The organism is Flavobacterium sp. (genome assembly GCF_039595935.1).
In the GTDB taxonomy this organism is placed as follows: Bacteria; Bacteroidota; Bacteroidia; order Flavobacteriales; family Flavobacteriaceae; genus Flavobacterium.
The window spans coordinates 519043-634385 of sequence record NZ_JBCNKR010000006.1 but is presented as its reverse complement, the minus strand read 5'-3'; the positions used below and the strand labels follow the sequence as shown (position 1 = coordinate 634385).

Below are 115343 nucleotides of genomic sequence, written 5' to 3'. Positions count from 1 at the left end.
ATTAACCTTCACTTGATTAATATACATATCATTGCTAAGGATTCTTTCCTGTTTTGCCGTAGTATTAATTAGTTTCTCTTTTAGCTTGATTTTATTTGCCTGAATTAAATATTCGTTTACAGCTGATTTTTCTTTTTTTCTTACAGACTGCAGCATTTTTTCATTGTCTTTAATTTCCTGAAGAATCTGCGCTTTGCGCTGTTCAAGTTTTTCTTGCTGCGAATCTTGTGCCCAGACAAAAGTCGTGGCGCAAACAAAAATTAGGCTTAGGAGAAATTTTGGCATCTTTCTATTTTTCTTTTTGCAAATTTACTTAATTAAAACTTTTTTATAACCGCTTGGCACACTATACGGAAAAGAAAGTTCTTCGTTAAATGAAATATTATTGTAATTCAAATTAATATTAGTTGTTCCTTTTGGCTGAACGGCATTAATTGTCAGCGTTGTTGGAATTGTTCCCTGATTGAAAGTTTTTATATCTGAATAATTGATTTCTAATTTTATATTTTCAGATGGCTGCGAAATCTCTTCTTTTTGTATTAAATATTTTTCAGGATCTAAATAAAATGCTTTTTGAATTTTTTGGCTTTTTTTGTCTTCTAATCTAAAAAGATTTTCTACAATTGTTTGTGTGTAATCTCCTTTTCGTAAATCATCAAAAGCTTCTCCAATTAATAAATTCTGAACTTTATTATAATCTAATTCTGTTCCTAACCATTCACTCAAACTGGTAAAATCTCCTTCGTAATAAGTTCCTTTTATTTTTTCGTAATAACTTACAGTTGTTGGAGTTATCAAAGCTTTTGCCATTGTGATTCCTAAAAATCGAACGCTTATTAAAATCTGTTTATCTTTTTCGATTTTTATATCAGCGGTAACGTTTTGACTTTGTTTTTCGTCTTCATATTTTGCGCTCGCTTTTATATTTAAGGTCGAAAAATCTAATTTGTTTTCGTAATGTTTTTCGATTGCTTTGTTGTCTTTTTTGGCAACAACTTCGGTAGTAGTATTGTTCTGAACTGCTACGGCTTTTGATTTACATGAAATCATAAACGAAGCGGCTAATACAATTATAATATATTTTTTCATTTTAATTTCTCCTTATTTCTTTTTTAATAATTCATTTGCCTTCAAAAAGTATTCCTCTTTTTTCTTGGCATCTCCTAGTCCATTATATGCCTCTCCTAATTGAATATTAAAATTTGCTTCCAGATTTTTGTCATCAACAACATAATCAAGCCCCATTTCTAAAACGGTTTTTGCATTTTTAAATTGCTGCAGCTGATTACTGCCTAATCCGGCATAATAGTAAAATTGGGGCTGGCTTGGGTAAACCTCAATCATTGTCATCGCCCTTTTTGTCATTGGCTCAAATTGTTTGGCTTGAGCATAAGCTTCAAGTAAAAGCAAATTGGTTTCGCGATCTGTATCTGAATTGGACTTTAAATCTTTTTCATAATATTTAATTGCATTTTCAAATTGGTTTTTACTATGATAAAATTTTCCAATTTCTTTAGCAACATCCACTTCTTTATCATTATCAAAATAGGAAATGGCTTTTTCTAAATCTGGCCCGTACTGTGGATTTTTGTTTACATAAATCAAAAATTCATTTAAAGTTCGGTGTTTTATTTTTGAATCAATTTTTGGACTTGCCAAAATTATATTCATCGATTTAATTGCCTTATCGGCTTGATTTGCATCTAAATATCCTTTAAACAAACTTACCTGAGCCCATTCAGAATTTGGAATTTCTTTTGCCAGTTGTTTAGCAACATCAAGTGCTTTGTCTGTTTCTTCAGATTTTGAATATAAGAAAATCAGATTTACATAATTTGATTCTTCTTTTGGATTCTTTTTAATCTGATCAATCAGATTTGAAATTTCAGCATTTTGATATTTTCCCTGAGATAAAATCTGCAGTTTATATCTGTCCCGATCTTCTGATTTTCCGAATTTATCGTTCATTTCATTAATGGCAACCAATGCTTTATCAAATTGATTTGTAAGCATGTATAAAGAAATCAAATCATCTTTATATTCTTCATCAAAAACAATAATTTTTTGAATTGTTTCTATCGCCAAAGGATAATTTTTGGTTTCGTAACTTACATCATAAATGCCTAACCAATACCATTTGTTTTTTGGATTTAACTCTGTAGCTTTTTCAAAAGCACTTTGCGCGTTTTGATATTGTTTTAAAGCCAGATAATTTTTTCCTAATTCAAAATAAGCAACCGCATCAGTAGGTTTTATTTTGATACATTTTTCTAAAGATGCTATAGCCTTATCGTAATTTTCAATTCCTTTTTGTTTCAAAGATTCGTAAAAAGCATCTTGATAATCATCTGGAGCCAAAGCAATATCTTCCGGTTCCGTTTGTGCAAAAACCGAAGCTGAATTGCTTAGCAACGCAAAAAATAAAATTATCAAAATACTTTTTTTCATCTTTCTTATGGTTTCATTTTATAAAAAAATGAATCTCTTTTTTATTCTAAAACTGAATAATCTCCAATGCTGATACTTGTAAATTTACCATCGTAACTTACATGATTTCCAATCATTGCATTATCTAAGTTAGCGTTTTTTATTTGAGAATTAGTTTGTATTAAGCTATTTTTAATAAAACTATCTGTTACATGACATCCTTTTCCTAAAGAAACATTTGGACCAACTGTTGTGTTTTTCAAGACTACATTTTCTCCAATATAACATGGCGGAATAATGGTTGAATTTTCCAGCGTCACATTGTAATCCACTAAATGCTCTCCGTCGTTATGTAAAAAGCCTAACATTCTGCTGTTGGTTTCTACCGTAACATCTTTGTTTCCGCAGTCCATCCATTCGTCAACACTTCCGGTTTTAAAAACTTTTCCGTTGGCCATCATCGCCTTGATTCCGTCGTTGATTTGATATTCACCTCCGTTTTGAATGTTATTATCTAAAACGCCCTGAAGTTCTTTTTTCAGATCGCCCACTTCTTTGAAATAGTAAATTCCGATAACCGCTAAATCACTTACAAACTCTTTTGGTTTTTCAACCAATTCTATAATTTCATTATTTGGATTTAATTTTACAACTCCAAAAGCTTCCGGCTGATCTACTTGTTTTACCCAGATTACAGCATCTGCAGATGGATCAAGTTCAAAATCGGCTCTAATTAAAGTATCTGCATAAGCGATTACTGCCGGTCCAGACAAAGATTCTTTTGCACACATAATGGCATGACCAGTTCCTAATGGCTGATCTTGACGATATATTGAAGCTTTTGCTCCCAAACCTTTAGCTAAATCCTGAAGGCTTTCGACAACATCGTCTCCAAAAAATGCTTCATCACCAAGAACAAAAGCAACTTCTTCAATTGGTTGTTTTAATATTTTAGCAATATCTTCAACTAAACGATGAACGATAGATTTTCCTGCAACAGGAATTAATGGTTTTGGAACTGTTAATGTATGTGGGCGAAGTCTTGATCCGCGACCTGCCATTGGAACGATTATTTTCATGATATTCTATTAATGTGTGAAGATTAAAAATCTCCTGTTTGGTTAGTTCAAGTTTTTAAATACAAAATCCGTAAATATTTTTACGGAAAATTTAATTTGTTTTTTTAGTGAAAACTGGAGCTTGACTGAAAACTATTTCAGTCCAGTGCTTCCAAATCCGCCTGCGCCTCTTGAAGTTTCAGTAAGCTCTTCAACTTCAATCCATTCTGCTCTTTCGTGTTTGGCAATAATTAATTGCGCAATTCTTTCTCCGTTTTCAATTACAAATTCCTCATTCGATAAATTTACCAAAATGACTCCTATTTCACCTCTGTAATCAGCGTCGACAGTTCCCGGAGAATTTAAAACTGTAACTCCTTTTTTAGCTGCCAGTCCACTTCTTGGTCTTACCTGTGCTTCATAACCAATTGGTAATTCTATAAAAAGTCCGGTTTTTACAATTGTTCTTTCTAAAGGTTTTAACGTAATTGGTTCTGAAATATTGGCACGCAAGTCCATACCTGCAGAAGCGATTGTTTCGTAATTTGGTAAATCGTGTTGTGATTTATTGATAATTTGAATTTTCATTTTTTATTATAAAGATTAAAAAAGCACTTTTACTTTCTATTCATGATTCCTTTGATCGTGTCTTTTTCGTTATGGTAAACAAAGTACATAAAAGCTAATAATAAAGGAATTCCAACAAAATAATTTTCTCTAAATCCATAAAATGAAATAGCCGAAAATATAATTGATATTCCTAAATATGCCCCAATTTTGTTCATATCATAAGGTATCGGATAAAATTTATTTCCCATAACATACGATATTAACATCATACTTCCGTAAGCAGAAATTGTTGCTATTGCTGAACCGTAATAACTGTATTTCGGAATTAAAAAATAATTTAAAACCAAGGTTACAATTGCTCCAACAATAGATATGTAAGCTCCAATTTTTGTTTTATCTGTCAGTTTATACCAAACCGATAAATTATTGTAAATTCCTAAAAAGAAGTTTGCCAGAATAATTAGAGGCACTACTTTCATGGCTTCCCAATAAGATTTATTGTCAAGCAAAAGGTATTTAAGAATGTCTGCAAAAACGATAACTCCCAATAAAATCAGTGAACCCAAAATGACAAAATATTTTGTAATTACGGCATAAGTCTGCGGTGCATTTTCGTTTTTTGCATGGCTGAAAAAGAAAGGTTCAATTCCAAGTCTGAAAGCGGTTGCGAATAAAACCATAAACAAGCCTAATTTATAACAGGCTGAATAAGCTCCAACTTCAGATTTTGCCAAATTTTCGGGAAGTAAATATCCTAATAAGATTTTATCGAAATGTTCGTTAACCGCAAATGCAAGTCCGGCTACTAAAATTGGCAGACCGTATTTCATCATTTTTTTCCAAAGTACCGGATCGAACTTTCGCCCAAGCGAAAGATAATTTGGTGAAAGTACAATGAATGTTGCTAAACTAGCCAGTAAATTGGCAATGAAAATATAAGCGATTTGGAAATTTTCTACATATAAATTATCCCAAACTGAGTTAGGATTTGATGCTGCTAATTTTGGCAGATACATTAAAAAGAAGATGTTCAGTAATAAATTGATTACTACATTTCCTATTTTAATGGCTGCATACACCATTGGTCTTTGATTCGCTCTTAATTTCGAAAACGGAACTAAAACCAATGCATCTAAAACTAAAATCCAAACTGAGTAGGTAATATATTGTGCATCTACTTCTGCCCAGTTTGCCAGCGTGTTTCTAAAAATTAAGGCCGCAAACAAAAATCCTATTGATGACCAAAATATTGATATTGTAGATGTTGCGATAACATTTTTTTTGTCTTCTTCGGCGCTGTAAAATCTAAAAAAAGCAGTTTCCATCCCGTAAGAAAGTACTACGTTGAAGAAAACCATCCAGGACAAAACAATTGAAACTTCGCCATATTCGGCAGTTGGTAAAATACCTGTATATAATCTGACCAATAAAAAACTAAGCATTCGTGGTAAAACGGTTGCCAGTCCATAAATTGCAGTTTGTTTGAATAGATTTTTATATAATCCCAAAATATATTTCCAGTAAAGTTAGTAGGACAAAAATAACTATTTCTTTGAGATAATTGTCTAATTCTACAAGGTATTAAGGGATCTTTATGATTTTAAGCGTTTTCGTCTGCTCCGTTAAATTTTACATTTTTTTGAGTTTCTTTCGGTTCCGGAATATCTTCTTCAGAAAATGTTTTTAGAATTTTTTGATTTAGTTTTTTCAATTTCACAATTCTGTTTGCCTGATTTTGAACACATTTCTCAAACAAATTTCTCACTACTCTTGCATTTCCAAAACTTTCATCTTTCTCAGAACATAATAATTCAAAAGTATCTGTAAGTTTTTCTTTTGCTTCTTCAGAAACAATAAAATCAGATTTTTTACAAAAAGATTCAAAAATTTGAAATAATTCTTCGGGTGTAAAATGTTTGAAGTGAAAAAATCTATTAAAACGAGATCTTAAGCCCGGATTCGATTCAATAAAAATCTGCATCGGTTCAGTATATCCGGCAACAACAACGGCCAGATCATCGCGATGGTCTTCCATTCTTTTTATCAATGTATTTACCGCTTCTGTTCCATAATCGTTTCCTGTTAGGTTTTGTGTCAGAGCATAAGCTTCATCAATAAATAAAACCCCGCCAAGACTTGCTTCTACAGCGCTGTTTACTTTTGCTGCCGTCTGTCCAACATAACCGGCAACTAATCCCTCTCTGTCTGTTTCAAACATTTGCCCTTTTGATAAAAAACCTAAATGTTTAAAGATTCGGCTTAATAATCTGGCTACAGATGTTTTTCCTGTACCGGGAGGTCCTAAAAAAACAGTGTGTAAAGTAATTTCAACATTTTTTAATCCTTGTTTTGATCTCTTTTTTTGTATTTCTAATAAATTGATCAATTCAGCGACATCTTGTTTTACTTCTTTTAATCCAATTAATGAATGAAGTTCTTCGAGCACTTTTTCAAGAGTATCTTTTTCTGGTAAATCTGCTGTTTTTTTATCCTCTTTTTTTATTTTTTTCAGTCCTAAGAAATTATCAAATGCGTCATTATTTTCAAATTTTTTATCAAAAGCAAAACGAATAAAATTTTGATATTTAAGTACAATTTCTTCCGTTTTTTTGTTTTTCGTCTCAGATAAAATTACTGGCAAAAGGTATTTGTAGGCCTGTTCGTTTTTTGACGCTATTTTATTTTCTTCCTTAATTTTTAATAAATGATTTTTAAACTCATTTGTAAAAATTAATTGGTTTAGTTCACCAGCAGAATTTGAATCTGCAAAATGTTTATTTCGTAAAGCATCGTAATAATATGCCAAAACAAATTGTGCTTTTTCGTTTTTTGTTCCCGGAACTTTGTCAAAAAGTTCTATTATATCTGAAAGGAAAAAATGTTCTGCTTTATATAATAATCCAGAAGAATTAGAAACATAACTGTTTATTTTTTGAATAAACGCATCATCTTGATTCAGCTCATTGCACACCTCAAGAATACTAACAGTTTCTTTGTGCAGGTCATTAATAAATGAAGCCGTAAAAACGGCTTCATTTTGATTTGTATTTGTCTCTAAATATTTTTTTAGAGACAAAAATGAATCTTCCAGAATTGATATTGGATTTTTCTTTGCCATATAATTGTTTAAGAAATCATCATTTGATGTATAATTTCTTTTGATAATTTTAAGTGATCTTCACAATAATCTTTCCAAGCCAGTCCCATGTCTCTTAAATCGTATTTAGCGACAATGGTTCCATAATTTTGTACTTTCCCATCAATTGTAGGATGTCCGATTACGTAAATTGTCTGAGCTAATTCTAAAGCTAATTCAATATCATGCGTAGAGAAAATAACCGTATTTACCTCCGAAGATTTTCCAAGCAAATCGAAAGCTTTTTTTACTTCCTGAATGTTACCTACATCCAGACCAGAAAATGGCTCATCTAAAACAATAAATTGATCTGACGAAAACAACTGTTCAATAATGGCAGTTCTTTGTCTTTGTCCTCCGGAAAGTTCATTAGGATATTTGTCTGCACAATTTTCTAATCCCCATTCTTTCAAATATTGTTTAATTTTTGATTCTTTTTCAGTGTCTGAAAGCTTTGTTTTTCTTAAAGAAAATTTTAAAGCTTCAGTAACTGTTTTATGTCTAAACAAAGTATATTTTTGATCTACAAGTCCTATGTCACCTTCTTTAACCGGTTTTGCTGCATCTGGCTCGCTATTTTCAAAATCTCTAATTAATACTTTTCCAGTGTTTAAAGGAATCAATCCTGTTAATGCTTTAAAAAAAGTAGATTTTCCTCTGCCTGATCTTCCTAAAAATGCAATTACCTGACCTGTACAATCTACATTTGGGCGAACAACATCTTTTTCTATTACATTAATGTCTTTGATAATAATAGTATCATCGTAGGCAACGCTAAGATTTTCTACATATAATAGCGTTTCTTTAAATTCGTGTGTCATTATTATATTTTTGAATATCTGAATATGGCTTTTCTTAAATAGTTTATTCCTGCGTCTAACCCAAGACCTATTAATAATATGATAATCTGCAGCGCAATAATACGTCCGGTATTCATAAATTTATCTGAGTTTTTTATTAAAAAACCAAGTCCTCCCGATGCTACTACGATAGATTCTACGGTAACAAGCATCATCCAGGTTATGGCAAGATTTTGTCTGATAACATCAATCACATAATCTATTCTTCCTAAAATAATTACCTGCCAAAGTACTTCTAACCTTGTGCATTTTAACATTTTTGCGTGGTCAAATTCTTCTTGCGGAATGTCTTTAATTACAGCAATTAACGATGTTGTCAAAAATGTAGTCAGGAAAATTACTAAAATCCAAACCTGCATCATTCTTGCATCATGAATAATCATTGTAATATAAAAAGAAAGTCCGGTAAAAGGTAAAAAACGAAATTTAGTTACAAATTCTGAAACTGACTTTAATAGCGGAATTGGCCATGAATAAGCTAATACTAATGAAATCAATGTTGCTAAGAAAATAGAAATGAAACACAATTTCAAAGAATTGAAAATATGCACCACTAATCCTTCTTTATACAATTCCTCAAAACCTTTTAAAACCTGACCCGGAGAGGGAAACAAATGTTTTTCGCCAGACGTGGCGGCAAACCATATTATAACCAAAAGTACCAGCCACCCTATTAAAATAAGGGTTTTATTTGTTTTTGATATTTTTTCGAAAGGGGTTAAAAATTTTATCATATTTTATAATAAAGGCTGTCCCTTAAGACAGCCTTTTGTATTTTAAAAATTATTTCAAGAAAGTAATAACTACACGTCTGTTAAGTGCTTTTCCAGCTGCAGTATTATTATCTGCAATTGGATCGTTTTGACCTTTACCGTCGATCAACTGAAAACGGTTTGCAGGAATTCCTTTTTGTTTTAAATAATTAACAACAGCTTCAGCTCTGCTTTTTGATAATGCCAAATTCGAATCTGGATTTCCAATATTATCAGTATGACCAACTACAGTTAATTTTGTGTTTTCTGCCTGAACAAGAAGGTTGTAGATTTTTTCAACCTCTTTACTTGAACTGTTAGAAATTTCTGCACTTCCTGTATTGAAATTAATTTTCCATTCTCCAGACGCTACAACTTCTGTTGCCTGCGTATTATAATCTGCTTTGTCTGCAGAAGTTGACTCAATATCGTTAATATTTTTTAAGAAAAATAAATTTACTGCTTGCTCGTAAGGCACAACTTCTCCAACATTTTCGTTGAATCCAAAAGGGTTTAATTCTTTCAAATATCCCGAAACCTGGTTGTATACAGATTTATATCTGTTTACGCCATCAGATAAACCATAATATTGCATAGCATCTGCATAATTGAAAACTTTTGAACCTCCCATGTTATAAGTCAATCCGCCTTTTGTTCCTTGCTGTCCTTTAAACATTTTATACCAATATTCTGGTGTTTCCAGTTTGTAAGTATCCGCAACTGCCTGAGAAGCTCTTACTTTCCAGTCTTCATAATTTTTCATTTGGTTTGAAGCTGTAAGTGCAGATTTTAAAATGTTAGAAACAATATCAGGATTTTTTTCTGCCCATTCTTTTACACCAATAATAGTTGTTGGCATTTGATTGTTAAACTCTTTTGTCGATACAATATCAACAAATCCTGTAAGTTTATCAAAAACCGTTTTATCTCCAGGAGTCCATGTTGCACAACCGTCGATTTTTCTGTTTACAGATTTACCTGTTAATTTACCATCAACAACTTCTTTTAATGTAACTGTCCATCCCGTAGTTTGAGATTTGATCAGCTCTTCAGCAGATTTAATATAATCATCATTTTCAGAAGGATAAATATTAACTGCATCAGCATCATAAGTTGTAGGATCTGGATTTACTTTTAAACCGTTTGCAAAACAATAGTTTACAGTTGTAACCCAGTCACCATCTCCTAAAACGGCAGATATAACAGAACCTTTCATTGTTTTTGGATCAGATTTCCAGCTTGGTGGTCCAATCAATTTATCTTCTCCATAACTCATACCTACTGCACCCATAACCTGTAAGTGGTATTTGTCTTTACCGTATTTTTCATTCAAAGATTTTTGAACAGAACTAATGTAAAAAGGCGCACCATCTCCCATAATTATTACTGCAAAAGCACTTTTATCTGAATCTGGAAAAGCTTCACCTTTATCAAATTCTTCGATAAATTTCATTTGCATGTTACGTAATTCTGAAAGCCAGTCCTGACGAATAATTTCAAGATTAACTCCATTTTTTTCCATTAAAGAACCTTTTGTTGTTTTAGGTCCACCATTAGAAACAATAATTCCAGATTGTGCATTCCATGCATACGCAGCAATTCTTACTAACGGTTTACCAGAAACTTCAGTAGATAATTCTGTACTTGGAAGCGCTATTTTTTGAGCGTTAGTAACGTTATTAACATCTGTTTCACTAAGATCTATTCCGTTTAATTGTTTTGAAACAGCCGTTTTAATTCCCGGAGAGATATAATAAACTCCTCCTAAAATTACACCAATTGCTACGATAACAATTAATAACTCAGAAAATGTAGTTAACTTTTCTGTTCTTAAAATTTTTCCCATTTTATTTTTACAATTAATTTATTTATTAAAAAATATCTCCAAAACCGCCGCTCGATAATTTATCTTCTTTGGTCATTTTATAATTTGGACTTGAGTATTTTGTTGAGTCTGGAATTGTGTTGTCTCCAGTTTTAATTTCATCAGCCAATGAATCTAATCTTGAGTACAATTCGTCATTATCAACAGAATATTTAGACGTTAAAGCATCAATGTCTATAAGGTTTTCAGATGTTTTGGCAATATCCTGAGCAATTGTTGAAGTTACCACTTCAAGCGCATATTCTAATTCCCAGTCTTTTGTAAACATCATAGCACTTTTGGCACTTTCTGTAGCTTCTTTAGCATTTCTGGCAAATTCATATTCTTTTTGAAGCATGGTAACAGTGGCATCAAAATCAGCAATTTTAATATCGATTGCTGTTCCGGCCAAAGTCAATTTTCTATCCATTTTTCCTAGTACATTCGCACGAACTCCATATTTCTGAATAAAACTTTTACTTTGCTCATATTGAGTAGAAATTCTTTGCGAGTCACTTAACTTTCTGGCCAGTTCACTTTGCAGGGCTACATACTCGTCTGTATCTTTAGCTCCAACTCCATTTTGTTTTACCATTTCATCCATCGCCGATTTTAATCTTTCAGACTGACGTTGTAAACTTAAAACTTGTTCCTGAAATGATTTTGCTTCTTTTTCAGCTTTACTCGCTTCAATTTCCATTTCACCTTTCAATCCTTTCAGCTTCGCTTTTGTATTTTTAAAAACTTCGCGGTTCTTAATCATCTTTTGCTTTTGCTCTTCAAGTTCATTAAACGGATTACTTTGTATCAAAGCTTTATGAAGATTTTTTGTTGCAAAACGAAGTCCTTTCATAATTACGGGAAACATCATTACCAGAAAAACCAGAAAAACTCCTGTTGCAGATAATGCTATTGCCTGACCAAGCATAGTAAATAATGGCGGAATAATATAAGTCCATATTAAATATCCTCCAACTCCTAACAAACCTAATGCTAAAGCTAAAAACAATGACTTTTCGCCTTTTTTAAGCGCGCCAGATTTTAAAGCAATTTCTCCTTTAGACTCATCAAAATGTTTTAAAATTGGTAATGATAAAAGAGTGCTTTTTTCTTGTTCGAATTTGTCCATTATAAGTATTGATTAATTCCTGTTATTACAGTATTGATTGAGTTTAATAGTTTTTGTTTTGCTAAATCGTTGGCTTCCATTTTTAATTGAATTTCTGATAGCTGCTCCATATTTTTTGGATCAACTTTTTGAAGTTCCACTTTTTTAGATTCCAATTCTTTTTGAAGTTCAATGATTTTGGCTTCTAATTCAGAAATACTTTTAGATAGATTGTGTTTTTCTTTGGTAATATTACTATCTAATTCTGCTTTTTTAGTTTTTCCAACAGTATCGTATTTTGCATAAACCTTTTCAATTTCACTAATGTAAAAACCTGATTTTTCTAAAAGAAATTCTTTATTCAAGTCGGCTTTAATTGTTTTCCCCATTGTAAAAGCCATCTGATAACTTTGTGGATTTGTTACACCAACTGCCATAACAGATTTATACAATTCGAAAAAATCAAAACCTTCTACATTTAATGACTCGAAACCTTTGTTGTATACTTCAAAAATTTCGTTCAAAAAAGGATTAGTAACTGCATTACCCGGAAATGAATCTGTAGGTTGAGTTGGAAATTTATTATCAGTATTTGATAAAATTGGCGCTGCCGGTTTTACTGGTTCATCGGCTTTGTTAGGTTCTTCATTAATAAAAAGGCTCTTCCAATTAAAATTTTCTTTTGCCATTGTTTTTTAGATGATCTATTATTTTAATATTTCTTGGTTTCTAAATGTTATACGTACTAAGTGTTAAAAAGTTACTAAATACAAAAAATATAAATGTAAATATTTTTTGCATCTGGTCGTAACATGCTATTAATTAGTAAGTTTATCTTCATCTAAAACTTTTACAAAATGAAACCCTTTTGGTCCATATCCTTGATTATAATAAAAACGATGTGCCGCAAAGTTTCCTGAAAAAGCATCCAGAACAATACTGCTGCAACCTAAACCTACCGCTTTTTGCTCAATATAATCGGTCAACATTTTTCCAATTCCTTTTGATCGAAATTTAGGATTCACAACAAAATTATCAATTTCGAGATATTTCCCTGTCCATAACTTAGTTGCAGACCAGCATCCCGTAATCCCTAAACAAACATCTTCATCAAAAACAGCAATTTGAATATAATTATGAGGAATCATTTGAGAAAGAAATGTTTCATATTTTTCTAAGGAAAGATTTGGATACAAAAAACGCATTGTTTCAATCTGATCTAGCATCTCTTTTATAGTAGTAAGTTCTCGTAATTTCATTTGGAAAAAAAATATAGTATCCAAATGTAATTAAAAGGATTGACTTAGCTAAATTTAATAGTGGTTATTACAAATATAGGTAAAAACCTACTTAATTAATAAAAATAATGTTCGAAACCGCATTTCTTATTTATACAATTAGATTTAAAAATTATCATACACATGTGAAATATATAAATTAAAGCTAAAAATTATGTAACTTTTTTTTAACAGTATTTTCTTAAATTTGTTTCACAGGGATTGAGAAAGCTAAATACAACCCTTATAAAAAAGGAAGCACTGGGACTGATAAAGCTTGTTTGTTCCCATAAAAGACAAAGCACAGGGATTGATTCTGCTGAAATGTAACCCTTAAAAAAAACAGAGCATTGGGACTAATAAAGCTAGTTTGTTCCCATAAAAGACAAAGCACAGGGATTGATTCTGCTGAAATGTAACCCTTAAAAAAACAGAGCATTGGGATTGATAAAGCTAGTTTGTTCCCATGAAAGACAAAGCAACAGAGTGATAAAATCTGTGTCAATAATTTTATAAAATGGTATGGATTCTCAATTTTGGGTAAATTGAGAATCACCATTTTATAAATTTTCTTGTTTATAGACATTCTTAAAAAAGAAAACTTCCAAAAAAAATAGCCGACAATTATTTGTCGGCTATTTTTTTATTTATGGTTGTATTTTTCTTATCCATTCAAAGCTTCAGCTCCACCTACGATCTCTAAGATTTCGTTTGTAATAGCCGCTTGACGCGCTTTGTTGTAAGTTAATTTCAACTGGTTTCTTAATGCTGTTGCGTTATCAGTTGCTTTGTGCATTGCTGTCATACGTGCACCATGCTCAGAAGCAAACGAATCACGAATACCTTTGTACAATTGTGTTTTTAAAGACTTAGGAATTAAAGTCAAAACAATTTCTTCTTTTGAAGGTTCAAAAATATAATCTCCAGCAGAAACTGATGCATCAGATTTAATTGGCGCTAATGGCAAAAATTGTTCAGTTTGAACGATTTGAGTTGCAGCATTTTTAAACTGATTGTAGATTAATTCAATTCTGTCGTATTCTCCAGATAAGAATTTTGCAGTTAAATTATCTGCAATTCCAGCAACATTTTCAAAAGTTAAGTGATCAAAAATGGCATTATGATGACCGTGAACTTTAAAAGTTTTTACCAAAACATCGTTTCCTTTTTTTCCAATAGGAAAAACATCTACTTGTTTTCCGGCATAAAACTCAGCACGGTTTTTTACCTCTTTAATAACATTTGAATTGAATGCACCACATAAACCTCTATTTGAAGTTATGGCAACAAGCAATACTTTTTTTACTTCACGTTGTGTTGTATAATCTCCTCCAACCTCACCTTCAAGTGTAGCCGAAAGGTTTTGCAGCAACTCCGTTAATTTCTCGGCATAAGGGCGCATCGCAGTGATTGCATCTTGTGCTTTCTTAAGCTTTGCAGCAGAAACCATTTTCATCGCAGATGTAATCTGCATCGTTGATGAAACGGAAGTAATTCTATTACGGATTTCCTTTAAATTTGCCATTAATTTTAGGTTTATTGTTTTTTGTTTTTAGTTTATTGTTGAGACGAACTACAAACAATAAACTAAAAACTATAAACTAAATATTAGTTATATTTTGCTGAAATTTCTTTTGCTGCTTTTTCGATAACATCTGTAATGTTGTCATCTAACTTACCAGCTTTCAACGCGTTAAGCGTATCTTTATGTTTACTGTTTAAGTAAGCTAAGAAATCAGCTTCAAATTCTTTTACTTTTTCTACAGGAACGTTTCTTAATAAGTTTTTAGAACCAGCGTAGATAATTGCTACTTGGTTTTCAACTGTATAAGGATCATTTAAACCTTGTTTTAAGATTTCAACGTTTCTTTTTCCTTTTTCGATTACGTTTAAAGTAACTGAATCTAAGTCAGAACCAAATTTAGCGAAAGCTTCTAATTCACGGAATTGAGCCTGGTCTAATTTTAAAGTTCCTGAAACTTTTTTCATTGATTTAATTTGTGCATTACCTCCAACACGAGATACTGAAATACCTACGTTGATCGCAGGACGAACCCCTGAGTTGAACAAATCTCCATCAAGGAAAATCTGACCATCTGTAATAGAGATTACGTTTGTTGGAATATATGCAGAAACGTCTCCAGCCTGAGTTTCGATAATTGGTAATGCAGTTAAAGAACCACCACCTTTTACGATTGGCTTGATAGACTCTGGTAAATCATTCATGCTTTTTGCAATTCCGTCATCAGCAATTACTTTACAAGCACGCTCTAATAAACGAGAGTGTAAGTAGAAAACGTCTCCAGGGTAAGCCTCACGTCCCGGTGGTCTTCTTAATAAAAGAGAAACCTCACGGTAAGCAACTGCTTGTTTAGACAAGTCATCATAAACGATAAGTGCCGGACGACCTGAATCTCTAAAATACTCACCAATAGCAGCACCTGCGAAAGGAGCGTAAACTTGCATTGGAGCTGGATCAGAAGCATTAGCAGCAACGATAACTGTATAAGCCATTGCTCCTTTTTCTTCTAACATTTTAGCGATTCCTGCTACAGTTGAAGCTTTTTGTCCAATTGCAACATATATACAGAATACAGGTTTTCCTGCATCATAAAATTCTTTTTGATTTAAGATTGTATCGATACAAACAGTTGATTTACCTGTTTGACGGTCACCAATTACAAGCTCACGTTGTCCACGACCTACCGGGATCATAGCATCAACTGCTTTTACTCCAGTTTGTAATGGCTCAGTTACTGGCTGACGAAATACAACACCAGGTGCTTTTCTTTCTAATGGCATTTCGTATAAAGTTCCACCAATTGGACCTTTTCCGTCAATTGGGAAACCAAGAGTGTTAACTACACGTCCTACCATTTGTTCACCTACTTTAAGAGAAGCAATACGTTGAGTTCTTTTTGCAGTAGATCCTTCTTTGATTCCTGTAGATGGCCCTAAAAGTACCACACCAACATTGTCTTCTTCAAGGTTCAATACGATACCTTCCATACCGTTATCGAATTCTACTAACTCACCATATTGAACATTAGACAGCCCGTAAACACGAGCAATACCATCTCCAACTTGAAGTACCGTTCCTACTTCCTCTAGCGTAGCACCAGATTCAAAACCTTCTACTTGCTTTCTTAATATTGCTGAAATTTCAGCAGGTTTGATTTCCGCCATCTTAATTTATAATTTAGACACTTTTGTGTTATAAAAACTAATTACTTAACTCTCTTTTTAATACTTGTAATCTGTTTGCAACAGAAGCATTGTATTGATTATCTCCTATTCTCAAAATAAATCCGCCAATAATTGAAGGATCTACTATATTTTCAATTGTAATTTTTTTATCTGATAAAGTTGCAACTTTAGCCAAAACTTTAGCTTCTAATGCTGCATCCATAGGAATTGCTGTTGTAACTTTTGCTGTCTCAACTCCATTACTTTCATCAAATAATTTGTTGTATTCTACTGCTATTGCATCTAGAATTTCAAATCTTTTGTTTTCAAATAATAAATGAAATAAACCTTTTGTTACTCCATTTACATTAGCAAACACTTCTAAAAGAGCACTTTCTTTTACCTCAACTTTAGTTGTTTGGTTTTGAATAAATGCTTTTAATTCTGCGTTTGTTTCAATTGCAGAAGCAATTGATTTCATATCGTTATTTACAGCTTCGGCAACACCTTTAGAGTTTGCTAAGTCCAGAATTGCTTTTGCATAACGAATTGCTGCTCTTGTACTTGCCATAATCTTAGTTTAACTTTACGTCACCTAACATTTTCTCAACTAATTTAGTTTGAGATTCTTTGTTAGATAATTCTTCTTTAAGTAATTTTTCAGCAATGCTTAATGATAAAGTAGAAACTTGTGATTTCAACTCAGCCATAGCAGCATTTTTTTCACTTTCGATTGCAGCTTTTGCCTGCTCGATTAATTTTTGGCTTTGTTCCTGAGCTTCGTTTTTAGAATCAGCAATAATTTGCTCTTTCATTTCACGAGCTTCTTTCAACATAGCATCACGCTCTGCACGAGCTTCTTTTAAAATACGCTCATTATCTGCAGTTAAATTTTCCATTTCTCTGCGAGCAGCTTCTGCAGATGCTAAAGCATTATTAATAGATTCCTCACGGCTTTTTACAGCACCTAATATTGGTTTCCAAGCAAATTTTGCTAAAAGAATAAAGAAAACAATGAAGATAATTGTTGTCCAAAAAATTAAACTTTCCGGTGAAGTTAATTGCATAACATTATATGTTTAAAAATTATTTATCGTTTTTTTAAAAAAACTTCCTGCAGCCAACCGCTGCAGGAAGTTTTAGATTTTAATTATTTTGCGATTAACGCAACAACTACTGCGAAAAGAGCAACCCCTTCGATAAGTGCAGCAGCAATAATCATAGCAGTCTGGATTTTTCCAGCAGCTTCTGGTTGACGAGCAATAGCGTCCATTGCAGAACCACCAATTTTTCCAATACCAAGACCTGCACCAATTACAGCTAATCCAGCTCCGATTCCAGCTAATACCATAATAATAAATTTATATAGTTAATAATTAATAAAACTCTGATTAATGATGATCATGCTCTTCAACAGCCTGACCAATAAATAATGCTGAAAGCAATGTAAATACATATGCCTGTAAAGCAGCAACTAACATTTCTAATACACTCATGAACAATACAAAAGCTCCTGAAACTGGACCAATTGCAACTGTTTTAAATATGAAAATTAAAGAAACTAAACTCAAAATAATAATGTGTCCTGCTGTAATGTTTGCAAACAAACGAATCATCAATGCGAAAGGTTTAGTAAGCATACCGATAAGCTCTACAGGTATCATAATTGGAGCTAACCAAACTGGTACTCCCGGTGTATTGAAGATGTGTCCCCAATAAGATTTGTTTCCGCTTAAAGTAGTAACTACGAAAGTAATGAATGCCATTACAAAAGTAAAATAGATATTTCCTGTTAAGTTAGAACTAAATGGAAAGAATGGAATTAATCCGATAAGGTTGTTAATCCAGATAAAGAAAAATATTGTCAAAAGATACGGCATGTATTTAGCGTATTTTTTTGTTCCAATATTTGGAATTGCAATTTCGTCTCTAACAAAAGTTACAAGCGGTTCTAAGAATCCTGCTAATCCTTTTGGTGCTTTTTCATTTTTCTTATATGATCTTGCTACTGCAAAAAATACTAAGAATAAAATGATCGCTGACATTAACATTGAAAAAACATTCTTTGTTATAGAAAAATCCAAAGGTCTTGCGTCAAAAGCAAATGCTCCATTGTCTCTTTCTTCTTGTGCTATCTCTTCAAATTTATCAGCATAAAAAATTACTTCTTTATATCTAACAAATTTTTGACCGTTAACATCAACAACATGTTCTCCTAAATTATCGTGATGAAATTTCTCTGATGAAAAAATCTCCAATCCGTTTTTAGTCCATAAAATAACTGGAAGGTTAAAAGAAATTGGGTGACCATTCCAGTCAGCAATGTGAAAATCATGAGAGTCTCCAATGTGTGAATTAATCAATTCACTAGCATTAAATTCTTTTTCTATCTCGTGACCAACAGTTTCTCCATGCGCACTTGTTTCTGCATGACTTGCTTCAATTGTCTCAACATTTTTATGTTCAACAGAAACACTATCAACAGAAGTTGAAGCGAAGTTCATCGATGAAGTAAGTGCTAATAAGGTAACTAATAAGTACTGGACTGGTTTATTTGAAATTATCATTATTAAAACTGTATCTAAATTTAGGTTTCAAAAATTTTTTGCAAAGGTACATTTTTAATTTAAAACTGAAAATATATCTACAGAATTTTTATTAATACAACTTTAAATTACGATATTGTTAAAAATGAAGGAATTACCCCTTATTAATGAGTCTAATTGTAAAGTATGTTTCGAAAAGTAAAAACAAAAAGTAGGGAATAAAAAACGAGCTCACATCTATTATAGGATTTGAAACATCCGATTTTATAAATGGAATTAAAAAAACAATGGCAACCATCATCTTAAAAAAACTAAGACCAAGAAATGTAAATCCTGTGTAGGTTGAAAAGTTCTTATTTATATAGGTAAGTACGAGATAAATTAAAAAGGTAGTTACAACATTAAATAAATAGATACTCCAGGCTGAATAGAAAAATGTCATTTTTTCAGATAATGACTGCATTACAAAAAACTGTATTACAAACAATACAATTGAAAAGGGAATGAAATACTTCAGGAAATCTACAGTTCTATTCATTACTTGTTTAAATTTTTAACTTGCCGGATGACATTATATAAAGCTAAAAAAACAGAGAATAGAGAAAGTACAATTGTCCAAAGCGATCCCCCGTCAGAATATTTATCATCTAACCAGACGCCAAAGTAACTAAATATAAAAATAATAACCCCCATTTGAAAAGGAATATTTATGAGGGCTATCCATTTATTGTTTTGTTTTTTATTCGGATCCTTTTCCATCTTTTGCTGTTACTTCTTTGTTATGAGTAAGCATGGTACAGGTTGCCGTAAACTCTGCTCCCGGTTCTATAGAAAGTTTTCCTACGACAACCTCGCCGTGAATTTTTGCAGATGCTTTAATGTTAAGAATTTCAAGCACTTTAATTTTTCCATGAAATTCTCCTTCGATGTCGGCATTGTTACAAATGATTTCTCCTTTAATAACTCCTGTCGCACCTATTACTAATTTTCCCTGCGATGTAAAATTTCCAATCAATTCTCCGTCGAGTCTAAAATCAGCTTTTGAGACAATGTCTCCTACAATAGAAGTTCCTTCAACAATTCGGTTTGTTTTTCCTAAAAGTTCTGTTCCGTTTTTTTTTACTTTGTCAAACATTATATTATGGGTTTTTTGGGGTCAGATAGGCTTCTAGGTTCTTTTTAATTTGAACCACTTTGTAATTATCAGTCGATATAATAATTGACGGATGGGTAATTTTATATTTGTCGTCATCTCTCAAAACTCCTGCCACGTCTCTGGCATAAGCTTCTGATTTTAAACCGTGAATCGCAACAAAACTTTCTGTTCTGTTGTATTTATCGAAAGACGTTGTTAGTCTTTCAAAATTTTCGACTAATAAAAATACTCTAATTGCTTCTTCAATCTTTTTAACCGTTTTGGTATCAGTATTTGAAACTCTGTATATAATTTTCCAGTTTTTATTATCAACTGTTGTAAAGTTAAGTCTCTCTAAAGCCGGAACATTTTTCTCCAAAATTTCTCTCGCGCTTTTTCCTTCTTCACTATTTGGATAATTATCTGCCACGTTTTCTAAACCTTTTTTATAGGCTTCTAATCCGTTTACTTTTCCTAAAGCGTTTGCTTTAAGCAGTTCAAATTTAGAAACAATGTCTTCTCCTGAATATTGATTAATTAGATTATCAATATTATCTAAAACAACATCAAATTTTTCCTCCTCAAATAATTTATACCATTTTTGGTATTCTTTATCAGGCGATGCTATGTCATCTGTATTTGCATTATTTAAAATCTGAGCGTACCTCGAGGTTGAGTAATTTGTTACAATATCCGACTTAATTTCCTGTGCTTTCTGAGGATTTGTAATTTGATATATTTTGTACAAATTATATTTAGCCGGCAGTACTAATTTCTCTTCCGGATTATTTTTTAGCAGTTGTTCCAGTTTGTCGCTTGCCAATTTATATTCTTTGAACTTCTCCTTATATATAAGTCCTAATTGATAGTAAGCAAAATTGCGTTCTTTACCAATACTATCAATAGCGGTTTGTGTTTTAGGAAGCTGTTTTTCATAAAAGGCCGTTGTATATTTTTCAATAACAACTGTATCTTTCAATTTCTCTAAATCGGCTTCTTTTAAACTATCGTTAAGCATAGCCGCATCATTTGCAGATTTTATAGCCGATAATCTCCAGTTTCCGCCAAGAGTTCTATTACCCCACATTTTTTTAAATTGCAGTTTTCCGTATGCAACCGTTGTTGGGTTATAAAAATAAAAAGTGCTCGCCGCATCATTTCCAGTTGGAGGTCTGATTCCGCCATCAAGATCGGCAGGTTTTCCTAATGAATTTGGATTTATAGCCGTAGGTGCATTCGAAGCGTTTGTATTGCGATCGATATTAGCTAATTTTTCTTTTTCCTTTTCTTCCTGAATTCGCTTGGCTTCATCTTTCTTTTTCAGTTCTGCGATGTAGCTTTCAAAATAAATTTTTCTTTCGGCATCCGGCAGTCCGTAGACTTTAATAATACTATCGTTGCGTTTGGCAATTGCTTCGTATTTAATTACGTTATCGAGATTTTTTCTGTTTTTTTCGATATAAGCAAATTCGCGGGTTTTCTGATCTAATTTGGTCAATGTACTGTCATAATATTTGGCAGCCATTGTATAGTCAGTATCTTTAAAATACATATTTCCGATATTTCGATAAGCAGATGCCATTAAATAAGGATCTTTTGATTTTCTGCCTAAAGATTTATTGTAGAATTTTAATGCATTTTCTTTGTCTTTCTTTTTATGATAGAAAACACCCATTTCGTAAAAAAGAACATCATAGTAAGGTCTGTTTTCACGATCTGCAACTAACTTATTATAGGTTTTTAAAAAAATAGTATCGTTGCCGTTTTCATAATCATACATCTGTGCTTTTTTTGCATAAGCGTGCATCATGTATTTTCTGTCGGCTTTACGGTTCATATCGATCACGCCATCATAATAATAAGTAGCGCTGTCTTTATTTCCGGCCTCCTGATACATTTGTCCTAAAATAAATTTGTATCGCGCGCGGTCTTCGTTTATTCTTGAAAATTCCTCAGCAATTCTTAGTTTAGCAACTGCGCTGTCTCTTTCTTCCAGATTCAAAAAAGCTTCTGCCAGCAAGGCATTAGCATCAGAAAATGTCTGTTTATTTAAATCTGTCTTTTTTAATAAAAGGTTGATGTTTTTAACCACAATTGCATCATTTCCTAAACGCATGTTGGTTTTTTCGCGCCAAATTTTTGCCGTGTAAATATTACTGCTGTTTGGATATTTGTAAAGAATATAATTGAACGCATCTAAAGCCGGAATAAAACGCTGATCATAATATCTCGCTTTCCCCAGCATTAAATAAGCTTCGTCAATTTGATAGTTTCTTTCTCGGCCTCCAATATTCATGGAGTGTTTTTGAATTGCTTTTGTTGCCTTGGTTTCGGCTTTTTCAAAATCAGGGTTTTTTGTTTTTTCTCCTTCAGAAAAATTTTCATCAAACTGCATTTTTTCTATCGGAAGAAGTTTCCAGAAATTATCCTGGTTGTTAGCCTGAATGGACAATAGTCCTTTTTCAAGACCAATTCCTCCGTTATACAAAATGTTATATTTTGTACTTAATGCATGCGAATTCCTGTTCACAAAAGTATTATTCTTGGTAGAACACGCTATCAAAAGGGAAAAAACGGTGAGAAAAAAACTATATTTAAAGGTATTCTTTTCCAATATAACTGATTTTAAAGCATTAACTACTAAAAAGCATTTTTAGTATAATGACTTGTAAAAATACGCTTCTTTTTGAAATATCAGATACCTTATACAGCAAAAAATGATTCGAGTTCTTGTAAGGTTTCTTCTGAGGTTTGAATATCTTTTACAATTTCACCTTTATTAAGAGCTACAATTCTGTCGCAAACCTCAACGGTATGCTGTAAATCGTGACTCGAAACCAAAATAGTTACATTTGGATCGTCGGCTAGTTCTTTAATAATTTTCTTTAAACGACTAACTGTTGTTGGATCTAAATTAGCAAAAGGCTCGTCTAAAATTACTACTTCAGGATTGCCAATAAGGGTTGCAATAATTCCCACTTTCTTTTGATTTCCCTTTGATAAATCACGAAGATATTTTTTATTGTTTAAAATTTCTCCATTAAAAAACTCTTCATGTTTGGCTAATAATGCATCGATATCAGCTTTATTTTGATGGCGTAAATCTCCAATAAAATAAAAATATTCTTCGGGCGTCAAGTATCCAATAAGGAAACTTTCATCTAAAAAAGAACCTGTAAAAGATTTCCAGTTTTCACTCGTATTTACCTGAATATCATTGCTTGTTATGTTTCCTGTGGAAGGCTGGATTAAATCTAGAAGCAAACTAAAAAAAGTAGTTTTTCCTGCCCCGTTATTTCCAACCAAACCAAAACTCTGACCTTTTGGAATTTCAAGATTATTAATATTTAAAACTGTAGTAGTATTATATTTTTTTGAAAGTTGATTTACTTGTATCATGGTAATTTTAGATTTTAGATTGTTGATTTCAGATTAATTATCAAATGGGTAAATTTTCTAATTAACTCTTTTGTTTGTAAGCATTTATAGTGCTGTATTTTTCGATTTTATATCTTTTTTCGATTAAAGAAAAAACCTTGTCTTTAAAAATAAAGCCCAAAACTCCTGCTCCGGCAACTAATGCTAAACCGAGATTTTTGCTATTCAAATAAAGCCCAATTCCATAAAGTGCTAACGGCAGTAAAATTTTTGGAAGCGTTAATAACATGGCACTTACATTAAAGGCTTTTTTGTCTCCAAATGCCCCGCCAGCATTACTTAAATCAATTGGCGTTTTGGTAAAAGCGCCGCCTAAAAGAACCAGATGAGAATTTACACCAATATTATAAATCGCTCCAACTACAATTGTTAGATAAATTTCCCATCCAAAAAACAAATAGAAAGAAGCCAGAATTGTAGACAAAAAAGTAGCAATTACAATAAGCCACCATTTTGAAGTGATATATCCGCGATACGGAATATTCTGTGTCATCATTAATTGGTAATAAGAACTGTCCCAGCTTGGCACAAATTGTCCGAAGACAAAAAGAAATCCGCCTGAAACAAATATTCCCGCAAAAATGTGCATCACAGCCGGCTGATGAGAATTTCCAAAAAATAAAAATCCATAGAATAAAAAGAGAAAACTCATAAATATTGTCGTTTTCGATCTTTTATTTCTTTTAATTAATTTGATGTCATTTTTCAGAAAAGTTCCTAAAGTTCCAAATTGATTCAGCCAAGAAAAGTTTTCAGTTTCGGCAACGTCCTGTTTTACCGAAAGTCCTGCATCCAGATATAGATTTTTTTTCAAAAATTTAAAAGTAAAAATATACAAACCGGCTAATACTAAAACGGGAATTAAAAATTGTCCTTTTACAGCATAAAATCCTAGGAAAAAGTTAGTTGTAAAAGTTGTAACATCAAAAAATTTGTAATATTGTGCACCGCCCAAAACCAAAATTAATCCAACAAAAACAACAAATAATTTATCAATATTACTTAAAATTATATTCAAAAAATTATTGATATATATAAAAGAAAGCATTGCCAGATTCCATAAAATTATTCCCGTAATGCTGTATCCTTCTATTGCCAGAACTACAGAAAAAGGAACAAAAAATAACGCGTGAACCCAGTTGAAAAATGACAAAACCGTTTTGCCCAACGAAAAATGAACAATTACGGGTTTCTTAAAAGGTAAAACCAATAACGGCTTTATGTTTAAAACCGGGATCGATTGCAATAGCAAACGAATTACTAAATCAAGAAGAAAGTAATAAATTAAAAACTGGTTTACAGTTACAAATGGTTCCAAATGCATGTCTTTTAAAACATAAAATGCCCCTACTCCCATTGCAGCAAAAACCAATGAAAAGTAAACCATTAAAAATCCTATTAGAATTTTCATAGCCAGATTTTTGCCAAATGATGCCGATCTTGTAAAGGCTTTCCATTCAAGATAAATAAACTTTTTAATCATGGGTAAATTGGTTTTGATTTTTGTAGTAAGAGACCAAATGTAGGAAAACGTTACAAAAAAAGTTAAAAAAAATATTTTAGTAAGTGTCAATTACTTATGGTTTGCTACTTTTGCAAAAAAAATAAACCATGCCTTCATTCTTAAAACTTATAATTAAAGAGGTAAAACGCGAAACTGCCGAGGCTGTTTCGATTCTTTTTAATGTTCCAGAAGAACTTAAACAGGACTATAAATTTATAGCCGGACAATACATAAACTTAAAATTAACTCTTGATAATCAAGAAATTCGTCGTGCCTATTCTATTTGTTCAGGTCCAGACAGCGGCGAATTACGAATTGCTGTTAAAGCCGTAAAAAATGGTCTTTTTTCTCAATTTGCCAACACAAAATTAAAAGCTGGGGATGTTCTTGAAGTAGGCCAGCCGGAAGGAAAATTTACTTTTGAACCAGATGCTGAAAGACAAAAAAACTACGCGGCATTTGCTGCCGGAAGCGGAATAACGCCAGTATTATCTATCATTAAATCGGTATTAAAAAATGAGCCAAAAAGTTCATTTGTTTTAGTTTACGGAAACAGAACTCCAGAGCAGACTATTTTTCATCAGGAATTACACGATTTGCAATTGCAGTATGTAGGCCGTTTCTTTGTGCATTACGTATACAGCCAGGCAAAAGTTGAAAATGCATTATTTGGAAGAATCGAAAAATCGACTGTAAATTTTGTATTGAATAACAAACACAAAGAACTTGAATTTGATAAGTTCTATTTGTGTGGTCCTGAAGAAATGATCAATACGGTTTCTAATGTTTTAAAAGAGAAAAACGTAAAAGAATCTGCCATTAAATTTGAGCTTTTTACATCTTCTACCGAAGAACACGCCATTCAGGGTTCTCAGGAAGGACATACTAAAATTACCGTTTTAGTTGATGATGAAGAAGTTACTTTTGAAATGTCTAAAAAACAAACGATTCTTGACGCTGCTTTAAAACATGGTGTTGATGCTCCATATTCTTGTCAGGGTGGAATTTGCAGCAGCTGTTTAGGACGCGTAACTGCTGGTTCTGCTGAAATGACAAAAAATTCTATATTAACAGATGGCGAAATTGCCGAAGGTTTAATTTTAACTTGTCAGGCACATCCAACTTCAGATACTATTTATGTGGATTACGACGACGTATAATCTGTAAAATTTTCAAAATTAAAAAATTCCAAATTCCAACTTATAATTGGAATTTGGATTTTTTTGTTTAATTGCGTTTCTACTCTTTGTCAAAGTTTAAAACTTTGACAAAGATGTAACTTGGAAATTGAATTTAAAAAATTAAAATTTAATTGAATATGAAATCGGTACGAGAAATTTTTAGAAATAAAGAATATCTTCTGGATGAACCGGAAGTTATGAAGCTCGTTGATTATTGTGAAGAGCTTCAGGATGAAATTGTTGAGCTTAAATTTCAAAAAACCGGCAATAAAGAACTTGCATTGCTCGACATGATCAAAGAAGTTATAAAAGGATGCGAAGCCGTTGAAAAAGAACAAATGGAGCATGAACGTTACGGTTATGATGCACCAAATTATCAGGAAACTATTTCGAATCTAAAAAGTTATATTTATCGTCGCTCCCATGATGAGAAGATTTGGCTGTAATTGAAATAAAGTCAAATTTTTATTAAAATATTGGCGATTTTTTATTATATTAGGGGTGTAATTAAGGTAATCGCAATTTCATAGTCTGGGAATTTGTAGAGCCAAATCAAATTTGTCAAAACATTTAAAACTTTAAATATCATGACAACTCACGTATACCACTTTAATTTATATCTACTTACTATGTTGGTTGTAACTGCTTCACTATGCGTTCTGGCAGTTATTATTAAAATGAAAAACAGAAAAGGTCCTAAGCTTCTCAAAAGAGAAAAATACAATTCAACTGTGACCGAGAAAATGGTAGAAGTAAAAAAGACAGATTCAAATATTTTTAATATCTGGCCTTATGTAAGCAGACTTAAATCGGCTAAAATTTTATCTAGAAAAATTAAAGACCATGATTTAATTTATAAAATTTACAGGGATTCATCTGAAAAATTCGAACATATTCTATTGTCAACAGAAGACGAAAATAACTTCGTCACAATTATAGTAAACAAAAAAAGGAAAAAAACAATAGGATATTCTTTCCTTGATTCTAATGAAAGATACGATTTAGAAAAAAATATCGCATAACGAAAAAAGCTTCTCTTTATGGAGAAGTTTTTTATTTTTATGAAATCTTCTCTACAATTTTAGAAACAACTTCATCAGGAGAAATTGTTCTCATGGCATCTTCATAACCTTCGACAACTTTGTTTCCATAAACCGAAGTTGGCAATTTTGGATATTGATTTCTATCTGAAGTTAATGCATTTTCTAAACTTTGATTAAATGGTAAAAATCCGGCATAAGGATGAGTTGCTCCCCAAAGCGTTACCACTTTTACACCTAGCATTGCTGCAATATGTGCGTTTCCGGAATCCATAGAAAGCATGACATCGAGATTGCTGATTAATTGTAATTCCTGCTGAAACTTAATTTTTCCAGCCATGTTAATTACATTTTCAAAAGACTCTGCAAGCGAGTCCAAGATTTCGATTTCTTTTTTTCCTCCGCCAAAAAGCAAAATTTTATTTTCAGAATTCTCAGCCAGTTTTGCAATTACTTCTTTCATTAAATCTAAAGGATATACTTTAGAATCGTACTGTGCAAAAGGAGCAATTCCAATTAATTTTTGATTTTGATTTTCTATAATTTCCAGAATATCAGAACTTAAAACTGCTTTTTCAGGAAATTCAGGATTCGATAAATCTAACGGAAAACCAAGTTCTTCAAACACTTTTGCGTGTCTTTCGAACATAGTTGGCAGCTGCTTGAAAATCTTATTTTCGGCTCTTGTTAATTCTTTTTTTCCTTCACGGCCTTTATCAACAGTTGCTCTTTTTTTTCCGCTTAAAGCGAAAAGCAAACTCACAACTTTAGATCGTAAAACATTATGAAGATCTGCAAAAGCATTGATTTTAAGTTTTTTTACATCTGAAAATAATCGCAAAAGTCCCGGAAATCCTTTGTGTCTTTCTTTTTCATCAAAAGCAAAAAAATCAAGATTTGGAATTCCGTCAAAAAAAGGTTTGAAAAACGGACGGGAAATAACCGTTAGTTTTACTTCTGGATATTGTTTTACAAAAGCGCGTAAAACAGGAACCGTCATGGCGACATCTCCCATTGCGGATAGTCTCATGACGGCTATATGTTTAATTTTGTTGTTTGACAACTCTGCCAAATTATTTTTTATTTTGATATAAAACCGGGTTCAATTCATCGTCATTGTACATTTTCATTTGTTTGTACACTTTCATGAATTTATCTCCGTTCTCGATATCTGTCAATAATTCTTCAATTGCTGTAGATAAATCTGTTCTCTGCTCTAAAAGAACATTTAATTTTTCCTGACATTTATCTCTGTGTTCCTGAGTAGCTTCTGCACGAGTAGCTTCTTCCTGCATGTGATAAATTTTCAGAGCCAGAATAGACAATCTGTCGAATGCCCAGGCCGGACTTTCAGAATTGATTTTTGCTCCGTCTTTTGCTTTTACATTACTGTATTTTTGCAAAAAGTAACTATCGATATATTCAACCATATCAGTACGTTCCTGGTTTGAAGCGTCGATTCTTCTTTTTAAAGTCAAAGCCGCTGCAGGATCAATTTGCGGATCACGAATAATATCTTCAAAATGCCATTGAACTGTATCAATCCAGTTTTTTAGATATAATAAATGTTCAAATTTATCTTTTGGATATGGATTATTAATTGGCTGATCTACATTATCAAATTGGTGATAATCTTTGATGCTTTGTTCGAAAACCGAATATGCTAATTTTGAAAACATGTCTTTATTTTTTTAGAGAATACAAAGATACTTTTTATACTTTTATGCTGCGAAGAAAAGAAATTATTTTTCGTTTTATATTCATTATCTGTAAATAAATTAAAATTTCATCATGAAAATTCATTATATATCTGAAAAAAACAGTGTTTTAAATCATTTTCTGGGACAAATTAGAAATGTAAATGTGCAGAACGACAGTATGCGTTTTAGACGAAATATTGAACGCATTGGAGAAATTATGGCGTATGAACTGAGCAAAGTTCTGCCTTATAAAAATGTCGATATTCAGACTCCGCTTGGTATTAAAAAAACAACTGAAATTGAAACGGATTTGGTTTTATGCCCGATTTTAAGAGCCGGTTTACCGCTTCATAATGGTTTTTTAAATTATTTTGATCATGCAGAAAACAGCTTTGTTTCAGCTTGCAGATTTCATCCTGATGGTGGTGACGATTTTGAAATTTTAGTAGAATATCAGGCAATTTCAAACTTAAATAATAAAACGGTTTTACTTTTAGATCCAATGCTGGCGACAGGTCAATCTGTTGTTGCAGTTCACAAAAAATTGATTGAAAATGCGGCGCCGACAGAGTTTCATATCGTAGTGGTTATCGCCGCTCCGGAAGGAATTGCACATCTTGAAAAGAACCTTCCTGAAAATTGTCATTTATGGGTTGCTTCTTTAGATGAAAAACTAAATGAGAAAAACTACATTGTTCCGGGTCTTGGAGATGCGGGTGATCTTGCTTACGGAAGTAAATTATAACTGTGAGAAAAAATTAAATAAACTACACAAAATCAATACATAAAATACAATTTCGTTATTTAGTTTTTGCTGCATATATTCGACATGGCTGGCTGCCATTATTGATAATGGAGCAATACTAAACAATAACAAATCGTTGCTTTTATTGGGTGAAATTAAGAAAACAAATACCGCAATAAAAAAGCAGGCTACCACTTTTTTATAAGATGTATGTACAATTTGCGGTCTGTTTGATAAGGTTGTTAACATCGAAAACAGAAAAAATACCACAGCGGCGGCATATATTGAAAGCGCTCCGTTTTCGTAATTATTTTTAAAATAATCTATTCTAAAATCAACTACAGCTCTTTCCTGAAAAAATTTAATGGCATCAATATGAAACATTAAAGAAACCATATAAAAAATTATCGCTACAGCCAAAAATGCAATAAATGGCAAAACCCAGTTTCTATAATCTCTTGAAACGTGAAAAATAATCGAAATAAAAACCAGAACGATAAAGATAATACTCCAAAATTGAAATAAAGAAGCTACAAAAATCCAAAATGAAGCATCAAATATTTTTTCTTTTGAAGACTTTAGGGACTGCAGAGAAATTAACCTTCGAAGAGCCAACAACAAAAAGAAATTAGCATAAACTACATTCGGATTATTAAATATTGTTGGAAAAAATAACAGAAACAATAAATAGAAAAATATCGTGTAACCATTGTCTTTACTGAGTCCGTTTTTCTTGACAATGAAATTTACCATGAAAAAAGAAGCAAAAATAAAACACAATAAACTTACTTTTTGAAATATTGTAAAATAAGAATTTATCCAAGACGTTTCTCGAATTTGAAACATAAAGAAGAAAACCAGTATCAAAATTACAACCAATGAATAATTTAATGGCGTAGATTTTTTAAAAACACTTGTTATCATAAGGATATTTTATACTTTTGTGACTGTAAAGATAATACTTGTTTAAAATGAAAACTGAACAAGTTGAAAAAAGATTCAATTAATTGAATTTATCTTCTAAATATTACACAACAATAAATAACATATAATTTTAAAAAATTATGAAAGCTTTTTTTGAAGGAATACAATACTTATTCGTTAACATTTTGTTTGCTCCTCTTGACTTTTTACGTCATTTAGAACTAAAAACTTGGTTTGGTGCAAACACTATCAACTGGATTTTTATGATTATCTGTTCTGCAGCAATCGTATATTGGATTAAACAATTACGTATTTTTGATGCTGCAGGAACTGAAAACCAAGATACAACGGCTCACTCTTTCTTAAAGTAAGTCGAAGCCGATATCCTTTCTAAAATACATCTTATCAAAACTTAGTTTATCTATGTTTTGGTAAGATTTTTTTATGGCCTGTTGAAAATCATCTCCATAAGATGTTACAGCAATTACACGTCCTCCATTAGTAACGACATTTTCGCCATCTAATTTTGTTCCGGCATGAAAAACTATCGAATCTTGAATATTTTCTAAGCCCGAAATTACTTTTCCTTTTTCGAAATCTTCAGGATATCCACCAGAAACAACCATAACAGTTGTTGCGCTTCTTGGATCAACTTCTAAATTGAAATCTCCTAATTTTTGATCTGCAACAGACAAAAACAATTCTACTAAATCTGATTTTAATCTCGGAACAACCACTTCAGTTTCAGGATCTCCCATTCTTACGTTATATTCAATAACAATTGGTTCTCCTTTTACATTGATTAATCCAATGAAAACAAATCCTTTATATTCAATTCCGTCTTTTTGGAAACCTTCAATAGTTGGTTTTACGATACGAGTTTCAATTTTTTCCATCAAAACGGCATCAACATAAGGAACTGGAGAAACTGCTCCCATTCCGCCTGTATTTAAACCTGTATCTCCTTCTCCAATTCGTTTGTAATCTTTTGCCGTTGGAAGAATTTTATAGCTTTTTCCGTCAGTTAAAACAAAACAGCTCAATTCGATTCCGTCCAAAAATTCTTCAATAACAACTTTTGAACTTGCTGTTCCAAATTTTGCGTGAACCAACATGTTGCGTAATTCTGTTTTTGCTTCTTCAAGATCCTGAATAATCAAAACTCCTTTTCCTGCTGCTAAACCGTCTGCTTTTAAAACGTAAGGAGGCTGTAATGTTTCTAGAAATTTGCATCCCTCTTCAACTGTTTCAGCAGTAAAACTATCATAAGCCGCAGTTGGAATGTTATGTTTCATCAAGAATTCTTTTGCAAACTCTTTACTTCCTTCTAATTGCGCCCCAAGTTTTGATGGCCCAATAACCGGAATATGTTTTAAACTTTCGTCGTTTTTAAAATAATCATAAATCCCTTTAACCAATGGATCTTCTGGTCCTACGACTACTAAACTTATATTTTCTTTAAGCACTAATGCTTTTACTGCTTCAAAATCAGTAGCAGAAATAGCAACGTTTTCTGCAATTGCTGCAGTTCCTGCATTTCCTGGTACTACAAAAAGTTTATCGCAAAGCGGACTCTGAGTCATTTTCCATGCGAAAGCATGCTCTCTTCCGCCTGATCCCAATAGTAAAATTGTCATGTGTTGTTGAATTTTAGTTGTGGTGCAAAAATAGTCGCTTTTAACCGTATATAATAATTTTTTTTACTTACTTTTGGCGTTAGTAATGCAAAAGGTATGATAATCTCATTTGGGTCGAAAGAAACTGAAAAAATTTGGAATCGTATTGTTGTCAAAAAACCTTCAATTGAAATACAGCAAATTGGCAGAAGAAAACTTAGAATGCTTCATAATTCTCAAAATTTAACCGACTTAAGAATTCCACCTTCTAACCGTCTTGAAAAATTGAGTGGTAATTTAAAAGATTTTTACAGCATTCGAATCAATAATCAGTGGCGAATAATTTTTGTTTGGGAAAATGGAAATGCTTCAAATGTAGAAATTATCGATTATCATTAAAATGAATTAAAATGGAAAAATTAAAAAATATACATCCAGGAGAAATTTTAGCAGAAGAATTTTTAATTCCTCTAAATATTACACCTTATCGTTTATCTAAGGATTTGAAAATTCCACAGACAAGAATTTCTGAAATCATTAAAGGAAATCGAAGAATTACTGCTGATACCGCTTTGCGATTAAGTCATTATTTTGGAAATTCTGCTAAATTTTGGATGGGATTACAAGACGACTTTGATATTGAAGAAGAAGAATCAAATAAAGGTCAGGAATTAAAATCAATTAAGCGTTACGATTTAAAAGAAGCGGTTTAATGATTCGCCTTTTTGATCTTTCTCTCCAATTTAATGGCTTTCCGATAAAGGAAGCAAAAACTGAATTGGATAAAATTGTTCATTTTTCTGAAGAAGAATATGTTTTATTTCTTGAAAACAAAAAGAAAGAAATAGTTGATTTTCATTTAAATAATAATTCTTTTTACAGTGATTTAGTTGGAAATAAAAAGATTGAAAACTGGAATGATCTCCCTATTCTCAACAAACAAAATCTCCAAAAACCTCTTGAAGAAAGGCTTTCAAAAGGATATTCTAAAAAGACGATTTACCTCAACAAAACTTCCGGATCGAGCGGAACTCCTTTTGTTTTTGCAAAAGATAAATATTCGCATGCTTTAACCTGGGCATCTAATATTATGCGTTTTGGCTGGTTTGGTATTGATTTTAATCATTCGTATCAAGCTCGTTTTTACGGAATTCCGATGGATTTTATCGGCTATCAGAAAGAACGTTTGAAAGATTTCCTTACGCATCGTTTTCGTTTTCCTGTTTTTGATTTATCCGATGAAATTCTGGAAAAATTTCTACAGAAATTCAAAACTAAAAAATTCGATTACATCAACGGTTATACAAGTTCGATTGTTTTGTTTGCTAAATTTTTAGAACAAAAAAATATCTTTTTAAAAGAAATCTGTCCAACTTTAAAAGCTTGTTTTGTTACTTCGGAAATGCTTTTTGAAATGGATAAAATACTATTGGAAAAACAATTTGGAATTCCAATTATCAGCGAATACGGCGCTTCTGAATTGGATTTAATTGCTTTTGAAAATCCTCAGGGCGAATGGCAGGTAAATGCCGAAACACTTTTTGTAGAAATTTTAGATGAAAATAATAATCCTGTTCCACATGGAACAGAAGGAAAAATTGTGATTACTTCTTTATTCAATAAAGCGAATCCTTTTATAAGATATGAAATTGGCGACATTGGAATTTTGGACGAAAAAAGTACTCCGCAAAAACCAATTCTAAAAAAACTCATTGGAAGAACCAATGACGTTGCCATTTTACCTAGCGGAAAAAAATCGCCGGGTTTGACTTTCTATTACGTAACCAAAAGCATAATTGAAGACGATGGAAACGTAAAAGAATTCATCATCAAACAAACTAAAATAGATACTTTTGAAATTGAATATGTTGCTGAAAAAGAGTTAGTTTCAAAACAAATTCAAAAAATAAAAGAAGCTATCGATTTATATTTAGAACCTAATTTAAACTTTACTTTTACTAGAAAATCTGTTTTAGAAAGAACCAATCGTGGAAAACTCAAACAGTTTAAATCTTATTTAATAATATAAATAAAATCTTACATTTGTTTTTTTTAACTAAAAACTTATGAGCGATCATTCTCTGCTTTCAGAAGAAACAATTTCTAATAAAATATATTTTATCCGGGGTCAAAAAGTGATGCTTGATCGTGACCTGGCTTTACTTTATGGAATAGAAACAAAACGATTAAAAGAACAAGTAAAAAGAAATTTAAATCGCTTTCCAATAGACTTTATGTTTCAACTTACCAAAATAGAATTTGAAAATTGGAGGTCGCAATTTGCGACCTCCAATTCTGAAAAGATGGGTTTGAGACATACTCCAATGGCATTCACAGAACATGGTGTTTTAATGTTGTCAAGCATTCTAAAAAGTGACAAAGCCATTCAAACCAACATTCAAATTATGCGAATTTTCACGAAAGTGAGGCAAATGCTTTTAGATACAACTGAAATTAAAGTTGATATTTTGCAGATTCAAAAGAAGTTAGAGAATCATGATAAAAATATAGAACTGGTTTTCTCTTATTTAGATGAGTTAACCGAGAAAAAAGAAAATGAACCTGAAAGAGTGAAAATTGGTTACAAAAAATAATTTCTTTAAGGTCACAAATTGTGACCTTGAAGAATATTCCAAACTTGATGTCACAAATTGTGACATCAAGTTTAAATTTAAATTTTACTACACGACATAAAAAAATTGGCGGTCACAAATTGTGATCTCCAATTTTTTTTATTTCTTCAAGGTCGCAAATTGCGACCTTAAAAAGTACTAAACTTTCTTAATATATTTTGGTTTGATTACCAACTGAGTAAACAAAAATCTCATCATCAATAAAATAGAAAACACAAAATTATATCTGTGAAAATTTCTGTAAACACCAAAATTGTGTTTTATCAATTTGAATTTTGAAGATGAAATAGAATTTTGTCTAATTCTATAAAAAGCTAAAGACTCCGGAACAGCTTCTGCACTTTTTATTTGTTTTAAAATCGTAAGCCATATTCGCCAATCTTGTCTTTTTTCGGAAGATTCTAATTTAATTTTTCCAAAATATTCAGCATCGTAAATAGCTGTTAGATTACCTACATAATTGCAAAAGAACAACTGTTTATAAATCAATGGCTGTGGTGCTTCTACTCTTCTGTTTAAATTATTTCCTTCTTCATCAATAGAATCGTAATAACTAAAAGTAAAAGGCTGATTATTTGTTTTTAAAAAGTGAATCTGCTTTTCTAATTTGTCTGAAAACCATACGTCATCGGCATCCAGATAAGCAATGTATTTTCCGGAAGCTTTATCTAAAGCTGCATTTCTGGCAAAACCATTTCCTGAATTTTTTTCTAGTTTGAATAGTTTTATTCTGGAATCTTTTTCAGTAAACTCTTCTATAACAGAAACCGTTTTATCAGTCGAGGCATCATCAACCAAAATCATTTCCCAGTTTTCATAAGTCTGATTTTGAACCGATTCGATAGTCGCTCTAATGAACTTTTCAGTATTGTATGTGGGTGTTAAAATAGATACTAAATCGTTCATTAGATTTATACTTTCAGAAACTGAATATTATTTTATGTAGCTTGAAAAATCTTTATGCTCTTCTTTTGCCAGTTCTTCAGGAGATAATGATTTGAAATATTCGTATGTAATTTTCATTCCTTCGGCGCGGCTTACTTTTGCTTCCCAGCCTAATAATTCTTTCGCTTTTGTGGTATCTGGCTGACGCTGCAACGGATCGTTTATTGGCAGCGGATGATAAACAACTTTTTGGTTTGTTCCTGTCAGTTTTATAATTTCTTCTGCGAAATCTTTAATTGTGATTTCATCAGGATTTCCAATGTTTACAGGATATACATAATCTGAATGCAATAATCTAAAAATTCCTTCTACTTGATCATCAACATAACAGAAAGAACGAGTTTGCATTCCATCTCCAAAAATGGTTAAATCCTCTCCACGAAGTGCCTGCCCAATAAAAGCAGGAATTACACGTCCGTCGTTTAATCGCATTCTTGGTCCATACGTGTTGAAAATACGAACAATTCTCGTTTCTACGCCGTGAAAAGTATGATATGCCATTGTTATCGATTCCTGAAAACGTTTTGCTTCATCATAAACACCGCGAGGCCCAATTGTATTTACGTTTCCGTAATATTCTTCTGTCTGCGGATGAACCAGCGGATCACCATACACTTCTGAAGTTGATGCGATCAAAATTCTGGCTTTTTTAACTCTCGCTAATCCTAATAAATTGTGTGTTCCTAACGAACCAACTTTTAAAGTCTGAATTGGGATTTTTAAATAATCTATAGGACTTGCCGGCGATGCAAAATGTAAAATATAATCTAACTCGCCCGGAATATGAACAAACTTGGTAATATCATGATGATAGAATTCGAAGTTTTCTAGTTTGAATAAATGTTCAATATTTTTAAGATCTCCGGTAATCAAATTATCCATCCCGATAACAAAATATCCTTCTTTTATAAATCTGTCACACAAATGTGATCCTAAAAATCCTGCCGCTCCGGTTATAAGTATTCTTTTCATGATAAGTTTATAAATTACGATTTTCTGATCTATTTGCAGAATCAAAAAACAATGCGCAAATGTAATAAATAATATATCCTCAAATTATAATTGAAGATCTTATTAATAAAGAAGTTTTTAATTTTCGGCTCACAATTAATCATAATTTATCTATTTTTACGGCCACTTAAATCCACTGTTTTGAAAGTTGTACATGTTATTGAAGCTCTTGGCGGAGGCGTTTATACTTATTTTAGAGATTTATCAACTTTCTTTGGAAATGATGAAATAGCTAAAAATATTGACACCACAATTATTTACAGCGGAAACCGAAAAGAAATTGACCCACATAAAATAAAATCTGAGTTCTCTAATGGAGTAAATCTAATTCAGGTTAACATGGTTCGGGAATTATCCCCTTTAAAAGATTTAAAATCAGTTTACAAACTTATTAAAGAGCTTAAAAGGATAAATCCAGATGTTATTCATCTTCATTCTTCAAAAGCTGGCGTTTTAGGCAGGATTGCTTATTTTTTCTTATTCAAAAAAAAGAAACTTTTTTATACGCCGCACGGATATTCGTTTTTAAGAAAAGATATCTCAAATCCCGTTCGTAAAATTTATTGGTTAATTGAAAAGAATTTTCAAAGATTATTTGGAGGAACAACTGTTGCTTGTGGAGATACTGAATTTGAAATTGCTAAAGAAATTGGTCAATCAAAATTGGTTCGAAACGGAATTGACAGCGAAAATGTTCGGGAATTTTTTATTGAACCCAAAAATGAAAAATTAACTATTGGTATTATGGCCAGAATTACGGCCGCCAGAAACCCTGATTTATTTAATCAAATTGCTTTAAGATTTCCGGATTTTAATTTTGTATGGATTGGAAATGGTGAATTAATATCTTCAATTACAGCTCCAAACATAAAAATTACAGGCTGGCTTTTTGATCGAAAAATGGCTTTAAGAGAGCTTAATAACATCGACATTTATCTGCAGACTTCTGTTTGGGAAGGATTGCCTATTGCAGTTTTGGAGGCAATGGCAATGCAAAAACCTGTAATTGCTACCAATATTATTGGAAATAAAGATGCCGTTTTTCATAATAAAACCGGTTTTTTATTTAACGAAATTACGGAACTTGACCATTATTTTGATATTCTGAAAGATCCTGAAACGAGAAAACAGTTTGGAGAAAATGCCCTTGAAAGATGCCTTGATTTATTTAATAAAAACAAAAATTTTAAGGATCTAATTGCTATTTACCGAGAGTAATTTTTGCTGTAGCCAATAACTTCCAAAAACAGAAAACCAAAATCCGCTAAAGGCAATTCCATCAAATCGAAGTAAAAAATCATCAATTAAATTTGAGGTAAAAAAGATCAGGAAAAATGAAATGATGATCGCATTTTTTAAATCATATCCCAGACAGCCAATTGTAAAAATATAAAACGCAACTACGAGAGGACCGAGAACTCCAAATTTTAATAAAAAGTCCAGAAACTGATTGTGTGTTGGGAATTCATATTTGGCTAAAAACTTCTGATTTGTTTCTTTGTAATATTTATTTAATTCCGGTTTTCCATCAGATGCTCCAACTCCAAAAGGAAGGTTTTTAAGTGATAATTCCCAAGCTGATTTCCAAATTGAAACTCTGGTAACCAATGAATTAAAAACTTTAATTTCAGGATGGTCAATTTCGTCCAGCTTCCCTACTTTATCCATATATGCAAAAGTAACTGTTGAATATTTCTCTTTCATATAAGGATCTTTCTGAATAAATAAATAAAGAATTCCAAAAAGTAAAACTAAAAGCGCTGTGGAAATTACAAAGAGTTTTTTTAGATTGAATTTTGCTCTGATTTCTAAAAACAAAACAATTAAAAAACCGGCAAAAATATTTCCTAACGCCATTCTGGTATTCACGAAAAGAACAAAGAAAAAGGAAAGCAGAAATACGACAATCCAAAATATTTTAGTTTTCAAATTCTCGTGCTGACGAAATGTATTAAACACAAAATAAAAAGCACAAACGCATACAAAAGCCAAATGCATGTTTAGTGCCGGCGCATGAATTCCTATACTATCCGCAAATTGATATCCCATTTCCCATAAATGAATTCCGTTTAGGTATTTCTGCATTAATTCCGGAAAAAACAAATTAAATCTGATGAAGAAAAAAAGCAATATTGAAGTTGTAGCAATAACATACGTTTTGAGTAATTTTAAAAAGCTTACACGTTCAAAATTGCCAATAATAAAAAGTGGAAATACAATTAACGAAGTACTTTTTTCAATGGCTTTTAATCCTTTTGAAAGGGAATCATTATTCCAGAACATAAGCAGCTCTAATAAAACCGGAGAAGCAGCACATGTCATTAAAATCAATGCTTTTTTTGAATATTTCAGCTTTTTATAAAAAACTAAATTAAATGCCGCAAATAGTATTATAAGTAAAGAACATGGCTTTCTGAAAATCATTGCAGCGGCAATCAGACACAAAAAAACATGAAAGATTTTATTGAAGTTTTTTTCGGAAATGTTCATAATACAATGCAAAATAAATTAATGGAAAAATACCTGTTTTGTGTTTAACTGCCGAACCCAAATCGGGCTCAAAAATACCCTGAATTATAAAAAAAGAAAGCAGGATAAAAAGTGCAAAAAGTTCGTACTTATACGTTTCTCTCTGCTTTAAACATTTTGCAAAACGAACCAGCAAAATATAAGACAGAAAAAGCTGCCAGATAACAAAAACAAGAATTTGCGGTGAAAACAAATGTTTTAATCCGTTTACAGGAAGATTTACAGTAAAAAATCCATAGACAACAGCAATAGCTTCTCCGTACCAGGTATCAGGTTTTACAGGCGGAACAATCATAGAATTTGCATCTGCAGCACCAATTCTGGTATTATTTACAACCTCCCGGCTTATTTCAGAAAAATACTGCCCTTTTATGATTCCGTAACTTAAGGATAGAAAAAAGGCAATTATTAATCCATAAAAAATGGTAGTTAGAACTTTATTTTTAAAGTTAATAAAGCTTATTAAATACATTCCGTAAGCAATTATAGGAATCAGAGCGAAATAAGGTCTGTATAAGGCTCCAAAAATCACTAACAATAGAAATGAAACAAGGAGCGTTTTTTTAAACGAATACTGCTTATTTACGCACATAAAAACAATTGGTGTAATAAACAGAAAAGTAATAAACTCTTTTGATGGCATTGATATATAAACTGCCATCATAAAGATTCCTAAATACACCAAAATATTTTTTACATTTATTTTTTCGAAATTATCCGGAATTCCAATTTTATAAAGGATGAACATTAATATCGGAAATTGCAGTAATGCTATAACCGGAAATGGCAAATACCGAAGTCCTGTAATTTTATAAAACAAAATGGTAAGCGGATAACTGCCAAAATATCCTATTTCGTTTCCTTTATCAAAAGCAATAATAGCCGCATCATAAAAGAATCTTGGCGGTAAAACAAAAAAAGCAGCAAAAGCAACAACAAGGTTTGCCAATGCAATAAGCAGAAAAGCAGCTTCGCTTTTTTTGATTACGGTTTTCATTTATGGTGCTTTAATTTAAAAAAATCCTGATTTTATCTTTTCTATAAATAACAACTGCCGAAACAAAATTCCAGAAGAAAGAGCTTGAAAAATAAGCAATTGCTGCTCCGTTCATTCCGTAAATTGGAATCAAAAATCGGTTTAAAAGAAAATTAATTATAACAGCGGCAATTAAAATAATCTGGAAAATATGCTGCCTTCCGGTCATATTCAAATAAACCGGAGCCGAACCAAATATGGAACAAATTCCCTGACCAATTATTAAAATTAAAAAAGCCTGCTGAGCAGCAATATACTGATGTCCGAAAAATGACAAAACATATTCAGAAAAAATACTGATCAACGCAATTACCGGAGCTGTAATACAGAATATTAATCGGGCGCTGTTTCTTACTACTTTCCTTAATTCCGCAATATTATGACTTGAAAATAACTCGGCTATTTTTGCCGAAACGGTAATGTTTACTGTTAAAATAATAACAGAAACTATGGTCATAATTTTTACACCAACAGAATAAAAAGCAACCGTTTCGTCATTTCGGTATTTTTTTAAAAACATGATATCAAAACACATTAATAAAAACAAGGCCATTCCGCTAATCGCAATTGGATAGGATTTTGTGAAAATTTCTTTTTTAGTGAAAATTTCAGCCGTTTTAATTTCTTCTGTTTTTTTAAAATATATTAAAACAAAAATGGTGCTTAATAGTGCCAAAATCACAAAGCCAACTAAAAACACATCGACTAAATAGGTTTCTTTATGCCAATAAAATAAAAGGATTGAACCTATTATGAGCGGAATATATTTTAAGATATTTCGAAATAATTCGGCAATATATAATTTATCTAATGCTCTGAAAACCTCGGTGTTAAAAAGCGATAATCCATAAAAAAATAATGTTGCCGTTCCTTTTAAAAGTATGTAATAAACCTCATCATCTAAAAAATAATGGTTTATTCCTTTTTCATCAATACATAAAATGATTATTAAGGATGATATTGAAGCTGTAAAAAGCATAAATACCATTTTTGCATATACTTTTTTAAGCTGCTCGACTGCATTTTTACTTACCAAAAAACCTTTGAAATATAAAATAGACTGATCAAAACCCAGCATGCAGATACTTCCGGCGGCCAGTAAAAAGGAACGTACAAAATCGTATTGTCCTACTAATTTCGGACTGTAGTTTTTTGTTAAAAAAACGGTGAAACCAAACAATAAAAGAACTCCAAATATCCTCAAAAACAAAGTACTTAAACTTTGTTTCAGGAATGAATTTTTAGATATTCTTTCAACTATTTTATTCGGTTTCAAATGAATATTATTTAGCTTGTGATTTCAAAAGCTGTTTGCTATAAAACTTTTTAAATAAATGAATTAGAACAAAAATGAAGATGAAAAAAAGCGGAAATAAAATTTTAAAATTCCCGTTTGTAATTTTAGTATTGTTGATGTTCAAAGTCGAATTAATTTCCTTAATCGCCTTGTTATAATTCATCAGTTTTAATCTGTTCTTACCTTGTTCAAAAATCAAATATTGCTTTGTTTTAATAATATCGTTAAGCTGCGTGTTTTCATTATAATAAACCAGCTTATCATTTTTTGCCCCGTTTTTTACAGTGCTCGAAAAACCATTTAAAACCTGATCTATTTGCGATATAATTGTATCATTTTGAACAATTTGCTGTTCTAAGTTTTTATATCCTATTTTTTGAAGCGCATTAAAATATTCTGAACTGTTTAGATATTTTAATAATGGCTCAACAATATCTTTTTCACTTGTATTGGTATTTGAAACAAATGAAATAGTGTGAAAAGTATAGTTCTTACTCGTAACATTATCTTCTAAAACTTTGTTGACTTCGCCAACCTCAGCCATTAATTTTATAAGCTCAAAATTCTGCTCTTTGTCTTCAATAAATTTATAGACATCGGCGATTGGTTTTATCTCAATTTTTTTGATTGATTTTGGATGCTGAATGCCTACAACATTTTTCAGGAAAACAGTATCTCCGGAAGCAATCTTGGCCTCGATTAAATCAATTTTTGTGTACAGATAATCTACGCTTCCAAAATTTGGTGTTACAATAACCTTGTTTTGAAATGATTTTTTACTTGAATCCAAATACCAGCCTAATCCAAATCCGAGAATTAACAGAATTAAAACGATAATCCAGTTTCTGATAAAAAACTGGATTGATCGAAAAATCATAGCGTTTATTCTATCGAAAAAACTGCCAACACTTTTCGAAAGCTGAAAAATATCAATTTCCTGATCTGTATTATTTTGGGGTACATTTGTACTCATTTTTTGTTTTATTTGATGTTGAAAATCTGTTCTAAAATCTTAATTGTAATCAAATAAGTTGGTTTTACACCCGTTGTTCCTAATCCTCCCGAAGCCAGTGTACTTCCGGTTTCAAGCGGATTATCCGAAGCATAATACGCATAACGAACTTTAATATCCTGTGGCACACTTTTTCTAATTTTTGATGCCGACTGAATAGCTTTTTGATAATAAGACCCTTCCATTTCAAGACCAATTACACCCCAGGTCGATTCATGGAAAAATTTCAGTAAATCTCTGTTTTGAAGTGAAGTTCCTAAAACGGTAACCATCGCACCTTCATAAATATCGATATCATTTCCTTCAAACATGGCGCCTGTTAATTCATTTTCGAAGAAATAATTATCTGCTGTTCCTTCGTTAATATGCGCAGTCGGAATCATGATATCGCCTTTTCCACCTTCCAAAATTCCGGCTTTACCCATAATCGAAACCGATTTTACATTTAGTAAAGTTTCTTTTTTAAATGGTTTTAAAAGTTCATCGATTGTTTCATAAGCCTGCTCTCCAAAGGCGTAATCCATTACGATAATTACTGGTTTTTCTTCGCCTACATTAGCGTGTGAAAATGCTGTTTTTGCCCAGTCGATTTTGGCTGTATCAAAAATCTGAACGTCAATATTCGTTCCCGAAGTGTCAGGCAATGAAATCATTCCGTTTTTTAAAGCTAATTCTTCAACCTGACCTCTGATTTCTTTTGACCCTGAGCCGCTTAATTCTTCATAAATAAAGAAATCATTTTTGCCTTTGTATTTAGATGTTAACAAAGGCGTTGCAAAAATAGAATTCATCACACTGTGCATATTGGCACTTATTACATGAATTGGCCTTTTTAAAAGATCGTTTGCTTTTAAAACTTCTTTGATGTTTGTCGCCCAGATTTCTCCATGAATGTGATGTCCTAAACGTTCACGTAAAACCGGACTAAAAGTGATAGTACGTTTGTTGTTTTCGACAATTTCTTCGATTGCTAATTTTCCTAACCAATAAATTACGTGCAGAAAACGATCCGGCGCATTTTCAGAACCAAATGCGTCGTAGATATCTAAAACTTCTTCGAAAGTTCTGGCTAATATATTGGCAACATGCGAAATCGCTTTTTCTTTTTCTATCTGCGAAAGCTTTTTGGTCTGTGTAATAGCTTGTTCCAGTTTTAACCAATCGCGAGAAACTTCTCCTCCGTCATCTATTAAAACACGGTTTTTGATTTTGTGCGATTCGATGAAAATAAAAGTCAAATGCGTCAGGATATCATAAATGTCTGAACGCCCGCGCGTGATTTCGACATTCATTTGTTCTTCGTCAATTCGATAGCAGTTTCTTCTTCTTTTTGGAGGAACAATTGGCTGGAAATGCGATTTAGAATAGCCTTCATCTGAAGTTAAATTGATGAATCGGCATTGTTCAATTCCTATCGGAAGACGTTCTATAACGTATAAAAGTCCGTTTAGTTCTACTTTTTCCTCAGCAATATTTCCGTAGATTTCCGGACGTAATGCTAATAATGATTCACGTAAACTATCGCCAGAAACTCCCATTGGTTTGTAAAAACCACGGTTGAATAAATGGCGCATTGTAATGTACATTTTTTCTATAGCTGCAGATGATTCCTGCGCTCTTGATCTTGATATATGTTTGGTTTCTTTCATTCTATTCTATATTTATAAACTCAAATGTAAGCAAATACACGGCATGCCGTGTATCTACAACATTATTTTTTAAAAAATCATTTTTATTTTGATTTATCTTCTTTTTTAAATTTATCCTTTGCCCAATTTTCCGGATTTGAAACAATATAATCAGAAATTCTTTGATAGTCATTATTGCTTCTAATGATATTGTCGTAAAATAATTTTTGCCATTGATGTTGATATCCTAATCTGTTGGCATGTTTGGTTACGGCAGATTTATAGGATCCAACAATTGACGAAATGGTGTTTTTTCCAATATTTTGGAACCGTGGAGACAGGACGTGTTGAGACAGTTGAGACAGGGCATGCCCTGTCTGTACGTTATCAATAATCAAAATCCCGTGAATATGATTTGGCATGACCACAAAATCACCCAATTCAACGTTTTTATGATGGATGGGAATTTGATACCACAATAGATCCGCAATAATGCCGACCTCTGACAAAACCATTTTATTATTTTGAATTTCTCCAAAATAATGTTTTCTGTCTTGTGTACAAATTGTTATAAAATAGGCTCCGTTCCAACCATAATCCCACCATTGCGCTCTTATTGAAGAAATGCGATATTTATTTTGAAATTTTTCTTTATTCATAATAACTTAATGCTGCTATCTTTTTTATTCACTTAAAAAGAGGCATTAACTTACAAATATAAATATTTTCCTACTTTAAATTATCCGCAATCTTTCTGTCATTCGACAATCTCGGAATTTTATTCTGTCCGCCCAATTTTCCTTGTGATTTCATATATTCCTGAAATCCATTTTTTGAAACTTTGCTAATGACAACCTTTCGCAAAACATTTCCGATGATCAAATCGTCGTAATAAATATTTTGTTTTCGCATCGAATTGTCTATCGCTTCCGCAAAAATTTCGATGTTTTCCGGTTCTTTTTCAAATTCTATTAACCATTCGTGATATGGCAAACCATTTGATGGCGTTATCTGCGGCGCAACCGTAAATTCGTTTATCACAATATCGGTTCCGGCAGTTGCTTCTTTCATGGCGTTTTCGACTTCATTCGCAATTACGTGTTCTCCAAAAGCAGAAATATAATGTTTGATACGTCCTGAAACTATAACGCGATACGGAGCCAAAGATGTAAATTGAATAGTATCGCCAATATTATAACCCCAAAGTCCTGCATTTGTAGAAACTATTAAAGCATAATTTACGCCCAATTCTACTTCACCAATTGTATAACGTTTTGGGTTTTCTGTAAAAAATTCATCTGCTTTAATGAATTCGTAGAAAATTCCGGAATTCAACAACAAAAGCATTCCTTTTTCTTTTTGAGAATCCTGATAAGCAAAAAATCCTTCAGAAGCTGGAAACAACTCAATACTGTCGACTTTTTTACCAATCATTTGTTCAAACTTGGCACGATAAGGTTCATAATTTACACCTCCGTAAATAAACAAATTAAAGTTTTTAAAGATCTCGCTTATCTTTTTCCCTCCGCTTTTTTCCTGTAAACGCTCAAAATACATTTGAACCCAGGACGGAATTCCTGAGATAACCGACATATCTTCTTTTATTGTTTCATTAACAATTGTATTTACTTTCATTTCCCAATCATCGATACAGTTGGTTTCCCAGGATGGCATTCTGTTTCTTTGTAAATATTTCGGAACAAAATGCGCTACAATTCCAGAAAGTCTTCCAAATTTAATTCCGTGTTTTTCAGTTAAAATTGGACTTCCCTGCAGGAATATCATTTTTCCATCTACAAAATCAGCATTTCCCGTTTCGTTTATATAATGCAGAATTGCATTGCGAGCGGCATTTACATGCGTTGGCATTGATTCTTTTGTAAGCGGAATATATTTTGCACCGGATGTTGTTCCCGAAGTTTTGGCAAAGTATAGTGGTTTACCTTTCCACAAAATGTTTTCTTCGCCAATTTTAACCTTTTCGATATACGCTTTTAAATCTTCGTAATCGCGAACAGGAACGTTTTTCTGAAAATCTTCAAATGTTTTTATTGAAGCAAAATTATGGTCTTTTCCAAACTCAGTTTCTTTGGCACTTTGAATCAGATTTTTAAAAACTTCTAATTGTGTTTCAACCGGTTTTTTTGACCAAGCCTGTGTTTGATTGTATATTTTGCGGGCAAATATTTTTGCTGCTATCGATTTAATTGACATTTTTTGTGGTATTATTTTTTGTCACTTTTCTTTTTCTTCGCATTACTTTCTCCTAAGTCTTTTTCAATTTTAGCCACTTCTTCTCTAAGTTTAATTTCTGCTTCAGAGGTATTCATGTCTGTATTTACGGGTTCATCAGCATCAGCAATTATAGAATCTTTACTGAATTTTGCATACTCTAACTGACCGTTTAAAACTTTTTGAATTCCTTTTATATAGGCTTCATTTTTTTTAAGCGCTGTTTCCAGTGAATCTGATTTTATGGCCAGTTTAGTAGCGTTTTTTTTTCAGCTGTGATGACGAATATCCCGGAATAAATTCTCTTAAAGGAGTAAAAGCAATGATAAAAGTAGTAACTAAAATTAAAAATATTCCGCCTAAAGTAAACGTAACGAAGACATTCATTAAAGTAAGCCTAAATGAAAAAGTTTCTTCAAAAGTTTCTTCATTCAAAATTACCAGTCGGTTTTTGATAAATAATTTTTTTCTGAAATTCCTTTTTTTCTTAGTCATTCGGGTAGTTTATACAAGCAAATATAGTAATTAATCGTCTTGTTAATAACTGATAAAAACTGCGAAAATTATTATTTCATTCATTTTATAAAATATTTAACGCAGTAATAAACAAATATTTTAATCTAAAAACTCTTGTTGTTCGTATATTCTATATACCTTTGCGGTGAAAATTAAAATCAATTTGCTTCGGCATTAAATATACAATCATGGGAAGATTAGGTCTTACAGAAATCCTTGTTATAGTAGGTATTGTGATATTACTTTTTGGAGGTAAAAAAATTCCAGAATTAATGAAAGGTTTAGGAAGCGGTATTAAAGAATTTAAAAACGCTGCTAAAGACGATCAACCTGCGCCTGCTAAAAAACAAGAAGAAGAACAAAAATAGTAACCTTCAACTTATTAAAAATCCCAGATTACAAATTGTAGTCTGGGATTTTTTTGTTTTCTATTTTTTGTCATTCCGGACGTTTGGAATTTGGTATTTCGAAAAATTGAAATTTTTATAATACCATCGTCAACTGAATTCTCTTTCTATCTTCATCAACCTCAGTTACTTTCACATCAACATGCTGATGTAATTTTACCACTTCATTTACATCGCTTACAAAACCGGCTTTTAACTGCGAAATGTGAACCAATCCACTTTCTTTGATTCCGATGTCAACAAAACAACCAAAGTTGGTAATGTTATTAACAATACCCGGAAGAATCATTCCTGTTTTTAAATCTTTAATCGATTTTACATTTGCATCAAATTCAAAAACCTTAGCCGATTTTCTTGGGTCTAATCCAGGCTTTTCAAGCTCTTTTATGATGTCTTTCAGCGTAAGCAAACCAATTTCTGGTGTAACATACTTTTCAGCTTTAATAAGAGATGTTTTTTCTTTGTTAGCAATTAAGTCATTTAAAGAAATATTCAAGTCTTTTGCCATCTTTTCTACAACCGGATACGCCTCCGGATGCACCGCCGAATTATCTAACGGATTTTTAGCATTAGTAATTCTAATAAAAGCCGCTCCTTGCTGATATGCTTTGTCTCCTAAACGCGGTACTTTTTTCAGCTCTTTTCGGTCTTCAAAAGGCCCGTTTTCAGAACGGTATTGTACAATGTTTTCGGCCAGCTTCTCTCCGATTCCACTCACATAACTTAATAAGTGTTTACTTGCGGTGTTAATGTTAATACCAACAGAGTTTACGCAGCGAATTACGGTACTGTCTAATTCTTCTTTTAATTTCGTCTGATCAACATCGTGCTGATACTGTCCTACTCCAATCGCTTTTGGGTCAATTTTTACCAATTCGGCCAACGGATCTGATAGTCTTCTTCCGATAGAAACAGAACCACGAACCGTTACATCATAATCTGGAAATTCTTCTCTCGCCGTTTTTGATGCTGAATAAACTGATGCCCCAGCCTCAGAAACTACGAAAACCTGAACTGGTTTGTCAAACGCAATTTTTTTAATGAAAAATTCGGTTTCTCTTGAAGCTGTTCCGTTACCAATAGAGATCGCATCAATATGATATGCATTTACCATCGAACGCACTTTTTTAATCGCCATTGATTCCTCATTTTGAGGTGCGTGCGGATAAATTGTTTCATTGTATAATAAATCGCCTTTTTCGTCCAGACAAACTACTTTACAACCGCTTCTGAATCCCGGGTCGATTGCTAAAATACGTTTCTCTCCCAATGGCGGAGCCAAAAGTAACTGACTTAAATTGTTAGCAAAAACCTGAATTGAGTTAGCATCTGCCTTAGCTTTGGCTTCCTGCAGAGTTTCGTTTCCAATCGCCGGATTTAATAAACGTTTATAACTATCTTCAATCGCTAGTTGCAAATGCGATGTCGAATTATTTTGTTTTTTAATGATGATTTCGTCAATAACATCGTAAGCATCGTCTATATCAACATCTATTTTCATTTTAATATAGCCTTCATTTTCAGCACGAAGCATTGCTAATAAACGGTGCGCCGGTGCTTTAGTCAAAGGTTCTTCCCAATCAAAATACTGATTGAATTTTTGTGCGCCTTCTTCTTCGGCTTTCTTTTTTACCACTTTTGTGGCAATAGTAGCTTTACGTTGAAACAATCTTCTTAATTGCTTACGAACATAGATATTTTCGTTAATCCATTCTGCAACAATATCTCTTGCTCCCTGAATTGCCGCTTCTTCGTTAATCACGTTTTCATTTAGATATTGCGTCGAAATAAAATCGAAATCAACATCGCTTTCAGACATCATTAATTTTGCTAAAGGCTCTAAACCAAATTCGCGGGCAACATCGGCTTTTGTTTTTTTCTTCTTTTTATAAGGAAGGTAGAAATCTTCTATTTCCTGTAAATCAAAACTTTCTTCAATTTTTTTCTTCAATTCTGGCGTTAAAGCCTTTTGTTCTTCGATAGATTTTAGAACGGCTTCTTTACGCTTTATAAGTGTATCATAATCTTTTTGAAGTTTTGCAATCTGCTCAATTACAGTTTCATCAAGATTTCCGGTTGCATCTTTTCGGTATCTCGAAATAAACGGAATTGTACAGTCTTCCTCTAGTAGTTTTACTGTGTTTTGAATACTGACAGCTGGCGCCTGAACAGACTTGGCAATGAATTGAATATTAGTCATACTTTTAATGAAATAAATTCTTAATTATAAGTTGATATAATTTACTTGTTAAAATTGTTTTGTAAATTGATCAAACATTTGGCTAAAATAATATCTTTGTTTTTAATTTTAAGCCAATGGAAATTTTTTTACTGTATTTTTTAGTTCTTAACATTTTTGTTTTTGTTCTTGCTGGGTATGATAAATATCAAGCCCGAAAAAACAAACGAAGAGTTCCCGAAAATACTCTTTTCTTTTTAGAATTAATAGGCGGTACAATTGGCTTATTAACAGCTATGTTTTTATTCAGACATAAAACGAGTAAAACTTCATTTATTGTCAAATTTATACTGATTTTTTTAATTCAGGTTGTTTTAATCTATCTCAAATTATCTGGCAAAATATAGATATTAACATTGTTGATAACCTCAAAAAAGCAGTTTTAAAAATAACTTAATTATTTGATTTTAAACATATTAAATAAAAAACCGGATGAATTTTAAAAATCCGCCCGGTGTGTTTTATCTATATTGGTGCGAAGCACCCGATTTTTTTGACGATTTACGAACAAGCAATCTTATTAACTCTATTTTGGTGTCTTCCGCCTTCAAATTCTGTACTTAAAAAAGTTTCAACAATCTCAACCGCCTGATGAATAGAAGTAAAGCGTGCCGGAATACTCACAATATTAGCATCGTTGTGTAAACGTGTTAAATACGCAATTTCTTTAGTCCAGCATAAACCAGCTCTTACTTTCGGGTGTTTATTAACAGTCATTGCAATCCCGTTTCCGCTTCCGCAGATTACGATTCCAAAATCGGCTTTTCCTTCAGATACGTCATTCGCAACTGGGTGTCCAAAATCAGGATAATCAACAGAAGCATCTGTATCAGTTCCGTAATTCGTTACTTCATAGCCTTTTGCTTCAAGCATAGCAACAATTGCTTTTTTATATTCTGGTCCTGCGTGGTCGTTTCCTATCGAAATTTTCATTTTCTATACTATTTAGTTGTGTTATGCAAATTTACTTAATAAATAGATGTTTGCCACGAATTACGGTAATTTTCACAAATTTTTTTCTTTTTAGGAACTATATCAACAAAGCAATTATATTTAGTAGACATTCGAGAAATTCTTGGCATAAAAATACAAATCACAACTATCTTACTATCAAAACCTTATCAGTTATTAACAATTTTGATAACTCTATAAGTATCTCATAATCAATAAAGAATAAACATAATATTTGTTAAAATTTTGAGGTGTTGATATGAGTTTGTAATTCGTTGATATTCAGTTAACTTTAAATTAACAGGAAATGTTAATAAGTATGAAAAGAAAATTAGAAGTTTTTTTTGGTTGTTTAAAAAAAATACTTAATCCAAAACCGGAATGAAATATGCAAGAAAAGTTTCGTGAATTTTTAGAAAAGTTATCAATATCAAAAATACCATTTTCAACAACTATTAACATATCAACTTATCTACAAAATGAATCCATTTTTAGTTGTCAACCGTTGTTAATTAAAATACAAAAAGTCTTATAAATTAATCATTTAACTAAAAATAACTATGTTGATAACTCAGAATAAATAAGTAAAACGAGATTTCAATGGCTTCAGAAAAAAAATTATTCGACATATTAACACACTATAATAACCATCAAATTTTTTAAATTTTTAAAAATTCTTTTTTGTTGTATTTAATATATGTTGAAAACTAAAAAAGTTGAAAATGAAAAAAATTTTTTTGAGTTTGAATTTTACCTTGTTTGTTTTTGTTTTTGAAGTTTTGTTTCAGACGATTTTGAGAGGATTGTTGAGATTATCGAGAATTTCCTGAACTTGTTCGAAATCGTCCGGATGAACTTTGAGTTTGATTCCGCCCAGCGCATTTGAGTAAAGCGGCATTACCGAAAGCGTTATTTCGTTTTCAAAAAAATATGGAATTTCTTCCTGTTCTAGTAAGTGTTTGAGAACCACTGTTTCGTGCAGATAATTGAAGACTGCAATGGTTTGAAAGCTATCCATAAAAGGTGTTTTTGTAAATGTACGAAAAGTTATATTTTTAATAATTCTATTTGTTAAAAAGTATTATCTGATTTCTTATTTGTAATTTTAAACCTTATAAGAAAAGATTTATGAGTAAGAAAATTAGAAAGCCGATAAAAAAAGACAAAGATTTCTCTGGAAAAATACTAAAAATTTTATCGCAAAATGCTAATAAACCATTCAATTATAAACAGATAGCAGCTAAGCTTGAACTTGATGATACAAAAAGCAGAAATCAGATTATAAAAGATCTGAAACTTCTGGCTGCTCAAAAGAAGATTATAGAAACAGAACCTGGTAAATATTTGGTAAAAGCAATAAGCCAGGATTACTACGAAGGCACAATAGATATGACGAGCAGAAAAACGGCATATTTTATTTGTGATGAATTTGAAGAAGATGTTTTTATTCCGACTAATAATTTGAATCGTGCATTAGATAAAGACAAAGTAAAAGTTTATGTCTATAACAGAAGAAAAGGAAAAAGACCTGAAGGTGAAGTAATTGAAGTTCTTGAAAGAGATAAAACAGAGTTTGTAGGTGTAATTGATATGCAGCCAAATTTTGCTTTTGTTTCTACAGCAAATCCTAAAATGTACACTGATATTTTTATTCCAAAAGATAAAATTGGTGAAGCAGAAAATGGTGATGTTGTTTTAGTTAAGATTGAAGACTGGCCAAAAAGAGCCGATAGTCCGTTTGGATCTGTGATTCGTGTTCTTGGAAAACCCGGAGAACATAATACAGAGATTCATGCCATTTTAGCGGAATATGGTTTACCTTCAGATTTTCCGGTAGAAGTAGAGGTTTTTGCACAAAAACTGGATACTTCGATTCAGGAATCTGAAATTGCAAAACGTCGTGATATGCGTGATACACTTACGTTTACGATTGATCCAAAAGATGCAAAAGATTTTGATGATGCCTTGTCTTTCAAAAAGTTAGAAAACGGAAACTTTGAAATTGGAGTTCATATTGCCGATGTTTCGTATTATTTGGAAGAAGGAACAATTCTGGATGACGAAGCATATCAAAGAGCAACTTCGGTTTATTTGGTCGATAGAGTAGTGCCAATGCTTCCTGAAGTTTTATCAAATTTTGCGTGTTCACTTCGTCCGAATGAAGAGAAATATACTTTCTCTGCGATATTTGAAGTTTCGCCAACAGCTCAGGTTATTAATCAATGGTTTGGAAGAACGGTGATTTATTCAGATCAGCGTTTTGCTTATGAAGAAGCACAATATATCATTGAAACAAAAGACAATACAATTCCGGTTGATATTTCTATTACCGGAGAATCCTATATTGTTTCTGATGAAATTAGAGAAGCTACTTTAAAACTAGACGAATTAGCTAAGATTTTAAGAAAGAAAAGAATGCAACAAGGTGCTATTTCTTTTGATAAAGTCGAAGTAAAATTCAATCTTGATGAAGCGGGAGAACCAGAAGGTGTTTACTTCAAAATATCAAAAGATGCCAATCATTTGATTGAAGAATTTATGCTTCTAGCTAATAGAAAAGTAGCAGAATATATTGGTAAACAAAAGAAAACCTTCGTTTACCGTATTCACGACGAACCAAATGAAGATAAACTTATTGCAATGCAAACCGTAATTGCTAAATTTGGTTATAAGATTGATTTTAGAACAAAAGGCGATATAGCCAAATCAATTAACACTTTGATGGAAGAAGTAAGTGGTAAAAAAGAGCAAAACCTAATTGATACTCTTGCCATTAGAAGTATGAGTAAAGCCAAATATTCGACAGATAATATTGGACATTATGGTTTAGCTTTTGATTATTACAGCCATTTTACATCGCCAATTCGTCGTTATCCAGACGTTATGGTTCACAGGTTGTTACAATATTATCTGGATGGAGGAGCTTCTGTAGATGAAGAAGAGTACGAAACTAAATCTCTGCATTGTTCAAATATGGAAAACTTAGCAACAAATGCAGAGCGTGACAGTATCAAATACATGCAGGTTAAATACATGCAGGATCACCAAGACGAAGAATTTTTGGGAGTTATTTCTGGTGTTACCGAATGGGGAATTTATGTTGAAATCGTTTCTAATAAATGCGAAGGAATGGTAAGAATCAGAGAAATAAAAGATGATTATTATACTTTCGACGAAAGACAATATGCTTTGGTTGGAGCAACTTCAAACAGACTATTGCAATTGGGAGACGAAATTTATGTGAAAGTTAAAAATGCCGATTTAGTTAAAAAACAACTGGATTTTCATTTTTTAAGAAGAGCAGAATAAGTATTAATTAATAAAAAATAAAAGTATGAAAAAGCTAATTATTGGAGCAGTAATTTTATTTGCACAAATGTCTTTTGGTCAGGTTACCAAAGAATTAGGAGATTTTGATACCGTAAAAGTTTACGACAAATTAAGTGTAAAATTAATTCAGTCGTCTGAAAATAAAGTTGTTATAAAAGGTGTAAGGGAAGCTGAACTGGAAGCTGTAAATAAAAATGGCGTTTTAAAATTAAGAATGCCTTTTCCTAAACTTCTTTCAGGAAATGATCTTGAAGTAACTTTGTATTATAAACATTTAGAATTGATTGATGTTAATGAAGGAGCTGAAGTTATAAGCAAAGAAGCTATAAAAGCAACTTCTTTTAAAGTTAGTGCACAGGAAGGTGGAAAAATTAATGTAGATTTGAACGTTGATAAGTTAAAAGTAAGTTCTGTTTCAGGAGGAGAAATTACGGCAACAGGTAAAGCAGATAATCTTGATGCGAGTTTAGGAGCCGGGGGTTATTTCCTTGGAAGTAAATTGGCCACTTCTCAAACGAAAGTAAGCGTTTCTGCGGGCGGAAAAGCCGATGTTAATGCTTCGACCCTTGTCGAGGCAAAAGTAAGCGCAGGAGGCTCTATTTACATTTATGGAAAACCTAAACAAATCAATCAAAAAACAGTATTAGGAGGTAAAATCGAAGAAGTAAAATAACAAGAAGTATTTTGATGATAAACGATATTTTGGCTGGACTGCCGTGGGGACTTTTTCTTAGCTTTATGGTAGGTCCGGTATTTTTTATACTATTAGAAACTAGTATTACAAAAGGATTTAGAGCAGCAATAGTTTTTGATTTTGGAGTAGTTTTTGGCGATATATTTTTTATTGCTATTGCTTATTTAGGAAGTTACAGACTGATTTCCAGTTTAAAAGACAAACCGGCTCTTTTTATTTTTGGAGGAATTATAATGCTGGCTTATGGTATAATTTCTTTTGTGAGATTAAAAAAAGAAGAAAAAATTAATGATGAAGAAATTGACCGTGATATTATAAAAAGAAATTATGGAAGTTTATTTATCAAAGGCTTTTTACTCAACGTTATTAACATTGGAGTTTTAGGTTTTTGGCTTGCTGTAATTATTTCTATAGGACCAAAATTAGAAATGCAAAATTCCAGAATGATTACTTTTTTTGCCTCAGTTATCATAACTTATTTGTTAGTTGACTGTCTTAAAATATTATTAGCCAAACAATTAAAATCTAAAATGACGCCAAATAATATTCTTAAAATCAAAAAAGGAATAAGTATTGTTTTAATGGTTTTTGGAGTTGCTTTAATGGTTCAGGGATGGTTTCCTAAAGAAAAAGAAATGGTTAAAAATGCTTTTGAAAAGATTGAAAATAAGTAAGTTGTTAATAACTCAAAAATATAAAATTAAACCTCTGAATTTCAGAGGTTTTTTTGTGTTGATAATGTTGATTTACCACTTTTTAGTAGAAGTATTTAAGTCTAGTTTGTCATTCTGAGGAACGAAGAATCTTAGTAACAAGCTCTACAAAGAATGTCTTACGGTGTGGAATTGCTTGCGAAGATTCTTCGTTCCTCAGAATGACAAGATTGTAGAAAAAATTAAGCATAAAAAAAAGAGACACATTTCTGTATCTCTTTTTGAGGCATCGTCCGGATTCGAACCGGAGTAGGAGCTTTTGCAGAGCCCAGCCTAGCCGCTCGGCCACGACGCCATTGCTTGAACGGATGGCAAAAGTAACTAAAATCTTTAAAATTCAAAAGTTTCATATAAACTATTTTGAAAAAATACGATTTTAATTAAAATCATTACGCTCTAATTTCGGTCATTTTTATAGTAACTGATTCAACATCACCACCAATAGGCGGATTAATTTTAGAAACCCAAACTGTTGTTTTTTCTACAGTTTTTATCTCTGCCAATACTCGAATATTGATTCTTTTGGCAACATGTTCTAATAAATGCGAACGAATTGCCATTTCTTCTGTCACAATTTTGTTCAAATGAACATAGTCAACAGTATCTAAAAGATGATCTGTTTCTGCAGATTTCTGTAAATTGGTTTTAATTTTTAGATCGACAGTATAATCAGATCCAATTTTTCCTTCTTCAATTAAACATCCGTGGTAAGAAAAAGTACGGATGTTTTTTAATTTTATAACTCCCATTTTTATAGTTTTATTCTTGTAGTGTTTGGATTTTGATAATTGGATGTTACAGCGTATACTGTAACTATTTTGTTAATTTCATCAACTGTAAAATGAATAGTGTATGGGAATTTTTTCAAAGGTAAGGTTCTAACTATATTATATTTTTCTTCAAAAAATGGAAATGTATTTAAAGTATCAACATACTTTTGATATTCATTAAAAAATTTTGTTCCTAAACCATCAGAAAGAGATTCATAATACTCAGCAATTTCATCTACTTCTAATTCAGCTCTTAAGAGAATAATTATTTCAAACATTATTATTTATTCCATTTAGCATTGAGTCTTTTTTTAGACTCTTCCCAACTAATAAAATCCTCTGGTTTAGCATTTTTTATACGATCTAAAACCATTTCTTGCTGCCATAGCGGAATTTCATTCTCAACATTTTCATTTATAGAAACATCTGGAATGTGTTTAAAAAAACTAACAAAAGTTTCGTAAAAATCATCTGGAATTGTAACAGTTAATTGTCTCATAACTCTGAATATTTATACAAAAATACTAATTAAATTAATTTCGAGTTTCAGGTTTAACGTTTCATGTTTTCAGTAAGTTTCCAAAGAAAACCATAAACCATAAACTATAAACTATAAACTTTTTTATCTTTGCTAAAATTACTATAAAATAATGGCATCAGAAGAGAAATCACTCAATTTTATTGAACAAATCATAGAGGAAGACGTAAAATCAGGTCTTTCAAACACTAAACTTCGCTTTCGTTTTCCACCAGAACCTAATGGGTATTTGCACATTGGGCACGCGAGTTCTATTGCGTTAAATTTTGGTTTAGGAATTGATTATCAATCTCCTGTGAATTTACGTTTTGATGATACAAACCCTGAAAAAGAAGAACAGGAATTTGTTGATGCTATTAAAAAAGATGTAGAATGGCTGGGTTATACTTGGGCAGAAGAGCGCTATGCATCAGACTATTTTCAACAATTGTACGACTGGGCAGTTTTATTAATAAAAAAAGATAAAGCTTATGTTGATAGTCAGACTTCTGAAGAAATGGCTATTCAAAAAGGAACTCCGTCTACAACTGGAACCGATTCTCCATTTAGAAATAGATCTGTAGAAGAAAACTTAGATTTATTCGAAAGAATGAAAAACGGTGAATTTGAGGCTGGTACACATATTCTTCGTGCAAAAATTGACATGAAATCAACAAACATGTTGATGCGTGATCCTATCATGTACAGAATTTTACATAAACATCACCACAGAACTGGAGATGCTTGGAAAATCTATCCAATGTACGATTGGGCACATGGACAAAGTGATTATTTAGAGCAAATTTCTCATTCATTTTGTACACTTGAATTTTTGCCTCACCGTGAATTATACGATTGGTTTTTAGATCAAATTTTTGATGATAATAAACTGCGTCCAAAGCAAAGAGAATTTGCAAGACGTAATTTATCACATACAGTTGTTAGTAAAAGAAAATTACAGCAACTAGTTAAGGAAAAGCATGTTAACGGTTGGGATGATCCAAGAATGTCAACAATTTCCGGGTTAAGAAGACGCGGTTATACAGCTGCATCTTTGCGTAATTTTGCTAATACAATTGGTATTGCAAAGCGTGATAATTTGATAAATGTATCGGTTTTAGAATTCTGTATTCGTGAAGATTTGAACAAAATTGCACCTCGTGTAATGGCTGTTTTAGATCCTGTAAAATTGGTAATTACGAATTATCCGGAAGGAAAAGAAGAGTGGTTGGAAGCTGAAAATAACCAAGAAGATGAAAGTGCTGGATTCAGAAAAGTGCCTTTTTCTCGTGAATTATACATCGAAAGAGAAGACTTTTTAGAAGAAGCTCCAGCTAAATTTTTCCGTTTAACTTTAGGAAAAGAAGTTCGTCTTAAAAATGCTTATATCATTAAAGGTGAATTTGTTATAAAAGATTCTGAAGGAAATATTACAGAAATTCATGTAACTTATGATACTGATTCTTTAAGCGGAAGCGGAACAGAAGCAAGCCAAAGAAAAGTATCTGGAACATTACATTGGGTTTCTATCAAACATGCATTAGAAGCTGAAGTTCGTTTGTACGATCGTTTGTTTACAGATGAAGCTCCGGACAGTTATAAAGAGAAAAATTTCTTAGATTTTGTGAATCCAAATTCATTAGAAATTGTAACTGGATATGTTGAACCAAGTTTAGCAACAGCTCAAAATGAAGATAAATTTCAGTTTCAACGTTTAGGATATTTTACTGTTGATAAAGACTCAACTCCTTCAAAATTAGTGTTTAACAAGACTGTTGGATTGAAAGATGCCTGGGAAGAAAAAGGTAAAAAAGAAGAAAACAGCATCAATAATTCTTTGAAAGATATTAACAAATACTTTAAAGTTGAAACAAAACCTGAGAGAATTGCTATTGAAAGTGCAATAGGAGAGAACATCAAAAATATCTCTACTTTTTCTCTTTTACAGAATTCATTAAAGAAAAATATCAACAATAATAAGGCTTCGCTGTTGTTTTCTCAGTTTATTTTGAAATATTCAAACTGGAAATCGACAGATTTTGAAGAAGAAGATATTAAGAAATTATATTCGATGTCTTTAAAAAGTGAATCAACTTATGTAAGATCAAAAGCACTTTTAAATTTAAGAGATATCGAAAGTGAAAGTTTCAAAAATCAATTTGATGATGAAATTTTAAAATTATATTCAAATCCACCAAAAAATGCTTCTGAAAGAGAAATCGAAATTCTTTCTGAAATGGTTAAGAAATAAAAATAATTAGAATCTATTGAAAAGCGCTTTTTATAAGCGTTTTTTTATTATTTGTATTTTCTATTAAGATTAAAAATTTTATAATTATTTTAAATTAAAAGTGACTTTCATAGATTAATTTTAAGACATTTTTTAATTTTATCGATCTCTTGAATTCTTTTTTTAGAAATAGGTTTTTAAAACTCTTTATTTTAAGTTTTGCCTTTTTTGTCCATTTTTTTAATTTTAAGTCTCAAAAAAATAGAAATTCCTAACTTTTAAATTATTAGATAAATTTATTTATTTTAATATTTTATTAAATTTATTTATTATTTATAAAATCTATTTAAAATAAAATTTTTATAGATAATATAAATTAATTTTAGCTTTCATAAATCTATTTTAAGCTAATATTTTAATTCGGTCGATAGATAACTCATTTTTTGAATTATTGTTGATTTAAACCTTTTATTTAACTTTTAGCTGTTATTTTTGTCAGTTTAACGGGTTATTAACATACAATTGTTTATAAAGTTGCTATTTTTAACTCAATACCAAAAGTCAGAGATGATTTTATAAAATTGATATTTCCGTGCAGATTTCTAATTTGATTTTCTTTAAAATAAAAATAACATTTTCATTTTAAGATTATTTCTAAGCTGATTTCTCGAAACAACAAATTTTATGTTCAAATTTTATTGTGATTTGATTTTGATAATATTTCGCGTAAAAGGTATTTTTCAAATTACTTCATAATCATGAAATTTTCATAGCATTAGTTTTAGGCGATTATCGTTTTATAATTCAATCTGACAAATTTTAATTATAAAACTTAAAAATCCAATATCATGAAAATTTTATATTTTACGCTAGTGATGTTATTTGCAAATATTGCAATTTCTCAAACTCATCAAATTACTAAACACAATGGTGAACAACTTGATGTTAATTTTATTAAAAACGAAAATGGTTTAATTTATTATTCGTTAAACGGAAGTTCTGAAGAAATAAAAATAAGCAAACACGCTGTTTCATCAATTACGAATAAGCAGACAAAAACAACTCAAAAAATCTCTGATAAAATTGTAGTAGATTCAAAAGACGATTACAAAATGGTAACTGTTCTGCCACAGGAAAAGACAATAGGACTGAAGCAGGCAGCTAGTTTTACCGGAGTTTCGACGAGGACAAAAGGTGAACCGCCAATTGCAAATCAAAAACAAACTGCAATGAGAATCAAAACTAAGTCAGCTTCAAATGGTTATCCTTTCGTTTCTATTGTTGAAAAAGGAGATGGTAAATACGAAGCAATTTCTTATATGTATTAATTTTATTGTTAAATACTTATTTTTAGAGTTTGTCTTTTAAAAAAGAAGTATCTTTATTACTCACTTAAAAATGTAATATCATGTCAAATAATTCAAATACAATCGCAGCAATTTTAGCTGGTGCTGCAGTAGGAGCAGCTCTTGGAATCTTGTTTGCTCCAGATAAAGGATCAAAAACCAGAGCTAAAATTAAAGAAGGAATTGATGATGCAAAACATAATTTGCAGGATTCTTTTGAAGCTAGTTCTGAAGTTCTTAAAGAAAAATTTACTAGTGCAACACAAAATCTTGACGGAACTTTAACTGATATGCTTTCAAATGTAAGTCATAAAACAGAAGAAGTAATCACTTTTTTAGAATCTAAACTGGCTGATTTAAAAGCACAAAACGCTAAACTTCAAAAATAATAATTGTTTAAGAAGCACATAATTGTCTTATTTTTATAAGATGATTTTGTGCTTTTTCATTTTAAAAATATAATTATGGCTTTTGAAGAGTTAAAAGAAAATACCGAAAAAATCCAGGAACAAACTAAAGTTTACATTGACAGCCATTTAGCTTATTATAAACTCTGGGGTTTTAAAGTAGCAATGAAATCAACGACTTTGATTTTTAAGTTTACGTTGATATTATTATGTTTTAGTATGGTTTTACTTTTCGGATCTTTTGCTGCAGCGTATGCTTTTGGAGATTTATTTGGAAGTAATGCTTTGGGATTTTTGGCAGTAGGAGGGATCTATCTTTTGTTTACAATTTTGCTTTTTCTGATAAAAGATAAGATTGTTGAAGGCCCGATTTTGGAGAAATTTTCAGAAATATTTTTTAATGATTGAGATTTATGGAAAAGAAAAAATACTCATCTTATGCTGAAATTGACAGAGATTTAGAAATTCTGAAACTAGAAAAAGATATCAATTATCAAAAATTAGTGCTGAGTTTTCAGAAAACAAAAGAAAGCATTACACCGCAAAAAATCGTAAACGGATTTGTTTCATCTTATACAGGATATGTTAAGAATTCATTTCCAGAAATTTTACAATCTATTATACCATTTGTAATCAACTGGTTTATAAATAAAAAAAGAGGCAGTTAAGCCTCTTTTTTATTTTAGTGTTGGTTATATTAAGCCGTTTCTGTTGGCTCAGATGTATCTGATGGATTATAATTTATATCTGAATTGCTAGTTTTTTTAACTTTTTTAGGTTGTTTTTTCATTTCTTCTCCGATAATATTTGAAGCTGAAAAACTAGTTACCATACTGTTTAACATATCACTTGCAGCTTGTGGAGAGTTTGGTAATAATATCAAATTAGAATTAGTATCGGCTCCAATAGCTTGCAGCGTATCATAATGTTGTGTAATTACAATCAATGCAGATGCTTCCTGTGAATTGATTCCAACCTGGTTTAAAACTTCAACACTTTCTACTAATCCGCGTGCAATTTCTCTACGTTGATCTGCAATACCTTGACCTTGAAGTTTTTTACTTTCAGCTTCAGCTTTTGCTTTAGCTACAATTCTAATACGTTGTGCTTCAGATTCAAACATCGCTGCTGTTTTTTCTCTTTCGGCGGCATTGATTCTGTTCATTGCATTTTTTACCTGAATATCCGGATCAATATCTGTTACAAGTGTATTGATAATGTCATAACCATAAGTTGTCATCGCTTCATTCAACTCTCGTTTTACAGCAATTGCAATATCATCTTTACGAACAAACACATCATCCAAAATTAATTTAGGAACCTCGGCACGAACTACGTCAAATACATAAGCCGTAATTTGATCGTGTGGATATTCTAATTTATAAAAAGCTTCATATACATGTTCCTGAATTACTTTGAACTGAACAGAAACTTTCATTTTAATAAACACATTGTCTTTAGTTTGTGTTTCAATAAGAACATCTAATTGTTGAATTTTTAGATTTACACGACCTGCAATTCTATCAATTATTGGAAGTTTTAATTGTAAACCCGAATTTCTTACACTTGTAAATTTCCCAAAGCGTTCTACAATAACACTTGTTTGTTGTTTTACAGTGAAGAAAGACGACATGAAAATGAAGAATGCTAATACTAATAAGATAATAAATGCTGTACTCATGGTTATATAGTTTATATTTTTGATTTTGGTAAATTACGAAAATTCTTCTAAAAGAAAATTTTAAAACATTAAAAAAACGCTAAGAACATTTGTTAGATGTTTCTTAGCGTTTCTATTTTTTAACCATTAAGACATTTAGAAAATTAAGAACAAAGCTTTGTCAAGAGAATTAAGCTGAGCTTTATGAACTTTTAAGCTTTCTTTTTTATCATTTAGTAAAGCTTAATTATCTTAATATCGTAATGGTAAATTTTTTTATAATGTTGCTATAGCTTTCTGAATTCTCGAAATAGTTTCCTCTTTTCCAATGATTTCAACAATGTCAAATAGGTGAGGACCTTTCAGAGCTCCAACCAAACTTAAACGGAAAGGCTGCATTACTTTACCCATTCCGATTTCGTTTTTCGTTAACCAATCTTTTACAATTGCTTCAATATTTGCCGAATCAAATCCATCGATATATTCAAGAGTTGAAATCAATTCCTGCATTAAAGCTGGCGTTTCTTCCTTCCAGTTTTTGCTTGCTTTTTCATCATACGATGTTGGCGCCTGAAAAAAGAAATCAGTTAAATCCCAAAAATCTGAAACGAAATTTGCTCTTTCTTTAATCAATGAAACGATTCTTGTAACATCATATTTTGAAACATCAACACCTTTTTCAACTAAAATAGGAGAGAAGCTCTTCGCTAAATCGGCATTATTTTGTTGAATTAAATATTGGTGATTGAACCATTTGTTCTTTTCAGGATCAAATTTTGCTCCCGCTTTGTGAACTCTGTTTAAGTCAAAAGCTTCAACTAATTCTTCAAGAGAAAATAATTCTTTGTCAGTTCCGTCATTCCAACCTAACAAAGCAAGGAAGTTTAGAACCGCTTCTGGGAAAAATCCTTTCTCTCTGTAACCAGATGAAATGCCTTCTTCGGTTTTCCATTCTAATGGAAACACTGGAAATCCTAATTTATCTCCATCTCTTTTTGATAATTTTCCATTTCCAACAGGTTTTAAAATTAAAGGTAAATGTGCAAATTCAGGAGCATCCCAGCCAAAAGCTCTATATAATAAAACGTGAAGAGGCATAGATGGCAGCCATTCTTCACCACGAATTACGTGTGAAGTTTCCATCAAATGATCATCAACAATATTCGCTAAATGATAAGTTGGCATTCCGTCACTTTTGAAAAGAACTTTATCATCAAGTAGATTCGTTTCAAACTTAACATCACCACGAATGATATCTTTTAAATGTAAAGTTTCATCAACCGGAGTTTTAAAACGGATTACATAATGTTCTCCATTTGCAATTCTTTTAGCAGTTTCTTCTGCAGAAATTACTAACGAAGTATCTAATTTTTCACGGTTATGATGATTGTAAATAAATGTTTTTCCTTCTGCTTCGTGCTGTTTTCTATGAACATCTAAAGCTTCTGGAGTATCAAAAGCATAATATGCCCAACCCGAATTGATCAGTTGATCTGCATAAGTTTGGTATAAATCTTTACGATCGCTTTGTCTATACGGACCAAATTTTTCGTTTTTTCCAACAGTTTCTTCAGGAGAAATTCCTAACCATTCCAACGCTTCCATAATATATTCTTCCGCACCTGGAACAAAACGCGTCTGATCTGTATCTTCAATTCTCAGATAAAAAACACCGTTATGTTTTTTTGCAAATAGATAATTAAACAGGGCAGTACGAACTCCGCCAATATGTAATGGTCCAGTCGGACTTGGTGCAAAACGCACACGAACTTGCTTTGACATTTGTTTATAATTTTGATGCAAAGATACAACATTAGTCAAAAGCCAAAAGTCGAAAGTCTGAAAGGTTTTTCGTTGTGTGCTAAACTTTTGACTTTCGACTTTTGGCTTTCAGACTTATCGTTATAATTACTACTTTTATAGGTTATAATTAAAAGAGATTTTATTTTGAAAACATCATCTGCAATATATCAGAAGTTAGAAGGATTTATAAAGAAATATTACATGAACGAATTGATAAAAGGTGGACTTCTTTTTATAGGTTTTGGGCTTTTGTATTTTTTATTTACGCTTTTTATTGAGTATTTTCTTTGGCTGAAACCATTAGGAAGAACACTTTTATTCTGGATATTTATTGCCGTAGAAGTTTTTCTGCTGTTTCGTTTTATCTTATTTCCAATTTTCAAGTTGTTCAAACTTCAAAAAGGAATTGATTATAATCAGGCTTCGGCAATTATTGGAAATCATTTTACAGAAGTAAGTGATAAACTGACGAACTTTTTACAGCTTTCTTCTAATGAAAATTCTGCTGAAAGTTCAGAATTAATGTTGGCTTCGATCGAACAAAAAGCAAATTCTTTACAACCAATTCCGTTTGGAAATGCGATCAATTTTAATTCAAATAAAAAGTATTTGCCATTAGCTTTGATTCCGGTTTTGTTGTTTGCAGTGTTTTTTATCTCAGGAAACAGCAATATCATTTCGCAAAGTTTTAATAGAGTAGTGCATTTCAATTCTGCATTTTTGCCACCGGCCCCTTTCAAATTTGTTGTTTTGAATGACAAACTTCAGACAGAACAAAACAAAGATTTTATTGTAAAAGTAGAAACTGAAGGAAACATTGTTCCCGAAAATGTGATGATTCATATTGGCAACGAAAGCTATTTTATGGAATCTTCTCAAACTGGAAAGTTCGAATTCAAGATTGAAAAACCAACTTCAGATGTTCAGTTTTCATTCGAAGGAAATTCAGTTTCATCAAATGAATATGAATTAAAAGTTATCACTGTCCCGTCGATTGCTAACTTCGAAATGGTTCTGAATTTTCCATCATATTTGAAAAAGAAATCAGAAACTATTCAGGGAACCGGCAACGCAATTGTACCAGAAGGAACTACTGTTACCTGGAAAATGTCTACAAAGTCAACTCAGGAAATTGTTTGGAAAGACGAGAATTCAGTATTCAAATTTAATAAAGCAGATGACAATTTTAAGTTAGTAAAAAGCATTAATCAGAATACGGAATACCAAATTCTGACTTCAAACGATAAAGTTAAGAACTACGAAAAATTAGATTATCAACTGTCGGTTATTAAAGATCAGCATCCAACTATTACAGTTTCACCAGCTCCTGATAGTTTAAAATTAGATAAGAATTATGTTTTAGGAAGACTGGGTGATGACTACGGTTTGTCAAAGTTACAGATCGTTTATTACGAAAAAAATAAACCACAAACTGCAAAACGCGGAACCATTCCTGTAAAGCAAACTGTATTTGATCAGTTCGTTTTTAACTTTCCAAGTAACCTTGCCGTTGAAGAAGGAGTATCGTATGAATACTATTTTGAAGTTTTTGACAATGATGCACCACACGGATTTAAGAGTACAAAGTCTTCTACATTTTCTGACAGAGTTGCTACAACAGATGAAATTCAGGATGCCGAATTACAACAGCAAAATGCCAATATTAATAGTTTATCTAAATCATTAAAGAATCAGGAAAAGCAATTTTCTGAAATGGATAAACTAAAAAATACCGGAAAAGAAAAAGATAATTTAGAGTTTAAAGATCAGCAAAAAGTAAATGATTTTATCAAACGTCAAAAACAACAAGACGAAATGATGAAAGAGTTTGCCGAAAAAATGAATAAGAATTTAGATAAATATAATACAGACAAGAAAGACAAAACTGCCGAAGATTTACAAAAGCGTTTAGACAATGCCGAGAAAGATTTAGAGAAAAATCAAAAACTCTTAGATGAACTGAAGAACTTAAATGATAAATTAAACAGCGATGAACTGTTTGATAAGATGGAAAAGTTCAAACAAATCAGTAAAAATCAATCTCGTAATTTAGAACAATTAGTTGAGTTAACCAAGCGTTTCTATGTAGAAAAGAAAGCTAATCAGGTTGCCGAAAAATTAAATAAGCTTGCAGAAAAACAAGAACAGCTTTCTAATAAAGACAGCGAAAACACCAAAGAGAAGCAAGACGAAATCAATAAATCATTTGATAAAATTCAGGAAGATTTAAAAGATTTAAAAGATGAAAATAATTCTTTGAAGTCACCAATGGATATTCCAAAAGATGCTTCGAAAGAAAAAGATGTAGAAAACGATTTGAATAAAGCTTCTGAAGAATTGAATAAAAAGAACACATCTTCGGCTAAGCCAAAACAAAAAAGTGCTTCAAAGAAAATGAAGTCAATGGCCGAACAAATGCAGTCGAGTATGGAAGGAGGGGAGCAGGAACAATTAGAAGAAGATGTTGCAATGCTTCGTCAGATTCTGGATAACCTTTTAGCTTTTTCATTATCTCAGGAAGATGTAATGAAACAATTTAAATCGATGAAATTAGGTTCTTCTGCTTATACGAAGAACATCAAAATTCAGCAAAATTTAAAACAACAATTCCGTCATGTCGATGATAGCTTGTTTGCAATGTCTCTTAGAAATCCAAAAATTGCAGAAGATGTTACTAAGGAAATAGGAAACGTACAATATAATATGGATAAAGCAATTGAAGTTTTAACTGATGTTCAAATACCAAAAGGAGTTTCGCATCAGCAATATGCTGTTTCATCTGCAAACAAATTAGCCGATTTTTTAAGTGATCTTTTGAATAATATGCAGATGCAAATGTCTAAACCGGGAGCAGGAAAACCAAAACCCGGAGACGGACAAGGAATGCAATTACCGGATATTATTCAAAAACAAAAAGGTCTTGCTGATAAAATGAAAGAAGGAATGAAGCCGGGAGATAAACCCGGAAGTGGTCAGCAAGGAAAAAGCGGTGATGGTAAACAAGGTCAGAATAGCGGACAAGGTAAAGATGGAAATGGAAAAGACGGAAAGAATGGTCAGGGCAAAAACGGACAAGGAAGCAATGGAGAAGAAAAAGGTAAAGATGGAAAAGAGGGTGATGATGGCGAAGGAGATGCTGAAAAGATAATGGAGATTTACAAAGAGCAGGTTAAACTTCGTGAAGCTTTACAAAAAGAGTTAGCCAAAAAAGGATTAGATGCACAAGGCAGACCTGTAATCGAACAGATGAAAGCTTCCGAAAAACAAATATTAAACAAAGGATTTAAAAATGAAAACCTGCAGAGAATTTTAAATATTCAGCAAGAATTACTAAAATTAAATAATGCAGTTCAGGAACAAGGTCAAGATACGAAGCGTCAATCTGAAACAAATAAAGCTGAATTTTCTAACCGATCAAATGCGTTACCAAGTTCATTAACTGAATATTTAAATAGTGTAGAAATTTTAAATAGACAATCGCTACCTTTGCGCTCGAATTTTAATCAAAAGGTTCAAGAATATTTTAATAAAAATGATAAACTTTAATTACGAAACAGAATTTTCTTTAGACAACGAACAAGCTTTTGCTGATTGGCTGAGTGCTGTTATTGTTTCTGAAAAGAAGAATGAAGGAGAAATAAATTATATTTTTTGTGATGATGAATATCTACATAAGATAAATGTAGAATATCTAGATCATGATACGCTAACAGATATTATCAGTTTTGATTATACAGTTGGTAACGAGATAAGCGGAGATATTTTTGTTTCTGTAGAAAGAGTAGAAGATAACGCAAAAGATTTTAATGTTTCTTTTGAAGAAGAATTGAAACGTGTTCTTGCTCATGGTATATTACATTACTGTGGATACAAAGATAAAAGTGATGCAGATGCAGAATTGATGCGTTCAAAAGAAGATGAAAAAATTGCAATGTTTCACGTGGAACAATAATTAAACATCTAAAAAAAATAAAGCATGTTTCACGTGGAACACGTTTTATAAAGTTTGAAATTTATGTTTTACGTGAAACGTTTTAAATTTTTAAATATTAAAATTTAAAGATTTTGTTCCACGTGAAACACGATAGTTAAATGAAATTCAATTTTATTTGTGTGATTTAATATAAATGGTTCCACGTGGAACAGTTGAATATTCAGTTTTGAAATATCCTTTTTCAGGTATTTTTATTTGAAATTTTGAAATAACGAAGTTTAATAATTGTGTTCCACGTGAAACACTTTGTGGAATTTTTAATTTGAATTGATTATTTTGTTCCACGTGAAACATAATTTAAAATTGTTGGAGATTGAATTTTGAAGTTTAAATTGTTTCGAATTTTTGAAATTTAAGTTATCTGAAAGTCTCAACTGAGCTTTTGAATAAAAAGTCTGTATTTAAAATTTCGTTCCACGTGGAACGAAATAGATTTAAGAGTTGTGGTTTGTGTCTATATCGGATTCAAAAGTAAAGGATCTAAGATGCAGGTAAAGTAAAGTTTATTCGAAATGAATGGAGAACTTGAAACTTGAAACTTCAAACCTGAAACAAAATAATAAAACTGTTCCACGTGGAACAAAGAGAAAATAAAGTTAATTCTGAGAACTGCCTTAAACGGTTTCCAGAGAATAATAAAACAAAATGTTTTTAGAAGAATACGATGTTATTGTAGTTGGTGCTGGTCATGCAGGATCTGAAGCCGCGGCAGCGGCCGCAAATTTAGGATCCAAAACTTTGTTGGTTACAATGAGTTTGCAGAACATTGCCCAGATGTCTTGCAACCCTGCAATGGGAGGAATTGCAAAAGGACAAATTGTTCGTGAGATTGATGCACTTGGAGGTTACTCCGGAATTGTTTCAGATCGAACTGCAATTCAGTTCAAGATGTTGAACAAATCAAAAGGACCAGCAATGTGGTCGCCGAGAGTTCAAAGTGACAGAATGCGTTTTGCAGAAGAATGGAGAATGATGTTGGAGGGAACTCTAAATTTAGATTTTTACCAAGAGATGGTAAAAGGTCTGATTATCGAGAATGGAAAAATAAAAGGAATCAGAACTTCACTTGGAGTTGAGATTCGATCCAAATCGGTTGTGTTGACAAACGGAACTTTTTTGAATGGATTGATTCATATTGGAGAAAAACAATTTGGCGGAGGAAGAGCAGGTGAAAGTGCCGCAACCGGAATTACCGAAGATTTGATCAAAGCAGGTTTTGAAGCTGGAAGAATGAAAACAGGAACACCGCCACGAGTTGATGGTCGTTCTTTGGATTATTCGAAAATGAATGAAGAAAAAGGAGATGAGAACCCAGATAAGTTTTCATATTCTGATTTGACAAAACCACTAACGCAACAACGTTCTTGTTACATGACATACACGTCGCTGGATGTTCATGATATTTTAAGGGAAGGTTTTGATCGTTCGCCAATGTTCAACGGAAGAATAAAAAGTTTAGGTCCGAGATATTGTCCTTCGATCGAAGATAAAATTAATCGTTTTGCAGATAAAGAACGTCACCAGCTTTTTGTTGAACCGGAAGGATGGAATACTTGTGAAGTTTATGTAAATGGATTTTCAACTTCGCTTCCGGAGGATATTCAGTTTAAAGCATTGCGTTCTGTTGCTGGTTTTGAAAACGTGAAATTCTTCCGTCCGGGTTACGCAATCGAATATGATTATTTTCCGCCGACACAATTAAAACATACTTTGGAAACAAAGTTAGTTGAAGGATTATATTTTGCCGGACAAATTAATGGAACAACAGGATATGAAGAAGCAGCTTCGCAAGGTTTGATGGCCGGTATAAATGCACATTTAAAAGTGCATGAAAAAGCGCCATTAATTTTAAAACGTGATGAAGCGTATATTGGAGTTTTGATTGACGACTTAATTACGAAAGGAACAGAAGAACCTTATCGTATGTTTACGTCAAGAGCAGAATATAGAACTTTACTGCGACAAGATAATGCCGATTTCAGATTGACGCCAATGTCATACGAAATTGGTTTAGCTTCTGAAGAGAGAATGCGAAGAATGGAATACAAATTGAACGAGTCTGAAAAGATGGTTTCATTCTTTAGAGAAACAAGTGTTACGGTTGCAGAAACAAATCCAATTTTGGAAGCGAAAGAATCGGCACCAATTTCTCAAGGCGATAAAATGTTTAAAGTTTTTTCTCGTCCGCAGATTGATTTAGAAGATATGCTGAAATTTGAAAAAGTGGCAGCTTATGTAGAAGAAAATAAATTAGACAAAGAAGTTTTAGAGCAAGCCGAAATTCAGGTTAAATATTCTGGCTATATCGAAAAGGAAAGAAACAATGCTGATAAACTTACTCGTTTAGAAGAAGTGAAAATTCCGGACAATTTCGATTACCATAAAATCAAATCTATGTCGATTGAGGCAAAACAAAAATTAAGTAAAATTCGTCCCGTTACAATTTCGCAAGCATCAAGAATCAGCGGAGTTTCACCAAGTGATATTTCTGTGCTTTTGATTTATATGGGAAGATAATAATTTTAGATTTCTGATTTTAGATTTTAGATTGTTTTGATCTGTTTTACGTGAAACTTAAAATGTTTTATGTTAGTACGTACAGATTTTTAGATTCCATCAAATAATCTAAATCAGAAATCTAAAATTTAAATTGTTCCACGTGAAACTATTTTTTGAAAAATCATTTTTAGTTTACTGTGGAATAAAAATATTTAAAATTTGTAAAGATGAACTTTTGTTCATCTTTTACGATTTGGAGAAAATAGAAAAAATAAAAATTGTTTAGATGAATGAAATTTCCATCTTTGCAAAATTCAATGCCGAAATTATATTTAAAAACTATTAATTAAAAAATGGACGTTTTAAACAAAAAACATTTTCTTACTGTAAAAGACCATTCTGTTTCGCAAGAAATTTTCGATTTGTATTATGATGAAGATCTCGATATGCTGATCACATCTCCGCAGCCGGATTTAGAAAATTTAGGAAGATATTACGAAAGCGAAGATTATATTTCGCACACAGACAACAAACGTTCAATTTTTGAAAAAGCATATCATTTTGTAAAAAGTATTGCTTTAAAAAATAAACTGAATTTAATTAATTCAGAACAATCTCAAAAAGGAAAAATTTTAGATATCGGAGCCGGAACTGGTGATTTTTTATTGACAGCAAAAAATGACGGCTGGAACGTAATTGGAATTGAACCGAGTGACCGTGCAAAAAATATTGCGAAGCAAAAAGGAATTTCATTTGTTGAAGAAACAGCTTCTTTAGAAAATAATTCTTTTGATGTAATTACAATGTGGCACGTTTTAGAACACGTTCCAAATTTAGAAAATCAGATTAACGAATTGAAGCGTTTATTAAAACCAACTGGAACATTAATTGTTGCGGTTCCAAATTTCAAATCCTTCGATGCAAAACATTATGGTGAATTTTGGGCAGCTTTTGATGTGCCAATTCATTTTTGGCATTTTTCGAAAAAAGCGATAAAATCACTTTTTGAAAAAGTCGACATGAAATTAGAAAAAGTACTTCCAATGAAATTTGATTCATTTTATGTGAGTCTTCTTTCTGAAAAATACAAAACCGGAAAAATGAATTTTATCAAAGCATTTTTCATCGGTTTAAAATCAAATTTAAAAGCATCCGGAACAAAAGAGTATTCATCGCACATTTACGTGCTAAAAAACACTCAAAACGCAAAATAAGCCTATTTAAGACCCTATTTTAGGTAAATTGAGGGTTTGTGTTGTCTTTTTTTAGAAAACAGCTCTAATAAAAGCTATAGAAGTCACTTTTAATAGTGATATTTTATAGCTTTTTTTGCATCCATAAAGAAAACTAATACCTTAAAAAATGCCTTTTTTTTGAAGTTTTTTGCTCGATTTTGGATTTTTAGATTTTACTTTTTATCGAATGAAAAAATCAGTGAAAAATTTTTTTAGTTAATTCAAAAAAATGATTTATCTGAGTAAATTTTTTCTGCAAAAGAAAAAATTTAAAAAAAGTAGAAAAATCAGAAAAAGAATTTTACTCAGCATTTTTTATCTGTTTTGAAACTAAATTTTTAAAAAATCTATTTCGATGTGATTTTTTGTTCAAAAAGCAGTTAAAACTTAAAATAAGCGAATTTAAAGCGTTTTCTCAGACAAAACGAGGCTTTGTGTTGTCTTTTTAGAAAACGTTTCTTAGAAAAGACTTATGAAAGTCACTTTTGATAATGATATTTTATAGCTTTATTTTTAGCTATAAATAATACTAATATCATAAAATTATAGCATTTTTTAAACTTTATGTTGATGCTATTTATTTTTTTATATTTTTGTCTTTCATACCAATAAAAAAATAGAAATTTAGAAAATGAAAAAAGCATTAGCAATTATCTCACTTTCAATTTTAGTTGTTTCATGTAATAAAGCAACTGAAGCTAAGGAAGTAAAAACAGCTTACATAGATACTTCAGTTTTGATGAAAGAGTATACTGAAGCAAAAGACCTTGAGGCAAAATACAAAGCTCAGGCCGAAGAAAAAGGAAGACAGTTACAAGCTGAAATTACTCGTTTTAAGCAAGATGCTGCTAATTTTCAGAGCCAGGCACAGGCTAATGGCCAGCAATGGGCACAACAAAGAGGTGCAGAATTACAAAAAAGAGAGCAGCAGTTAGGATATGCTCAACAAGCTTTATCTCAGCAATTGCAACAAGAAAGTGGTGTAGAAATGGATTCTCTTGTAAGCGGAGTTAAAAAATTCATCAAAGAATACGGTAAGAAAAACGGTTATTCATACATCTACGGAACTGGTGATGCAGCAACTGTATTATACGCCGAAGACAAGTATGACATTACAAAAGAGGTAATTAAAGCTTTGAACGAGAAGTATAAATCATCTCCAAAAGAAGAAAAAGCTCCTGCAAAAACTGAAGAGGCTAAAAAATAAAAACTACCAAACTAACTAAAAACTAAAATTGAAAAACCTAAATCCACAACGGATTTAGGTTTTTTTCTTTTATAAAAATGCGATATTTTTGACGTTTAATACCGGCCGGATGCAAAATGTTACAGAAGCTGCAGCTTACACACTACAATTCATAAATCAAACCCAAAAATCGATATTCCTGACTGGTAAAGCCGGTACAGGAAAAACCACTTTATTGCGTGAAATTATTGCTACTACTTACAAAAACACAGTAGTTGTAGCACCAACAGGAATTGCCGCTTTAAATGCTGGCGGAGTAACGATTCATTCGATGTTTCAGCTTCCGTTTTCGGCATTTATTCCTTCGTATGAAGAAAGTTCCCAGTTTACTGAAACAGTAAAATTTGAGAATAAGGAATCACTTCGCAGACATTTTAAAATGAATAATGTAAAGCGGAATGTAATTCGAAATATGGAACTGCTCATTATAGATGAAGTCAGTATGCTTCGTGCTGATTTACTGGATGCTATAGATTTCATGATGCAGACCGTGCGGAGAAATACCAAGGCTTTTGGTGGTGTTCAGGTGCTTTTTATCGGAGATTTATTGCAGCTTCCGCCCGTAATTCGCGATGAAGAATGGCGCGTTTTACGCAATTATTACAAAGGAAAATTCTTTTTTCATTCGCATGTAATTCAGCAGAATCCGCCTTTGTACATCGAATTATCAAAGATTTACCGTCAGAGCGATGATACTTTCATTTCGGTTTTAAATAATCTGCGAAATAACCAAATTACACAGCAGGATATTCAGGTTTTAAACCAATACGTAAAACCGGATTTTGATCTGAAGATGAATCCGGGCTACATAACCCTGACCACGCATAATGCCAAAGCAGATGCAATCAACGAACAAGCAATCAATGATTTAGCAGGAAAAGAATTTACTTATCTGCCTTTAGTTGTGGGTGATTTTCCTGAAAAAATATTCCCTGTTGAAGAAAATCTAAAACTGAAAGTTGGAGCACAGATAATGTTCGTGAAAAACGATTTGTCATTCGATAAACGATATTTTAATGGAAAAATGGGCGTAATAAAATCGCTTTCTGATCAGGAAATTTTTGTTCATTTTCCTGAAGAAAATAAAACCATTGAAGTAGAAAAATACGAATGGAAAAACATTCGCTACAAAGTAAACGAACTCACAAAAGAAATTGAAGAAGAGGTTTTAGGCACATTTGCACATTATCCAATCAAACTGGCCTGGGCTATTACGGTTCACAAAAGCCAGGGTTTAACTTTTGAGAAAGCTGCGCTCGATGTATCGCAAGTTTTTCTTCCTGGTCAGGCCTATGTTGCACTTTCTCGTTTAACTTCTTTAAACGGGCTTATTTTGCTTTCTACGATGCAGATGAATGGTCTTTCAAATGATCAGGATGTTATGGATTACGCTTTGAACAAAGCAACAGAAGACGATTTGAAAAACTCGCTTCATTTTGAAACCAAAAACTTTATTCATAACTATTTGATAAACAGTTTTAATTGGGTAGATTTAGCGCAGGAGTGGAGAAATCACCGTTTTAGTTATAATGAAAATGCAGTTGCTTCAGAAAAATCTAAACATTCGGTTTGGGCGCATAAACGCATGGATACTATTGAAGCACTTACAGATCCTTCGCAGAAATTCATTCAGCAGCTTAATAAAATTTTTAGTAAAGAAACCGTCGATTTACTTTTTGTTCGGGAAAGGGTAGTGGCGGCTTACGATTATTTTTTTAAACCAATGGACAAACTGGTTTCGGATCTTTTGAGTAAAATGGCTGAAATTCAAAAGTTTAAAAAAGTGAAAGAATTTTATGAAGAATTATCTCTTCTGGACGATCTGCAAACGAAAGCAGTCCTGCGTTTGATGAAAGCCCGACTTTTGGTTGACATTGTCGTTTCCCGTGAAACAATCAGCAAAGAAAGTTTGACTTCTCCGACAATCAAAAACTATAAAACCGATAAGATTTCGAAAATTAGAGAAGAGTTTAAAATGACCAATACAGACATGTTTCAGGTTGAAGAGCCTGTTATGCGTTATTCTTCTAAAAAAGTCGATAAAACGACGGAAAAAGGCCCAAAAAAGACAACAATAGAAGAAACCCACGAACTCTGGCTGGCAAAAAATTCGGTTGAAGATATTGCACGCCTTAGAAAACTAACCGTTCAAACAATAGAATCGCATTTAACAAAACTTATTCAGGAAAAGAAAGTTGATATTGCCGATGTGCTTCCATACGATAAAATTCTTGCTCTCCGTGAAGCATTTGAGTTTTATCAGGAAGAAACTCTAAGTCCGTTAAAAGAAAAATACGGTGATGAATTTACTTGGGATGAACTCAGAATGTTCAAAGCCAGCATTAATTGATTTTAGATTTGGAATTTCAAGAATTACTTTAAAAACATTATGTAAAATAGAAAACTTATGAAAAAGCTTATATTCATTCTGTTAGCACTTATTTCATTAACTGAAATGTCGGCTCAGGATTTAAAACCAGAATATCAAAAATTTATAAAAACGTTTATTTCCAGCGTTCAAAGGGGAGACAAAGCAGCTGTTGCTAATATGATCTCATATCCATTAAAGAGAGAAAATCCAATCCCGTCAATCAAAAACAAAACGGAATTTATAAAACGATATTCAGAGATTTTTGATGCCGATTTAAAAAAAGAAATAACATCGTCAAAACCCGATAAAGACTGGTCAGAAGTGGGCTGGCGCGGAATTATGCTGAATGATGGAACACTTTGGTTTGATACTGATGGAAAACTGAAAACAATCAATTATCAGTCAAAGTTTGAGAAAGATTTCAAAGCAAAGCTAATTTCTTCACAGAAAACTAAATTGCATCCAAGTATAGCAAAGTTTAAAAACCCGGAATATGTTTTAGAAACATCAAAATTCAGAATTAGAATTGATGATATGGGAAATGAAACTTACAGATATGCTTCCTGGTCTGTAAAACAAAAGATGAGCGAAAAACCAGATTTAATTATTGAAAACGGAAAATGGTTTGCTGACGGCAGCGGCGGAAATGAACATTTTGATTTCAAAAAAGGCAAATTTATTTATACTTGCTATATTACGCCTTTAGGTACAAGAGAAACGCCCCCGGCAAATTTGGTGATAACTCAAAATGGAAAAGAAATACTCAATCAAGACGCGAAAATTGTTCCACGTTAAACAAAAAATCCTATTCGGTTAGAATAGGATTTTTTGTTATTTATAAGTTTTCAACGAGAATCCAGGCATCTGGATTTTCGCCTTTTTGAATTTCTTTCTGAGCATTTTCAGCTTCCTGCATTGTTGCGTAACTTCCATATAAAACAGGGAATAAACCATGTTTGTTTTCGCCAAGCATTCTGGCTTTATAGCCATCTTTAATCAATTGGTTATATGCTTTTCTTGCATTTGCTTCGCTTCTAAAAGCACCCGCCATAATGTGATATGGCATAAGTTTTTCTTCGGGAGTTTCTACTTTAGCTGAATCTACTAAAGTTACAGCCGGCAGCGGATTTTGAATTACAAAAGTTGCTTCCTGAATTTTGTTTTGAACTTTTTTCTGAACATTTCCTTCTACAACAAGGGTTTGTGCAGCAATTTGATTTTGGTATAAAGGATATCCAATACTTCCGGTTACACCAAGACCAAGTACAAAAATGGCAGCATATTTCAAGTACGATCTTGAAGATCTAACTTCTTCTTCATCATACAACGAAGCCGTTTCTCTTTCTGAAATTTGTTCGATTTTTTTCTCAAACATTTCTCTTTTAACCAAAGGCGAAACAAACGGACTTAACCCAAATGAAGTTGACAAATAGTTTATTTGTTCGTTTGGAGTAAAAACAATATTGTTTTCAGAATTCAATCGAAGATCTCCAATGTTTTTTAAACTGATTACACCGTTTTCTTCCAGTGTTTGTCTCCACGTTTGTACCTGAAATGCAATCGAATTTACAGCGGTTCCGTATGATGTTTTTTCTGACTGTGCAACATGATTGGCAAGCAGTCCATCATTGTTTTTCAAACGGCTGTTGAAAAACAAAGTTTTTTTGGGCGGAAAAAATGAATTTGAAGATTCATTCAGCTGAGCCGAGTGAATTTCGGTTAAAAATGCTCCAAACCCAGGAACCGTTACACACTGATAACGATACAATAACTGCGCGATGTAAGTTTCAATTTTCATAGTAACAAAATTAATGAACTGATATAGTTATCAAAATTTTATTCACAATTTTTATTAACAATTCTGATATTTTTATAGATAACTAATTTTCAGTATTTTATTTAACGCGTTATTAGTTTTTAATTGTCGCCTCTTTTATAAAATGCTTTTTTTATTAAGAAATTACTTTATTTTAAGCATATTTGCGCTCTTATTTAAGTTTAGTTTTATTTTCTATTTTACATAATATTTTTAAGCCATGACAGATCAGGAATTATTTTATTTATTAGCCTTGCAAAAAGTGGAAGGAGTTGGAGATATTATGGCCAAAAAAATGCTGACTCATTGCGGAAATGCCGAAGCTGTTTTTAAATCAAAATCAAGTCAAATAGCTTTGATTGATGGAGTTGGGACAGTTTTGATCAAAAACATGAAAGATCCGGGTATTTTTGAAAAAGCAGATCAGGAACTGAAATTCATTAGAAATAATAAAATTGATGTTTCTTTTTTTCAAAATGAAAGCTATCCGGATCGATTGAAACATTGTATAGATTCTCCAGTTTTGATTTTCTCAGGCGGAAATATAGATTTAAAAAACAAAAAAATTATCAGTATTGTTGGCACTCGGCAGGTAACCTCTTATGGCACTGAATTCTGTAGAAAACTTATTGAAGATCTTGCGCCACTTGATCCGGTAATCGTAAGCGGTTTTGCTTATGGGGTTGATATTGTGGCACATCAGTTTGCGATGGAATATAATTTGCAAACTGTTGGTGTTTTGGCTCATGGATTAAATCAGGTTTATCCACGTGTGCACAAAAAGTATATGGCTAAAATGGAAGAAAACGGAGGTTTCATAACTGAATTTTGGAGTTCTTCTAAACCCGATAAAGAAAACTTTGTACGCCGAAACCGTATCGTTGCCGGAATCAGCGAAGCTACAATCGTAATAGAATCTGCAGATAAAGGCGGTTCGCTTATAACTGCCAATCTTGCAAATGATTATAACAGAGATGTTTTTGCAGTTCCGGGCAGAGTTACTGATAAATACAGCCAGGGCTGCAATGATTTAATCAAAATCCAAAAAGCAAATGTATTAACAAGTGCAGCCGATTTAATTTATGTTTTGAATTGGGATATCGAAAAGAAACCAAAAACAATTCAGCGGCAGTTGTTTATAGAACTCGAACCTGATGAACAAAAGATATATGATTTTCTTTTAAAAAACGGTAAAGAACTTTTGGACATTATTGCACTCGAATGTAATTTTCCGGTATTTAGAATTTCCGGAATTCTGTTAAATATGGAGCTTAAAGGGTTGATAAGACCTTTGCCGGGAAAAATGTTCGAAGCGATTTAATTGCCTTTTTTTGGATAATATTTTGAAAGTTCGATTGAAAAAATCACGCTCGAAATTTTCCATTTTCCGTTAATTTTAACCATCTGCCAATATTCTTTTCCCCAGTTTGTCATAGAATCTTCAGACCAAAAACTATAATCAAAAGTAACGCTGGCAATGGCGTCATCGTTTTGAATGACAATATTTTCAAATTTTTCTTCACTCTTCATATCTCTTATTATTGAGCGGATAAAATAGGTATAAGTGTCTGTAAAATAATTTGTTGTGATGGTTGGCTTTGCCTGTAGTTTTCTGGCCTGACTTCTTTCTTTGGTTACGCCAATCCAGTTTACATTGCCTTCAAAGAATAAATTATTAAAAGTTGTAGAGTCTTTTTTGATAATACACTGCATAAACGATTTTAAAATCTGGTGTATTTCTTCTTTGTCTTTTGAAGTTTCTTGTGCAGAAACTGAATGGAAAGAAAGAAGAATAAATAAAATAAAACTAGTTGTTTTCATGGTTTTTAGAATTAATTTTTAAGAGATAATTTTTAATTTTTGAAGAAGGTTTTTCTATTAAATACTGAAAAACATAACCAATAAGAATACAGTTTGCGAGACTGATAATTAATACAAATGAACTTTCGCTGTCTATATTTTGATTCGCAATAAAAAAATGGGTTAAGTGAATTATTCCTTTGTGAGAAAGATAAATAGAGTAGGAAAGTGCCGCCAGACGCTCAGAAAATAGAGATTGTTTCTTATTTAAAATTGATGATTTTGAGATCGCCGACATTACAATTAACCCAAAACCTGAAGCAACAATTGTAAATCCAATTATAGAAGCTGGTTTTGACATTTGATCAAGGCAAATCCAAAATGAAAAAAAAACAATCGTTAAACCCAAAATCAGTAAAAGATTGCCATTTGAATGAATGAAATTTCTAAACTGACCGGAGTATTTAAAAAAATAAGCAATTAGAATTCCAACAACAAAACCATCTAATCTTGTGTAAGTTGGATAATAAATTTTCATGTACCAGATTTTCCAAAAATCTGTAGAATTCAAGTTCGGAATTATAAACACCTGCCATGAAATTATCCTTGATATTATCGTTAGAAATAACAGAAACAGGAGTAAGAATGGGATATAATTTAGTTTTTTGAATTTAAAAAAAATGAATAAAAAGAGAGGAAACAAAAGGTAAAATTGTTCTTCTATACACAACGACCAGGCGTGTGAAAATGTTCCAAAATTTTTGATGTCGAGTTCGATATTCTGAGTAAAGGTGATGAATTTCCAAAGTGGCGGTAAAGCTTCTCTTTCTCTGAAAAGAGGAAAAGAAAAATATAAAATAAGCACAGCGGCATAAGGTGGAATAATTCTGAAAAAGCGTTTAACATAAAACTCCTTAAAGCGAATTTCATTTGAAATTTTGATTTGTTCAAAAAGTTGTTTTGAAATCAAAAATCCGCTTAGAACAAAGAATAAATCTACGCCCATCCAGCCAAATCTGCCATAAGTATCGATCCATTCCGGATGAGGAAACATTCGATAATGATATACTAAAACCATCACAATTGCCAAAGCGCGCAGATGATCAAGACCGATAATTTTTTGAGAGGTGTTTGAATGCATTTGTTTTTTTGCACAAATCTAGTCTCAGTTTTCGGGCGTTTTTTAAACATCATTTACACGACGCATTTTTAGATATCAATAGCATAAAATTATATTTCAACAGCATTTTTTGTCGTTCGTAATCAAATTTCAGTCGTTTACAATCAAGCTGAAAGTTTTGAATTTCGATTTCCTATTTTTGAATCATGAATACAATTTCAAATAATTTAATTCGGAAGAACCTGGTTTTTCAGGTTTCTTTTTGGCTTTTGTTTTTTTTAATAGGCGAAGCCAAAATTTATGCAGAATATAGGCATCCGGTATTTTCGATGATTATTCTGTATGACTTGTGTCATTTGATTTTCCAAATTATATCTGCCAATTTTATTTATTTCATTCTTATAAAAAAGATCTTTTACAAAAAGCAGTATTTTGTATTTGTGATTTCTTTAATTGCCAGCATATATGTGTTCTCTGTTTTAAACAGAATCTTTACCATTTACATCGCCGAGCCATTTTTTATAGATGATCCTCAGGATGATTTGATTGCTATTTTGACTGATTTGAGTTATTTATTCTGCTATTATGTAATCCCGATCGTTACCGCTTCGTTTGTTTTTGTTTCGGTTGTGTTTATGCTCGATTTAAGACACGAAAAACAATATTCTACACAAATCCTCAAAGAGAAGGCAGAATTAGAATTAAAGGCGCTAAAAACGCAGTTAAACCCGCATTTTTTATTCAACACGCTAAATAACATTTATTCGCTGTCAATTATCAATTCTCAAAAAACATCAGAATCGATAAGCAGGCTTTCAAACATTCTGGATTATATCTTATACAAAGGCCAGAGAAAATTAATTTCTGTTTCAGATGAAATGAAAGTAATTTTCGATTATGTTGAATTAGAAAAGCTGCGTTATGATTCAAGACTAGAATTGAAAATTACAGAACAAATTCAGTCTGCAAACCTGGTTCCGCCATTATTGTTTTTATCTTTGGTAGAAAATGCTTTTAAACACGGTGCGGCCAGTATTTCAGGAAATATTTTTATTTCTGTTTTTGTTGAAACTAATGCCGAAAAATCATTTTTTAGAATCGAAAATTCTTTTGTTCCAAAAGAAAGCCACTGCGAAAAAAGTATGGGTTTAAAAATAATTCAGGATCAATTAAAGATAATTTACGGCGATCGCAGTTTTTGCTCGATTAAAACCGAAGCCAGCCGATTTATTGTCGAACTAACAATTCCAGCAAATGAAAATTGATTGTATTATAGTTGATGATGAGCCGCTCGCAATTAAACTTTTAGAAAATCATATTTCTAAGATAGACCAATTACATTTGGTTGGAACTGCCGGAAATGCATTAGAAGCCTACAAACTCATAAAATCCAGTCCGGTTGATTTGATTTTTTTAGACATTCAAATGCCGGATTTAACGGGAATTGATTTTTTAAAATCATTAAAGACCAAACCAAAAACCATTTTTACAACCGCATACAGAGAATTTGCCATTGAAGGTTTTGAACTCGAAGCAGTAGATTATATCCTGAAACCGATAACTTTTGAACGTTTTTTTAAAGCTATAGAACGCGTTTTGAGAAATGAAACACAAGAAAAAGAAGAAGAATTTATAATGCTGAGGTCAAACGGATTGCTGCATAAAATTTTCCTTAAATCAATTTTGTTTTTAGAAAGTCAGGGAAATGATGTCAAAGTCATTTTAAAAGAAGAAAAGCCAATTGTTGCCAAACACAAAATCAGTGATTTGGAAATTACTTTAATTGCGAAAGGTTTTTTGCGAATTCATAGATCATTTTTAGTCAACTTAAAAGAAGTTAAAGCTTTAGGGAATAATGAGATAGTTATAGAAAGTTTTACAATTCCAGTTGGCCGAAGCTTTAAAGAAAACTACGAAAATTTTAAAACCCGTTTTTAAGATAAGGTTATTTTTAACAAATAAATTAGGTTTAAAAAATTAAAATTATACTTTTGTTTTTACACCAAAACCTTAAAAATGAATATAATTGGACTACTAGAAAATGCTGGAATTTATCAGGAAAACCGAAATTCTTTCAGCATAGAAGACACTGAAAAAGTCAGGCGACATTTTCAAATTGAGCGATCGCAAAACCCTAATTTAGATCCTGCACTAGCTGATAATTTGATTTCGGCAATAAATGAATTTCCAAAAGAACTTTTGTTTATTACCAATAACAGAATCCTGTATAATTTCTTTGCCCGAAGAAATTATTCCCGAAACAGGTTTAATACAGATTACTCGCTTTCTGTTAATGAAGAAAACATTAAAACATTCATAGACAAATTTTTATCTAAAGATTTGGATGCATTTTTTGATCAAAATATTGATCAGAATAGATTTGATGTTATTGATGATCTTTTGAATGCTAAAGAATATCTGCCTCAAAATTCATTAGACAATTTAAGTCAGAAACTATCTGCAAAGCTTGATTTTGTTGTAAATAAATTAGATGAAAATCCTTCATTATCAACAGGTGCAGAAAATATTGAATTTATTAAATACAGAAGTTTTTATGCCTTGCTTTCGTACTTCAGATCTGAAGAAAACGACAAGAAAATCAGAGCGATTTACAGCAAAATTTCAGGCTCAATTGTTAATGCAGCCGTGCGAAATGAGTTTTTAGAGCCAATGGTAAATTCAATGGTAAATTATAAGCCGATAGATTATGAATTGAGTAATACTATAAGATCTCACAAAGACAGAATTGATGCCGAGAAAGAAAGAGAATACAGCAGCGGCAGTTCATCTGGAGGAATGTCTACATGGTCTGTAATAGTTATCATAATCGTTGTTTTACGATTGATTTTATTGCTGGCCAGATTAGGAAGAGCATAAACATATTTTGCATAAAAAAACCTGCTAAACAGCAGGTTTTTTTTATAATTTACTTTTTATTTTCTTCATTATAATTCCAAAAAGCTTCATCTTCTCCAGCTCCGTCTAAAATGCAAAAAGCAGCATATGAAATGTCAACCAGCCAGTTATCAATTTGAGATACTTGTTCTTTTGAAATCAGATTATTGCTTTGCAACATTCCTTCCGGATAAAGTGCCCACATTCTTCCTAAATGACAAATTCCCCAAATCGAACTAATGATTCTTTTATCTACAAAATCCTTTTCCATTTCTGAAGAAAGTACTTTTAAAGACTTCATTATCAAATGATAATTTTCTTCATATAAAACCCCTTTAAATGGGCGTAATTGACCAAGAAAACCTTTTTCCCATCTTTCACTTTCTATATTCTCATGACAACCACTTTGATACATTAATTCTTCTAAAGCCTCTTCTTTTGTCATAAATTAATGTTTTAAAGAGATAATTTAATTCTCAAACCCAAGAACATTTCGAACTTTTGCAAGAACTCCGTCTGCAACAACAGAAGCTTTTGCGGCACCCTTTTTCAATAAGGCATCTACTTCTTCAAGGTTATTGATATAGTAATTGTATTTTTCTCTTTCGGTTTTGAATTTCTCTGTAATCAATTCAAAAAGAGCTTGTTTAGCATGGCCATAACCATAATTTCCGCCAAGATAATTCGCTCTCATTTCGGCAATTTGTGTTTCATTTGCCAGAAGGGAATAAATGGCAAAAGCGTTACACGTATCTGGATTTTTTGGCGCTTCAAGTGGCGTACTGTCTGTTTCGATACTCATTACTTGTTTGCGTAATGTCTTATCATCAAGGAAAATATTGATAATATTATTAGCAGATTTACTCATTTTTCCACCGTTAGTTCCCGGAATTAACATAGTGTCTTCCTGAATTTTAGCTTCTGGAATTACAAATGTTTCGCCCATTTGATGATTAAATCTTGAAGCAACATCGCGAGTAATTTCTAAATGCTGTGATTGATCTTTTCCAACTGGAACAAATTCAGCATCATACAATAAAATATCGGCTGCCATTAACATCGGATAGGTGAAAAGCCCTGCATTTACATCTTCTAAACGATCGGCTTTATCTTTAAAAGATGTTGCTAAACTTAAACGTTGAAAAGGAAAAAAACAGCTTAAATACCAGGTCAATTCAGCAGTTTGAATCACATCAGATTGTCTGTAGAAAGTCACTTTATCAGGATTTAAACCACAAGCAAGCCAAGCCGCTGCAGTGCTGTAAGTGTTTTCTCTTAGTGTTTTACCATTTTTAATTTGCGTAATCGAATGCAAATCAGCAATAAACAAAAAAGATTCGTTTGCCGGATTGTTCGATAATTCAATTGCCGGGATAATTGCTCCCAATAAATTTCCTAAATGTGGCGTTCCAGTACTCTGAACACCAGTAAGTATTTTTGCCATTCTAGTTTTTTTCTTAAACGCAAAGTTCGTGAAGTTTTTTATAACCGCAAAGTTTGCAAAGGTTTTAGGGAAGTTTTGTTGTGGTTTTTTAACGCAAAGGGCGCAAAGTTTTTTCGCAAAGTATATTTTAAAATTTTAAAAAACAGCCACAGATTAAAGGATTTACACAGATTAAAAAATCCCTTAATCTTTTCAATCTGTGGCAATAAACTTTGCGTCCTTTGCGAAAAAACCTTTGCGTTCTTTGCGGTAAAAAAAACTGCAAAATAAATTCTTGTTTAAAATTCATTGGCGTTTTAGTACTTTTGAAACTATGAAAATATTTAAGATTGTTTTTTGGATTTTTTGGCGCATTTGGTTTTACATTTTAATGGCGATTCCAATATTGATTATGTTGCCATTTCTGCTGATTTCTATTATCTCGGAAAGGGGATATCCCTATTTTTTTAAAATGGCCCGCATTTGGGCTAAATTTATCCTTTTCGGGATGGGTTTTTATTACAAAGTCAAGAAGGAACAAAAGCTTATCAAAAATAAGAGTTATATGATTGTTGCAAATCATACCTCAATGACAGACATTATGCTGATGCTGGCCATTATTAAAAATCCATTTGTTTTTGTTGGAAAGAAAGAATTGGTAAAGATTCCGTTATTTGGATTTTTCTATAAAAGAACCTGTATTTTGGTAGACAGAAATTCTTCTAAAAGTAAAAATGAAGTTTTTAAAAGAGCTCAAAGCCGCTTAAATCAGGGTTTAAGTATTTGTATTTTTCCAGAAGGCGGTGTTCCTGATGATGAATCTATTTTACTGGATGAGTTTAAAGACGGTGCTTTTAGACTGGCTATTGACCACCAAATTCCGATTGTTCCAATTGTTTTTGCCGACAATAAAGAACGTTTTTCGTATACTTTTTTAAGTGGAAGTCCGGGAAGGATGAGAGGGAAAATTTTGCCTTTTGTTGAAACAGAAGGATTAACGCCAGATCACAGAAAAGAACTTCGTGACAACGTTAGACAAATAATTTACAATGGCTTACTGGAATTTGAAAAGAAAGATTTAAAAAGAAAATAAAAAAATAAACCCGACAAAATTTTCAAATTGTCGGGTTCTCTTTGAAATAAAAACCCCCGTTAATATTCAAAAAGCTTATCGGTGAATGATTTTCTCTGAGATAAATCGTAATATTTTCTTAATCTTTAATTTTGTTTTTTTTCTTCTTCTACTCAACTGCATTACTCTTTTTTCTTTCATGGTTATATATTTATGGTTTGATAATTAAGAGTTTAACTTAAACTCTCGGTTATGTCATAATATATTAGATCGAAAAAAAACAAAAAGGTTGTATTGCAATATAACTTTTTTTCAAAAATTTTTTAAAATCCGTTAGAACCATGAGTGAAACTAACGGATTTTTAATGAATCAACCAACCAAATTTATTATAAAAAAAATGTTGAATTGAGTATTTATGGCTAATACCAATTAAACATTATGTCTACTGTATAGATGAATTTGTTACAAAAAGGTTGCGTCTTTTTTTAAATTTTTTTTCAAATAAAAAACCCGAAAGTAATAAAATCTTTCGGGTTTTTGTATAAATCATTGATTTTAAAATTGTTATAAAACAATTAAGCATCAGCTAATTCTTTCATATGTGCTTTAATTTTTTCTTCTAATTCTTCTGCTAATTCAGGATTATCTTTAATTAAAGCTTTAACAGCATCACGACCTTGTCCTAATTTTGTATCTCCGTAGCTAAACCAGGATCCTGCTTTTTTAACGATATCAAATTCAACAGCCAAATCAAGAATTTCACCAGTTTTAGAAACTCCTTCTCCGTACATAATGTCAAATTCGGCAGTTTTAAAAGGAGGTGCTACTTTGTTTTTAACGATTTTAACTTTGGTTCTGTTACCAATTACGTTTTCACCGTCTTTAATTTGTGCAGAACGACGAATATCCAAACGCACAGAAGCGTAGAATTTCAATGCGTTACCTCCGGTTGTTGTTTCAGGATTTCCGAACATCACACCAATTTTTTCACGCAGCTGGTTGATAAAGAAAACCGTACAGTTTGTTTTGCTGATCGTTCCGGTTAATTTTCTTAAAGCCTGAGACATCAAACGAGCGTGAAGACCCATTTTTGAATCTCCCATTTCACCTTCGATCTCACTTTTTGGAGTCAAAGCGGCAACAGAGTCAATTACTACAATGTCTATAGCTCCGGAACGGATTAAGTTTTCGGCAATTTCAAGAGCCTGCTCACCATTGTCTGGCTGAGAGATAATCAGGTTCTCGATATCTACATTTAATTTTTCAGCATAATTTCTGTCAAAAGCATGCTCAGCATCGATAAAAGCAGCAATTCCGCCCGCTTTTTGAGCTTCAGCAATAGCATGTAGTGTCAGTGTGGTCTTACCAGACGATTCTGGTCCGTATATTTCAATAATTCTTCCTTTTGGATAACCATTTACTCCAAGAGCTAAATCAACACCAAGAGACCCCGAAGAAATCGTTTCTACCTCTACAATGGCTCTGTCGCCCATTTTCATTACGGTTCCTTTTCCGTAGGTTTTGTCAAGTTTATCAAGCGTAAGCTGTAACGCTTTTAATTTGGCTTCTTTGTCTGAACTCATCTTATCTTAAATTATCTAAATTATTTTTTTTAGCTTTCAAAAAAATCAAAAATCAAAAAACTTATTGATTTTATTTGACGAACTAGAATGTGTAAAAATACTTCTTTTTTTGAAGTTTCATCACTCCAAATTGTTTCAAATTGTAACAATTTGTATTACAAAAATAAGGCCTTTAATTCTGTTGCATCAGAAGGTTTCATCTTTCCAGCCAGTACTAAACTTAATTGTTTACGACGTAGTGCCGCATCAAAACGCTGTATTTCTAATTCGGTTTCAGGAACAATTGCCGGTACTTCAACAGGTCTTCCGGTGTCGTCAACAGCAACAAAAGTATAAATAGCTTCGTTTGCTTTGGTTCTGTTTCCAGATTCGCGGTCTTCTACCCAAACGTCTATAAAAACTTCCATAGAACTTTTGAAAGATCTTGAAACTTTTGCTTCGACAGTAACAACGCTTCCAAGAGAAATTGCTCTGTTGAAAGCAACGTGATTTACAGATGCTGTAACTACAATTCGGCGTGAATGTCTGCGGGCCGCAATACTTGCTGCACGATCCATTCTGGCTAATAATTCACCGCCAAAAAGATTATTTAAAGGATTAGTTTCGCTCGGTAAAACTAAATCAGTTAATATGGTTACGGATTCTGAAGGATGTTTTGGATTCATTTTTTTATTATAAAAATTTGTTTTTTCTGCCACAGATTTCACAGATTAAAAGGATTAAAAATCTTGCCGAATCTTTGAAATCTGTGGCTTATCTTAAAAAATTTAGGCTGATTAATTCAGCCAGTTAACTACCATTACGGCAGGGATAAAATATATAACAATGGTTCTCGCACCATCGTAATCTTTGGCTAATCGTTGTCCGAAAAGCATCATTAACAAAGAGATACATGAAAAAATTCCGGCATAAAAACCATAATCACGACCGCTGTTTGTTAATAACTGAATTGCTCCAACGACACTTAAAATCCCCGAAATCAATTCTAAAATTAAAAGATGAAGTAAAGCAAGCGGAACTTGATTTTTTAATGGCGTTTGAGCAAAATGTTCTTTAAGCCAGGTTACATTATCTTTCCAGTAAAAAATTTTTTCGTAGCCAGATTGTAAAAATGTCAAGGCTAAAAATGCTAATGATAAAATAGAGGCAACATTATTCATTTGAGGACTATTTTTTATGAATTAAACGAGTCAGTTTTATAGATAAATCGGTTAAGATTATTTTCGCATTTCCGTTTCTTTCAATGTGATACATCGCATCTGAAAGTTCTTTGAAAATTTCGTGAATGTTATTTCCGTTTACAAAAGGCGCAAAATTTTCGAGTTTAAATTTGTCCACTTTTGGTTCGATATAAACTAAACTCGGCGTTTGATAATTCAGTAATAATGCTTGTCTGAACATTTCTATGCAAAACTGAATAAACTTTTTCTGGCTTTCGCGGCCAAGTCCGGCAATTTCTTCACTCCAGGAAATTAAATCCTGAATGGCTGCCGCATTTCCTTTTGCCCTAAAAGCGGCACGAACCCAATTGACAAACCATTGCTCAAACGGATATTCAGAATCGTCTTCTTTTAACAAATGCAGTGCTTTATTAAAATTTCCCTGAGCCTGATGTGCGATTTTTTTGGCCAGATTTGGATCAATATTTTCCTGAGAAACCAGAGCATCTGCAATCACTTTTTCCGGAAGTCCGTTAAAGTGAATTACCTGACAGCGAGAACGTATGGTTTGGATAATATCTTCTTCATTTTCAGAAATCAGGATAAAAATGGTTTTGTCTGAAGGTTCTTCAAGAAGTTTCAAAAGCTTGTTTGAGGCCGCAATATTCATTTTGTCGGCCATCCAGATAATCATGATTTTATAACCTCCTTCGTATGATTTCAGCGAAAGCGATTTTAAAACTTCCTGAGCATCTTCAACCCTGATTTCTCCCTGTTTGTTTTGAACGCCCAAAATTTTATACCAGTCAAATAATCCGCCGTAAGGCATTTCCTGAATAAAGATTCGCCAATCCTGAATGAAGTCTAAACTTTTGGGTTTGGTTTTTACATCTTCGGTGGTAACGGTTGGATAAATAAAATGCAGATCGGGATGCGAAATGTTTTGGAATTTGAGATTGCAGGAATCATTTCCGTTTTCATTTTCATTTCCGGTATTATTGCATAAAATGTACTGTGCATAGGCAATTGCTGTCGATAATGTACCGCTTCCTTCAGGCCCAATGAATAATTGCGCATGTGGAATTCGCCCGGAAGATGCACTTTTTATTAAGTGACTTTTGATGTAATCCTGACCTAAAATTTGAGAAAATTGCATGAAGCAAAGATAACAGAAAATGATGTAGTCAAAAATTTTCGATTAAAGATTATTGGGCTGCATTTCATTTATGAGATTATGATTGTTTTTTGCTAAAATTTTTGCGCTCTCTTAACTAACTTTTGTTAATAAATTACTTCATGCGAGTAGATATCAAGACTTTTTTGTTAATATTTTTTTGCTTAAAACGACAAACGGAATGTTTTTTTGGCTATTTAATGAGAAAAACAGTTACTTTTTTATAGAAAATATCTTACGTTTCAAGACTTGCGGAATTTAACAAAAACCTCGTTAAAACGCAGATTTCCTCGACATAAGGTTGGTTTTTAAGCTTTTTTTAAGCTTTTTTTTTGAAAAAAAAATCAATGAAAGTTGCAATTTAAGTTAATTTCTATATTTTTGTTTTCATCAACAACCAATTATATACAAGAATTTATGAAAGGGAAAATTATTTTATTTAGTGCATTTTTTATCATGACAACTGCAGCTGTTTCTGCGCAGGCAAAAAACGCTCCAAGAAGTATTATTAGTACAACAGCTCTTATTCGTAAATATCACGATCAAAAAGAATTGAGTGGTATGCAAAAAGGAGAACTTTTGGAATTGTATATTGAGCGAATTAAAGTATTAGTAAAAACTCTCCCTTACATTGCCTTGGTTACTAAACCTGGTGTTACGATGGCAGACTTAGGTATTCCGGACGATGGCGATCACAAAAAAATACTAGATGCTCAGGCAATCGGTACAACAACTTTCTTAGATACTACAGTTGAGTTTCAAAGAAAAATGATGCCTTACTCTGATAAAGGAAACCTTATCGCAGCAATTTTATTTTACGAAAACACATTAAAATCATTACACGAGTTCAACGAATTGAACGAAATGTAATAATTTCAAAAAATATTAAAACCTTTTGCAAAGTGTTTACGTAAATCAGTAGATTTTAAAAACATTTTAAAAAAGAAACAACAACAACTCGTTCTCGATTATTCTGAAATTATACTTAGAAAATTGAGAAGAGTTTTTGCATTTAAGCATACCCAAATTTATTATTAACCTAATACACACCTTTATCATGAAAAAAATTACTCAAATGATCTGCGTTCTGTTGACAGTAACAAGTATGAGTGCTCAACAAGAGAAAGGAATTATGGGCTACACGAACTGGTTGAATAACTGGACTGAATTTAAGCCTAACAAAGTAGAGTATGGAGAAGCAAATCAAATTTTAGCAGGAAACATTTCTGTTAATACTAAATTGCTTAAAAGGAATATTTATGTTTTGCAAGGAAACGTATATGTTACTAACAATGCCGTTTTAACTATCGAACCAGGAACTTTAATTATTGGTGATTTCGAAACAAAAGGAACATTGGTAGTTACTAAAGGTGCTCAAATTATTGCTGATGGTTTAGAAACTGACCCAATTGTATTTACTTCTAACCGCAGCCAGAAAAAAGCTGGAGACTGGGGTGGAGTAGTTATTTTAGGAGATGCGCCAATCAACAAGTTTGGTAATGTTAGTTCTTACAACATGGATCTTGATCCAACTTTAACTACTTACGGAGGAGATAACGTTGCTTCAAACTCAGGAATCTTAAGATATGTAAGAATCGAGTTTGCTGGTAAAAAAGTAAAAGGTGTTGATACTTTCAACGGTTTAACTCTTGCTGGTATTGGAAACAAAACTATTCTTGAAAACGTTATGGTAAGCTACGCTGGTGGTGACTCATTTGCTTTCATGGGTGGAGATGTTAACGCTACAAAATTCGTATCTTACAAATCAATCAACGACGATTACAAATTTACACAAGGTGTACAATGTCGTTTCTACAACTCTTTAGCAGTTAGATCTTCTTACTTCTCTAGTACAAAAGACGGTTCTCGTTGTATGGAAGTAAAATCTTATGAGAAGAAAAGCGAAACAGACTTCACTAAAAAACAAACTTTAGTTGTTGCATCTAATATTACAATGCTTAACGACAGTGAAAACATCAATGCTGATATTCAGGCAGGATTGGTAAAAGAAGCTGTTTACATTGCAGAAAATGCTTCTCTTGAAATGAAAAGAAGTGTGATCTCTGGATTTAACCCAGCGGTATTATTAGACAGCAAAACAGAAATCAATGATGCTAACCTTAAAAAAATCAAATTTGAGGAAATGTATTTCAACTTATGTAAAGGAAACATCTTTACTGAATACAATTCAAACAATGAAGATTTAGAGAGCTGGTATGGTAACAGTGTATTCTTTAACGTTTACTCTCAAAGTGACAACAAAGAAACATTCATTGATATTTTCAACCCTAAAAAACCAGATTACAGATTACAATTAGGAAAAATTACAGCTTCTAGCGGCAATAGATAAATAGATTTCGATTTTTATTTTAAAGCGTAAATTTTATTAATAAAGTCCCCAGACACAATTTATGTATCGTCTTAAAAGGACCAAATAAAGATCAAAATAATGGCTCTATCTACAAAAAAATATTTATATATATTCTTTTTGGTTTCTCCTATTTCGTTAAGCCTGTATGCGCAAAATTCAGCAAAACCTACGTTTTCTGCTGATTCTGACTGCAAATTTGAAACGGTAATCGAGGTAAATCAAAACAACGAATCAGCTGATAAATGTATCAGCAAATTAGATAATTCTAATCAGTTAATAGTAGGGCTGTCCACCCCCAAGGACAGCCTTACTATGGCAGCTGATAAGGAAAATCAATCTACAGAATGCAACGAAAATTCATTGCTAGGTTCTACATCAATTCTTGCAAAAGATATTATTGAGAACTACAAATATGATTTTTCTGAAACATTCATTGATATCTTGTTTTTTGAGCGTATAGACTTAGCAAGAACACGTACTATATGATTCGAAAAACTACTTTATCTTTTTTTAAAGTTTTCTTTCTGTTTAGTATCATTCTGTTTACTAAATCGCATACCTATGCTCAAACGGCAATAGTTGGTCAACAGCTGCCTTTTGATAGAATTTGTGCTGGTTTAATAGTGAATGGAGCGCCTTTCAATGAATACAACGCAACATTCAGCTACTTAAATTTTCCGGCAGGAACTACTTTTGAAGTAGAGCTTTCTGATGAACTTGGAAGTTTTACAACCCCAACGGCTACAACAAAAATCTCGTTTGTCGATGATCCTTCAACAGGACAGCAGACTATTAAATTTGCTATTCCTACGAACTTAAAAGGATCTAATACTTACAGCCTTCGTGTTAAGAGTAATACCGCAACACCGGTTTACAGCCAGAGGTTTAAAAATTTTCAGGATCAGACTTCATTTCCTGCTTATTACAGAATTTTTACAGATAAGTTCTATATCAATAACAGAGAAGCCAACGCAACGATTTGCTCCGGCGGAAGCATAAGTCTTACAGTTGATAATCCAACTCCTGCAGATGCTCCATCATCTCCTGCTAATTATCCAAGTTTAACGTATAAATGGTATAAAGATGATGTGTTAATTGCAGGACAAAGCGGTACAACGTTAGTAGCCAATTCTCCGGGAGTATATTACGCACAAATCAATTACGGCGGTTGTGATGATGATAACTTTAGTTCAAATCGTGTAACAGTTGTTTCCTCAGGCGGAGGATCAGCCGTAACGGTAGACTCAAGTTTAGGAAACCCTTTTTGTTCAAATGGTACAGGAACGGTTTTAACAGCAACTTCAGGAAACAGTTATGTTTGGAAAAAAGACGGTGTAACCCTGGCAGCAACAACGCGAAGCATTACAGCAACAGATTCTGGAATTTATACTGTTGAGGTAGATTTCGGAGGATGTAAAGCAACAGGAAGCATTGATTTAAAAAGCAACAGTTTCTCTGCAAGTATTGATGTTGCAGATGAATATGAATTACAAGAAAATGAAACTTTAAATGTATCAATAACAACTGATGCAACGACTCCTAAATTTGAATGGTTCCTAAATGGCATTGCTATAAACGGAGCAAGCAGTTCAAGTTATCTGGTAGCCGTAAGAGGTATTTATAAAGTAAAAATTTCACAAGAATCAGGATGTATCGCTTCAAGAGAGTTTACGTTTAGAGTAACCTCTGTATTAGATGCAGTGACGACTGTGATACCGAATATAGTAAAATTAAGTGGTAGTTATCCTTATTGGAATATTCCGGATGTGTACAAAACCGCAACGACTAAGTTGATGATTTTAAGTTCGAATGGAGAGGTAATGTTTGATGATGTTGGAAGCAATTACGATCCAGAACTTAATTCGTTTATTAAAGATTTTAAAAATGTAAATCCAGTTTATTACTATGTTATTCAAGGCGATGCAGGTGAAAAAAAAGGATCAATTACTGTGATTAAATAATATGAAGAAAATTTTACTATTCATAACTTTATTTTACGGTTTTTCTAATATACTCTATTCTCAAAATCAAAATGAGAATGGAGTTGTTTCGTTTTCTTTACCTATCAGAAATTCATTAAAGTTTAATAGATATTTAATAAACCCTGCATTTAGTTTTGTTCGTGAAACAAACGCTTATGCAAGTTTCTATAATAAAAGACAATGGGTGCAGTTTGAGAATGCACCACAAACCTATTTAGCCAATTACTCTGGAAGATTTAGAGAAAATGAAGCTTTTGCAATAGGTTTATTCCAGCAAAATTATGGTTTAATGACCGTGTTTGGGGGAGTTGTCAATTTTGCACACAATATCGTTTTGGATCAGGACAATAACTTAACCTTTGGTTTAAATGTTGGAGCTTATCAAAGCGGTTTGGATAAAGGAAAAATAATATCTGACGATCCGGATATTTTAAACGGAGATTATCCATCAAATACATTGTTAACAGTTAACCCGGGTATTAACTACGGAACTGCATTCCTGGATTTCGGATTATCTGTAAACAACTTAATTCTTTACAATTTTGGTTCAGGTGTTGTAAAAGAGGATCCGGAAAGAGCAATTGAATTACACGCTATGTACACAGGTTACATAGACAGTTACGGATTTTTTGAGCAAAGTAAATTTTCCGGAATTGTAAAAACAGAGATTAAAAAAGACAAAACCGTTCTTTCAGGATTGGCAATGCTTTCGCTAAAACAAGGAGTTTGGGCACAAGCAGGATATAACACTTTATATGGCGTTTCAGCAGGACTAGGGGTTAACATTTCACCTAGCATTGCAATCGAATACAATTATGAAAGAGGAATGGGCAATTTTACAAACATGGGAGGATCTCATGAATTTGCAATTGCCTATAAATTCAAAAACAGAAATTACTATTATGGAGATGACGAAGAAGGATCAATAATAGATCCAAACAGAACGACATCTAAACCAGTAATAGCAAAACCAAAAACAAATACAGCTCCGGTAACAAGAGTAGATGGTGCTGAAAAAGCAAGATTAGCAGCTGAAGCAAAAGCAAAAGCCGATGCAGAAGCAAAACAAGCAAGACTTGCAGCTGCAGAAAAAGCGAAAGCTGATGCCGAAGCAGCAGAAAAAGCAAAACTAGAAGCAGACAATAAAGCCAAAGCAGATGCTGAAGCTCTTAAAATAAAATTAGCTGCCGATGCAAAAGCTAAGGCAGATGCCGCCGCCGCTGCAAGAGCACAAACGGCTAATGCAAACAAAGCAATTGCTGCAGAAAATAAAACACAAGCACAATTAGCTGCAGATAAAGCAAGAGCTGATGCTGAGGCAAGAAGAATAAAATTAGCCGCTGATAATAAAGCACGAGTTGATGCCGCTGCCGCTGCAAGAGCACAAGCTGCTGCCAATAAACCGGGAGCAACTGCAGCACAAAAAACGCAGGCACAATTAGCAGCAGATAAATCAAAAGCTGATGCTGAGGCATTAAGAATTAAGTTAGCAGCTGATGCAAAAGCAAAAGCGGATGCAGAAGCAAAAGCGAAACAAGCAGCTGCTACAGCTCCGGCTCCGGCTCCACAAAAAACTCCGGCGCAATTAGCTGCTGAAAAAGCTAAGGCAGATGCCGAAGCTGCATCTAAAGCAAGATTGGCTGCCGCAGAAAAAGCGAAAGCTGATGCAGAAGCGCAGAGAGCAAAATTAGCTGCCGATGCGAAAGCAAAAGCTGATGCTGCAGAAGCAAAACGTAAAGCCGATGCAAAAGCAAAAGCAGAAGAAGCAGATTTACAATCAATCTTAGCTGCTGATGCAAAAGCAAAAGCAGACTCTGATGCTCTTCAGGCAAGATTAGCAGCAGAAGCGAAAGCAAAAGCGGCTTCTGAAGCAAAAACTAAAGCGGCAATCGACGCTGCAAATAGAGCTAAAGCTGCAGCTGCTGCAAAAGAAAAGGCTGCCGCAGAAGCTGCATTAAAAGAAAAATTAGCTGCTGATGCAAAAGCAAAAGCAGATGCAGAAGCGAGACAAGCAATTATCGCTGCAGAAGCAAAAGCGAAAGCGGATGCAGAAGCATTAAAAATAAAACAAGCTGAAGAAGCGAAAGCAAAAGCAGAAGCTGAAGCTCAGGCTAAACTGGATGCAGAAGCAAAAGCAAAAGCAGATGCAGAAGCACTTCAGGCAAAATTAGTAGCTGATGCAAAAGCAAAAGCTGACGCTGAAGCTCAAGCAAAACTAGCTGCAGAAGCAAAAGCAAAAGCCGATGCGGAGGCATTACAAGCAAAATTAGCAGCGGACGCAAAAGCAAAAGCGGATGCAGAAGCATTACAAGTTAAACAAGCAGCAGAAGCGAAAGCCAAAGCAGATGAAGAAGCTCGTCAGGCGAAATTAGCTGCTGAAGCAAAAGCAAAAGCAGACGCTGAAGCTGAACAAGCAAGATTAGCTGCTGATGCAAAAGCTAAAGCGGATATGGAAGCTTTACAAGCTAAACTAATTGCTGACGCAAGAGTTAAAGCTGATGCAGAAGCAACAGCGAAGGCAAAAGCAGAAGCAGAAGAAAAACAATTAAGAGAAGCTGAAGAAGCTCGTCAGGCAAAATTAGCTGCAGACGCAAAAGCGAAAGCCGATGCAGAAGCTCTTCAGGCTAAGTTAGCAGCGGAAGCAAAAGCTAAGGCGGATGCAGAAGCATTACAAGCTAAACAAGCAGCAGAAGCGAAAGCAAAAGCTGATGAAGAAGCTCGTCAGGCGAAATTAGCTGCAGATGCAAAAGCAAAAGCCGATGCAGAAGCCCTTCAGGCTAAGTTAGCAGCCGATGCAAAAGCTAAGGCGGATGCAGAAGCATTACAAGCTAAACAAGCAGCAGAAGCGAAAGCTAAAGCAGACGAAGAAGCTCGTCAGGCGAAATTAGCGGCTGATGCAAAAGCAAAAGCGGATGCAGAAGCATTACAAGCTAAACAAGCAGCAGAAGCAAAAGCCAAAGCAGACGAAGAAGCTCGTCAGGCGAAATTAGCTGCAGACGCAAAAGCGAAAGCCGATGCAGAAGCACTTCAGGCTAGGTTAGCAGCGGAAGCAAAAGCTAAGGCGGATGCAGAAGCATTACAAGCTAAACAAGCAGCAGAAGCAAAAGCCAAAGCAGACGAAGAAGCTCGACAGGCGAAATTAGCTGCTGACGCAAAAGCAAAAGCAGATGCAGAAGCACTTCAGGCTAAGTTAGCAGCGGAAGCAAAAGCTAAGGCGGATGCAGAAGCATTACAAGCTAAACAAGCAGCAGAAGCGAAAGCTAAAGCAGACGAAGAAGCTCGTCAGGCAAAATTAGCAGCAGACGCAAAAGCAAAAGCGGATGCAGAAGCCCTTCAGGCTAAGTTAGCAGCGGAAGCAAAAGCTAAGGCAGATGCAGAAGCATTACAAGCTAAACAAGCAGCAGAAGCGAAAGCCAAAGCAGACGAAGAAGCTCGTCAGGCGAAATTAGCTGCAGATGCAAAAGCAAAAGCAGATATGGAAGCGGCACAAGCTAAGTTGTTAGCTGAAGCTAAAGCAAAAGCGGATGCAGAAGCAAATGAAAAATTAAGAGCTGAAGAAGAATCAAGACAATTAAAAGCTGAGGAAGAACGTCAGGCTGCATTAGCTGCTGAAAAAGCTAAAGCAGATGCAGAAGCTGCTGCAAGAGCTGCCGCTGCAAAAGACGAAACAGCAAAAGCAATTGAAAGCTTAACTCAGTCTATTGAAACTTCAGAGAAAACACAAAGTGATTTATTAGATCAGTTTAAATCTACTGTAGCGAATAAACAAAAAGACTTGAATGACTTAAAAGAAGAGAATGATTTAAGTGAAAAAGGTATTTATAAAGAACCTAAACCATTCAAGAGTGTTGCTGCAGAGAATAGTCAGATAGAGGCGTTAAAAGCACAACTAGCTGATGCAAGCAGAATCCAAAAAGATGAAATTGCGAAACTGACGAATTTATATAACGAAAGGCTGAAAAAAGTTCCTAATAAAAATGATGCTTTAAACAAAGCTTATCTTGAAAAGATAAATCAATTAAAAGCAGCTCAATTAAAAATGGAACAAGATGGAGCAGCATTACTAGCCGATTTAGAGCGTATTAAAGCTGAAACTGAAATTGAGAAAAAACGTAGAATTAAACGTGCAGCATATGAGAATGATCAGGGAAGATATGCACAGGATTTAGCTGCTCTTAAACGTATTAAAGAAACTACGAAACCAAGCAGTACGCCGTTAACAGCCGCTGATTTTGATTTTGGAGAAGATCAGTCAAATATGCAGATTATCAAGAATATTAAAAATTCTGATAGTGGTTATTATATGATTCTTGCAGTTCATAACAGTGTTGAAAAACGAGATGAATTCTTGACTAAAGCTGTAGCATCAGGGCTTTCAAATATTAATTTCTTCTATAATGTAACCACAAGTAAGTATTACATCTATTATGAGAAATTTGACAGCTTACAAGATGCAACGAAAGCATTAGAAGCAAAAGGTAAATCGCCATATAACGGGAAAATGGCAATTGTAAAAGTTGAAAATTAATATAGAATATAGATGGCGACTTCTTTGAAATAGAAGAAGGAAGTAACAAATTTAAATTAAGATTGAATGTCGTTCTCTAAATGCCCCTTTAGAGAACGATGGTTAAACTGAAACCATAGTAACATGAAGAAACCTACTACTTTAAAATTAGTTCTAACTGTATTATTTTTTATACAGAGTTTTATTATGTTCTCTCAAAAGAATTTCACAGCTCGTTTCGACCAGAGTTTGAAAGGAGATATGCTTTTGATAGGTAATAATATTTTGAATAGAGATAACAACAGGAATGGTGAACGGCCTAACAACGCGTTCAATGCGACGAATCAGAACAACAATGACCTTACTATGGGGTACATTGATATTGATAGTGATAATACTACCTTTAGTTCGAGTTCGGCCAATTTAACTATTCCACAAACAAGTAGAGAATGTTATAAAGTTGTATATGCTGGTCTTTATTGGGCAGGTATTTACAGCAAAGGAACTGTTGACAATGGGACGGTTAACCGAGCTAATTTAGGTTCGATCAAGATTAAACTTCCATCTCAAACAGCTTACACCAATATTTCGGGATCATTAATTTATGATTACTATCCTACGACGTCAAATGGTGATCAGATGCCTTATGCTTATTATTATGATTTGACATCTATGGTTCAGGGATTAGCAAATCCTGAGGGAACTTATACAGTTGCCAATATTATTTCAGCAAGAGGTAATATCAATGGTGGTTTTTCTGCAGGCTGGAATTTATTTGTGGTTTATGAAGATCCAAAATCATCTGCAAAATATATCACTTCTTTCGATGGTTTTCGTTGGATTCAGGCGTCAAGTGCTCCGGTAACTTATGATCTTACAGGTTTCAAAACTATTCCTACTGGAGTTGTAAAAGCAAAATTAGCTTTCGCAGCATTAGAAGGAGACGTTAACCTTACAGGAGATAAATACTCTGTTAACAATGTTGATATTTTTACGACAGAACGTCCGGTAAATAACTTCTTTAACAGTACAATTAATGATGTAAACGGGCCTTATACTGACCGATCACCAAGCAGTGGTAATACACTAGGTTTTGAAGCAGGGATTATAAACCTGAATAATGCTGCAAATGCGATTATTAAAAATAATGATACTTCGGCACAATTAAAGCTTAGTACGGGTGGAGATGGTTATGGACTTTTCTTTAATGCCTTCAACGTTGAAATTATTGAACCAAAAATTGTTTTAACAAAAATTGTAAAAAACGATAAAGGGGTAAATATTGGGGGGCAAAATGTTACTTTGGGGCAGCAGTTAAATTATGAAATTGGTTTTAAAAATACGGGTAATGATAATGCGACTTCGTTTACGATTCGAGATCAGCTGCCTATTAATATTATTTTCAACTATCCTGCAGATATTGTTTCATTGCCAACAGGTGTAACGGTTCAAAATTATAATCCCACTACTAGAGAGATTGTTTTTGCAATAAACAATAACATTGTTAAAGTAGGAGACCCTGAAAAAATAATCAGCTTTAAAGTTAAAGTTGTTCCTGATTGTCAAAGTTTAAGTGAGGCTTGTTCAAATAGTATTGACAACTCGGCTTACGCAACATATAAAGGACAGCAAAATACAAGTTTTACAATTTCTGATGATCCGAGTGTTAACACGAATACAGGATGTATTTTAGTTCCAAAAGCAACTAACTTTTTAGTTGGAGTTGACGGATGTAAATACACAACCAATGTTACACTTTGTGGTGAGAATATTACTTTGACAGCTGCTAATGGTTATACAGATTATACATGGTATAGTGATGAAGCAAGAACTGTACAAATAGGAAAAGGGCAAACACTTGTTGTAAAAGATCCTGGAACCTATTATGTATACAATCTGGCAGCTGCACCTTGTAGATCAATTTACCAGTCATTTGTTGTCACAAGATTTGGAAGCACAGTAGAAAATCCGGTAATACCTTTTGCAGATCAGGTAGTAACTTGTCCGAATGATGGAAAAAAATTACCAAATATTTTCTTGTGTGGTTCAAATGCTACAAGACAAATTACGACAACCATTTCTGATGCGACTAGTATAGTTTGGGAAAAATTAACAGAAGGAGGAGCATGTACTCCCGTTACAAACCAAAATTGTGCTAATGAAAGTGATGATTGTAAAAATAATTGGTCAAGTGTAGGAACCGGTCAGAGTTATACAGCAAATCAGGCGGGACAATTCCGTGTAACATTAAATTATGCGGGAGGATGTTACAACCGTTTTTACTTTAATGTATATACGAATTCACTAAGTCCAACAGAAACTCATAAAGATATTATTTGCGGTGTTCCTGGAAATATTACTATTGGAGGTGTGCCTGCAGGATATGAATATGCTATCAGAACAGATCCTAGTGGTGCAATTGGAGCATATCAATCAAGTAATACATTTAATATTACTAACGCAGGTTCATATACTGTTTATATCAGACAAGTTGGTGTAACTACTAATCCATGTATTTTTACGGTTCCTAATATTTTAATCAGAAAAGTAGATTTACAGATTAGTACAGCTGTTACTCAGCCAACTTGTTATGGAGATAAAGGAAGTATAAAAGTTGGGGCGCTTAATATTGATCCGCAATATTATTATTACTTATATAATAATGCGACAAATGCATTGGTAAACAGTGCAGGTCCAATTGCCGCATCAGATTATACTTTCCCAAATTTAAATCCTGGAACAACTTATAGAGTAAGAGTTACAAATGCTCCTGTTGGTGGTACACCTGTACCAACTTGTGATGTGTCTAGTGTTATTTCTATCAATAATATTGCAGCTCCTTTAGTTGCAACTGCAGCATTAACAACTCCTCTTACTGCCTGCAGTGACGGAAAAATTACTTTATCTGGTTCTGGCGGAACTGCTCCATATTTCTTCTTTGTAAACGGATCGACTACTTTCCTTACATCAAATGAAATAACATTTACAACTGCGGGTACTTATAATATTCGTTTAGTTGATTCTAATAACTGTGAGGCCACAACATCTATTACTGTGACTGGAAATCCAAAACCGGTTTACACAGTAACAAATACCGAAATCAATTGTAATGGTGACACAGCACAAATCAATATCAATGTTACAAATGCAAATGGATATACTTTGCAATACAGTATCGATAATGGCGTAACATTTAGCAGTACTCCTGTTTTCTCAAATTTAACAGGAGGGTCTTACAATGTTTTGGTTAGATATACTCTATCTGGAGTAACTTGTACTGATCCTGCAACTAATATTACTATCACAGCTCCTGCAAATGCATTAAGTGCATCTGCGGGTGTTGCTGAATTAGCAGGTTGTGATCCAGCTGGTACAGGTTACGGTAAAGTACGTATCACAAATCCTCAAGGAGGAACACCTCCTTATACTTATAGTTTTAATGGTGGTTCAACTTACGGAACTTCAAATGAAGCGTATGTAGCTCCGGGTACTTATACACTTTATGTTAAAGACTCAAAAGGATGCACATTCCCAATGGCAGGTGTGGTTTTAGACCCAAAACCTGCAGATCCTACGATTTCAATTGGTGCTCCGGTATTTAACTGTAATGGAACGGCAACAAGTACGGTAACGGTAACAAATAATGGTGGAGCAAACTATAGTTATGAATATTATTTAGATAATGTATTAAATACAAATACTCCTTCTAATGTTTTTGTAAATGTTCCTTCTGGACCTCACACAGTAAGCGTAAAATATAAACTAATTGCTGTACCAACTTACAGTAATTTATTAATTGAAAATTTTGGTTCTGGTGGAACTACAACAACTCCTGGTATTGCAGCTGCTTACTGTTTCAATGACCAAAGAGTTAACCCGCCATATACTTGTTCTTTAAATGGAACTCCTACGCGTTCAGTTGAAGATAACCAATATTCAGTTACAAGTTTCTTCTGGAGAAATGATAATGCATGGTATCACTTTAAGGATCATACAACAAATGGTACAGATGCTAATGGAAGATATTTATTAGTAAATATTGGAGAAGCAGCTGGTCCTGGAGGAGTTTTATATAGCAAACCTATTATAGATGTAATACCAAATCAACCAGTAATGGTTGACCTATATGTAGGTAATTTATTGAATGTAGGGGTTGCAGGAGATCCACCTAAGATAATAATCGAGTTGGTTGATAGTGCTGGTAATGTTGTAGCTACGGATGTAACCGGTGAAATAGCAAAAGATGTAAATGATCCTAATAGAACAAAATGGGTTCCAATCAGTATATCTTTGAATCCAGGCAACAATACAAATCTTACTTTTAAAATTCGTTCACAAAATACTTCTCGAGGAGGTAATGACTTAGTACTAGATGATATCTGGGTACGTCAGATTCCAAAATCATGTGTTACTCAAAAAGATTTCCCTATTGTTATAGACAGCAATAAAGCATTTTCTGCTTCTATTACAGGAGTTAAAAACGTTACTTGTAACGGAGGAAATAACGGAGAAATCACTTTAGCAGCGCAAAACTTTAACCTTCCATACGGATTCGATTATTCTATGAATAATGGTGCTACTTGGGTAAACTCTAAAGTATCTCCAGTAACAGTAACAGGTTTAACAAGCCAGACATACGCAATTCAGATTCGTTTTAACAATAGCGCATCGACTTGTAGTTTCCCATTCTCTCAGCCTATAACTGCACCTCAAGCATTAGCAGTTACTGCTCAGGTAACGGCTCAGCCTACTTGTACAAGTGGTGCTTCTATTACTGCAACTGTAACAGGAGGAACACCGGGTTATCAATATGAATTAAGACAAAATAATGGAACTACAGTTGTAGTACCATTCCAAACTTCTAATGTATTTACAAATGTAGCTTCTGGAACTTACAGAATAGTCGTTAGAGATGCAAATTCTTGTACTTCTCCGGCTTCTGCAACTGTAAATATTACTTCACCAACTCTACCAACAGCTTATTTAGCGGCAAGCTCAGATTTATGTTATGATTCAATAAATCAAGCAACACTTGTTGTAACTGCTACAGGAACGGGTACCTTAACATATAGTTTAGATGGAGGTGCTGCACAAACATCAAATACATTTACAAATGTAGGACCTGGTCCACACAATATTTTGGTTACGGATAGTAATAACTGCCCTTTCCCAATTAATAATATTATAATTGCTCCTGAATTACAAGGAAGCGCAACGATCTCTAAAACATTAGATTGTACTACATCTCCAAATGCAACTATTACAGTTTCTATTACTGGAGGTACAAGTGCATTTACATACAAAGTTAAAATAGGTTCAGGATCTTTTGGATCTAGCAATAATGTAACAGGTACTTCATTTGTTTACACGGCTACAACGGCTAATACGTATACTTTTGAAATTACTGATTCTAAAGGTTGTGTTACTACAACTAGTGCAGTTGTAAACCCAATTTCAAATCCAACAGTTACAGCAACTAAAGTTAATGCAACATGTAATGGAGCTTCTACAGGTTCTATACAATTAGTTGGTGCTGGCGGATCAGGAGGTTACACTTATAGCTTTAACGGAAGTTCAACATTTATTGCACAGTCTAATTATACAGGATTAGCAGCCGGAAATTACACATATCAGGTAATGGATAGTAAAGGTTGTAAATCTGCAATAGGAAATATCACTATTACGCAGCCAACAACATTAACTGCTACAGCTACAGCTACAACATTTACTTGTAATGCATCAAATGTAAAACAAGCTGCTACTGTAACAATTGCAGTTCCAACAACTGGAACAGCTCCTTATCAATATAGTTTTGACGGAGGAACAACATTTACAAGCACACGTACATTATCTGTAACTGATAACGGTACAAACCAAACTATTTCTTATGTAGTTAGTGATGCTCAAGGTTGTAAAACTCCGGTTCAAACCATTACAATTAATAGATTAAATCCTCCAACAGATTTAGCATTTAGTAATGCAGCAGTTACTTGTACAGCTACAACAACTACTGTTACTGCTACTGCTACAAATGGAGTAGCGCCTTTAACATACGCAATTACATCTCCGGCAGCATCTGCAGCTACAAATACTACAGGTGTATTCTCTGGATTAGCAGCAGGAACTTACAACTTTAGAGTTACAGATGCAAACGGATGTTATTATGATGAAGCTTATATCATCAACGCTGTTACACCAATTTCAGTAGTTGGTAATAAAACTAATGATGCACTTTGTAAAGGTGGTGCTACTGGATCAGGAACTTTCACAGTTTCTGGTAATGCAACAGTTGGTGCTTATACTTATACAGTAACTCCTGCCGCTGCTGCATCATTAGTAACAAAAACAGGAAATACATTAACATTAGCAAATGCTGCCGCAGGAACATACACTGTTCAGGTTAGAGATAATGCAACAGGATGTACAAACACAGCAAGTATTGTTATTACTGAGCCTGCAAATGCATTAACATTTACAGCAACTGCTACTAATGTAAACTGTAATAACGATAACTCTCAAATTACAGTTACAGCTGCAGGCGGAACGCCAAATTATACTTACGCTTTCGCGAAAAACCCATCAACTGTTCCAACTTCAACTTATGGAAGTAGTGCTACACTTACTGTAGATACTAATTCCGGAGCTGATTTAGTTTGGGATATTTATGTGAAAGATACAAATGGCTGTATCGCTAAAAATACAGTTACAGTAGCTACAGATAATTTACCAACTGTAACTGCAACAAATAATAACCAATGTACAGGTTCTGGAAATTCATTTACTATTACAGCAACAGGAACAGGATTGGCTCCTCTGCAATATAGTATTGATGGAACTTCTTTCCAGGCTTCAAATACATTTAACGTACCTGCAGGAACTTATACAGTTACTGTAAAAGATAAAAACGGATGTACTGCTACAACTGCAACGGCATTAGTTATTTATCCACAATTAACAGCTGTAGGTGCTGTTACAAAAGAATTAGATTGTACGGCTTCTCCAAATGCTACTATTACAGTAACTATTACAGGAGGAAAAGCGCCATATACTTATACATCTAAAAAAGGATCTGGAGCAACTAGTGCGCCAAGCGCTTCTATTGCGGGTCCAACATTTACTTTCTCAGTTACTCCTGCAAATGCAGACACTTATACATTTGTAATTACAGATGCTAATGGATGTCAGGCTACTGCAGTAACTAAAGTTGATCCTATCACAAACCCAACAGTTACAGGTGTACCAACAAGTGCAAGCTGTAACGGAGCTGCTGATGGTTCAGTTACTTTAACAGGTGCTGGAGGATCAGGCGGATTTACTTATAGCACCAATGCTACAACAGGATTTACAACTAATCCGGTATTTAACGGATTAGCAGCTGGTAACTACACTTTCTATGTAAAAGATAGCAAAGGTTGTACAGGTTCTGTAGCTGTTACTATTACTCAGCCAAGTACATTAGCAGCAACTACAACAGTAGTTCCATTCTCTTGTAATGCTTCCAACGGAAAAGTTGCAGGAACAGTTACTATTAATGTAACAGCAGGAACAGGAACTGCTCCATACGAATACAGCTTCAACGGAAGCGGATACAGCTCAAACAACGTTTTAACATTAAACGACAATGGAGCTGATCAGCCATATACATACTCAGTTAGAGATGCAAAAGGATGTCCTGTAACAGGTTCAGGAACTTTATTGAGACTGAACCCTCCAACAGATTTAACATTTGCTTCAACAGCGGTTACTTGTACAGCTACAACAGCTACTGTTACTTTAACAGCAACTAATGGTGTTGGAACTTTACAATACGAAACTATTGCTCCTTCAGTAGTAATCAGAGCAAAACAAACTTCTAACTCATTTGCAAATCTTGCTCCTGGATCTTATACTTTCAGAGTTACAGATGCAAACGGATGTTATTATACAGAACCTTACATTGTAAATCCGGTTACTCCAATTGTAGTTACAGGAAACAAAACAAGCGATGTTTTATGTAGAGGTGGAAACACAGGATCTGGAACTTTTACAGTTTCTGGTAATGCAACAGTTGGTGCTTATACATTTACTGTAACTCCTCCAGCTGCTACAGCATTAGTAACAAAATCTGGAAATACATTAACATTAGCAAACGCAACAGCGGGTACATATACCGTTACAGTTACAGATACTGCAACAGGCTGTACGGCTAATGCTTCAATCACAATTAATCAGCCAGCAGCTGCTTTAGCGATAACAAGTGGAGTTGCTACAAACGTAAGCTGTAATAACGATAATTCTAATATTACAATTACGGCTGCAGGCGGAACACCAAATTATACTTATGCTTTCGCGAAAAGCCCATCAACAGTACCATCATCGACTTATGGCGCTAGTAATGTTTTAACAGTAGATACTAATTCTGGAGCCGATTTAGCTTGGGATGTTTATGTGAAAGATGCAAACGGATGTACAACGAAATCTACTGTTACAGTTATCTTGGATTCTATGCCGGCTATAACTAATGTAACAGTTAACAATCAGTGTACAGCTTCAGGAAGCGGGTTTACAATTACGGCTACAGCTACAGGTTTAGCTCCGCTAGAATACAGCATTGATGGAGTTTCTTTCCAATCTTCAAATACATTTACAGTTGCTGCCGGAACTTATACAGTTACTGTAAAAGATAAAAATGGATGTATTGCTTCGGCTCCGGCTGCAACAGTGGTTTACCCACAATTAACAGCTGCGGGTACAGTTACAAAAGAGTTAGATTGTACAGCTACTCCAAATGCAACTATTACAGTTACAATTGGCGGTGGTAGATCTACATATACTTATACAGTACAAAAAGGTGCTGGTGCTCCTAGCGCAGCAAGTGCACCTATAACAGGACCAACATTTACATACACAGTAACACCTGCAAATGCAGACACGTATACATTTGTAATTACAGATTCTAATGGTTGTACAAGAAGTGCAGTTGTTACAGTTGCTCCAATTTCAAATCCAACAGTTACGGCTGCACAGGTAAATGCAAGCTGTAATGCTGCTGCTGATGGTTCAGTTACTTTAACAGGAGCTGGAGGATCAGGCGGATTTACTTATAGCAGCAATGTTGCAGGACCATTTACTACTAATCCGGTATTCACAGGATTAGCAGCAGGTACTTATACTTTCTATGTAAGAGACAGTAAAAACTGTACTGGATCAGTGGCAGTTACAATTACGCAGCCATTAACATTGGCAGCTACAACTACTGTAGTTCCATTCTCTTGTAATACTTCAAACGGAAAAGTTGCAGGAACAGTTACAGTTAATGTAACTGCAGGAACAGGAACTGCTCCTTATGAATACAGCTTCAACGGAAGCGGATACAGTTCAAATAATGTTTTAACATTAAACGATAACGGAGCTGATCAGCCATATACTTACTCAGTTAGAGATGCAAAAGGATGTCCGGTAACAGGTTCAGGAACTTTATTGAGACTGAACCCTCCAACAGATTTAACTTTTGCTTCAACAGCGGTTACTTGTACAGCTACAACAGCTACAGTTACTTTAACAGCAACTAACGGTGTTGGAACTTTACAATATGAAACAATTGCTCCATCTGTAGTGATCAGAGCAAAACAAACTTCTAATTCATTCGCAAACCTTGCTCCTGGATCTTATACATTCAGAGTTACAGATGCAAATGGATGTTATTACACAGAACCTTATATTGTAAATCCTGTTACCCCGATTGTAGTTACAGGAAATAAAACAAGTGATGTTTTATGTAGAGGCGGAAGTACAGGATCAGGAACTTATACAGTTTCTGGAAATGCTACAGTAGGTGCTTATACATTTACTTTAACAGCAGGAACTTTAGGATCAGGAACTTTAACGCAGTCTGGAAACACATTAACATTATCAAATGTTGCTGCAGGAACATACACAGTTCAGGTAACTGATACAGCAACAGGTTGTACGGCTAATGCTTCAATTACAATTAATCAGCCAGCGGCTGCTTTAGCGATAACAAGTGCAGTTGCTACAAACGTAAACTGTAATAATGATAATTCTCAAATTACAATTACAGCTGCAGGCGGAACACCAAATTATACTTACGCTTTCGCGAAAAGTCCATCAACAGTGCCATCATCGGCATATGTGAATAGCGCTACACTTACTGTAGATACTAATTCTGGAGCTGATTTAGTTTGGGATGTTTATGTGAAAGATGCAAACGGATGTACTGCTAAATCTACTGTTACAGTTATCTTGGATTCTATGCCGGCTATAACTAATGTAACAGTTAACAATCAGTGTACAGCTTCCGGAAGCGGATTTACTATTACAGCTACAGCTACAGGTTTAGCTCCATTGACTTATAGCATTGATGGAACTACTTACCAAGCGTCAAATACATTTACAGTTGCTGCAGGAACTTATACAGTTACTGTAAAAGACAAAAACGGATGTATCGTTTCGGCACCGGCTGCAACAGTAGTTTACCCACAATTAACAGCTGCGGGTACAGTTACAAAAGAGTTAGATTGTACAGCTACTCCAAATGCAACTATTACAGTTACAATTGGCGGTGGTAGATCTACCTATACTTATACAGTACAAAAAGGTGCTGGTGCTCCAAGTGCTCCAAGTGCACCTATTGCAGGGCCAACATTTACATATACAGTGACACCTGCAAATGCAGACACTTATACGTTTGTAATTACAGATTCTAACAGCTGTACAAGAACAGCAGTTGTTACAGTATCTCCAATTTCAAACCCAACAGTTACAGCTGCTCAGGTAAATGCAAGCTGTAATGCTGCTGCTGATGGTTCAGTTACTTTAACAGGAGCTGGAGGATCAGGCGGATTTACTTATAGCAGCAATGTTGCAGGACCATTTACTACTAATCCGGTATTCACAGGATTAGCAGCTGGTACTTATACTTTCTATGTAAGAGACAGTAAAAACTGTACTGGATCAGTGGCAGTTACCATTACACAGCCTTTAACATTAGCTGCTACAACTACAGTAGTTCCTTTCTCTTGTAATGCTTCAAACGGAAAAGTTGCAGGAACTGTTACAGTAAATGTTACAGCAGGAACAGGAACTGCTCCTTACGAATACAGCTTCAACGGAAGCGGATACAGCTCAAACAACGTTTTAACATTAAACGATAATGGAGCTGATCAGCCATATACATACTCAGTTAGAGATGCAAAAGGATGTCCAGTAACAGGATCAGGAACTTTATTGAGACTGAACCCTCCAACAGATTTAACTTTTGCAAATCCAGCAGTTACTTGTACGGCTACAACAACTACAGTTACTTTAACGGCAACTAATGGTGTTGGAACTTTACAATACGAAACAATTGCTCCATCTCCGGTAATCATTGCTAAACAAACATCTAATGCCTTCCCAAATCTTGCGCCAGGTACTTATATGTTTAAAGTTACAGATGCAAACGGATGTTACTATACAGAATCTTACACAGTTAGTCCTGTAACACCAATTACAGTTTTGGCTAGTAAATTAAGTGATGTATTATGTAATGGAGGAAATACAGGATCTATCAGATTAAACGTTTCTGGTTTCGGATCTACTTATTCTTATACAGTTAATGGTGGTACTGCTGTAACAGGAGTTAGTTCAGCTACAGTAACTTTATCAAACTTAACTGCAAATACGTATGCAATTGTTATTACAGATGAAGTAACAGGCTGTACAGCTAATACTTCAATAACAATTAATCAGCCGGCAGCAGCTTTATCTGCAACATACGCTGCAGTTAATGCAAACTGTTTTGTAAGTACTTCAGCGGTTACGATTACAGCAGCAGGAGGAACACCGGTTTACAGATATTCATTTGTTCAGGATGGAGCTCCGGTAGGTGCTTATTCTAATAACAATAAAGCAAACTTAGACCCAGCTGTTAATCTAAACTGGGATGCTTATGTAATTGATGCTAATGGTTGTACAACTAAAGTTGACATCACAATTGCAAAAGATCCTTCACCAACTGTTACAGCTTCTGCAGCAGGTCAGTGTTTTGGTGTAGGAAGCTATACTATTACGGCAACTCCAGGTACAGGTTTAGTGGCTCCATTAAGCTACAGTATTAATGGCGGAGCTTCTTACCAGGCTGGAAATACATTTGTTGTAACTACTCCGGGAAGTTATACTATTAAGATTAAAGATGGTAACGGATGTACTGCTGATAGTAATGTTGTTATAGTAAATAACGCATTAACATTAAATGCAGTATTAGACAAAGACATTACATGTTCTGCACCGACGGATGCTCAAATTACTTTGACTCCAGCTGGAGGATTCGGACCATTTACTTATACAGCTTCTCCTAATACAGGAACATTTGCTGGAAATGTATTTACTACAAGTACAGCAGGTACTTATACTTTTACAGTAACAGATTCTAGAGGATGTACAGCTACATCTTCTTCAATTACGGTTACTACACCAGTATTACCTGAAATTACAGGAGTTGTACAAACACAAAGCATTAACTGTAATGGTGATGCTACAGCAGCAATCGCTATTACTATCGATAATACAAAAGGTCAGGCTCCATTTGTATATACTGTATTAAATACTACGACTGGAGTTAACTACGGTTCACAAACATCTGGTTTAGCTGCGGGCGATTATGTAGTTACTGTAACTGATGCAAAAGGTTGTACAGATACATTTAACATTACAATTGCTCAGCCAACACCAATTGTGTTAAGTTATACAGTTACACCAATTACTTGTGGTGCAGGTGGTGTTTCTTTAGGGTCTATTACAATTAATTCTGTTACAGGTGGAACACCAAATTATACCTACCATGTAACAGGAGTAAACGGATATAACAAACAAATTACAGGTCAAACAGGTGCTACAGCAGTATTTGAAGTTGTTGACTTTGGTTTATATCAAATCATTATTACAGATGCGAATGGATGTACAAATATTCAACAAAATGTATTTGTTGCTTCACCGCCAGATGATTTAGATATTACGGTAACAGCTCCGCCAGCTGACTGTTCTTCATTAGGATCAGCAGTTGTAGCTATTGGTGCTGCGTCTACTAATATTACAGGTAATGGTCCATTCCACTTCGCTGTTTATACAGGTCCGGGAATGGTTTATACAGGCCCAACTACTTTACCATGGTATGATGAAGACGTTGTAGGAGTTCCTCCAGGAGTAAATCCGGGAAGTAAAAAAACAACAATACCAAACTTATTGCCAGGTGTTAAATATACTTTTATCGTACATGATGCGGGTACAGGTTGTTACTATTATGAAACAGCGACAATGCCAATCCCTACAAATTCTACTTTAACAGTTAGCGGATTAACATCTAATAATGTTACTTGTAGAGGAAGCAATAACGGTAATGTTAGTTTTACAATAAACAGTACATATCCAATTGCTACGCCAATAAGCTACGAAATCTACAATGCTTTCACTATGGTTAGTACTGGATTTACAGGAACAGGAACTATTCCGGCAAATGGAAATCTTGTGATAAACAATCTTGGTGCTTTAGGTTTCGGAAATTACGTTGTTGTAATTAGAGAAACGGCTGGTGCTACTAATGCAGGTTGTAGTATTGCTTCAAATACATTTAATATTACTGAATCGGCTATTGATTTATCAGTTACGGCTTCAGTTACTAAAAATGCTAATTGTAACGCAAATTCAGGTATAATCACTGCTGTTGCAAAAGACGGAACAGCTCCATATACTTATTTATTATTGCTTGCTTCAGACCCTGTACCTACAGCGGCTACAGCAGGTTGGGCGGCTACAAATACTTTCAACAGAGATGCAGGAAGCTATATTGCTTACGCAAAAGATGCTTACGGATGTATCAAATCTGCAGCCGTAACATTAAACAAAGATGCTGATCCTACTATTACAGCACCAGCAACAATTTGTTATGATGGAAACCCATTCACATTTACAATTACAGGAACCGTTGATCCTGCAATTGTTGGAGGAGCAATATATAGTGTAAACGGAAGTACTTTCCAATCAAGTCCAAACTTTACATTTAATGCTTCTGGAATTTATACATTAGTAATTAAAGACGGAAACGGTTGTACAGCTACAACTACTTATGAAGTTAAGCCACAATTACAATTAAATGCTCTATTAACTAAAGAGTTAGATTGTACTGCAACTCCAAACGCTGAAATTACATTGACAGCTACTGGAGGTTACAATACAGCTTATACTTATGAATATTCTACAGATGGAGGAATGACATATACTACTATGGCAAGTAATGTTCTTTCAACTTCAGCTCTAGGAAACTATATCTTTAGAGTTAGTGATGCTAAATTACCAGTGGCATGTCAGGCAACAACAACTTTAACTTTAGACCCTATTCAGTCTACAGTATTTACAACTGTTCAAACAGATGTTAGCTGTAATGGTGGTGCAGATGGAACAATTACTGTAAATGTTACTTCAGGAGTTGGTCCTTATGAATATCAATTAGATAGTGGAGCTTTCCAAACGTCAAATGTATTTACAGGATTAGCTGCAGGAAATTCATATATTATTACTGTAAGAGATGCTAAATCTTGTGTTTATCCAAGTGCAGCAATCACAATTGCACAACCTTCAGCTTTAACAGCGACTTCGACTCTTACAACAGCATTAACATGTGCTGCAGGTAACGTACCGACAAAAGCTGTTGTAACTGTAACAGGTGCAGGTGGTACATCTCCATACTTATATAGTTTTGATGGAGGAACAACTTACACAAGTACAAATACATACGAATCATTCGCTGGAACAACATTCAATGTTTTAGTTAAAGATGCTAAAGGATGTATTTTCACTTTAACAAATGGTGTTAATATTCCAGCGTTAAATCCACCAACAATTACAAATATTACAGGAACACCAATTTATTGTGCTCCTGCTGCTAATACAACAAGTACAGTTACTATAACTACTACAAATGGTGTTGGTGCTTTATCTTACGCAATTTTATCACCAGCTAGTGCAACATCAAATGTTTCTGGTGCTGCGAGCGGAATATTTACATCATTAGCTCCTGATACTTATTTATTCGAAGTAACAGATGCAAATGGATGTAAAGACCAAAAATCATATACAGTTGATCCGGTAACTAATATTACTGTTGCAGGTCAGCTAGTAAGCAATGTAATTTGTAACGGACAAGCAAACGGTGCAGTTAAATTCACAGTTGCAAACTTCGGAGGAACTTACACAGCAACATTAACTGCAGGTACAGGTACATTAGTTCAAACTGGAAATACTGTTGACGTAACAGGATTAGTACCTGGAACATACACAGTTCAGGTTACAGATAATATTACAGGATGTACGGCTACAGCTTCTATGGTTGTTACTCAGCCAACTGCTCTAATTCTAAACTTAGTAAGCAATGTAAATGCAAATTGTAATTCTGGTGCAAAAGTGGAAGTTATTGCTTCTGGTGCAACACCAAACTACACATATGCTTTTGTTCAGGACGGTGCAACGCCAAATGCAGGAGATTACACAAATAGTGCAAGTGCAATATTAGCTCCAGCAACAAACACTCAATGGGATGTTTATGCTAAGGATGCAAATGGTTGTACAACTATGATTAATGTAACTATTGGTACAGATGCATTGCCAACAATCAATTCATCTGCGGGATTATACTGCTACACAGGAGGTCCGGTTCCAATTACAATTACAGGAACTTATGTTGGAACGCCAACATACAGCATTGGTAACGGATACCAGGCCAGCCCTAACTTTGTATTGAATGCGCCAGGAAACTACACATTCTATATTAAAGACGGTAACGGATGTATCGTTTCAGCTCCTTATACATTAAACCAAGAATTACTATTACAAGCCACTTTAACACAAGATTTAACTTGTGCAGGATCAGCTAGTATCACATTATTGGCAACTCAGGGTACTACTGTTTACACTGGATTTGAAGTTGACTTTAATGGTGGAGGATACGTTGCTGCAACATCGCCTTATACTGCAACTGCAGCTGGAACTTATACTTTCAGAGTAACAGACAGTCAGGGATGTCAGGCAGTTTCTATTCCGGTAGTAGTAACTCCAACAACAACTCCAACAGCAACATTTACACAAATTAACGTAAGCTGTATTGGAGGAAATGACGGAAGCGTAACAGTTACAGCTGCTAATGGTATAGAACCATACCAGTACAGTATAAACGGAGGAGCTTTCCAGAGTTCAAACATATTCACAGGATTAACTGCAGGAACTTACAACATTGTTGTTCGTGATGCTAAACAATGTACTTCAGTAAGCGTAACGGCTACTATTACTGAGCCTACAGCTTTAGCAGCAACTGCTACGTTAACTCAAGGTTTAACTTGCGGAACAGGCAATGCTACGCAGCCGGCAATTGTTACAATCAATGTAACTGCAGGAACAGGAACAGCGCCTTACCAATACAGTTTCAACGGTGGAACAAATTATAGCTCAACAAATACGTTAACTACATACAATTCAGGAACAGTTACGGCTTACGTAAAAGATGCCAATAATTGTATCATTGCAGTGCCGGTTACTATTACTATCCCAGCGTTAAATGCGCCAACAAATATGGATATTAACGGTACACCAATTTATTGTGCTCCGGCAGCTAACACAACAAGTACAGTTACAATCAGTAACGTAATTAACGGTGTAGGAACTCTTCAATATGAAATTCTTTCTCCAATCGTTGTGGCGAAACAAAATTCACCAGTATTTGCAGGATTAGCTCCAGACACTTATTTATTCCAGGTGACAGATGCTAATGGTTGTTATTACCAAGAATCGTATACTGTTCTTCCGGTAACTAATATTACAGTATCTGGTCAGTTAGTAAGCAATGTAATTTGTAACGGACAATCAAACGGTGCAGTTAAATTCACAGTTGCAAACTTCGGAGGAACTTACACAGCAACATTAACAGCTGGAACAGGAACATTAACACAAACTGGAAACACAGTAAATGTTACAGGATTAGTTCCGGGAACTTACACTGTTCAGGTTACGGATAATGTTACAGGATGTACAGCAACTGCTTCAGTAATTGTGGCTCAGCCAACAGCTATAGGTCTTAACTTAGTAAGCAATGTAAAT

General features: G+C 33.2%; 92 protein-coding genes, 1 tRNA gene and 1 pseudogene (2 of these 94 only partly in view). 38 read left to right on the top strand and 56 right to left on the bottom strand.

Translation table 11 applies throughout. The features are described 5' to 3' along the window. From ABDW27_RS12435 to ABDW27_RS12320, 24 genes are all read right to left on the bottom strand, one after another. A protein-coding gene (locus tag ABDW27_RS12435; protein WP_343696206.1) for a peptidoglycan DD-metalloendopeptidase family protein crosses the window boundary here: on the bottom strand, positions 1-285 show its 5' portion. Its footprint begins 969 nt before the window's first position; only the first 285 of its 1254 coding nucleotides appear in the window; it begins with the start codon at positions 283-285; the stop codon falls past the left edge of the window. 24 nt (positions 286-309) lie between these two features. Next, entirely contained in the window at positions 310-1089 is a 780-nt protein-coding gene (locus ABDW27_RS12430; protein ID WP_343696205.1) for a DUF4292 domain-containing protein, read from the bottom strand. 12 nt (positions 1090-1101) lie between these two features. Next, entirely contained in the window at positions 1102-2448 is a 1347-nt protein-coding gene (locus ABDW27_RS12425) for a tetratricopeptide repeat protein (RefSeq protein WP_343696204.1), read from the bottom strand. A 41-nt stretch (positions 2449-2489) separates the two neighbouring features. Then, positions 2490-3506, bottom strand: coding sequence for a sugar phosphate nucleotidyltransferase (locus ABDW27_RS12420; protein WP_343696203.1), 1017 nt, complete (start codon positions 3504-3506; stop codon positions 2490-2492). 132 nt (positions 3507-3638) lie between these two features. Continuing rightward, the gene (gene dut, locus ABDW27_RS12415) at positions 3639-4073 is read right to left on the bottom strand and encodes a dUTP diphosphatase (protein ID WP_343696202.1); all 435 of its coding nucleotides are present in this window, start codon (positions 4071-4073) and stop codon (positions 3639-3641) included. 29 nt (positions 4074-4102) lie between these two features. Then, positions 4103-5563: an oligosaccharide flippase family protein gene (locus ABDW27_RS12410; RefSeq protein WP_343696201.1), complete on the bottom strand. Its 1461-nt coding sequence runs from the start codon at positions 5561-5563 to the stop codon at positions 4103-4105. A gap of 92 nt (positions 5564-5655) precedes the next feature. Beyond that, positions 5656-7173, bottom strand: coding sequence for an AAA family ATPase (locus ABDW27_RS12405; RefSeq protein WP_343696200.1), 1518 nt, complete (start codon positions 7171-7173; stop codon positions 5656-5658). Between the two features lie 8 nt (positions 7174-7181). Continuing rightward, positions 7182-8012: an ATP-binding cassette domain-containing protein gene (locus ABDW27_RS12400; protein ID WP_343696199.1), complete on the bottom strand. Its 831-nt coding sequence runs from the start codon at positions 8010-8012 to the stop codon at positions 7182-7184. A 2-nt stretch (positions 8013-8014) separates the two neighbouring features. Further along, the gene (locus tag ABDW27_RS12395) at positions 8015-8785 is read right to left on the bottom strand and encodes an ABC transporter permease subunit (protein WP_343696198.1); all 771 of its coding nucleotides are present in this window, start codon (positions 8783-8785) and stop codon (positions 8015-8017) included. A gap of 49 nt (positions 8786-8834) precedes the next feature. Next, a complete protein-coding gene (locus ABDW27_RS12390) occupies positions 8835-10649 on the bottom strand; it encodes a phosphate ABC transporter substrate-binding/OmpA family protein (protein WP_343696197.1) in 1815 nt (604 codons plus the stop codon). Between the two features lie 25 nt (positions 10650-10674). Beyond that, entirely contained in the window at positions 10675-11796 is a 1122-nt protein-coding gene (locus ABDW27_RS12385; protein ID WP_343696196.1) for a hypothetical protein, read from the bottom strand. Then, entirely contained in the window at positions 11796-12464 is a 669-nt protein-coding gene (locus ABDW27_RS12380; RefSeq protein ID WP_343696195.1) for a hypothetical protein, read from the bottom strand. The genes ABDW27_RS12385 and ABDW27_RS12380 overlap by 1 nt, the downstream gene beginning before the upstream one ends. A gap of 129 nt (positions 12465-12593) precedes the next feature. Beyond that, a complete protein-coding gene (locus ABDW27_RS12375) occupies positions 12594-13034 on the bottom strand; it encodes a GNAT family N-acetyltransferase (RefSeq protein ID WP_343696194.1) in 441 nt (146 codons plus the stop codon). A 682-nt stretch (positions 13035-13716) separates the two neighbouring features. Further along, the gene (gene atpG, locus ABDW27_RS12370) at positions 13717-14577 is read right to left on the bottom strand and encodes an ATP synthase F1 subunit gamma (protein WP_343696193.1); all 861 of its coding nucleotides are present in this window, start codon (positions 14575-14577) and stop codon (positions 13717-13719) included. Between the two features lie 83 nt (positions 14578-14660). After that, positions 14661-16238, bottom strand: a complete 1578-nt coding sequence (gene atpA, locus ABDW27_RS12365; RefSeq protein WP_343696192.1) for a F0F1 ATP synthase subunit alpha — start codon at positions 16236-16238, stop codon at positions 14661-14663. Positions 16239-16275: 37 nt separating this feature from the next. Continuing rightward, positions 16276-16809, bottom strand: a complete 534-nt coding sequence (gene atpH / locus ABDW27_RS12360) for an ATP synthase F1 subunit delta (RefSeq protein WP_343696191.1) — start codon at positions 16807-16809, stop codon at positions 16276-16278. A gap of 4 nt (positions 16810-16813) precedes the next feature. Further along, the gene (locus tag ABDW27_RS12355; RefSeq protein WP_343696190.1) at positions 16814-17305 is read right to left on the bottom strand and encodes a F0F1 ATP synthase subunit B; all 492 of its coding nucleotides are present in this window, start codon (positions 17303-17305) and stop codon (positions 16814-16816) included. 83 nt (positions 17306-17388) lie between these two features. Beyond that, the gene (gene atpE, locus ABDW27_RS12350) at positions 17389-17589 is read right to left on the bottom strand and encodes an ATP synthase F0 subunit C (protein ID WP_031453874.1); all 201 of its coding nucleotides are present in this window, start codon (positions 17587-17589) and stop codon (positions 17389-17391) included. 40 nt (positions 17590-17629) lie between these two features. After that, positions 17630-18805: a F0F1 ATP synthase subunit A gene (gene atpB / locus ABDW27_RS12345; protein WP_343696189.1), complete on the bottom strand. Its 1176-nt coding sequence runs from the start codon at positions 18803-18805 to the stop codon at positions 17630-17632. Between the two features lie 516 nt (positions 18806-19321). Beyond that, positions 19322-19543 (bottom strand): AtpZ/AtpI family protein, encoded by a 222-nt coding sequence (locus ABDW27_RS12340; RefSeq protein ID WP_343696188.1) that lies wholly within the window; start codon positions 19541-19543, stop codon positions 19322-19324. After that, positions 19524-19919, bottom strand: coding sequence for a polymer-forming cytoskeletal protein (locus ABDW27_RS12335; protein WP_343696187.1), 396 nt, complete (start codon positions 19917-19919; stop codon positions 19524-19526). Before ABDW27_RS12335 ends, ABDW27_RS12340 begins: the two co-directional genes overlap by 20 nt. A 4-nt stretch (positions 19920-19923) precedes the next feature. Then, complete coding sequence (locus ABDW27_RS12330; RefSeq protein WP_343696186.1) at positions 19924-22533, bottom strand: tetratricopeptide repeat protein; 2610 nt, start codon at positions 22531-22533, stop codon at positions 19924-19926. A gap of 89 nt (positions 22534-22622) precedes the next feature. Next, positions 22623-23318, bottom strand: a complete 696-nt coding sequence (locus tag ABDW27_RS12325; RefSeq protein ID WP_343696185.1) for an ABC transporter ATP-binding protein — start codon at positions 23316-23318, stop codon at positions 22623-22625. A 61-nt stretch (positions 23319-23379) separates the two neighbouring features. Continuing rightward, a complete protein-coding gene (locus ABDW27_RS12320) occupies positions 23380-24840 on the bottom strand; it encodes a DUF5687 family protein (protein WP_343696184.1) in 1461 nt (486 codons plus the stop codon). Positions 24841-24968: 128 nt separating this feature from the next. Between ABDW27_RS12320 and ABDW27_RS12315 the strand changes: the two genes are divergently transcribed. The 3 genes from ABDW27_RS12315 (at position 24969) to ABDW27_RS12305 (ending at position 27064) form a co-directional block, all read left to right on the top strand. Continuing rightward, entirely contained in the window at positions 24969-26021 is a 1053-nt protein-coding gene (locus ABDW27_RS12315; RefSeq protein WP_343696183.1) for a ferredoxin--NADP reductase, read from the top strand. Positions 26022-26179: 158 nt separating this feature from the next. Continuing rightward, complete coding sequence (locus tag ABDW27_RS12310) at positions 26180-26488, top strand: hypothetical protein (protein ID WP_343696182.1); 309 nt, start codon at positions 26180-26182, stop codon at positions 26486-26488. 141 nt (positions 26489-26629) lie between these two features. Continuing rightward, positions 26630-27064 (top strand): hypothetical protein, encoded by a 435-nt coding sequence (locus ABDW27_RS12305; RefSeq protein WP_343696181.1) that lies wholly within the window; start codon positions 26630-26632, stop codon positions 27062-27064. A gap of 37 nt (positions 27065-27101) precedes the next feature. On the opposite strand, the gene ABDW27_RS12300 is transcribed toward ABDW27_RS12305, so the two are convergent. Further along, positions 27102-28112: a glycosyltransferase family 9 protein gene (locus tag ABDW27_RS12300; RefSeq protein ID WP_343696180.1), complete on the bottom strand. Its 1011-nt coding sequence runs from the start codon at positions 28110-28112 to the stop codon at positions 27102-27104. A gap of 43 nt (positions 28113-28155) precedes the next feature. After that, complete coding sequence (locus tag ABDW27_RS12295; protein WP_343696179.1) at positions 28156-28761, bottom strand: DUF4254 domain-containing protein; 606 nt, start codon at positions 28759-28761, stop codon at positions 28156-28158. A 112-nt stretch (positions 28762-28873) separates the two neighbouring features. Between ABDW27_RS12295 and upp the strand changes: the two genes are divergently transcribed. Continuing rightward, positions 28874-29527: a uracil phosphoribosyltransferase gene (upp, locus tag ABDW27_RS12290; RefSeq protein ID WP_343696178.1), complete on the top strand. Its 654-nt coding sequence runs from the start codon at positions 28874-28876 to the stop codon at positions 29525-29527. Here upp and ABDW27_RS12285 read toward each other — a convergent pair. Further along, positions 29522-30451 (bottom strand): DUF6427 family protein, encoded by a 930-nt coding sequence (locus ABDW27_RS12285; RefSeq protein ID WP_343696177.1) that lies wholly within the window; start codon positions 30449-30451, stop codon positions 29522-29524. The two genes, upp and ABDW27_RS12285, sit on opposite strands and share 6 nt — an antisense overlap. 140 nt (positions 30452-30591) lie before the next feature. Here ABDW27_RS12285 and ABDW27_RS12280 point away from each other — a divergent pair, with 140 nt between their 5' ends. Beyond that, positions 30592-30822: a hypothetical protein gene (locus ABDW27_RS12280; protein ID WP_053472999.1), complete on the top strand. Its 231-nt coding sequence runs from the start codon at positions 30592-30594 to the stop codon at positions 30820-30822. Here ABDW27_RS12280 and purD read toward each other — a convergent pair. Continuing rightward, positions 30814-32088 (bottom strand): phosphoribosylamine--glycine ligase, encoded by a 1275-nt coding sequence (gene purD / locus ABDW27_RS12275; RefSeq protein WP_343696176.1) that lies wholly within the window; start codon positions 32086-32088, stop codon positions 30814-30816. The two genes, ABDW27_RS12280 and purD, sit on opposite strands and share 9 nt — an antisense overlap. A 96-nt stretch (positions 32089-32184) precedes the next feature. Between purD and ABDW27_RS12270 the strand changes: the two genes are divergently transcribed. The 4 genes from ABDW27_RS12270 to ABDW27_RS12255 are packed head-to-tail and all read left to right on the top strand — an operon-like array spanning position 32185 to position 34661. Then, positions 32185-32466 carry a type II toxin-antitoxin system RelE/ParE family toxin gene (locus ABDW27_RS12270; protein ID WP_343696175.1) on the top strand — a complete coding sequence of 94 codons (282 nt, stop codon included), beginning with the start codon at positions 32185-32187 and terminating at the stop codon, positions 32464-32466. A gap of 11 nt (positions 32467-32477) precedes the next feature. Further along, a complete protein-coding gene (locus ABDW27_RS12265) occupies positions 32478-32780 on the top strand; it encodes a HigA family addiction module antitoxin (RefSeq protein ID WP_343696174.1) in 303 nt (100 codons plus the stop codon). Then, a complete protein-coding gene (locus ABDW27_RS12260) occupies positions 32780-34096 on the top strand; it encodes a phenylacetate--CoA ligase family protein (protein ID WP_343696173.1) in 1317 nt (438 codons plus the stop codon). Before ABDW27_RS12265 ends, ABDW27_RS12260 begins: the two co-directional genes overlap by 1 nt. A gap of 37 nt (positions 34097-34133) precedes the next feature. Then, a complete protein-coding gene (locus ABDW27_RS12255) occupies positions 34134-34661 on the top strand; it encodes an ORF6N domain-containing protein (RefSeq protein ID WP_343696172.1) in 528 nt (175 codons plus the stop codon). A 177-nt stretch (positions 34662-34838) separates the two neighbouring features. Here the strand turns inward: ABDW27_RS12255 and ABDW27_RS12250 are convergent, their stop codons facing one another. Both ABDW27_RS12250 and ABDW27_RS12245 read right to left on the bottom strand, forming a co-directional pair. Continuing rightward, positions 34839-35606, bottom strand: a complete 768-nt coding sequence (locus ABDW27_RS12250; protein ID WP_343696171.1) for a glycosyltransferase family 2 protein — start codon at positions 35604-35606, stop codon at positions 34839-34841. 27 nt (positions 35607-35633) lie between these two features. Next, on the bottom strand, positions 35634-36617 hold the full coding sequence (locus tag ABDW27_RS12245; RefSeq protein ID WP_343696170.1) for a UDP-glucuronic acid decarboxylase family protein: 984 nt from the start codon (positions 36615-36617) through the stop codon (positions 35634-35636). 180 nt (positions 36618-36797) lie between these two features. On the opposite strand from ABDW27_RS12245, the gene ABDW27_RS12240 reads away from it, so the two are divergent. Next, the gene (locus ABDW27_RS12240; RefSeq protein ID WP_343696169.1) at positions 36798-37874 is read left to right on the top strand and encodes a glycosyltransferase; all 1077 of its coding nucleotides are present in this window, start codon (positions 36798-36800) and stop codon (positions 37872-37874) included. Here ABDW27_RS12240 and ABDW27_RS12235 read toward each other — a convergent pair. The 8 genes and pseudogenes from ABDW27_RS12235 to ABDW27_RS12200 form a co-directional block, all read right to left on the bottom strand. Beyond that, positions 37851-38978: an O-antigen ligase family protein gene (locus ABDW27_RS12235; protein ID WP_343696168.1), complete on the bottom strand. Its 1128-nt coding sequence runs from the start codon at positions 38976-38978 to the stop codon at positions 37851-37853. The two genes, ABDW27_RS12240 and ABDW27_RS12235, sit on opposite strands and share 24 nt — an antisense overlap. A gap of 139 nt (positions 38979-39117) precedes the next feature. Continuing rightward, positions 39118-40182 (bottom strand): hypothetical protein, encoded by a 1065-nt coding sequence (locus tag ABDW27_RS12230; RefSeq protein WP_343696167.1) that lies wholly within the window; start codon positions 40180-40182, stop codon positions 39118-39120. 10 nt (positions 40183-40192) lie between these two features. Continuing rightward, positions 40193-41497 carry an MATE family efflux transporter gene (locus ABDW27_RS12225; RefSeq protein WP_343696166.1) on the bottom strand — a complete coding sequence of 435 codons (1305 nt, stop codon included), beginning with the start codon at positions 41495-41497 and terminating at the stop codon, positions 40193-40195. A 7-nt stretch (positions 41498-41504) separates the two neighbouring features. Continuing rightward, positions 41505-42491 (bottom strand): hypothetical protein, encoded by a 987-nt coding sequence (locus ABDW27_RS12220; protein WP_343696165.1) that lies wholly within the window; start codon positions 42489-42491, stop codon positions 41505-41507. A gap of 8 nt (positions 42492-42499) precedes the next feature. Then, the gene (locus tag ABDW27_RS12215; protein WP_343696164.1) at positions 42500-44179 is read right to left on the bottom strand and encodes a hypothetical protein; all 1680 of its coding nucleotides are present in this window, start codon (positions 44177-44179) and stop codon (positions 42500-42502) included. 83 nt (positions 44180-44262) lie between these two features. Continuing rightward, positions 44263-44817, bottom strand: a complete 555-nt coding sequence (locus ABDW27_RS12210; protein WP_343696163.1) for a transposase — start codon at positions 44815-44817, stop codon at positions 44263-44265. A gap of 70 nt (positions 44818-44887) precedes the next feature. Further along, positions 44888-46372, bottom strand: a complete 1485-nt coding sequence (locus tag ABDW27_RS12205; protein ID WP_343696162.1) for a GH3 auxin-responsive promoter family protein — start codon at positions 46370-46372, stop codon at positions 44888-44890. A gap of 11 nt (positions 46373-46383) precedes the next feature. Further along, positions 46384-46885: pseudogene (locus tag ABDW27_RS12200) on the bottom strand (peptidase). Between the two features lie 209 nt (positions 46886-47094). On the opposite strand from ABDW27_RS12200, the gene ABDW27_RS12195 reads away from it, so the two are divergent. Beyond that, positions 47095-47274 carry a twin-arginine translocase TatA/TatE family subunit gene (locus ABDW27_RS12195; protein WP_012023109.1) on the top strand — a complete coding sequence of 60 codons (180 nt, stop codon included), beginning with the start codon at positions 47095-47097 and terminating at the stop codon, positions 47272-47274. Positions 47275-47389: 115 nt separating this feature from the next. Here the strand turns inward: ABDW27_RS12195 and ABDW27_RS12190 are convergent, their stop codons facing one another. Beyond that, on the bottom strand, positions 47390-49513 hold the full coding sequence (locus tag ABDW27_RS12190) for a Tex family protein (protein ID WP_343696161.1): 2124 nt from the start codon (positions 49511-49513) through the stop codon (positions 47390-47392). Between the two features lie 116 nt (positions 49514-49629). Here ABDW27_RS12190 and ABDW27_RS12185 point away from each other — a divergent pair, with 116 nt between their 5' ends. Continuing rightward, positions 49630-49899, top strand: coding sequence for a DUF1294 domain-containing protein (locus ABDW27_RS12185; RefSeq protein ID WP_343696160.1), 270 nt, complete (start codon positions 49630-49632; stop codon positions 49897-49899). 154 nt (positions 49900-50053) lie between these two features. On the opposite strand, the gene rpiB is transcribed toward ABDW27_RS12185, so the two are convergent. Together rpiB and ABDW27_RS12175 are read right to left on the bottom strand one after the other, a co-directional pair. Continuing rightward, a complete protein-coding gene (gene rpiB / locus ABDW27_RS12180) occupies positions 50054-50485 on the bottom strand; it encodes a ribose 5-phosphate isomerase B (protein WP_343696159.1) in 432 nt (143 codons plus the stop codon). An 802-nt stretch (positions 50486-51287) separates the two neighbouring features. Then, complete coding sequence (locus ABDW27_RS12175) at positions 51288-51521, bottom strand: DUF2007 domain-containing protein (RefSeq protein WP_073415146.1); 234 nt, start codon at positions 51519-51521, stop codon at positions 51288-51290. Between the two features lie 110 nt (positions 51522-51631). Between ABDW27_RS12175 and rnr the strand changes: the two genes are divergently transcribed. From rnr to ABDW27_RS12160, 3 genes are read left to right on the top strand one after another with little or no spacing between them, the layout of a single operon-like run. Further along, positions 51632-53812, top strand: a complete 2181-nt coding sequence (gene rnr, locus ABDW27_RS12170) for a ribonuclease R (protein ID WP_343696158.1) — start codon at positions 51632-51634, stop codon at positions 53810-53812. A gap of 25 nt (positions 53813-53837) precedes the next feature. Next, positions 53838-54506: a head GIN domain-containing protein gene (locus ABDW27_RS12165; RefSeq protein WP_343696157.1), complete on the top strand. Its 669-nt coding sequence runs from the start codon at positions 53838-53840 to the stop codon at positions 54504-54506. 14 nt (positions 54507-54520) lie between these two features. Then, a complete protein-coding gene (locus ABDW27_RS12160) occupies positions 54521-55201 on the top strand; it encodes a LysE family transporter (RefSeq protein ID WP_343696156.1) in 681 nt (226 codons plus the stop codon). Between the two features lie 263 nt (positions 55202-55464). On the opposite strand, the gene ABDW27_RS12155 is transcribed toward ABDW27_RS12160, so the two are convergent. From ABDW27_RS12155 to ABDW27_RS12140, 4 genes are all read right to left on the bottom strand, one after another. Then, a tRNA-Cys gene (locus ABDW27_RS12155) sits at positions 55465-55535 on the bottom strand. A gap of 94 nt (positions 55536-55629) precedes the next feature. After that, positions 55630-55989, bottom strand: coding sequence for a dihydroneopterin aldolase (gene folB, locus ABDW27_RS12150; protein ID WP_343696155.1), 360 nt, complete (start codon positions 55987-55989; stop codon positions 55630-55632). Positions 55990-55991: 2 nt separating this feature from the next. Next, a complete protein-coding gene (locus tag ABDW27_RS12145) occupies positions 55992-56288 on the bottom strand; it encodes a hypothetical protein (protein WP_343696154.1) in 297 nt (98 codons plus the stop codon). 2 nt (positions 56289-56290) lie between these two features. Beyond that, the gene (locus ABDW27_RS12140; protein ID WP_343696153.1) at positions 56291-56509 is read right to left on the bottom strand and encodes a hypothetical protein; all 219 of its coding nucleotides are present in this window, start codon (positions 56507-56509) and stop codon (positions 56291-56293) included. 151 nt (positions 56510-56660) lie between these two features. Here ABDW27_RS12140 and ABDW27_RS12135 point away from each other — a divergent pair, with 151 nt between their 5' ends. The 5 genes from ABDW27_RS12135 (at position 56661) to ABDW27_RS12115 (ending at position 61178) form a co-directional block, all read left to right on the top strand. Then, complete coding sequence (locus ABDW27_RS12135) at positions 56661-58778, top strand: glutamine--tRNA ligase/YqeY domain fusion protein (protein WP_343696152.1); 2118 nt, start codon at positions 56661-56663, stop codon at positions 58776-58778. Positions 58779-59605: 827 nt separating this feature from the next. Then, positions 59606-60085 carry a hypothetical protein gene (locus tag ABDW27_RS12130; protein ID WP_343696151.1) on the top strand — a complete coding sequence of 160 codons (480 nt, stop codon included), beginning with the start codon at positions 59606-59608 and terminating at the stop codon, positions 60083-60085. Between the two features lie 80 nt (positions 60086-60165). After that, on the top strand, positions 60166-60492 hold the full coding sequence (locus ABDW27_RS12125; RefSeq protein ID WP_073415161.1) for a YtxH domain-containing protein: 327 nt from the start codon (positions 60166-60168) through the stop codon (positions 60490-60492). 75 nt (positions 60493-60567) lie between these two features. Continuing rightward, positions 60568-60918, top strand: coding sequence for a competence protein (locus ABDW27_RS12120; protein WP_343696150.1), 351 nt, complete (start codon positions 60568-60570; stop codon positions 60916-60918). A gap of 5 nt (positions 60919-60923) precedes the next feature. Then, positions 60924-61178 (top strand): DUF6327 family protein, encoded by a 255-nt coding sequence (locus ABDW27_RS12115; RefSeq protein WP_343696149.1) that lies wholly within the window; start codon positions 60924-60926, stop codon positions 61176-61178. A gap of 29 nt (positions 61179-61207) precedes the next feature. On the opposite strand, the gene ABDW27_RS12110 is transcribed toward ABDW27_RS12115, so the two are convergent. Further along, a complete protein-coding gene (locus ABDW27_RS12110) occupies positions 61208-62191 on the bottom strand; it encodes an SPFH domain-containing protein (protein WP_343696148.1) in 984 nt (327 codons plus the stop codon). 255 nt (positions 62192-62446) lie between these two features. Then, positions 62447-63952, bottom strand: coding sequence for a glutamate--tRNA ligase (gltX, locus tag ABDW27_RS12105; protein WP_343696147.1), 1506 nt, complete (start codon positions 63950-63952; stop codon positions 62447-62449). A gap of 165 nt (positions 63953-64117) precedes the next feature. Between gltX and ABDW27_RS12100 the strand changes: the two genes are divergently transcribed. From ABDW27_RS12100 to ABDW27_RS12070, 7 genes are all read left to right on the top strand, one after another. Next, positions 64118-67519, top strand: coding sequence for a hypothetical protein (locus ABDW27_RS12100; protein ID WP_343696146.1), 3402 nt, complete (start codon positions 64118-64120; stop codon positions 67517-67519). After that, positions 67506-67925, top strand: coding sequence for an rRNA maturation RNase YbeY (ybeY, locus tag ABDW27_RS12095; protein ID WP_343696145.1), 420 nt, complete (start codon positions 67506-67508; stop codon positions 67923-67925). The genes ABDW27_RS12100 and ybeY overlap by 14 nt, the downstream gene beginning before the upstream one ends. 687 nt (positions 67926-68612) lie before the next feature. Continuing rightward, positions 68613-70484 (top strand): tRNA uridine-5-carboxymethylaminomethyl(34) synthesis enzyme MnmG, encoded by a 1872-nt coding sequence (mnmG, locus tag ABDW27_RS12090; protein WP_343696144.1) that lies wholly within the window; start codon positions 68613-68615, stop codon positions 70482-70484. Between the two features lie 335 nt (positions 70485-70819). Continuing rightward, entirely contained in the window at positions 70820-71680 is an 861-nt protein-coding gene (locus ABDW27_RS12085) for a class I SAM-dependent methyltransferase (RefSeq protein ID WP_343696143.1), read from the top strand. A 652-nt stretch (positions 71681-72332) separates the two neighbouring features. Further along, positions 72333-72908, top strand: coding sequence for an OmpH family outer membrane protein (locus ABDW27_RS12080; RefSeq protein WP_343696142.1), 576 nt, complete (start codon positions 72333-72335; stop codon positions 72906-72908). A 109-nt stretch (positions 72909-73017) separates the two neighbouring features. Then, entirely contained in the window at positions 73018-75297 is a 2280-nt protein-coding gene (locus ABDW27_RS12075) for a helix-turn-helix domain-containing protein (RefSeq protein ID WP_343696141.1), read from the top strand. Positions 75298-75354: 57 nt separating this feature from the next. Further along, the gene (locus tag ABDW27_RS12070) at positions 75355-76113 is read left to right on the top strand and encodes a hypothetical protein (RefSeq protein WP_343696140.1); all 759 of its coding nucleotides are present in this window, start codon (positions 75355-75357) and stop codon (positions 76111-76113) included. Positions 76114-76153: 40 nt separating this feature from the next. Here ABDW27_RS12070 and ABDW27_RS12065 read toward each other — a convergent pair whose 3' ends face one another. After that, positions 76154-77116 (bottom strand): SPOR domain-containing protein, encoded by a 963-nt coding sequence (locus ABDW27_RS12065; protein ID WP_343696139.1) that lies wholly within the window; start codon positions 77114-77116, stop codon positions 76154-76156. Positions 77117-77354: 238 nt separating this feature from the next. Here ABDW27_RS12065 and dprA point away from each other — a divergent pair, with 238 nt between their 5' ends. After that, entirely contained in the window at positions 77355-78455 is a 1101-nt protein-coding gene (gene dprA / locus ABDW27_RS12060; protein ID WP_343696138.1) for a DNA-processing protein DprA, read from the top strand. On the opposite strand, the gene ABDW27_RS12055 is transcribed toward dprA, so the two are convergent. Together ABDW27_RS12055 and ABDW27_RS12050 are read right to left on the bottom strand one after the other, a co-directional pair. Beyond that, a complete protein-coding gene (locus ABDW27_RS12055; RefSeq protein ID WP_343696137.1) occupies positions 78452-78955 on the bottom strand; it encodes a hypothetical protein in 504 nt (167 codons plus the stop codon). The two genes, dprA and ABDW27_RS12055, sit on opposite strands and share 4 nt — an antisense overlap. Continuing rightward, positions 78942-80075 (bottom strand): acyltransferase, encoded by a 1134-nt coding sequence (locus ABDW27_RS12050; protein ID WP_343696136.1) that lies wholly within the window; start codon positions 80073-80075, stop codon positions 78942-78944. The genes ABDW27_RS12055 and ABDW27_RS12050 overlap by 14 nt, the downstream gene beginning before the upstream one ends. A 185-nt stretch (positions 80076-80260) precedes the next feature. Between ABDW27_RS12050 and ABDW27_RS12045 the strand changes: the two genes are divergently transcribed. The 3 genes from ABDW27_RS12045 (at position 80261) to ABDW27_RS12035 (ending at position 82931) form a co-directional block, all read left to right on the top strand. Then, entirely contained in the window at positions 80261-81319 is a 1059-nt protein-coding gene (locus ABDW27_RS12045) for a histidine kinase (protein WP_343696135.1), read from the top strand. Then, positions 81309-81992: a response regulator transcription factor gene (locus ABDW27_RS12040; protein WP_343696134.1), complete on the top strand. Its 684-nt coding sequence runs from the start codon at positions 81309-81311 to the stop codon at positions 81990-81992. Before ABDW27_RS12045 ends, ABDW27_RS12040 begins: the two co-directional genes overlap by 11 nt. 78 nt (positions 81993-82070) lie before the next feature. Further along, positions 82071-82931: a hypothetical protein gene (locus ABDW27_RS12035; protein WP_343696133.1), complete on the top strand. Its 861-nt coding sequence runs from the start codon at positions 82071-82073 to the stop codon at positions 82929-82931. Between the two features lie 49 nt (positions 82932-82980). On the opposite strand, the gene ABDW27_RS12030 is transcribed toward ABDW27_RS12035, so the two are convergent. Continuing rightward, positions 82981-83394, bottom strand: a complete 414-nt coding sequence (locus ABDW27_RS12030) for a hypothetical protein (protein WP_343696132.1) — start codon at positions 83392-83394, stop codon at positions 82981-82983. A 24-nt stretch (positions 83395-83418) separates the two neighbouring features. Further along, positions 83419-84393: a tryptophan--tRNA ligase gene (gene trpS / locus ABDW27_RS12025; RefSeq protein ID WP_343696131.1), complete on the bottom strand. Its 975-nt coding sequence runs from the start codon at positions 84391-84393 to the stop codon at positions 83419-83421. A gap of 313 nt (positions 84394-84706) precedes the next feature. Here trpS and ABDW27_RS12020 point away from each other — a divergent pair, with 313 nt between their 5' ends. Continuing rightward, entirely contained in the window at positions 84707-85465 is a 759-nt protein-coding gene (locus ABDW27_RS12020; protein WP_343696130.1) for a lysophospholipid acyltransferase family protein, read from the top strand. A 555-nt stretch (positions 85466-86020) separates the two neighbouring features. Here ABDW27_RS12020 and recA read toward each other — a convergent pair. From recA to ABDW27_RS12000, 4 genes are all read right to left on the bottom strand, one after another. Beyond that, positions 86021-87028 carry a recombinase RecA gene (gene recA, locus ABDW27_RS12015; protein ID WP_073415200.1) on the bottom strand — a complete coding sequence of 336 codons (1008 nt, stop codon included), beginning with the start codon at positions 87026-87028 and terminating at the stop codon, positions 86021-86023. Between the two features lie 155 nt (positions 87029-87183). Continuing rightward, positions 87184-87693, bottom strand: coding sequence for an acyl-CoA thioesterase (locus ABDW27_RS12010; protein WP_343696129.1), 510 nt, complete (start codon positions 87691-87693; stop codon positions 87184-87186). A 111-nt stretch (positions 87694-87804) separates the two neighbouring features. Next, positions 87805-88188: a DoxX family protein gene (locus ABDW27_RS12005; RefSeq protein ID WP_343696128.1), complete on the bottom strand. Its 384-nt coding sequence runs from the start codon at positions 88186-88188 to the stop codon at positions 87805-87807. A 7-nt stretch (positions 88189-88195) separates the two neighbouring features. Continuing rightward, positions 88196-89344, bottom strand: coding sequence for a DNA polymerase III subunit delta' (locus ABDW27_RS12000; protein WP_343696127.1), 1149 nt, complete (start codon positions 89342-89344; stop codon positions 88196-88198). Positions 89345-89779: 435 nt separating this feature from the next. On the opposite strand from ABDW27_RS12000, the gene ABDW27_RS11995 reads away from it, so the two are divergent. The 6 genes from ABDW27_RS11995 to ABDW27_RS11970 all read left to right on the top strand — a co-directional run. Beyond that, the gene (locus ABDW27_RS11995; RefSeq protein ID WP_343696126.1) at positions 89780-90232 is read left to right on the top strand and encodes a hypothetical protein; all 453 of its coding nucleotides are present in this window, start codon (positions 89780-89782) and stop codon (positions 90230-90232) included. 187 nt (positions 90233-90419) lie between these two features. Then, entirely contained in the window at positions 90420-91712 is a 1293-nt protein-coding gene (locus ABDW27_RS11990) for a hypothetical protein (protein ID WP_343696125.1), read from the top strand. 99 nt (positions 91713-91811) lie between these two features. Next, complete coding sequence (locus ABDW27_RS11985) at positions 91812-92219, top strand: hypothetical protein (RefSeq protein ID WP_343696124.1); 408 nt, start codon at positions 91812-91814, stop codon at positions 92217-92219. Continuing rightward, a complete protein-coding gene (gene sprC / locus ABDW27_RS11980) occupies positions 92216-93694 on the top strand; it encodes a gliding motility protein SprC (RefSeq protein ID WP_343696123.1) in 1479 nt (492 codons plus the stop codon). Before ABDW27_RS11985 ends, sprC begins: the two co-directional genes overlap by 4 nt. A gap of 1 nt (position 93695) precedes the next feature. Beyond that, a complete protein-coding gene (locus ABDW27_RS11975) occupies positions 93696-98243 on the top strand; it encodes a PorP/SprF family type IX secretion system membrane protein (RefSeq protein ID WP_343696122.1) in 4548 nt (1515 codons plus the stop codon). Between the two features lie 123 nt (positions 98244-98366). After that, positions 98367-115343, top strand: the 5' portion of a protein-coding gene (locus ABDW27_RS11970; protein WP_343696121.1) for a T9SS type B sorting domain-containing protein. The gene runs 7470 nt beyond the window's last position; the window shows 16977 of its 24447 coding nt (coding positions 1-16977); its start codon is at positions 98367-98369; the stop codon falls past the right edge of the window.

Coding starts and splice junctions, on each gene's coding strand:
- ABDW27_RS12430 (WP_343696205.1), bottom strand. CDS start 1,089: ATGAAAAAATATATTATAATTGTATTAGCCGCTTCGTTTATGATTTCA.
- ABDW27_RS12425 (WP_343696204.1), bottom strand. CDS start 2,448: ATGAAAAAAAGTATTTTGATAATTTTATTTTTTGCGTTGCTAAGCAAT.
- ABDW27_RS12420 (WP_343696203.1), bottom strand. CDS start 3,506: ATGAAAATAATCGTTCCAATGGCAGGTCGCGGATCAAGACTTCGCCCA.
- dut (WP_343696202.1), bottom strand. CDS start 4,073: ATGAAAATTCAAATTATCAATAAATCACAACACGATTTACCAAATTAC.
- ABDW27_RS12405 (WP_343696200.1), bottom strand. CDS start 7,173: ATGGCAAAGAAAAATCCAATATCAATTCTGGAAGATTCATTTTTGTCT.
- ABDW27_RS12400 (WP_343696199.1), bottom strand. CDS start 8,012: ATGACACACGAATTTAAAGAAACGCTATTATATGTAGAAAATCTTAGC.
- ABDW27_RS12395 (WP_343696198.1), bottom strand. CDS start 8,785: ATGATAAAATTTTTAACCCCTTTCGAAAAAATATCAAAAACAAATAAA.
- ABDW27_RS12390 (WP_343696197.1), bottom strand. CDS start 10,649: ATGGGAAAAATTTTAAGAACAGAAAAGTTAACTACATTTTCTGAGTTA.
- ABDW27_RS12385 (WP_343696196.1), bottom strand. CDS start 11,796: ATGGACAAATTCGAACAAGAAAAAAGCACTCTTTTATCATTACCAATT.
- ABDW27_RS12380 (WP_343696195.1), bottom strand. CDS start 12,464: ATGGCAAAAGAAAATTTTAATTGGAAGAGCCTTTTTATTAATGAAGAA.
- ABDW27_RS12375 (WP_343696194.1), bottom strand. CDS start 13,034: ATGAAATTACGAGAACTTACTACTATAAAAGAGATGCTAGATCAGATT.
- atpG (WP_343696193.1), bottom strand. CDS start 14,577: ATGGCAAATTTAAAGGAAATCCGTAATAGAATTACTTCCGTTTCATCA.
- atpA (WP_343696192.1), bottom strand. CDS start 16,238: ATGGCGGAAATCAAACCTGCTGAAATTTCAGCAATATTAAGAAAGCAA.
- atpH (WP_343696191.1), bottom strand. CDS start 16,809: ATGGCAAGTACAAGAGCAGCAATTCGTTATGCAAAAGCAATTCTGGAC.
- ABDW27_RS12355 (WP_343696190.1), bottom strand. CDS start 17,305: ATGCAATTAACTTCACCGGAAAGTTTAATTTTTTGGACAACAATTATC.
- atpE (WP_031453874.1), bottom strand. CDS start 17,589: ATGGTATTAGCTGGAATCGGAGCTGGATTAGCTGTAATTGGTGCAGGT.
- atpB (WP_343696189.1), bottom strand. CDS start 18,805: ATGATAATTTCAAATAAACCAGTCCAGTACTTATTAGTTACCTTATTA.
- ABDW27_RS12340 (WP_343696188.1), bottom strand. CDS start 19,543: ATGGAAAAGGATCCGAATAAAAAACAAAACAATAAATGGATAGCCCTC.
- ABDW27_RS12335 (WP_343696187.1), bottom strand. CDS start 19,919: ATGTTTGACAAAGTAAAAAAAAACGGAACAGAACTTTTAGGAAAAACA.
- ABDW27_RS12325 (WP_343696185.1), bottom strand. CDS start 23,318: ATGATACAAGTAAATCAACTTTCAAAAAAATATAATACTACTACAGTT.
- ABDW27_RS12320 (WP_343696184.1), bottom strand. CDS start 24,840: ATGATTAAAAAGTTTATTTATCTTGAATGGAAAGCCTTTACAAGATCG.
- ABDW27_RS12315 (WP_343696183.1), top strand. CDS start 24,969: ATGCCTTCATTCTTAAAACTTATAATTAAAGAGGTAAAACGCGAAACT.
- ABDW27_RS12310 (WP_343696182.1), top strand. CDS start 26,180: ATGAAATCGGTACGAGAAATTTTTAGAAATAAAGAATATCTTCTGGAT.
- ABDW27_RS12305 (WP_343696181.1), top strand. CDS start 26,630: ATGACAACTCACGTATACCACTTTAATTTATATCTACTTACTATGTTG.
- ABDW27_RS12300 (WP_343696180.1), bottom strand. CDS start 28,112: ATGAGACTATCCGCAATGGGAGATGTCGCCATGACGGTTCCTGTTTTA.
- ABDW27_RS12295 (WP_343696179.1), bottom strand. CDS start 28,761: ATGTTTTCAAAATTAGCATATTCGGTTTTCGAACAAAGCATCAAAGAT.
- upp (WP_343696178.1), top strand. CDS start 28,874: ATGAAAATTCATTATATATCTGAAAAAAACAGTGTTTTAAATCATTTT.
- ABDW27_RS12285 (WP_343696177.1), bottom strand. CDS start 30,451: ATGATAACAAGTGTTTTTAAAAAATCTACGCCATTAAATTATTCATTG.
- ABDW27_RS12280 (WP_053472999.1), top strand. CDS start 30,592: ATGAAAGCTTTTTTTGAAGGAATACAATACTTATTCGTTAACATTTTG.
- purD (WP_343696176.1), bottom strand. CDS start 32,088: ATGACAATTTTACTATTGGGATCAGGCGGAAGAGAGCATGCTTTCGCA.
- ABDW27_RS12270 (WP_343696175.1), top strand. CDS start 32,185: ATGATAATCTCATTTGGGTCGAAAGAAACTGAAAAAATTTGGAATCGT.
- ABDW27_RS12265 (WP_343696174.1), top strand. CDS start 32,478: ATGGAAAAATTAAAAAATATACATCCAGGAGAAATTTTAGCAGAAGAA.
- ABDW27_RS12260 (WP_343696173.1), top strand. CDS start 32,780: ATGATTCGCCTTTTTGATCTTTCTCTCCAATTTAATGGCTTTCCGATA.
- ABDW27_RS12255 (WP_343696172.1), top strand. CDS start 34,134: ATGAGCGATCATTCTCTGCTTTCAGAAGAAACAATTTCTAATAAAATA.
- ABDW27_RS12250 (WP_343696171.1), bottom strand. CDS start 35,606: ATGAACGATTTAGTATCTATTTTAACACCCACATACAATACTGAAAAG.
- ABDW27_RS12245 (WP_343696170.1), bottom strand. CDS start 36,617: ATGAAAAGAATACTTATAACCGGAGCGGCAGGATTTTTAGGATCACAT.
- ABDW27_RS12235 (WP_343696168.1), bottom strand. CDS start 38,978: ATGACATGTGCTGCTTCTCCGGTTTTATTAGAGCTGCTTATGTTCTGG.
- ABDW27_RS12230 (WP_343696167.1), bottom strand. CDS start 40,182: ATGAAAACCGTAATCAAAAAAAGCGAAGCTGCTTTTCTGCTTATTGCA.
- ABDW27_RS12220 (WP_343696165.1), bottom strand. CDS start 42,491: ATGAGTACAAATGTACCCCAAAATAATACAGATCAGGAAATTGATATT.
- ABDW27_RS12215 (WP_343696164.1), bottom strand. CDS start 44,179: ATGAAAGAAACCAAACATATATCAAGATCAAGAGCGCAGGAATCATCT.
- ABDW27_RS12210 (WP_343696163.1), bottom strand. CDS start 44,817: ATGAATAAAGAAAAATTTCAAAATAAATATCGCATTTCTTCAATAAGA.
- ABDW27_RS12205 (WP_343696162.1), bottom strand. CDS start 46,372: ATGTCAATTAAATCGATAGCAGCAAAAATATTTGCCCGCAAAATATAC.
- ABDW27_RS12195 (WP_012023109.1), top strand. CDS start 47,095: ATGGGAAGATTAGGTCTTACAGAAATCCTTGTTATAGTAGGTATTGTG.
- ABDW27_RS12190 (WP_343696161.1), bottom strand. CDS start 49,513: ATGACTAATATTCAATTCATTGCCAAGTCTGTTCAGGCGCCAGCTGTC.
- ABDW27_RS12185 (WP_343696160.1), top strand. CDS start 49,630: ATGGAAATTTTTTTACTGTATTTTTTAGTTCTTAACATTTTTGTTTTT.
- rpiB (WP_343696159.1), bottom strand. CDS start 50,485: ATGAAAATTTCGATAGGAAACGACCACGCAGGACCAGAATATAAAAAA.
- ABDW27_RS12175 (WP_073415146.1), bottom strand. CDS start 51,521: ATGGATAGCTTTCAAACCATTGCAGTCTTCAATTATCTGCACGAAACA.
- rnr (WP_343696158.1), top strand. CDS start 51,632: ATGAGTAAGAAAATTAGAAAGCCGATAAAAAAAGACAAAGATTTCTCT.
- ABDW27_RS12165 (WP_343696157.1), top strand. CDS start 53,838: ATGAAAAAGCTAATTATTGGAGCAGTAATTTTATTTGCACAAATGTCT.
- ABDW27_RS12160 (WP_343696156.1), top strand. CDS start 54,521: ATGATAAACGATATTTTGGCTGGACTGCCGTGGGGACTTTTTCTTAGC.
- folB (WP_343696155.1), bottom strand. CDS start 55,989: ATGGGAGTTATAAAATTAAAAAACATCCGTACTTTTTCTTACCACGGA.
- ABDW27_RS12145 (WP_343696154.1), bottom strand. CDS start 56,288: ATGTTTGAAATAATTATTCTCTTAAGAGCTGAATTAGAAGTAGATGAA.
- ABDW27_RS12140 (WP_343696153.1), bottom strand. CDS start 56,509: ATGAGACAATTAACTGTTACAATTCCAGATGATTTTTACGAAACTTTT.
- ABDW27_RS12135 (WP_343696152.1), top strand. CDS start 56,661: ATGGCATCAGAAGAGAAATCACTCAATTTTATTGAACAAATCATAGAG.
- ABDW27_RS12130 (WP_343696151.1), top strand. CDS start 59,606: ATGAAAATTTTATATTTTACGCTAGTGATGTTATTTGCAAATATTGCA.
- ABDW27_RS12125 (WP_073415161.1), top strand. CDS start 60,166: ATGTCAAATAATTCAAATACAATCGCAGCAATTTTAGCTGGTGCTGCA.
- ABDW27_RS12120 (WP_343696150.1), top strand. CDS start 60,568: ATGGCTTTTGAAGAGTTAAAAGAAAATACCGAAAAAATCCAGGAACAA.
- ABDW27_RS12115 (WP_343696149.1), top strand. CDS start 60,924: ATGGAAAAGAAAAAATACTCATCTTATGCTGAAATTGACAGAGATTTA.
- ABDW27_RS12110 (WP_343696148.1), bottom strand. CDS start 62,191: ATGAGTACAGCATTTATTATCTTATTAGTATTAGCATTCTTCATTTTC.
- gltX (WP_343696147.1), bottom strand. CDS start 63,952: ATGTCAAAGCAAGTTCGTGTGCGTTTTGCACCAAGTCCGACTGGACCA.
- ybeY (WP_343696145.1), top strand. CDS start 67,506: ATGATAAACTTTAATTACGAAACAGAATTTTCTTTAGACAACGAACAA.
- mnmG (WP_343696144.1), top strand. CDS start 68,613: ATGTTTTTAGAAGAATACGATGTTATTGTAGTTGGTGCTGGTCATGCA.
- ABDW27_RS12085 (WP_343696143.1), top strand. CDS start 70,820: ATGGACGTTTTAAACAAAAAACATTTTCTTACTGTAAAAGACCATTCT.
- ABDW27_RS12080 (WP_343696142.1), top strand. CDS start 72,333: ATGAAAAAAGCATTAGCAATTATCTCACTTTCAATTTTAGTTGTTTCA.
- ABDW27_RS12075 (WP_343696141.1), top strand. CDS start 73,018: ATGCAAAATGTTACAGAAGCTGCAGCTTACACACTACAATTCATAAAT.
- ABDW27_RS12070 (WP_343696140.1), top strand. CDS start 75,355: ATGAAAAAGCTTATATTCATTCTGTTAGCACTTATTTCATTAACTGAA.
- ABDW27_RS12065 (WP_343696139.1), bottom strand. CDS start 77,116: ATGAAAATTGAAACTTACATCGCGCAGTTATTGTATCGTTATCAGTGT.
- dprA (WP_343696138.1), top strand. CDS start 77,355: ATGACAGATCAGGAATTATTTTATTTATTAGCCTTGCAAAAAGTGGAA.
- ABDW27_RS12055 (WP_343696137.1), bottom strand. CDS start 78,955: ATGAAAACAACTAGTTTTATTTTATTTATTCTTCTTTCTTTCCATTCA.
- ABDW27_RS12050 (WP_343696136.1), bottom strand. CDS start 80,075: ATGCATTCAAACACCTCTCAAAAAATTATCGGTCTTGATCATCTGCGC.
- ABDW27_RS12045 (WP_343696135.1), top strand. CDS start 80,261: ATGAATACAATTTCAAATAATTTAATTCGGAAGAACCTGGTTTTTCAG.
- ABDW27_RS12040 (WP_343696134.1), top strand. CDS start 81,309: ATGAAAATTGATTGTATTATAGTTGATGATGAGCCGCTCGCAATTAAA.
- ABDW27_RS12035 (WP_343696133.1), top strand. CDS start 82,071: ATGAATATAATTGGACTACTAGAAAATGCTGGAATTTATCAGGAAAAC.
- ABDW27_RS12030 (WP_343696132.1), bottom strand. CDS start 83,394: ATGACAAAAGAAGAGGCTTTAGAAGAATTAATGTATCAAAGTGGTTGT.
- trpS (WP_343696131.1), bottom strand. CDS start 84,393: ATGGCAAAAATACTTACTGGTGTTCAGAGTACTGGAACGCCACATTTA.
- ABDW27_RS12020 (WP_343696130.1), top strand. CDS start 84,707: ATGAAAATATTTAAGATTGTTTTTTGGATTTTTTGGCGCATTTGGTTT.
- recA (WP_073415200.1), bottom strand. CDS start 87,028: ATGAGTTCAGACAAAGAAGCCAAATTAAAAGCGTTACAGCTTACGCTT.
- ABDW27_RS12010 (WP_343696129.1), bottom strand. CDS start 87,693: ATGAATCCAAAACATCCTTCAGAATCCGTAACCATATTAACTGATTTA.
- ABDW27_RS12005 (WP_343696128.1), bottom strand. CDS start 88,188: ATGAATAATGTTGCCTCTATTTTATCATTAGCATTTTTAGCCTTGACA.
- ABDW27_RS12000 (WP_343696127.1), bottom strand. CDS start 89,344: ATGCAATTTTCTCAAATTTTAGGTCAGGATTACATCAAAAGTCACTTA.
- ABDW27_RS11995 (WP_343696126.1), top strand. CDS start 89,780: ATGAAAGGGAAAATTATTTTATTTAGTGCATTTTTTATCATGACAACT.
- ABDW27_RS11990 (WP_343696125.1), top strand. CDS start 90,420: ATGAAAAAAATTACTCAAATGATCTGCGTTCTGTTGACAGTAACAAGT.
- ABDW27_RS11985 (WP_343696124.1), top strand. CDS start 91,812: ATGGCTCTATCTACAAAAAAATATTTATATATATTCTTTTTGGTTTCT.
- sprC (WP_343696123.1), top strand. CDS start 92,216: ATGATTCGAAAAACTACTTTATCTTTTTTTAAAGTTTTCTTTCTGTTT.
- ABDW27_RS11975 (WP_343696122.1), top strand. CDS start 93,696: ATGAAGAAAATTTTACTATTCATAACTTTATTTTACGGTTTTTCTAAT.